Origin of the sequence: Paenibacillus chibensis, assembly GCF_004001045.1 — a bacterium.
In the GTDB taxonomy this organism is placed as follows: Bacteria; Bacillota; Bacilli; order Paenibacillales; family Paenibacillaceae; genus Paenibacillus_AQ; species Paenibacillus_AQ chibensis.
On record NZ_BIMK01000021.1, the window covers coordinates 1 to 113793 of the forward strand.

A 113793-nucleotide genomic window follows, 5' to 3' on the forward strand; every position below is an offset into this window, starting at 1 on the left:
CTAGTAATCGCATCAATAACTTTCAAGACTTAATTTTTTACCCCATATCTACTATTATAAAAAGCCTTATACGCATACGAATATGCTTCATACAGATGAGTATTCTCTTCACATTCATAAGGGACATAAATAGGTATTCCCTCTTCCAGAAATTCATCGATAAGGTTTTCATATGGTTCATCATTATGTAAGCGCTTATACACACAATAATCCAGGCGGATTTTACTGTCAACATACTCATATTCCGACTGACATTCTTTATTCAACAAATCGCTAAAGATATCTTTGCAATGGTTAAAAATCCGGTTAAAAGTACCCCATACCTTCTCGTTAGTAAACAATTCCTCACTATAGTGATCATCAATTAGTAGAGTTTTCACACCAAGGGCATTGATCTTAGCAATATGGCTTGCCCCTTCAAGAATGCGCTTTTTTCTATGGTATCTTTCATTATCATTGGCGTCTTCAAGAGTTTTGATTTCGTTCTCAATTCTAATTCGCTGGTATTCCATATAAGGCGAATCCTTGAAAAGACTGATGATATTATTAATATCATATAAATTTGTAATTTCATTAAATAAGTATAAATTAAGTGAACGATTGGATAAATTCCCTTCTTGTATTAATGATTCAATAAAATTCTTGAAATTCCCCTGAGCTTTCCGGAAAATTTCCACCTCATTTGGATACTCACTTCTGGTCCATTTGAGCGATAAGTATTTTCTATTAATAATATTAAGCCTTTTCCTACTCTTTAACTTTGGCAGGTATTTATAAGTGTGGCTTAATGCATAAGCATACCAAGTAAATGATATCTTAGGAACATTAAATTCAATAGCATCTAGATTCATCTGCACAGCACTATCGACTTCATCCATCTCAGAATGTTTTATATTCGACATATATTCTTTAACATGTTTTTCAAATGCATCGAATCCATAGAATAGCTCATTCACAATGTCCTTATGTTTTAAACGTGAATTTTTGATACTAAAGTAATCAACTAGGTTAATCAATGCATCTTTTAATAAATACATTTTAATATCAGATAAGAAGTAATATAGAAAAGCATCGTAATCTTGCTTTTCATAAAGAGAATTTTCAACCTTTCTAGAAATGAAGCTATCCCCCAGATTCTCACTCCCTATCAACAACTCAAAAAAAAGAATGATCCGGTCATCAAAAATTATATTTGGAAAAGAGCTATCCTCATCTTGAGTTATTTCAAAAAGAGAATATTTCTCCCTATCATGTTCAAAATCATCAATTGCACTGACTGTGTTGGATAAAACTTCATCTATAATTGTTCGAGTGTAATCCATCAAAAAATACTCCTCTACTTAATAAAAATCTATTATGAATGTTCATACTGTTCATCCATTTATTCTGAATTAGACTACATTAAATATCAACCCAAGATTTAGTATGAATAAAAATCCCATAATCTTTATAAAAAAGGCATGAACACTATGAACAGAATCCAAACTATTGTCTGAAGATTAAAAAAAGGATGAACATTATGAACAGAACTTCCCCCGTAAATAACAATAATGATTTTATTTGTCAATACTGCCTTACTACATTTTTTTATAGCGGCGTGTATTGTACCCTGTATTTTGAATTTGTTTAGTCTTTTGTAAACTCAAGTTATCCTAAAACCACGGGATAAATTGAGAAAAAGGGTGATTACAATGATTGAATCAAAAAAGTTATCAAAAACAGTGAATCAGTTCCATGAGGTGATCAAACAAAGTAAAGAAAGTATTGGTAGATGTGTCAGTTTGATAATTAATAATGACAATGGAAACGCACTTTTGAATGGACTTTCAATTGAGCAGGTAATACCACGATCAGCAATTGCTGTGATAAGACAGAATAAACAATCTTTTGTTAAAGGATATTTTGACGAACTCTATTTCGAATTCTCATCAAGTGAAGATCTGAATCCTTCGAGCCCTTTATTAATTGGAATTGATTGTAGAATTAAAGATAACACCAGGATTTACTATAAATCTGAAGCAACCATAGGTAAGGTTTCATCAAGTACTAAGTTGAACATGGAAGATTATATATATATTTTTTGGGAATATGGATCGAATGCCTGTTTAACCATTTGTAGTTATGACCCAATTCAAGATCAAGTTATAAGAGAAACTGTTTCTGCTAATAACGAACCGATGAAAAGATTTCTAAAGACGGTTGTTCGACAAGCCCTCCCTCCCTATGAAGAGCAAAACCTGGTTAATGAACAATCGTTAGAGGAAGATTCGGAGGAGATACTTGACTATGAAGCAGAATGGAACTAGTAAGAATCAAAGTAATAAAGATATCCCATTAATATTTGGTAATGAAATGAAAAGTGGAATTTATCATCCTAATGAGCACGACGACGAAGATAAGAATGCAAACTTATGGAGCGGTTTCCTCTGTAATTCACAGGATAAAGAGAATACCGGGATCTTGCACATCGAACATAAAAAAAAATCCGTAGACTCCACTACAAAAAACATATCACAACGCATTCCTACTCAAAGGGAAGAATCTCGAACTTCTTTAACGGTAATTCCTCCGAAGCGGTCTGGATCAATAAAATCACCAGCCAAAAAACTACAGCATGAAAGATCAAATGAAAAAAAAGCGCCGAAAAGACTTTCCAATCACTCCCTAGCTGAAGTGTTAATGAATTCATATAGGTTTTCTGTCATTGAAAACAATCTATATTACTGGAATCAAACGCTTGGATACCATGTTGGCCTAACAGATAAAGCAGATATTTTCGTCCGTCAAAAAATTCCTGAGCAGTTGAAAGGACTTATCACATTTAAGAGTAGTGAAGAAATTATTCAATGGATAAAAGCTACGGATCAACTACAAGTAAGTGAAAAAGATCTTATAAAACGAAAAGAATTTGTTGCTTTTTCGAACTGTGTTGTAAAAATAAGTGATTTCTCGGTTCATAATCATAGTCCCGATTATTACTTTACATCGGTTATAAATACGGAGTATCCCTATCAATACAGAGCAAGAGGAGACACTTTCGAAAACTTCATGCAACAAATTACAGATGGTGATGACTCGAAGTATTTAAGACTACAAGAGCTTTTTGGATATACATTATCCGAAATCAGAGATGTGAAAGCAATTCCATTTCTCTTAGGTCCTAAAGATTCAGGTAAGTCAATTATACTCAAATTGCTAATGCATATGGTTGGGACTGAGTTTTCTTCCACTCTAAACTTTGATGAAATGAACCAGTCGAATTTCTTATGTCAACTCTTCGGTAAGAAGCTTAATGCTTGTGGCGAAGTGTCAGAATTGGCTATCAATCGCTTGGATATTATTAAAAAATTATCAGGTGGTGATTATGTCATGGCGCGATATTTATACAGTCAAGCTTTTAAATTCATTAATAAGGCTGTATTACTATTCGCAGGAAATCATTTACCTATTATTAAAGGAAATGATAGATCAAATGCTTTTAGCGAAAGACTAGTCATTTTCCCCTTTAATTTTCAAGTTCCGAAAGAAAGACAAGATATCTACCTTTTCGAGAAATTGGTTAAGGAAGCCCCATATATTGCTCAATGGTCGCTTATTGGTTTAAAGCGCTGGTGTCAAAATAATTATCAGTTCACAACTTGTGATGAGATTGAAAATTTATCCAATAATTATTCGGAACAAAACAATTCTATCTTAGCCTTTGTAAACAGCTGTTGCATATTTGATCCAGAAGTTAGAATTCATAATGATGATTTAGAGTCTGCCTACAAAATGTATTGCAGGAATGTTGGAATTATTGAAGAGAGCAACAAAGCATTTCATAAATGCTTAAAACTAACCAATGACTTGAGGTATACTCGATTTCGATTTAACGGTGATAACAAATTTGGATATATTGGTATAGGCCTTCGTTCTGAATTCAATGATTTTTAGGTATTAGACGCGCCAACTTCTCTATCAAAAATATATATTATCTAGTAATACTTATTGAAGTTGAATTCAATAACACAATATACCGATTACATTTCTTAAGGTGCCATGACTAAATATTATTTATAGGAAGGTGTTAATATGACTCGGAACGATTATCCTCTTGTATTACAAATCAAAGATGTACAGGGAATTCTAGGTTTCAGTAAATCAACAACCTACGAGATAGCTAAGGCACCTGATTTCCCACTTATTCAGATTAATAAGCGTAAAATCGTTTATCGTGATGAGTTCTTCTCATGGCTTGACAGCAAGAGGGAACAAGCTGCCGCTTTTAATTAATCAAAGCAACATATAATGCGAGCGAGGACGGAAGCAAATCTGTGTCCTCGCTTTTTATTTACCCAAAAACCAAAATAATACAATGGAGGTCTCAAAATGCAAGGTTACTTCAGAAAACGCGGTTGCAAGTGTGATGGTAAAAGATGCACTTGTGATGCTACATGGTCATTCTCATTAGATCTCGGGAGAGATCCTAGGACAGGGAAACGAAAACAAAAGACAGTCAGTGGATTTAAAACAAAAAAGGAGGCTCAGCTTGCCGCTGCTGCAATCCAACAGGAATTAGCACAGGGAACCTTCATAGCTGAGAAAGATATCTCGTTTAAGGAATTTGTTTCGGAGTGGATTAAGCTCTATCAAACATCTGTTAAAGTCAGTACCGTCCGAGTTCGGCACCATGAATCTGGTAAATTAATGGAATACTTCGAGGGATATCAGGTAAAGCAAGTTTCTAAGAAGATGTACCAAGACGTACTTGTCGACCTTTATGAGAAAGGATATGCACTAAATACAATAGCCGGGATACACTCTACTGGCAAGATGATATTCTCAAAAGCTGTAGAGCTGGAAGTAATTAAAAATGACCCTACTCAATACGCCAAGCTCCCAAGACCCCAGAAGACTGTAGAAGAAATAGAAAACGAAGAACAGATAATCAAATATCTTGAGAAAGAAGAACTGGCACGTTTTCTACAAACAGCAAAGGAACAAGGACTAGAACGTGACTGTGCCATATTTACAACTCTAGCTTATAGCGGTCTGAGGGTTGGAGAGCTATGTGCTATGAAATGGAGAGACCTGTCATTTACAGAGCATACTGTAAGCATTACAAAGACTTATTACAATCCAAAAAACAGGGCTACAGACTATCAACTTCTAACACCTAAAACAAGTACCTCAAGAAGGACCATTGAGCTTGATCCTAGTGTTTTTAAAGAACTAGAGAAACTGAAAGCAAAACAAAACGAATTAAAGATGTTGAATCGGGATGTCTACTACGATAACGATTTTGTATTTGCAAAAACTGCAAAGAATATGGGCTATCCCGAATTTATTAAGACGATACAAAATCGTATGAGAAGGCTTCTGAAGCTTGCTGGCCTCAACGAGGGACTGACTCCTCACTCCTTACGCCACACGCATACGTCCCTCCTGGCAGAGGCTGGCGTGGGCATACATGAGATCATGGAACGCTTGGGACATCAGGACGATGAGATCACAAAACGTGTGTATCTTCACGTTACAAAAACCATGAAAAAAGAAGCTTCCCATAAGTTTGGTGAACTAATGAGAAGCCTTTAAAGCTACTCCGCCCTACTAGGGCGGAGTGATTTATCCTTATATTTCGATAATATAGAAATTACTTTTTTCATTCAAATCATTCCATTGAAATGAATATTGTCCCATTAAAGATATAAACTCGTCATCCTTGCCTTGTCCTGTTGGCCTGTAAATGTCTCCATATATTGAATATTCTTCTCTAAAATATCTGTAAATTCCATGGTTGCTCTTACCTTCATAAAATGGTCTGCGGGAAACGAGTGTAACAGAAGCAGTATTATTAAATCCCCGATCCTTCAACTGTTCCATAAATTTAACATCCTTAACAAATGAATACATCTGCTCAGGATACTGACCATTTAAAGGACATTTCAACTCAATTGCCTCAGATTTAACTCTACTATTTACAAGTTTACCTGCTTGGCTTGGATTTTTAAGTATTACAATAGCAGTCGGACCATCCTCCGGTCTATTCTTGAACGGTATTTCAATTGCATATCTCCAATTGGAACATTCAGACTGATCTGGATTGGATCTGATATTGTTGAGGTCTACATGTGGACCAAACCAGTATTCCATTTATATTCTTCCTCTCTCTATACAAGAATAACAATTCGAAACTAAAGGAGATAATTCTAACATCGAATGATTTAGACGTAATTTCACAGCAAAAAAAGACACCTTAGAGTTCCCTCTAAGATGTCTCTTCTACACGATGTGGTCAAAATGTGGTCAAACGGGGTTTCCGCGAGAGGAAACCCTTGATGCATAAGGGGTTATACCCCTTATTACATCATGCCGCCCATACCGCCCATGCCGCCCATATCAGGCATTGCTGCCTTTTCCGGTTCTGGCTTGTCAGCGATCACGGCTTCAGTGGTCAGGAACATCGCCGCTACGGAAGCTGCGTTTTGCAGGGCAGAACGCGTTACTTTCGCAGGGTCAACGATTCCGGCTTCGAACATGTTCACCCACTCGTCGGTTGCAGCGTTGTAGCCTACGCCGACATCTTCTTTTTTCAGGCGTTCCACGATCACGGAACCTTCTTGGCCAGCGTTCGCTGCGATCGTGCGGATTGGCTCTTCCAGAGCGCGCAGAACGATGTTCACGCCTGTTTTTTCGTCGCCAGTCACGTCTACTGCAGCTACAGCTTTGTATACGTTCACGAGGGCTGTACCGCCACCGGACACGATACCTTCTTCAACCGCAGCACGGGTTGCGTTCAGGGCGTCTTCGATGCGCAGTTTGCGTTCTTTCAGTTCGGTTTCGGTTGCAGCGCCGACTTTGATAACCGCTACGCCGCCAGCCAGTTTAGCCAGACGCTCTTGCAGTTTTTCTTTGTCGAACTCGGAAGTGGTTTCTTCCAGCTGCGCACGGATTTGGTTCACGCGAGCCGTGATGTCGGATTTGTCGCCGCTTCCGTCCACGATCGTCGTGTTTTCTTTCGTTACGCGCACTTGACGTGCGTTGCCCAATTGATCGATCGAAGCGCTCTTCAGGTCCAGACCGAGCTTCTCGGTGATCACTTGGCCGCCAGTCAGGGCAGCGATATCCTGCAGCATCGCTTCGCGGCGGTCACCAAAGCCAGGAGCTTTAACGGCAACAGCGTTGAACGTTCCGCGCAGTTTGTTCACAACCAGCATCGCTTGTGCTTCGCCTTCGATATCTTCAGCGATGATGACGAGCGGTCTGCCTTGTTGTACGATTTTCTCGAGCAATGGCAGGATTTCTTGGGTTGTGGAGATTTTTTTGTCGGTGATCAGGATGTATGGATTGTCCAGAACAGCTTCCATTTTGTCCGTATCGGTGATCATGTATGGAGATACATAACCGCGGTCGAACTGCATGCCTTCCACGACTTCCAGCTCCGTATTGAATCCGCGGGATTCTTCAACGGTGATGACACCGTCTTTACCCACTTTTTCCATCGCTTCGGCGATCAGTTGGCCAACTTCTTCGTCAGCAGCGGAGATCGAAGCGACTTGAGCGATTTTTTGGTTGTCGTTCACTGCGATTGCGATGTTTTTCAATTCAGTTACCGCAGCCTTAACCGCTTTGTCGATCCCTTTGCGGATGACCATCGGGTTAGCGCCAGCAGTTACGTTTTTCAGACCTTCGCGGATCATGGCTTGAGCCAGAACCGTTGCTGTTGTCGTACCGTCACCGGCTACGTCATTGGTTTTGGTCGCTACTTCTTTAACCAGCTGAGCGCCCATGTTTTCAAAAGCGTCTTCCAGCTCGATTTCTTTTGCGATCGTCACGCCGTCATTAGTAATGAGCGGGCTGCCGAATTTTTTCTCCAGAACGACGTTGCGGCCTTTAGGTCCGAGCGTCACTTTTACAGCGTTAGCCAAAGCGTCTACACCACGCAGCATGGAGCGGCGTGCGTCTTCACTGAAACGGATATCTTTTGCCATGTTGATAAAAACCTCCCATAAAATAGTGTTGGTATGTTCCTATGTTCAGGCCTTAGCCTACGATTGCGTGAATGTCGCTTTCTTTCATAATCAGATACTCTTTACCTTCATACTTGATTTCTGTTCCGGCATACTTGGAGAAAAGAACACGGTCGCCTTCTTTGACTTCCAAAGGAACGCGAACTCCGTCTTTCACAGCCCCGCCGCCGATAGCGATAATTTTGCCTTCTTGCGGCTTTTCTTTCGCGGAGTCCGGAAGGACAATCCCGAATGAAGTCGTTTCCTCTTGTTCGATCGGTTCTACCAATACGCGGTCACCTAAAGGTTTGATCATGAAAAATAGCCTCCTTGTTAATATGTTGTGATTCTGTAACGGCGTTGTTGTCGTTATGTATTAGCACTCGACAACGTCTAGTGCTAACAACCACCTTTATGATACTCAACTTGGGCGCAGATTTCAAGTCCTATGGATTGCTTTTTTTCAAAGAAATCCGCGCTTTTGTCTCATGGAGCATGGCTTGTCCTCTCCTGATAAAAAGAAGCTCCGATAACACATACTCCATCATTCTATCCACCCCATTTTAAAATATGCCAGGGAACCGGGTAAAAATTTAGAAGTGAATGGATGTAAAAATACAAAAAGAGCATCCCCCTGCACTAGAGAAGGCTGCTCTTTTGTATACATTGAATCCTGCTTAACCACATGCATCATTCCATGTTCGCAGGGAATTTATATCGTTCCTCTGCCGCCTCATCGGCCGCAAGCTGCTTCCGGTATACGATCGAGGACAAGTACACGCTGAACTCATACAGCAGCAGCAGCGGGATCGTCACCAGGAAATCCGATATGAAGTCCGGCGGCGTGATGACAATCGCGATGAATACGAGCACAAAATACGATATCTTCCGCATCTTCCGCAGTCTGCGCGGATTCAGTATCCGGAGCTTGGTCAAGAACATGACGATCAGCGGCAGCTCGAACAGCAGCGCGATCGGCACGACCAGCGTGAACATGAAGTTGAAATATTGGGAGATGCCGTAGGTTTCAGTCAGGCCCATATTTTTCGTAATCGTCGTCGTGAAGCCGAGCGCCATCGGAAAGACCACGTAGTATCCGAACGCAATGCCGATCAGGAATAAAATAAAGACGTAGGGCACGTAACGCAGTGCCGCTTTACGCTCGATTTCACGCAGGCCCGGGCTAACGAACGCCCACAGCTGGTATGCCGTGAACGGGATCGTCAATACGAGCGCCACCACCATGGCGATTTTCATGTACATGCCGATGCCGTCCCAGAAGGCGAACGCATGCAGCTGAAAGTCCTTGGCCGAGTCCACGCTGATCAGGTATTGATAAATAGGATTCGCGCAGATCAGACCGAGGATCAGCCCCAGCAGCAGAACGATCAGAATGAAAATGATGCGCTTGCGCAGTTCACCCAGGTGATCGACGATCGACATTTCTACCTGTTTATCAGACATGCTGTCACCATCCTATCTCTTCTGCCTGCGGACAAAACAAAATCCCTCCCCGCACGGAAGGGATTTCAAAGTCATTCCGGAACGATTATTCAGGAAGACGTTTATTGTCAGCAGTGCTTGCCGAAGCTGCCGGAGCAGCGGCTTGTACTTCACTTGGAGCAGAAGCCAGCGGTTTTGCCGGTTCGTTGTTGCGGGAAGCCTGGTCGTCTTCACCGATAATTTCGCGGGCCCCATCCTTAAACTCACGGAAGGTGCGTCCAACCGCACGTCCAAGCTCAGGAAGCTTGTTCGGTCCGAACAACAGCAGGGCCAGAATCACCAGCAAAATAATACCCGGTACGCCAATGCCACTAAGCATATCAAATTCTCCTCTCTGTACTTTACTCCTTAAGCAAAAACCACATCTCGCCGCCTTTGATTAATAGAGGAAAGAGAATCAAAAGTTGTTGTTATCAAAACATAACGAACTAGATTTAGACAAAGTTTTGCCACAAAGATATCATACCATAACTCAAATCACAACAATATCAAATAAGTGTGACAAATTTGGAAATCCGCCCGTAATTTTTAGGCTACTGGCGGAATTGTCCCGTAACCATCAGCAGCGCTTCAGGCAGCTGATCCATAATGGCCGCCAAATTTTCGTGTACCCCTTTAGGCGTTCCCGGCAAATTGACGATCAAGGTCCGGCCGCGGATGCCGACGATCCCTCTGAACAGCATCGCTCCCCGGTTCTTTTGCATGACCGTCGCTCGCATCGCCTCTGCCATCCCGGGCACTTCCCGCTCAATGACCCGCCGGGTCGCCTCCGGCGTGACATCCCTGATCGCAAGCTCCGTACCTCCGGTGGTCAGCACCAAATCGGCCTGAAAGTAATCCGTGAGTTCAATGAGTGATGCAATGATATCATCCTGCTCGTCGGGTACGATCCGGTACTCCACAATCTCCCCGCCCAGTTCCTCCTCCACCAGCTCCCGGATGACCTGGGCGCTTGTATCTTCACGCTCACCTCTTGAGCCTTTATCGCTTGCCGTCAAGATCGCTGTTTTCCACACCATGAGATCACCCCTCCTCCTACGCATCCTTTTACTTGATTATAGCAAATCTGACGATTCCCGCTGATAATCGCCGCTTTTGCCTCCGGTCTTGGACTTCAGCATCGTCGGTCCGATGATCATGTCCTTCTGCAGCGCTTTGCACATATCGTACACGGTCAGGGCTGCGGCCGAAACGGCGGTCAACGCCTCCATTTCCACGCCCGTTTTTCCGGTCGTCTTCACGGTTCCTTCTATATATAGCTCATCCTTCCCGTTATCCGTGAATTGAATGTCAATTCCCGTTAACGGCAGCGGGTGGCACATCGGAATCCAGTCGGACGTTTTCTTCGCCGCCATAACGCCGGCTACCGAAGCGACGGCAAGCACGTCGCCTTTGCCGATCTTCCCTTCCTTAATCCGGTTTAGCGTCTCCGGAGCCATCTTCACCATCGTCTGCGCAACCGCCGTCCGCGAAGTGATCTCCTTATCCGAAACGTCCACCATCTTCGCTCTGCCTTGTTCATTAAAATGCGTCAGCTCCATCTTCAGCCTCCTCGTTGATTTGCAAACATTCCGCTTCCGTAATCAGAACCTGAAGACGCGCGTCGGTCTTTTCCATGGGAACCTCTTCGATCACTTGGATCTCAAATCCGATGCCCGCCCACTCAGGCGGCTTCCCAGCTCCTTCCGAAACCCGAATACGTGCATGAAGACGGTCATAATAACCGCCTCCGTAACCTAATCTTCCGCCTGCCCGATCAAAAGCCAGCCCCGGCGCAAAAATCGCTTCAGGCACGAATTCTTCGGAAACCGCAGGCGAAACCAGCGGATTCGGCTCCAAAATGCCATAAGAGCCCGCGTCCAGCTCGTCCCAGCTTCGCAGCCGATGAAGCGTCATCGAGCAGTCCTCCCGCCTGCAGCGGGGCGCATATACAGCAATGCCTTTCTGCCACGCCTGCTCAATCAGCGGTTTCGTATCCAGCTCGCTGCGAAAAGGCACATACACCAGCATGCTCCGGATATGGTTGTGCGAAAGCCAGCCGGCTGCCCTTGCGCAAGCCATCTCGGAATATTCCCGATGCTGCTCCGGGGGCAGTGCGCCGCGAACACCGGACATTCGAAGGCGTAGCTGGGCTTTGCGTTCCTGTATGATGGCTTGTTCGCCGTTCATCGCTTCAAAACAGCTGCCTTCCTCATCAAAGTAAATTTAGTTTTCGGAAATTTCATTTCATTTTCAGTTTTCCAATCCGCTACATGAACACTCGTCCATCCTGCGGGTTCATTTTGCTCTTAGTTTACCACTGTTGCTCCATTTTCGCCAAGATTGGTCTGAAGTCCTGCCCCGATAAGTCGCGAATTCTTGAACTTTCATGTACACTGTGATTAAACAAACGATACATGCATTGAAGGGACTATTTCTTTGCTATCTTATTTCATGAATATAGGGATGATGAATCGGGCTTCACGGCCCTGATTATCATCCCGTGTAGACGGAGGTTAAACAGCTCATGCTGCTTCAAGCAAGTGGAATTCGAAAATTATATGGAATCGAGCCCATCCTCGATGGGATTCATCTGCAGATTCAGGAACGGGAGCGCGTAGGGCTCGTCGGCGTCAACGGTGCCGGCAAATCCACCCTTCTGCAAATTTTGGCCGGTGAAATCTCGTATGACGGGGGTCAGATTTATAAATCCAAGGAAACGACGATCGGCTATCTTGCCCAGAATAGCGGACTTCAATCCGACCGCACCATCTGGGAAGAAATGATGAATGTCTTCTCTCCGCTTATCGAAACGGAAAAAGAGCTGCGCTTGCTCGAACAGCAAATCGCAGACCCGGCGGAGATGGACAATCCGAAAAAATATCAGGAGCTGCTCGACCGCTATGCGGTCCGCTCCGACTGGTTTAAGGATCATGGCGGCTATGAGATGGATACCCGCATCCGCAGCGTGCTGCACGGCATGGGTTTTGGCAGCTTCGCGCCGGATACGCCCATCTCAACGCTCAGCGGCGGTCAGAAGACCCGTTTAGCGTTGGCCCGCATTCTGCTCCAGGCGCCGGATCTGCTCATGCTCGACGAACCGACCAACCATTTGGACATTGCCACATTGACGTGGCTGGAGGATTATTTGCGGTCCTATGCCGGCGCGCTGCTCGTCGTTTCCCATGACCGCTACTTCCTGGACCGGCTTGTCACGGCCATCGTGGAGATCGAACGTCATCAGTCGAAGCGCTACACCGGCAACTACAGCCGCTATATCGATCTGAAGGCGGCCGAATATGAATCGGCCATGAAGCAGTTCGAGAAGCAGCAGGATGAGATCGCCCGAATGGAGGATTTTATCCAAAAAAACATCGTCCGGGCCTCCACGACCAAGCGGGCGCAGAGCCGCCGCAAAGCGCTTGATAAAATGGAGCGGATCGATAGGCCGATGGGCGATCTGAAAAAAGCCAGCTTTTCTTTTGATGTGGAGTACATGTCGGGTAAGGATGTGCTGCAGGTCAATCAGCTTGCCGTATCCTTTTCCCCTTCGCACAAGCTGTTTTCCAATGTTTCATTCGATCTGCACCGCGGGGAAACCGTGGCTCTCATCGGTCCGAATGGTATCGGCAAATCGACGCTGCTCAAGTGCTTGATCGGTAGCTTCCGCCAGGAGTCCGGGTCAATCAACTGGGGAACGAAAGTGAAGATTGGCTACTACGATCAGGAACAGACAAACCTCACCCCGTCCAATACGGTGCTGGAGGAGCTGTGGAGCCAATATCCGCATATGGAGGAAGCCCGAATCCGGACCGTGCTCGGCAACTTTCTGTTCAGCGGCGAAGACGTTCTGAAAAAAGTCTCTGCCCTCAGCGGCGGCGAAAAAGCGCGCGTCGCGCTGGCAAAACTGATGCTGCTGGAAGCCAATATGCTTATTCTTGACGAACCGACCAACCATTTGGATCTGTTCAGCAAAGAGGTGCTTGAATCGGCGCTGATCGATTATGAGGGAACCCTTCTTTTCATTTCCCATGACCGTTACTTCCTGAATAAAATGGCCGAGCGCATCGTTGAGCTTCATCCGCAGGGCGTGGAACATTTCCTGGGGAATTATGACGATTACACGGCCAAAAAGCTGGAACTTGAGGAATTATCGAAGGAAGCGCTCGAGGCTGCGGGCGGCAAGGTGACGAAGCAGGAGAATGCTGCCGAAACCGTCGACAAAACGGGCGTCAATTCCTTTGAAGCAGACAAACAGGCCAAGCGCGAGGAACGGAACCGCCAGCGCAGAATCGCCGCCTTGGAGGAGCAGATCCAGCAGCTGGAGTCGGAGATTGCCGGGCTGGATGCGGAAATGGCCAAGCCTGAGGTTTATCAGGATTATATGGCGCTGCAGCAGCATCAACAGGATCAGGAGTCCAAGAAAAAACAACTGGAAGAAGTCTTTGCCGAGTGGGAAACCCTTGCCAGCGAATGATCCGCCTTAAGACATGGATTATAGGTCTTTGAGATCAAGAAATAGAAATTTGTCAAATTCACAAAAATAACTTATTTTTATAAACTGAGGTTTGTGCACATGCTTATCCACATAAACGGTGCATAACCCAATCAAAAAAATGGCCCCCAAGGCCATTTTTTTATGATTAAATGAAGACTCCATGGCAGCATCCACTTTTATCCACCAATTTATCCACATTATCCACAGTTTTTGCTTTATGAAAATGAAAGCAATATCCCCGTTTTCAAAACCCTTATAAACCAACGGTTTTCGCTTTAAACACCCATTTGTACACAAATTTCATTGAATATGTGGATAACCTTGTCCACAACTCGACAAAAATATTGTCGAATGCTGCAAAAAAAGCCCGTTACTTCGGATGAAGTGACGGGCTTGAAAAGGCTGCCGTTTAGGCGACAGCCTCATTATCTATGTCATTTCACCTGCAGCGGCTGCTCCTCATCCTCTGCTGACAACACCGCGCTGTTGCAGGCCGCTACATAGGCCAGGCCGGCTGCCATAACGATATCATGATGAACGGCCGTGCCCCGGTACGTTTTCCCTTTCCGTTCAACGCTGACCGCCGCTTCCGCATGGGCATCCTCTCCTCCGCTCAAGGAATGAAGCTCCAGGTCACCGAACGTGATCTCGGCATCGATTCCTTGGCTGATGGCAGCGATGACGGCTTCCAGCGGTCCATTGCCCATGCTCGAGTGAGAGGTCTCGCGGTTCTCATGAAGGTGGCGCAGGGTTACCGCCGCCACCCGGTTCGCGGCGCTGCCCGCCACAACCTGAACATCGCCCAGCTCGTAAACCTGCGCCGGTTTGCCCAGCGAATGACTCACCATCTGCAGCAGCTGATTGTCACTGACGACCTTCAGTTGATCGGCCGCTTCCTTGAACACATGGTAGAAACGGTCCAGCTCCTCTCCCTGAATCTCGATTCCGTAGCGGGCCAAACGGTCACGGAGCGCATGGCGCCCGGAGTGTTTGCCGAGAATGATCATGCTGCGCGGAATGCCCATCTTATCCGGATTCATAATCTCATAAGTGCTGCGATCCTTCAGCAAGCCGTCCTGATGGATGCCGGATTCATGCTGGAAGGCGTTGCGGCCGACGATCGGCTTGTTGTACGCCATCGGAAAATGCATCGCTCCGCTGATTAACCGCGAGGTTTCATACAGCTTGTCGATGGCGATACCCGTCGTATATCCCAGCGTGTCACCACGCGTTTCAAGCGCCATTACCAGCTCCTCCAGCGCGGCATTGCCAGTTCTCTCGCCGATGCCGTTGATCGTCACTTCAACCTGGGTAGCCCCGTTTTGAATCGCCGCCAGGCTGTTGGCTACCGCCAAGCCCAGATCATTATGGCAATGGGCGCTGTACTGGACGGTTTGGCCTCCCCGGGCTTCGTCGCGGACGCGGCGGAACATTTCGCCGTATTCCTGGGGCAGCGCGTATCCGACCGTATCCGGCAGATTGATGATGGAAGCTCCTTCCTCGATCGCAACCTCCACCATCTCGATCAAGTCCTCGATCCGCGTACGCGTCGCATCCATTGCCGTAAACTCTACCACATCGGAGAATTGTCTGGCGTATGCCGTCATCTCCCGGGCCAGGGCTACCGCTTCCTTCCGTGTTTTGCGCATTTGATGCTGCAGATGAATGTCCGACGAAGAAATGAAAAGATGGATCCGCCGCCGCGCCGCATCCTGGGTCGCTTTCACGGCTGCTTCAATGTCTCCCTTTACGGCGCGGGCAAAGCCGCAGATTTCCACCTGCTGAAAGCGGCATGAAATTTCCTGAACGGCGGCGAATTCCCCGGGGCTTGAAATCGGAAATCCCGGCTCGATGACATCTACGCCCAGTTCAATCAATTTGGCCGCCAGATGGATTTTCTGCTCCGGCTTCACGCTGGCGCCGGGCGCCTGCTCTCCGTCACGCAGCGTCGTATCAAAAATATGGATTCTTTTGTTATCGGTCATGGGTTGATATCCTCCCTATATGGATCTTTTTTATAAAACGTCATGTCTTCATCTATTCATCCAACAAGCATTTTAACTTTCAAAATTACCTAACTGAATCTCTTTCAGAAAACCGCACGTCGACTTGCGGCTTCCATGATCCACCCACTGCTGCCGGCAGCAAGGCCGCATGCTGTTTGCATTCCCGCATGCATGCCAAAAAGCCCGCCATCTCTTGTAATCAAGAGACGACGGGCGAAACACCCTCCGCGGTACCACTCTTCTTGGCATGTGCAGTCGATTCCGAAACTGAACATGCCCTCCTCGTTCTCCGCATCGCTTTAACTTCGATCCGGAGGTTCCCTGTAACGGGGGTCAGCCGTTTGCGGTGTACGTCCTGCATCGTTTCCACCGCTCCGCTTCCGGGCGAGATTCAAAGGATTCCGCCGCTGCGTCGCACCAACCCGCAGCTCTCTGACGTGCCGGATTTCCTTTTACTGCTCCCGTTCATCGCGTTTACATCTATTCAAGTCAGGTCTTATTTCTGGATGCAAAAAAGCCTGCCATCTCTTGTAATCAAGAGACGACAGGCTGTTCACCTTCGCGGTACCACTCTTGTTGCTTCCCTGCTTCCGGCAATCGGAATCCGGGAAACCCCTCGAAGCCCATTACGGCGGCTGACCGTAGCAGTATACTATCCGGCGTGCACGACCGGCCCGGATCTCAAGATCCGGCATTTCCACTGCTCCGCTCCCAGGCGAGTTGCAGGTTCCTTCGACTGCGTTGCACCATCCCGCAGTTCTCTAATCCCGGACGCCTACTGCTCCTGTTCATAGCGTTTCACATATCCATTTGGAATTTGAACTGATTATAAAGTTTAACCCAAAAGCTGTCAATAGGCTATATCCAAAATGTATCCAAGTCGGCGTTGATTTATGCCTGGACCGACCATTCTTCCAGAGAAAATTGCGGCATGGCCTTCATATCCAGAGACGTAAACTTGCGTTCCTTCCACTTCAGGTAAGCCGCGGCACCGATCATGGCCGCATTATCCGTACAGTATCCGAAAGGCGGGATGATGAGCTCGATCCCTTGCTCCCGGCACTGCCGTTCCAGCTCACCGCGCAGCCCGCGGTTGGCAGCCACGCCTCCGCAGAGCAGCAGCTGCTTGGCATCGTAAGCCTTGACCGCACGAATCGCCTTGGTCACGAGCACTTCCACGACCGATTCCTGGAATCCGCGGGCAATGGCACCCTCCATCGGTGGCTCGCCGCGCATTTTGCGCTGGTTGACGACATTCAGGACGGCCGATTTCAGGCCGCTGAAGCTGAAGTCGTACGAATCGGGCTCCAGCCATACGCGCGGCAGCTCGATCGCTTCCTCCGCTTCCAGCGCCAGACGGTCCACATGCGGTCCGCCCGGATAAGGGAAGCCGATCGCGCGCGCAACCTTATCGTAGGCTTCGCCAACGGCATCGTCGCGGGTACGGCCGATCACTTCAAAGCTGCCTTCGGACTTCATGTATACCAGCTCGGTGTGTCCTCCGGAAACGACCAATGCCATGCAAGGGTACTCCAGATGCGCTACCAGACGGTTCGCATAAATATGCCCCGCAATATGATGGGTGCCGATCAGCGGCTTGTTCAGCGCCATCGCGAGGCTGGTGGCGGCGACCACGCCGACCAGCAGGGCGCCGACCAGACCGGGCCCTTGCGTAACGGCGACAGCTGTAATATCCTGCAGGCCGATCCCCGCCTTCTTCACGGCTTCCTCGAGCATCAGCGTAATGTTCTCCACATGCTTGCGCGATGCCACCTCGGGCACCACGCCGCCGAAAGCTTTATGCGTTTCGATCTGGCTCGCGATCAGGTTGCTGAGGACCACGTTGCCGTCCTTCACGACCGCAACCGAAGTCTCATCGCAGCTTGTCTCCACCGCCAATATATACACAGGTTTATGTTCATTAAGAAATTCACTCATCAGTACGCTTCGCTTCCTTCCCCACTGCCGTACGCGCTCCCGCGCTCCGGCAGATCCGCCCACATGATCATGGCATCCTCCTGGTTATCTGAATAATAACCTTTGCGGAGACCGGCAGGCTTAAATCCCAATTTACGATACAAATTTTGCGCTACATCATTCGACACCCTTACCTCGAGCGTCATCCGCTGCATCCCCAGCTGAGCGGCCGTTTGCATCAGCTCGCGCAGGAGAAGCTCTCCCCACTTCCGCCCACGGTATGCCTGAAGAACAGCAATGTTGGTCACATGCGCTTCGTCAATGACCGTCCACATGCCCGCATAGCCGATCGGCTGACCCAGATACTGCATGATCATGTACCGGGCAAAATGGTTCTGGGTAAGCTCATTGCGAAAAGCCTCCTCCGTCCATGGAAGCGTGAAGGCCTCATGCTCAATTACCATCACATCCGGGATATCTTCAAGCGCCATTTGGCGGAAGGTCAATCCTTCATTGCTCGGGTATAGCTCCTGCTCCATGACTTTATGACAGACTCCCTTCAAGGCTTCCGCAGAAGCTTCTCGGCTTCTGCCAGCTGCGTATAGTTCGGCACCAGGCGGTGCACGTCATCTTTCTCGCCCTGCATCAGGCGCTCTGCTCCAAGCCGGCCTACCGGCTCGCCTTCCATATCGCTCATGAGGATATGCAGACGGTCGCCAAGCAGGGGACGTAGGCGTTCAGCCGCGGCATCGTGATTGCTGTTATCGCCGATAAACCATACACCTTCCGGCTGCTGTTCTGCAGGCGTTTCCTTCAGCAGATGTTCAACCTCCTCCACCCAAGGATCCATCAGACGGATGGCATCCTCTTTCACGCGGACAGGCATGCCGTTTCCTGTGGCCCGGAACAGCGACGTATACGCCTGGCCTCTTCGGGCATCCATCAAAGGAATGATCCAGTTCTCCCCTGCGCCCGGATCGGAGGCGTTCATCAGTCCGCTCCATCCAAAGGCATGCAGACTCGATATTCCGGCAACCGGAATGTTCCACGCCCAGGCCAGCGTCTTGGCTGCCGTGACGGCAATCCGGGTTCCCGTATACGATCCGGGGCCGATGCCTACGGCAATGCCATCCACATCGCTTGATGCTAGGCCGGCTTCTGCAAGCCCCTTTTGTACCAGCGGAAGCAGATGAACCGAATGATTACGCTCCCCGGCGGCTTTGATCGTGTGCAGCACTCTGCCATTTTCCATGACGGCCAGGGCCAGGCATGCAGTGGACGTATCCAACGCCAAAAACCGCTTAAGCGGCTGTGATTGTGGTTGATTCATTCTGTAAAGACTCCATTCTGTTTCAGACTTCTGCACCATTCTTCATAGGGCTCACCGAAGCCCTGCACCGTAATTTTCCGCTCGGTTTCCCCGGCCGTCTCGATGTAGAGATGCAGATGCAGCTTCGGCAGCAGCTCCTCCACGATTTGCGACCATTCCACGAGGCTGACACCACTGCCGTAAAAATATTCGTCCAGACCCAGGTCCTCCGCCTCTTCCAGCGACACCCGGTACACATCCATATGATAAAAAGGCAGACGCCCCTCATATTCCTTGATAATGGTAAACGTAGGGCTGTTGACGATCCCCTTCACGCCCAGATGCTTGGCAAAGAACTGCGAAAAGGCCGTTTTCCCCGCTCCCAAATCGCCGTCCAGACCGATGACGGTACCCGGTACAGCCGCGTTTGCAAGCCAGGCTGCCAGCGTTTCGGTATCCTCTTGACGCCGGGAAATATACACAAACGGTTCCCCGTTCTGATGTTGTTCCAATTCCTTGACCCACCTTCAGTATCAATTCCATGTCATAACTTGTCCTTAATTATATCGGTCCGCCCCCGCTCCCGCAAGGATGGACGCAGGGATTTCCTCATTCTGCCGGGGATCCCATTTCACTATTGCTCTTGTCTTTTGACTGCGGAAATTCCGTTTTCACTGACCGATTCTGTCAGGAAAGGTACCGTACAATAAGCCTGACAGCTTTTCTGCTCAGAATTCTATGGCATCTCACAGCCTATTAGGGAGGACTAATCGACAATGAAAACATCACAAGCGCAAGAACAAACCGGTTTTGTATTCATTCACGGAGCCGGCTTGGACAGTACCATTTGGAAACGGGTAGCGATTCAATTGGAAGCCCCCTGCCTGTTAATCGACTTTCCCCATCGTCAGGAGAAATCAGCATCAAGAAAGCAGCTCTCCCTGGAGGATTATACCGAACATTTATCAGCACAAATCAATGGATGGGAAGTCAAGCGCTTCTTCCTGGTCGCCCACTCCATCGGCGGCGTGCCCGCCCTGAGGATCGCTTCGAAGCACAAGGCTCAGCTCGCCGGTTTCGTGGCGGTAGGAGCAGTCATTCCCGCAGAGGGGGAATCCTTTATGTCCGTGTTCCCGCCTGCGCGGCGGATCCTGATGGGGATGATGATGCGCGTGTTCGGAACCCGTCCGCCCGAAGCCGTGATTCGGCAGGGCCTCTGCAGCGACCTTCCCCCGGAGCAGTGTGATGATATTGTGAGACGGTTTACTCCGGAGTCCCTGCGGCTCTATAGCGAACCTGTGGCCGCCCGCATCCCGTCAGAACTTCCTTCGATGTACGTAAAGCTTCAGCAGGACAAGGAGGTCAGTCCAACGCTCCAGGACCGGATGATCCGCAATCTCCGTGCCGACCATACCGCCTTGCTGGATTCCGGGCATTTGCCCATGCTGAGCCGGCCCGATGAACTCCGTACGGTTCTTCATGAATTTATGAACTCGAACCTTGGCGGAAATAATCGGCCAGCTCCGAAGCCATAACGGCAAGATGCTCGTTAAGACCTGCCGGTTCATGAATGCGGAGTGACTGTCCATAAGACAGGAGGAGCTTTGCAACAAAGGTATACAAGGCTTCATGCTCCACTTCGAAAACGGCTTCTTGCGTTAATTTCCGGATAAGCAGTGTCTGCATGTACCAATGATTGCACAGCTCTTCCAATGCCCAGCTTTCGGCCTGGATGCGAAGCGTAACCGGATTCGGATTTTCAACGGCAGTATCCTTGAGCCCATTCAGAAAAAACGCTTTGGTTGAAAAAGAGTCCGGGCGTTCAAAATACTCCCCCGTCGCCTCAGCGGATTGAATGCGGTCCACCCGAAAGCTTCGGATCCCGCTGCGAGTATGGCAAAAAGCAACCATGTACCATTTTTCCTGCCAATAAACGATCCCGTAGGGATCGACGCAGCGAGATGAATCCGGCTGTTCGCCGTTTTTGCAATAATGGATCCTTAACGTGATCCTCTCCGCGCTCGCCTCCTCCAGCTTCTCCATAATTTCCTCGCCAGAGAAACCGTTTACGGAGCGCAGCACTTCCATCCCTCTTTCATACTCCTGCAGCTTCTCCAGCATCGCAGGGCGGGTAAAACGTTTCAGTTTACGGATGGCCTGCTCCAGCTTGTCCCCGAACGGATAGCCGCTCTCCCTGGCCAAGGCAGCTGCATGAACCAAGGCCCGCTGCTCATCCGCATCAAAAAACAAAGGATCTTCTGCAAGCGGCTGGAGAAGGCTGAATCCCCCATGATGTCCGGCTTCCGATATGACAGGCACGCCGCTCGCGCACAGCGCGTCGATATGCCGGTACACCGTACGCACGTGAATTTCCAGACGCTCCGCAATTTCCGTAGCCGTGATTTTCCTGCCCTGCTTCAGCATCCACAGAATGGCCAGCATATTATCCGCCTTGGTCATCGGCGCTTTCCCTCCTCACTACATCAGTATCGATTCCGCTGGTTCAGCTGCTCTAAAATAAAAGGGGTACATTTCCGTGTATCCTGCTCTTTCAGCATTTCAAAATACAAGCTGCGCAGAAAATGCTTCGTGTTCGCCCGCAGCGTCTCGTTCTCGTGCATAGACCCGTTCAGGGGCATATCGGCTATGCTCCGGACCCAATCCAGCAGCATGTCGTCATCGATCAGATGGCGTTTCCATAAGGATACCGCAGCATTCACAAGCCGTTCATCCTCGTCGTTGATATACAGATAGCTGCCGGTGCAGATACAATCGCGAATGGCAGCCAGCATATCATGAAGGTCCTGGCGATTCATCGCCTCTAATCGGGCCAGAGACTCGAGTCCGTCTGCCGCGTGCGCAGCCGCATGGGCCCAGCCCTTCCCCTCGACGTATCCTCTCAAGTCCTTTTCCAGCGCAAGGTACCGGATGAGCTTCTCCTTCATTCCTCTGATTTCGGCTTCCGTTAGAAACGGATGTCTGCCATGCTTGTACAGGGCGACCGGAATGATCAGCGCGGAAAAAGTACGGGTAAATACGGAATCGGTCCCGCGCTCTCCTATTTTATAAAAGAGATGCTGATCATCCAGCGCCTCTGCTGCAATCTCTCGCATCATATCCGCCGAAATCCGGTCATGCTCTGTCCATCGGCATAGCGAACCGTAAATCAAATGGTCTCTCAGCTCGGCATCCGTACTTCCTATGTATTTCATCATAACCGGAACCAGCTCGCTCAGCAGCATGCCGCGAGGTTCGTTCCCTTCGCGATCCTGCTCCAAACGCAGCAGCTCATGTTTCAGATGTATCTCCGTCTTCATTTAAGTCCTTCCTCTCGCATGTTGGAACCCACATGATAGGGTTTATCCTCCCACTGCTGGGAGCTCAGCACCTCTCCATCTGCAGACATAGCCTGCAGCGTGTATCCGGCTCCGGACAGCTCATGTTCAAACCAATACCAGATCCGCATATCCGCTCCCGCATGGAATATTTCAGCAGGCTTCGTGTCCCCCGTCTTGACGTCCGTGATCGTAACTGCAGCTATCTCCGGATTCAGGACAGCCCCGAAAAACACCGGAAAAGGGGTCCCGCGCTCTCCCGGAATCCGCTGCACGGACCATGCCGCATCCAGCCTCTCCTGCTCATCCATCCCTTCCACGGTTTCCGTCAGCGTATGTCCGCCGCCCGTGACCCATTTCCACCCGATAAAATCCTTTTTCACGTAATCTGCGGAAACAACAGGCTTCGGATCTTTGGGATGAATGTAACGGAGATAAAAAATGACCTCCCCTTCGTCCGTTTGTTGTTCTCGGATAACGTCGATTGGCTCATCCAGATTTCGTGCCTGTTCAATCGCTTGAACCGGTGTTCTGTACGTACCATCAACCCAGAATATGTAAAAGCATGCCGCTAATGCGGCAGCTAAGATGAAGGACCACATCATTTTCGCCATAACCCTGCCCCTGTCATCGGAAGAATATTATTCTTTTATTACTATTTATTGTAACTTAATGGCCTCAAGAGTCATAGAGCCGCTGTTGGCCGTTTCCATGACAAAAAAACTAAAAAACCTCCCCTCGGCATCGCTTCATGCCTTGGCGGGCATTATGGCGCTAGCCGATATGGAGGTTATGACTTTCGTTTTTCTCCCAATCTATCGTTGCCGTTAGAATTGAACAACCGTTTCCGCTTCGTCACAAACAGGCGGCTGTTCCCATACCGTGCTGGGAATCTCCCGCTTAAGTACGGGCAGCACCTCTTCGGCGAAGTGCTGCAGCTGCTCCTCCTGCTCCGATTCGGTCAGTCCGTCGACGCTGATGCTCAGTACCTGATGTCCGAATGCTTCATGATAATTTAAAATCTTCTCGATCACCTTCTCCGGACTGCCGATAAGAGCCGGACCGTTGTCGACCATGTCCTCCAGGCTGACGAACGGCGACTGGTTATGCTTCGAGGATTCCGTCGCGCTGAACGCGGTATAGTACGGCCGATAGCGGCGGATCGCCTCCTCGGTCGTCTTGCCGAGGTATAGGCTGCCCGAGCCTGCCCCGACGACAGCGCGCGCCGGATCATGCCCGTAATAGGCAAGCCGCTCGCGGTAGTGATCGATGAGCGCTTTGTATTTGGCCTGCGGATGGAAGGAATTCGAGGAGAAAATGGGCTCGCCGAACTGTGCGGCCAGCTCCGTCGAAAGCGTGCTGGACGCGCTGCCGTGCCACACCGGGATCGATTTCTGATACGGCCGCGGGTACGTCGTCACTTGATCCAGCGGTGGACGGTACCGGCCTTCCCAGGTTACGTTCTCCTCCGTCCACAGCCTTTTCAGCAGCCGGTAGCGCTCTGCCATCGATTCCCACTGCTGCTCCTCCGTAATGCCGAATAGCGGATAATGCCGAGGGTCATTGCCTTTCCCGATGATCATTTCCAGCCGCCCTCCGGCGAGGTGGTCCAGCGTGGCATAGTCCTCGGCGACGCGCACCGGATCAAGCACGCTCAGTACCGTGACCGTGGTCAGCAGGCGGATGCGCGACGTTTGGGCGGCGATGGCCGTCAATACGACCGGCGGCGAAGAGGATAGAAACGGCGCGCCGTGTCGCTCTCCAACGCCGTAAGCGTCAAAGCCCAGCTTCTCCGCCAGGACGGCCTGGCGGATGACGTTCCGGAATTTTTGCTGCGCCGTCAAGGATTCGCCGGTAACGGCATTGGGGATATTCATCATCAAACTGAATAATGCGACCTTCATGTTCAAGAGCCTCCTTAAATCCGAATCGGATGTGATGCTTACGTTGAGGGCAGAGCGTCCCCCCAGGTGTCTTTAGCATTATCCTTGTTAAGCCTGCTTCGCATAGCGGTTAGCTGGAACCGGAATCCCCAGGTTCCCGCGCAGCGTGTCAGCTTCATACTCCTCCCGGAACAAACCGCGCTCGCGGAGTATAGGCACGACCAAATCCACGAAATCCTCCAGTCCTCCCGGCACGCCGGCCCCGACGATAAACCCGTCGGCCGCTTCCTCTTCGAACCATTGCTGCACAACATCCGCCACCTGCTCCGCCGTGCCGATGAAGCTCGTTCTCGGCGTCGCTTCCCGCAGGGCTACCTGCCGCAGCGTCAGCTCCTGCTCCTTAGCCTGCTTTTTAATCCGGTCCGTTGTGCTGCGGAAGCTGTTGGAGCCGAAATCGCCGAGATCGGGAAAAGGCTCATCGAGCGGATACTGCGAAAAATCATGATGTTCAAAATATCTGCCGAGGTACTCCAGCGCCTTATCGGGAGTGACCAGCTCGGCGATTTCTTGGTATTTGCGCTCCGCATCCTCCGGCGTTTCGCCGACGATCGGGCCGATACCCGGCAGGATTAATATTTCCTCCGGCAAACGGCCCGCCGCGGCCGCACGCTGCTTCACGTCCTTGTAGAAAGCCTTGGCCTCCTCGATGGAATCCGGTCCCGTAAAGACCGCGTCGGCGGTTTTGGCCGCCAGGTTGCGCCCGCTGTCCGACGATCCCGCTTGGAATATGACAGGCTGCCCCTGGCGAGATCTCGCAATGTTCAGCGGCCCCTGCACGGAAAAATATTCACCCTCATGATTCAGGCGGTGAAGCTTGGAGGGATCAAAGAACGTCCCGCTCTCCTTGTCACGGATAAACGCGCCATCCTCCCAGGAGTCCCACAGTCCCTTGGCAACCTCCAGGTACTCCTCGGCGATGCGGTACCTTTCGGAGTGAGCGGGATGCGGCTTTCCTCCGAAGTTCAGCGCCGTTCCTTCGAGCGGGGAGGTGACGACATTCCATCCCGCCCGTCCGCCGCTGATATGATCGATGGAGGCGAACTGCCTCGCCACGGTGAACGGTTCGCTGTAGGAAGTCGAGAGCGTGCCGACAAGGCCGATGCGCGAGGTTACGGCACCGAGTGCCGACAAGATGGTGACAGGCTCAAACCGGTTCAAGAAATGCGGTATCGATTTATCATTGATGTACAGGCCGTCGGCGACGAAGACGAAATCGAACTTGCCCTCCTCCGCCTTTTGCGCCTGACGGGTATAAAAATCAAGGCTGACGCTTGCGTCCGACTGAATGTTCGGATGCTGCCACGCGGTATGGCTGCTCCCCACCCCGTGGATGGATGCTCCCAATCTTATCTTTCTTTTGTTCCTCATGTTCCACTCCACCTTTGCTTGAATTTGGGTATGTATCCGACGTTCCAGCTCCCCAACTTTTATATTTCCAATGTGTATAGTCGGAATTATATTGTGCTTACTCTATCATCAACGTTCGCTCCTCCACAAGACCATATCAAGAACTTCTATTTCCGCTTCGTCAAACTCTATCGGTTGCCTCCATTTCCGCCGTTTCGCCGCTGCTTCTCACCACCGGACAGCACAAAAAACCGCGACCGGGTGCGATCGTGGTTTTTGTCTTTGCTCGAGTAAGCCGGATCAACCGAATGCAGCCTCAAGGCAGGCAGCCGGGCTTCTTTCAAACCGCTTGCTCCTGCCTGCTTCGACCGGATGCGGCGGCATAATGATCAAGCTCTTGGATCAGCTCAGCAATGGAGGCATCCAGCCGCTCTGCAAGCTGCTCGCTCAAGTCATATCCCCCATGCTCCGTACGGGTGATCCAGCCGTCCACTGCAAACACGCCTCCAAGGATGTTCGTACCCCCAAGCGCAGACACGACGGGCTTCAGCGCATAATCAACAGCCAGCAAATGAGCGATCGTGCCGCCGATGAAGAGCGGCAGAATCACTTTGCCCTGGAAGCCTTTTTGCGGCACAAGGTCCAGAATCGTCTTCAGCGCACCCGAATAAGAGGCCTTAAACACGGGACTGGCGATAATGACGGCGTCCGCCTGCTCCACGGAGGCCAGTGCCTGCTGAATAGCGGGGCTGCCGAAGTCCGCGCGGAGCAAATCCTCGGCCGGAAGATCGGCCGCCGAGACCAAGTCGACATCATAACCCGCCAGCGCCAGCCGGTCCGTAGCATATTGGACCAAACCGAATAACCGTGATCCATTCGCAGGACTCCCTGCAATCAATGCGATTTTTGTCATCTTCATCCTCCTTAGGGTTGAACGGCTAATTTCGCCAGAATACGTGCGCCTTGCACGAGAATGCTCTCATCCAGATCGAATCGTGGCTGGTGGATGGCGTGCGTGATTCCCTTGGCGGCATTGCCGCAGCCGATAAAGGCAAACGCGCCCGGAACCTGATCCAAATACCAACCGAAATCCTCTCCCGCCAGGCTTGGCGAGGACAGCTTCACAACCTGCTGCTCGCCCAGGATCTCCGAAGCCGCGGCGATGACGCGGGAGACGGCCGCCGCATCGTTCCTGACGGCCATGCCTTCGCGCAGCTCCATCTCGAAGCTGCCCCCGGCTGCGTCCGCGATGGACGCGGCCATCCGCCGCAAGCCGTCCGTTATGGCGTCCACCGTCTCTTTGGCGAATGCCCTGAACGTGCCCGTCAGTTCGCTGTGCGCAGCAATGACGTTGATGGCGGCGCCCGCCTGCAGCGTGCCGAAAGCCAGTACGGCCGCCTCGGCCGGATCCACCCGGTTGGCCATCAGGCCATTCGCTTCGACGACGAATTTCGCCGCCATTTGAAGGGCATCTACCGCGCGGTGCGGTGCGCTGTGATGCCCGGGCGTCCCGGCGAACCGGATTTTGAAATGGCTGGATGCCGCCATGGCTTCATGCTCATGGATGCCGAGCATTCCTGCCGGAAGCTCGGGCATCACATGCAGCGCGAAGCAGCGGTCAACGCCTTCCAGAACGCCCGCATCGATCATGTCGCGTCCGCCCGAGAGAAGGCGGCCGTCAAGCGGGCTTGGGGCTGCGCCTTCCTCCGCCGGCTGGAATACGAAGCGGACCGTGCCGCGGATGCGTCCGCGAAATCGCGCCAATGTCCTGGCGGCTCCGAGCAGCATCGCGGTATGCGCGTCATGCCCGCAAGCATGCATGACGCCCTCGTGCAGCGACCGGTAAGGGACGTCGTTCTCTTCCCGGATCGGAAGGGCGTCCATATCGGCGCGAAGCAGAATCGTCGGTCCGGCGCCCGCTTCGCCGCGCAGTGTTCCGGTCACGCCTTTTCCGAAATGGGGGCCGACGCTCCGCTCGACGTCGATGCCCCAGGTTTCAAGCAAATCAGCTACCACACCTGCCGTGCGGGATACGCCGTAAAGCAGCTCCGGATGCCGATGCAGATCGCGCCGGATGGCGATCAGCTCATCCTTCAGGGTTCCGGCATACGCCAGCATATCATCTGCGAAATCGATCGTGCTCATCTCCGGACCGGTCAGGAGCGCACGGCTTCCGCTTTGGCTTTTGCATACCGGTTCTCCGGTACTTGCAGACCCAAATTGCCCCGGAGCGTATCGCTTTCGTATTCGGTTCGGAACAATCCGCGCTCCTGCAGGATCGGCACGACTTGGTCCACGAACTCCTCAAGCCCGTGCGGAACGGCGGCCGTAATCATGAATCCGTCGGCAGCGCCGGCCTCGAACCATTCCTGGACGCGGTCCGCCACCTGCTCCGCCGTTCCGATGAAATTTCCGCGCGGTGTCGCGGATTGGAGCGCCACCTGTCTGAGCGTAAGCCCTTTTTCCTTGGCATCCCGTTTGATTTTATCCGTGCCGCTTTGAAAGCTGTTTTTGCCCAAGTCCCCCAGCTCCGGAAACGGCTCATCCAGCGGGTATTGCGAAAAGTCATGATGCTCGAAGAACCTTCCCAGGTAATTGAGCGCGTTCTCGATCGTCACGAGGCTCGCGACCTCCTGGTACTTGCGCTCCGCCTCCTCCGCCGTGCGTCCGATGATCGGACTGATGCCCGGGAAGATCAGAACATCGTCCGGATTTCGGCCGAAGCCCGCGGCGCGGGCCTTGACGTCCTGCGCAAATTTCAGCGCTTCCTCCAGATTCTCTGCCCCCGCAAAGATGGCGTCTGCTTCCTTGGCCGCGTAATTTTTGCCTACCTCGGACGCCCCGGCCTGGAAGATGACCGGTCCGCCTTGTTTGGAACGGGCGATGTTCAGCGGCCCCTTGACCGAGAAGAACTCGCCTTCATGGTTCAACGCATGCATTTTGTCCCGGTCGAAGAAAACGCCCGTCTCCTTGTTCCTTACGAACGCGTCGTCCTCCCATGAATCCCACAAGCCGCGCGTGACTTCCAGATACTCCGTCGCGATCCGGTAGCGCTTATCGTGATCCGGATGCTCCTTTTTGCCGTAATTGAGCGCGGAGCCCTCCAGCGGAGACGTCACAACGTTCCAGCCGGCGCGGCCCCCGCTGATGACGTCGAGCGATCCGAACTGGCGGGCCACCGTGAACGGCTCGCTGTACGAAGTCGACAGCGTGCCGACAAGGCCGATGTTTTGGCTGACGGCGGCAAGCGCGCTCAGGATGGTGATCGGCTCGAAGCGGTTCAGGAAATGCGGAATCGACTTTTCGTTGATATATAAGCCGTCCGCGATGAAGATCAGGTCCAGCTTGCCTTCCTCCGCCTTGCGGACCCAGCTTTTGTACAGCTCGAAATTGACGCTCGCGCCCGGATCCGTATCCGGATGCCGCCAAAGAGACGTTCCGCCTCCGACGCCGTGCAGAAGAGCTCCCAGCTTCAACCGTTTTTGCTTTGCCATGTTTTCATCCTCCTCAAGCGGATTTGTCCGTAATATAAGCTGGAGCGCCCGTGCTCCTTAAGCCTCTTTCAACGCCAGTGCGGCCGACTGCTTCACCCGTTCGATTTGTCCGAGATGGTGGTGTACATGCCGGATAAACCCTTGAACGATGCTTCTGACGCTGACCGTCTCACCCTTGAAATTCACGCCGGTTTTATCGAGCTCTTCCTCGCTCAACCGGCCGATGAGCAGGCTGTTGTATTCCAGAATGGCATGGAAGGCATCGAGAATATCGGATATCCTGCCCTCGTTCGAGCGCTGGCCGCTGACCCATGCATCCTGCTGAAAGGCGGGAAGCTGAGCCGAGGTCCCGGCCAGGATATCGCGAATACGGAACGACACGACGATGCTGTGGTCCGCCAGATGGGAGATCACTTCCTGAACGCTCCAGGCGATCGGGGACGGTTTCCATTTGACCTGTTTGTCGCTAAGTCCCTGTACCGCCAGCAGCAGCTGGCCGTGTGTATTCACAAAGGCTTCCAAATCGATCTCGCTCATTCAATCTCCTCCTTGTGCGAAGCTTGGCGCAGGCGCAGCCTGCGATGCGAAGCGGCTGAGCGCGAACGGCCGGATATCCTGCCCCGGCGGTTCGTCCATGACCAGCCTCGTGCAGATTTCGCCAATGACGCTCGCGAATTTGAAGCCATGGCCCGAAAATCCTCCGGCCACGACGATATGCGGATAATGGGGATGCCGGTCGATAATGAAATCCTCATCCGGCGTGAGCTCGTATTTGCAGGCTTTACCTTGAAGCAGGCGGCCGCAGGCATCCGGCATGTAGCGGCCGAGCGCCTCGCGCAGGCCCGCCTCGTCCTCTGGCAGGCTGCCGAACGGCAGAAAGGGCTCCCCAGGCTTCCAATCCTGCCCGGTATCATGGCGGCCGATTTTGAGCCCTGCCCCGCCGATGTCCGGGAAGCCGTAATAGGCGCCTATCCCGTCATGCAGCGTAAACCCGGGAAAGCGGCCTGCCCGGAATTCGGCGGAACCGGTCTCGAACCATCCGACCGTCTTGCGGACGGCTCTTACCGGAAGCGTGATGAACGGCGACAGCGTGCCGAACCAGGCGCCCGCCGTCAGGATCAGCCTAGCGCTATGGTATTTGCCTTTTCGGGTATGAACGACGACGCTGTTTCTAAGGGCGGTAATGCCGCATACGGCGGTGTGCGTCAGCAGCTCGGCGCCATAGGCCAGCGCCAGCCTTTTGTATGCGTGGACGCAGGCTTCGCTCTGCAGATACCCCGCCGCGGGCTCATACATGGCTTCGAAGTGTTCAGGGAGCCGGAGGCCTTTCCAGCGTTTGCCGATCTCGGCCGCGTCCAGCTTCTCCGCATGCACGCCGTGCCTTGCGGCTTCTTCGATCCGATCCGTAAAGGAATGGAGCGCGGGATCGGCGATATTCAGGACCCCGGATTGGACCAGCAGCTGCTCTTCCGCCTGCTGCTCCAGCTCGTTCCACAGCTCATGGGCCCGGACCGCCATGTCCGTATACGTCGGATGCCCGCTGTAGGCATGCCGGATCAGCCGCGGCTCGCCATGATGGCTCCCTTCCCCGTGCGGCGGATCGAAGGCATCGATCAACAGTGTGCGCATCCCCTGCCAGGCCAGCTGGCAGCCGGCGCTCATGCCCATGGAGCCCGCTCCGACAATGATGACGTCATAGCTCTGGATCGATGCTATGGCTGCTCACCTCCGCCGGAAGCCAGCTGCTTCAAGGCGATGTCCGCCAGCTCCGTCCAAAAGCGGATACTGGCCGGAATGGCCGCTTCGTCCAGCGTAAAGGCCGGATGATGCCATTCCTGGGTGCCCGCCGTCCCCATAAAGACGAAGAGACCGGGAATTTCCCGCTGGTACACGGCAAAATCCTCTCCCGCCGGGGATGGGACGGGCACCACCGCCTCAAGTCCGGCTGCCGCGGCCGCTTCCAGACCAAGCTGCGCAAGCGCCTCGTCATTGATTACCGGAGGCGGACCCTCGATCCAGCGCACGCCGCCGCTCGTACCGAGCGCCGACGTAACACCGTCGACCACCTGGCTGAAGCGCTCCAACACCTGCGCCCGTACCTGCTCGTCGAACGTGCGGATCGTCCCTTCCAGCACGGCCTTCTCGGGGATGACGTTCCACGCCGTGCCGCTGTGGAGCTGGGTCACGCTGATGACCGCGCTTTGCAGCGCGCTCACGTTCCGGCTGACGATCGACTGCAGCGCCGTAATGATGTGGGCCGCGGTGACGATCGGGTCGAGACCGGCCTCCGGAACGGCCGCATGGGAGCCTTTGCCGTCCACTTCGACGACGAAGCCGTCGGCTGCGGCCATCAGCGGACCGCTTTTGATGCCGATCGTGCCCACCGGCAGATCAGGCTTGTTGTGCAGGCCGAAAATTGCCTGCACCCCGTCAAGCACGCCGCTGTCCAGAACCTGCCTCGCGCCCTTCGCCTTTTCTTCGGCAGGCTGGAATACGAACCTGACCGTGCCCTGAAGCTCGCTTTCCCGCTCTTTCAAGGCGTAAGCGGCTCCAAGCAGAGAGGCCGTATGGAAATCATGCCCGCAGGCATGCATCTTGCCGGGAATGCGGGATGCGTACGATAGTCCGGTTTCTTCCTGTACCGGCAGCGCGTCTATGTCGGCGCGGATCGCGATAACGGGCCCGGGACGGACCCCGCCGACCTCGGCGATTACACCGGTCGCAAGTCCGGCCTCCACTATGCGTATTCCCGCTTCCGCAAGCCAGCCGCGGATGGCCTTTGTCGTTTCGAACTCCTCATTCGAAAGCTCAGGATACTGATGCAAATGGCGGCGGATCTGAACGAATTTCTCAAAGCCGGTGTGGGACACGGACTCCAGTGGATGGCCAGTCATCACATCATCCTCCTCAATCGTTTATAAGTTCTTGGACCCATCCTATCTTTATACTTCCGCCACCGTTTCGGCCAGCGCCTCGCTCAGCAGCTCGAACGAACGCAGCCGTTTTTCAAATGGCGCGATGTTGCTCGTGATTATGAATTCCTCCACGCCGGCCGCCTGCGAAAGCGCCTCAAGCTTCGCTCGGACCGTCGATTTGCTGCCTTTCGTGACGTAAGGCTCCTGCTCCTCGATCGTGTAAGGCTCCCCTGCCTGGCGGCCGAATTCCTCGGCCTGCTCGCGTGTACCGAGCGTGAGCGTCTTGCCGCTCACGAGGTGAATCTTCACCAGCTTTTGCGGCTGGAGAAGACCCTCCGCTTCCTCGTCCGTGTCCGCCACAGCTAGCGCCAGCGCGATGATCGCCTGCGGCTGCCCTCCGCGCTCGGCGTTGAAGTGGCTGCGATAGCTGCGGATCGCCTCCAGCGCCGCCGCCTCGTCACCGTTGATGAACAGGGAGAACACGTAAGGCAGACCCAGCTCCGCCGCAAGGATCGCGCTGCCGGCGCTGGCCCCCAGCACGTGGATTTCCGGCGGCGTTTCCGGCAGCGGGGCGGCCTTCAGCCCGATCAGAGGATGGTCCTGCGCCAAACGGTCGTGCACGTAGCCGTCCAGCTCGGCGATTTTGTCCGTCAGCGAGGCCGGATCCGAATTTCCGCGCTGCAGCGCCTGCGTGCTGCGGGGCAGCCCGCCCGGCGCGCGGCCGATGCCGAGATCGACGCGTCCCGGCGCAAGCGACGCCAGCACGTTGAAGTTCTCCGCCACTTTGTACGGGCTGTAATGCTGGAGCATCACGCCGCCCGATCCGATCCGGATCGTCTTCGTTTTGGCCAGCAGGTAGGAGATTAGCACCTCCGGCGAAGAGCCTGCCAGCTGCTCGGAATCATGATGCTCCGATACCCAGAAGCGCCGGAATCCGAGCTCCTCCGAGGCTTGCGCCAGCTGCACGGTATGCGCCAAAGCCTCTGCGGCCGTTTCCCCGGGGTAGATTGGACTCTGGTCCAGAACGCTGATTGTTATACTCATGCCATTCCCTCCTAAATGCTGTAGTTGTATTCCGGGGTAATCCGCTTCAGGAACTGCCGGGTCCGCTCTTCCCGCGGGTTCTGGAACAGCTCCGCCGGCGTGCCCTCTTCCACGATGACGCCGTCATCCATGAAGACCACGCGGCTTGCAACATCCCTCGCGAATCCCATCTCATGCGTGACCACGATCATCGTAATGCCTTCCTTCGCGATGTTCCGGATCACGGCGAGCACCTCGCCGACCAGCTCCGGATCCAGCGCCGAGGTCGGTTCGTCGAACAAAATCACTTCCGGCTCCATCGCCAGCGCCCGGGCGATGCCCACCCGCTGCTGCTGTCCGCCGGAGAGCTGGCTCGGATAGGCGTCCAGCTTGCTGCCGAGGCCGACCTTTTCGAGCAGCGCGACGCTTCGCGCCTTCGCCTCTTCCTTCGGCAGCTTTTTCACGACGACGAGTCCTTCCATCACGTTCTCCAGCGCCGTTTTATGCTTGAACAAGTTATACTGCTGAAACACCATCGCCGATTTCTGGCGGAGCTGATGAATGTCTTTTTTCCCGGCATGCTTGCAGTTCAGGCGGAAATCGCCGATAGCGATCTCCCCTTCGCCGGGCTTCTCCAAATAATTCACGCAGCGGAGCAGCGTCGTTTTGCCCGAGCCGCTGGGGCCCAGAATGACGACCACCTCGCCTTTTTGCACGGTCAGATCGATCTGCTTCAGCACCTGGTGGCGTCCGAATGATTTGCTGATATTCGTCAATTGAATCATGCTACTCCACCCCGATTGTAGACTTGGATTCGTTTTTCGATGGCGGCGCTGATCCGCTCGATCAAGAGCGTCAATCCCCAGAAAATGACCGCGGCCGCCAAATAAGCCTCAAAGAATTTCCAATTGGTCGACGCCACGATCTGCGCCTTCGCGTTAATCTCCACAACGGATACGGTAAAAGCGAGCGTGGAGCCATGCAGCATGCCGATGATCGAATTGGACAGGTTCGGCACGCTGACCGCCAACGCTTGGGGAAACACGATCCGCCGCAGCGCCTGGGACGTGGTCATGCCCACCGAATACGCCGCCTCCAGCTGCCCCCGGTTCACGGCGAGCAGTCCGGAACGGATGACCTCCGACATGTAGGCGCCGGCCGTAATCGAGAAGGAAATGAACGCGAAGCCGATCATCGGGATTGATGAGGACTTGAAGCCCCACCCGAACTGCGCGGCCAAAGCGTCGAGCACCATCGGCAAGCCGAAGTATATCAGCAGCAAATGGGTAAGCATCGGCGTCCCGCGGATGAAGGTGACATATCCCGCTGCAATCGGTCCCAGTACCGGAACCCTATATATTCGCAACAGCGCCGTGATCAGGCCGATGATAAAACCGGCCGTGACGGACACGGCCGTAATGACGAGCGTGGTCGGTATGGCCGATAACAGCTGGACGAGAGCCGTCCAGATAAAGGCTGGATCGATTTTCATGCTTCCGCTCCTCCCTTGCCCGAATCCATTCCGGCGACGAGGCGCCGGAAGCCGCGTTTGCGCTGCAGCCGGAACCTCCGCTCACCGGACGGAGCCGGCTGTTCATGTCTCAGCAGACGCCGCTCCGCCTTGAGCAGCAGCTTCTCGAGCGTGAAGCTGACGGCCAGGTAAATCAGCGCAAGCGCGATATAGGCTTCGATGAAATGCTGCGTCAGCGCTCCCAGCGTTTCCGCCTTGCCCGTCATTTCCATCACGCCCAGCGTGAAGGCCAGCGACGTATCCTTCAGCAGCGCGATCACGAGGTTCGAAAATACCGGAACCGCGATGGCAAGCGCCTGAGGCAGCACGATCCGGGTGAATGCCTGCGTCCCCTTCATGCCCATGGCATAAGCTGCCTCCACTTGTCCCCGGTCCACCGCGGATACCGAGGCTCTGATCGTCTCGGACATAAAGGCACCGGTGTGAAGGCCGTATGTCAGGATCACGAACACCAGCACGGGCGCTTTGGAAATATCAATGTGCACCAGCTTCAGCATTTCCGGCAGCCCGTAATAGAACAGGAACAGCTGAATCAAGATCGGCGTTCCGCGGAAAAAGGATACGTATACCCGTGCCAGCTGGTTCAGCACCGGAATGCGGTACAGGCGGGGAAGCGCGATCAGAAACCCGACAAGGATTCCCACGAGAAGAGAACCCGCCACGATCAATAAGGTGATCCCCAGCGTCGACAGCAGCTTTGGAAAATAGCTGAATATATACGTGTAATCAAACGGCGCCCCCATAAGCGTCCTCCTTCCTGTCTTGGCTCACGGCATATGGCAGGCTTACTTTTCGGACGTGAAGTCCGATCCCAGCCACTGTTTGCTAAGCGCGGCCAGCGTGCCGTCCGCCTTCAGCTCTTTGATCGCCCCGTCGATGTCGTCGGCCAGCTTCTGCTCCTCCGGATCGTTCTTGCGGAACACGAACAGGATATCCGCCTCGGACAGATCGTCCCCGGTCGTTTTCAGCTTGCCCTGCGGGTCGATCAGCGGCAGGGAGAAGTCGGCTCCAACCGTGGCGTCGACGCGTCCGGCCGTAATCTGGCTGACCGAATCCCGGGCCGCTCCGCTTTGATAGACAATGTTAATCGCGTTATTGTTCTTCTTGTTATAGTTCTCCAGGATCTGGGCTTCGGCGCTCGTTGCGCCGGTCAGCACTTTTTTGCCCTTCAGGTCGTCCAGCGAGTGGATGGAATCATTGTCCTTCCCCACGATGATTTTGTTTCTCCAGTGGGCGTATGGCTCTTTGTTGAACAGGTATTTTTGCTCGCGCTCCGGATTTTTTTCCATCTCATGCGCGACGAAATCTATTTTCTTCGTCTCCAGACTGAGCAGGAGATTCGCGAATTCCTGGGTTTGCAGCTCGAACTCATATTGCGGCAGCCGCTTGTCGATCTCGCGCACCAGCTCTACGTCAAAGCCCGTCAGCTTGCCGTTCTCGTCGATAAAGCATACTTTCGGAAAAGCGGTCCCCGTTCCCACGACGATTTTTTTCACGTTTCCGGATGCCGCACTAGCGGTGCTCTCTTTCGTCTCGGCGGCCGATTTGCCGCTGCCTCCTCCGCATCCGGCAATCACCCCCGTAAGCAGCAGTATTGCAGCCAATGTCCATGATTTGCGCATGATCTCATCCCCTTTGATTTAAAGTTTAATAATTCCTATCTGTTTAGTATGAATTTGTTGAAAATAACTTTACCGCGATTTGCTGCACGCGTCTAATAGAGTTTTTCTATTCGGTTATGCAAATCCTTAATTCACTAATAATCCGCCGCAGTCCAGCAGCGCCTCCGCGATGTCCATATGCTCGCCGTTCAAGGTAATGAGGTTCGTCTGCAGGGCGATTCCCATCGTTTCGGTGACGTCCACGGGGACGAGCAAGCCCGCCTCCGCCTCCTGCTGCACGCAGAGTCCGGGAAGAAAACCGATACCCGCGCGGCGCAGAACAAGCTTCTTGGCTGTCTCCGAATTGTCGACTTGATACACAATGTTCGGGGGCTGCTCCAGGCTTTCGAATACGCGGTGGATCCGCATCCAATCGAGGGACCCGCATTCGAAGAAAATCAGCTTTTCATGGCGTATGTCCCGGATCGACGCGCGCCCGGCCGCTGCGAGGGGATGGTCTTTATAGACGTAGAGGCGGATGGGGTCCTCGAAAAAAGGATACGACTGGAAGGCGGGATTCATCAGCTTGCGGACAAAGGCCAGATCCAGCTCCCCCGAGGACAGCTTGGCGGCGAGCTCGTCGGTCGGAGCCGTCGTGATCTTGAACTTGATATCCTTGAACCGTTCGCTCATGCCAACAAGGAGATGCGGCATCAAGTAATTGGATACCGACACGGTGCAGCCGATTCGCAATTCCCCGAGCGTCGCCCGCTTGGAATGAAGATGGTGCTTGCCTTTTTGGTACGTCTGAAGAATTTGCTGGGCGTAGGGGAGGAACTGCTTGCCCTTCTCCGTCAGATGGATCTGCTTGCCGAAACGGTCGAACAACCGGCAGTCCAGCTCCCTCTCCAGCGACTGGATGCGCGCAGTCACCGTGGGCTGGGACAGGAAAAGCACATCCGCCGCTTTGTTGAAGCTTCCATAATGATTGATGTACACGAAGGCTTCGATATTCTCGATATTCATGGCCTTGCACCTCCAAGGGCTTATTAACTACTATTCTGATGAAATTAGACGGTTTAATGATTGCGATGTGTTTCATTCAATTTATACAGTTGGAATTTTATTGTCAATGCTTTTTTGAAAGCGGGTTTTCATCGTTTCCCATTGAAATTTTTGATATGAATATCAATATTTGTTAATTCCTATATGATTACTATGTATTTAGAGTTATACTGTGATTTATCCATTATGAAAAAGGAGTGACCGTGATGACCACAGCACATGAAGTGATAATCCGCGACGCACAGGAATGGGAGCAGGAAAACATAGCGCAGCTCATGCTGGAAGCCTACCAGCAGTATGCGTTGGATCTTCCGGAAGCACGCTGGGTGGAATACCGGGATTCGATCCGAAACTCCGCCTACGGCAGCGGTCCTCATGCCCGTTTGGTTGCCGAGATCAACGGAGAGATCGTTGGCAGCGTTCAGCTGTTCCTCTCCTCCGAGGCCGCTTACGGTAAACCGGAAATGGGCATCCAATCCCCCATTATCCGCCTGCTCGCCGTATCTCCAGCCGCCCGCGGACGCGGCATTGCCACGCTCTTGATTCGCGAAGCCGCGCGGCGTGCCGTTCATCTGGGAGCAACAACCCTCAATCTGCATACGTCGGACATGATGGCGTCGGCAGTGCAGCTGTACGAGCGCCTCGGCTTTCAGCGCGCTTACGCGACCGATACGTATAACGGCGAGACGCTCGTGAAAGGCTACCAGATCGACCTCAGCTCCCCTTCCCTGATCGAACAGGTCGTATAAAGAAAAGATGTATCTTAAACAAAAAAGGCGGCGCCGGCTTATACAGCCGGCACCGCCTTTTTTTCACGATATATTTATTTTTTCAGCCACGATGGTAAATGTCTTCGGAATGCCCTTGTCGAATACATCCGACGAAAGATTCGGCGTTTCTTCCAGCTTCTTGATGAAGAGACCTGAATCCGCCACCGCCGTAACGATTTCCCCCAGCGTCCATTTCCGCAGATAGACGGTATTCGGGCCGCTGCTCTCCTCGCCTTCCAAATACTTTTGAAAGGAGACGTCGCTTGCCGTAAGAGCCGTGCTGAAATAATCCCCCGTCACCTTATGCTTGCGGATCTTCGCGGTTGTTCCCGTCGAGGTGATCAGCTTGGTGGAAACCGGATGGAAATCCTGTATGACCAGCCGTCCCCCGGGCTTCAGCAATCGGGCCGCACTGTCCAGCAGAGGCTTCAAATCCTTAAAGTAATGCAATATGCCGTTTTCCATGAAAACCGCGTCATACGGGTGCTCGAATTCCTCTTCCGGCAGATGCAGGACATCGGACAATACATATCTGAGCTCGACGCCGGCCGCACGGGCCAACTCCTCCGCATACTGCTGATTTTCCCTGGAGAAATCCGCAACTGTGACCTCGGCTCCGAGCAGAGCGAAAGCGACGCCTTTTACGCCGTTCGAGCCCATCAGATTCATAACCCTTTTGCCTTCTACCTGTTCGTCAAAATACTTGTATACATGCTGTATGCTTTTCACCGGATTGCGCTTGATTCGTTCCGCAGCCTGCTCCGGCGTGCCAAAACGTTTCTCCCACGCTTGGTAAGCTCCGCCATTCCATGCTTGTTTGTTCAGTTCGCTTGATTCCATATTTCCCCCGCTGCTCGTTAGAATCTGGGCTGTTTCATGGCCCATGCCATCGGATTTGCCTTGTCCATCACCTGAGGTATTTTATCGCAACTCCGAGCTGGCGAAAAGCATAAATTTTTCAGGAGCGATCCCTTCACGGCTTTTTACGGACGTATTGTATGTATTTTCGGGGCTTTTTACGACTGGAAGGAAGCGGTATAATGGTCAAAGAACGGCTTTGTCCAATCAGGATTCATTTTCGAGGTGAAACATGGAAAAACAGTATAAGCTCACATGCATGCTTCTCATTGCAATGGTTATGCTCGTCTTGGGCGGCTGCAGCTCCATTTCGGATCAGGACCAAGAAAGGGTCCGTACGACGCAGGAAACCGCCGTCAAATACCTCGCCAAAAAATACGGGATTGAGACGGAATTTACATACTATAAAATATCTCCTCCCGATTTCGCGCACACGGTAGGTCATACCGGCCATATCAAGGGCCAAGAGGAAGAAGAGGTTTTCGTCCTCGTCAATTACGACAATATGCAGATTGAGTCCGTGAGCGTGCCGGAAGGGGTAAAGGAAATCGAATAACTGACTGGAAGCTTCACAGCAAACAGGCCGTCCGGGTCATCCCGGTTCGGCCTGTTTTTGGGCTGGCTGGCGGATCCATACTCCCCTTGAATTTATGGCTGTTCCTGCAAACGCTCCCGGATCAGCTTCACCAGCTGCGCCTTCTCCGGCTCCGGAATCCATTCCACCAGGCGCGCCGCGGCGACCGGAACCAACCAGTTTTCGATTTCGGTATACGTGATTCCCGACAGCTTCATGTATTCCTGCAAATAAGCGGCCGTCAGGTTTTCGCGCAGTCGTGCAAACAGCTCCTGTACGGGAGGCGGAAGCTCTTCCGGCAAGGTTCCCGTCCGCAGCAGCAGGAGCGTTCGCGCAACATCCGCCGCCGGACTGCCGGTCATCGCGGTCATCCAGTCGATAATCCATTCCTTTTCGCCCAGGATGATATTGTCGGGATGATAATCCCCATGGCAAAGGAATCCCTCATCCTCCAGCAGATCGATTCCGGCGGTAATCCGTCTTGTCTCGTCTTCGCTCAATAGCTTGGCCTCCGTAATCTTATGAGCCAGCGCAGCCTTTTGACGTGGAAGCCCCTCAACCCGGCATCGGTGAATCTCTGCATGGAGCCGGGCCATTCGCTGCCCCTCCGCCTTTACGATCCCGGGATCCCGCGCCAGGGCCGCGATCATTGTCATTCCCGCAGCTTTCTCATATACGATGCCGGCTCGTCCGTCTCTTTCCAGCATCTCTAACGGCTGCGGCACGCTCAGACCCGATTGATATACGGCCATGCTGATCCGGAATTCCTCTTCTGCCAGATTGGCCGGAAGGCCGCTGCGAAACAGCTTAAGCACCCGCTGCTCCCCATAGGACATCAGCTCAGCCGTTCGCCCGAATGCGATAACCTCTTCACTTTCCCCCATCTTTCCACTCCTTCACCCAATCAAGCGCTTGGGACCCTTTTACATGAATTGTAATCGATATCGGCTGCTCCTTGCACCACAATCTTCGCGAGTGAATGAAACGCAAAAAGCCCGCAGCCGCTCCGGGCTACGGGCCGATCCAACCCTCGGTCATCCTTCCTGCAGACGTTCCACATTCACGGTTTGGGTATTGGTCGGGCGCGAGCCCACCTGCACCGTCGCCATCCCGTTTACCTCATCGACATTTTCGATCCAGACCGGCTGTCCTTCCAGCTTGACGTCCACATTGTGGCTTTTATCCTGGTAGATCGCCATCGCGCGTTTTACGTCCATCATCCAATCTCCTTTTCATGTTCATAGATTTCATTGCCGTGCCTGTATCCCTGCTACTTCTTGCCCGTTTCGCCGTCTTGCCGTTCTGCAACTATGGCGTCCGTCGTACTGTCACCGATGTACCCGTTGTCTGCGGTGATCTCGCCCCCTCCAAGTCCCTCATTCACCATCCGGTCAATATCGAACATATGGCTTTCATGGGTTACCTGACGATCTGAAGCTGTCATGCTTTCCCAATCCACGTCATTGCCGTTGATAAAGCTGGCGGCCTCCATATGGCGCGATACCTTCTCATACCGCTCCAAGGCTGCCGCGTTAAATTCCTGCCCTGCGTCGTCCTGCTCTTTCCGCATTTCGCGCTGCCTCCTGCCAATTCAAAATGGTATGTCCTGCCGGTAGTATGCCCTTTTCGGCAAAAAACCATGTAGAATCAGGCGTTTTACCTTCATTTCTTCTATTTCGATGTCATAGATTGAGTGAAAAATACCCATACTGTAAGGAACAAGCCAAATTCGAAAAATGAAAAGGAGAGGCGAAGGCGATGCATACGGTATGGAAGGGCGCGATCAGCTTCGGACTGGTCCATGTGCCTGTCAAAATGTTCTCGGCGACGGAAGACAAGGACATCTCGATGAGATATGTGCATAAGGAGTGCGGCAGCCCGCTCGCTTATGTCCGCAAGTGTCCGGTCTGCGAGAAGGAGGTCGAGTGGGAGGAAATCTCCAAGGGCTATGAATACGAAAAGGGTAAATTCGTCCTGTTTGAAAAGGATGAGCTGGATCAAATCGCCGAGCAGGCGAACAAAAGCATCGCCATTTTGGATTTCGTGGATTTGTCGGAGATCGATCCGATTTATTTTCAAAAAACCTACTATCTCGCTCCAGACCAAGCGGGCGGCAACGCTTATCAGCTCTTGAAGGAAGCCATGCATCAAAGCGGCAAAATCGGCATCGCCAAAATTTCCATCCGCTCCAAGAGCAGCTTGGCGGCGATCCGCGTGCTGGAAAATTGCCTGGCGATCGAGACCATGTTCTATCCCGATGAAATTCGCCCCGTAGCCCAGGTGCCGAATTTGCCCGAAAACATCACCGTCAACGAAAAGGAGCTGGGCATGGCTCAAATGCTGATCGATCAGCTGTCCACGCCTTTTGATCCGCAAAAGTATACCGATGATTACCGTGAACGGCTGCTGCAGCTGATTGAGCATAAAGTGACGGGTGAAGAGATCAAAATCGCGCCTGCAAGGCAGGAAACGAACGTCATCGATCTCATGGCCGCCCTGCAGGCCAGCATCGAAGCCGCCAAGCCAACGCTGGCGACCGATCCCGGCAAGCCCAAGAAAACGGCCAAACCGAAAACCAAAACAGCCGCCGGAGAAGATAAGCAGGCTGCCGGTGCGGAAGGACCGAAGCCTAAACGCCGCAAGACAGCCAAGAAAAATGAGACGGTATCATAATCCGCTCCGAGGAGGGAATGCCTGTGAAGCTCACTCCGGTCAAACCGTTTGAGCCGATCATGACCGATCATCTCCCTGCCGGGGACAAATGGATTGCCCAGATCAAATGGGACGGCGTGCGCATGCTGGTATATAACGACGGCAGCGATACCGAGCTGATCAACCGCAAAGGCAACAACCGCACGCGCCAATATCCCGAGCTGTGGGATACTTCCGCTTATTGCAGGGCGGATTCGGTCATTCTGGACGGGGAGATTATCGCATTGGTGGGTGGCGTGCCCTCCTTCCATCAGGTCATGCGCAGGGACAGCCTCCGTCAGGAGCAGCAGATCCGGGCCCGCGTGCAGCAGGTGCCGATTGTCTATATGGTTTTTGACATTCTGTACTGCAATGGCGAATGGGTCACCGGAAGGACGCTCAAAGAACGGCAGGCATTGCTCGAAGAAATGTTGATTCCAAATCAACATGTGCAGCCTGTGCCGAGCTACACGGACATCCCCTTGCTCTATGAAGTGTCGCAGCAGCACCAGCTGGAGGGCATTGTGTTGAAGGACTTGGGCAGCGTCTATGCGATTGGGGGCAAGGACAAGCGTTGGCAGAAACGGAAGAACATCCAGGACGTGAACGCCGTGGTGGCCGGTGTCACATACCGCGACGGGATCGTGAATGCCCTGCTGCTCGGCTTATACGATGAGGACGGCAGGCTCATCTATATCGGTCACGCCGGAACCGGGAAACTCAGCGTCGCCGACTGGCGCAGAATCACGAAGGAAGCCTCCGGCATGGTCGTAAAGGACAGGCCGTTCGCCAACCAGACGGAACGCCAAAAAGGGGCGGTATGGATCCGCCCCGAATGGGTTGTGAAAGTCAATTTTCTGGAATGGACGCCCGGAGGTACCCTTCGCCAGCCGAGCATTCAGGCTTTTGTGGAGATGGATCCGCGGGAGTGCCGCGGCGATCTGTAATGGGACACGTCCGGAGAGGTATTTTCGTTTAAGGAGGACTGAACATGCCAAGAACCGTCAAGGGCTCCATCACCATCGAAGGCCATGAGATTCCCATCACGAATCCCGACAAACCGCTGTGGCCGGACATGGGCGTCACCAAAGCGATGTATTTGCAAAAGCTCGCGGCGCTCGCGCCCTATCTCCTGCGGTACTGCCGGAATCGGCTGCTGACGACGATCCGTTATCCGCACGGGGTGCCGGGTGAATTCTTTTACCAGAAAAATGCGCCCGAGCCGCTCCCGCCTTATGTGAAAACGGCTGAACAGGAAGGTATCCAGTATGTGCTGCTGAACGGCCTGCCCGAGTTGCTGTGGCTGGGCAATCTCGCCGCGCTGGAGTTCCATCCGTCTCTCCATTATGCGGGCAGCCCTCTTCCATGCGAGTGGATGATCGATCTCGACCCTTCGCTTGAAGTGGAGCCCCGGATTATGGAGGCCGCCTCCATTGTCGGGAAGGTGCTGCAATCACTCGGACTCGCCTCCGTGCCCAAAACCTCGGGAGCGACCGGTGTGCAGATCATCGTTCCCATAAACGAGGGCATCACCTTCGACGAGCTTCGGGTCGCCGGGCATTTCGTCGGCCGCTTCGTCACGGAAAAGCATCCGGATTTGTTCACATTGGAGCGGCTCAAGAAAAACCGTGGCGACAGGATTTATTTTGACTACCTTCAGCATTACCAGGGCAAAACTTTGGCCGCACCTTATACGCCGCGGGCGAGACCGGGGGCGACCGTGTCGACTCCGCTGCACTGGGAGGAGGTCGAGCGCAACGTATCGCCGCTTGACTTCCATCTGCTCAATATCGAAGAGCGTCTGCAAAAGACCGGCGACCTGATCGCCGATCTGCCGCCGCAGCCCGTGGAGCAGGTTATCCGCCATTTGAGCGCAAAATAACCCCTAAGCTGACGTCACTCCGGGGTCTTCATGTACTTTGCGGGGCCCCATCCACAAATTCATTGATTATTACATACAAACAAGCCCGGAAGATGATTTCTTCCGGGCTTGTTACTACACTTCCCTGCTCAACAAGCTGTCAGCCTTTGATTGACGCCTAGGGAGCGGAGGAGCGGAATCGTTCTGAAGAAGCGCAGCGTTCGCCTACAAGCTTTCCAGAGGAAAGCTGACTTCGAAAGCAGATGCTTTGTCCGCGGATTTCTCCAGTGATAACTACTACATTCAAGAAATCCAAGGACAACAGTGATCGGAAGAATGATCCGTACCGCAGCGGTCTCACATGCGTCGGTCAACAGCTAACCTTTTGATGAGCCCCCATCTAATGGATGTCCTTCTTCTTGAATCTTCCGCCCTTAACGTCATGGATATTACCAACCGCGAGAAATGCATGCGGATCCCAGTCTCCGACGATCGACTTTAACTTGGCTTCCTCAAGACGGGTGATGACAACGAAAATGACTTTTTTGCTGTCACCCGAGTACGCCCCTTCACCCTCGAGATAGGTTACGCCGCGTCCAAGGCGGGAGGTCAGCGCATCGCCGATTTCTTTGTACTTGTCGCTGATGATCCAGACGGATTTGGATTGGTCGATGCCTTCGTTGGTGATATCAATCACTTTAAAAGCGATGAAATAGGCGATGAGCGAGTACATGGCATTGTTCCAGCCGAATACAAAGCCTGCGCTCGTGAGAATAAATACGTTGATGAACATGATGATCTCGCCAACGGAGAACGGTGTTTTCTTATTGATCAGAATGGCGACGATTTCGCTGCCGTCTGTCGAGCCCCCTGCACGGATGACCATGCCTACGCCTGCGCCAAGAATAACGCCGCCGAAAATGGCCGCGAGCAGCGGATCAACGGTAATGGGTTTGACGGGTGAGAGCAGCGCCGTGCCGACGGACATCACAAGAACGGCTGCAAGCGTTGAGAATGCGAAGGTTTTGCCAATTTGCTTATAACCGAGAAACAGAAAAGGAAGATTGAGTAACGTCAGAAAAATACCAAGCGGCAAATGGAAGAGGTGGGCGAGCATAATGGAGATACCGGTGATTCCACCGTCGATAATATTATTGTTCACCAGAAAAATCTCCAGTGCGACGGAAACCATGCATGCTCCGATGAGCATGACGATGATACGTGATAGAACTCTGAGTTTAGAAGTCGGTGCGTTTAGCGGTTGCTGTGCGCCTTGCGGAAGTTTAGCCCTGTCCGCCGTTTGGGCATTAGAAGATCCAGCCATCGAATTCCCCCGATTCTTATCAATTTGGTGTGAATATGAACACGAAAGCTCCCTCCGGGGGAAAAGAATCTATCTTTTTTGAAGCCGGATCACGCTACCCCATCCCCCGGGCAAGTCTTTTCCGTGATTATTCTTCTTACTTATTATATCATAGTTTCTGTCTAAGTATTAATGCGATGGGAGATATTCTATCATGAGATCGTTATTTTTATTTATAGCTGCAGGTTTGGCGGAGATCGGCGGAGGGTATCTGGTCTGGATCTGGCTCAAAGAATCCAAGCCTTGGTGGTACGGACTCATTGGCGCCGTCGTGCTGATTTTGTACGGCATCATCCCAACGCTCCAGCATTATCCTTCCTTCGGCCGCGTCTACGCCGCATACGGCGGAATTTTCATCGTGCTGGCCCTCTTATGGGGCTGGGGAGTGGACAAAAATCCCCCGGATCTATACGACTGGATCGGAGCCGCGCTTTGCCTGGCCGGCGTTGCCGTGATCCTGCTCGCCCCTCGTTCCTGAAGCAAACGCATAGCGCGTCTTACAATAAGGGCGATAGCATGCGGCAGAGCATCTCCGCTTTCTTATGTAGGAAAGCCCGTTCCTGGAACTCCCTCTTCGTCATTTCCCGGCTGACCCGCATGTCTTCTTCGAAATCGGCCGTAAGCCGGTCAATCGACGCTTGTTCAAAGAGCGCGGCCGTAAGCTCGAAGTTGCAGAAGAAGCTGCGCATGTCCATATTGGCGGTTCCGACCGATGCCAATAAATCGTCCACGATCATCACCTTCGCGTGAATGAAGCCCTTCTGGTATTGAAAAAATCGCACGCCGGCCAGCAGCAGCTCTTCCACATAAGAGAGCGACGCCAAGTGAACCAGCCTCGAATCCGCCCTCCACGGAATGATGATCCGCACGTCCACGCCGCTGACGGCAGCCGTCTTCAGCCCCTCGTAGATGCCGGGATCCGGAATGAAATAAGGCGAGGTGATCCAGATTCTCTTCTTCGCAATGGAAATCGCCGAGAAGCACAGCTCCTGGATCGCGTTCCAATCCTGATCCGGGCCGCTGCTGACGATCTGAATCTGCTCATCGTCTACGCATTCATGCTCCGGAAAGAGCGCGGGATCGACGATCTTTTCCCCTGAAGCCAGCTGCCAGTCGTTTAAGAACACATTCTGCAAAAAATAAACCGCGTCCCCTTCAATCTTCAGATGCGTATCTCTCCAGTAGCCCATTTTCGGGTATTGGCCCAAATAATCATCACCGACGTTCATCCCGCCGACAAAGCCCGTCACGCCGTCCACTACGAGGATTTTGCGGTGATTGCGGTAATTGATGCGCCGGTCGAGAAAAGCAAGTAGCGGCGGCAGAAAGAAATAGAATTCCACGCCGGCTTCCTTCAGCTTGTCCACGAATTCCCGCTTCAGCTTATAGCTGCCAAGCCCGTCGCACATAAACCGTACCTTGACGCCTTCCTTCGCCTTGCGGATCATGATCTCCTGAAACTGGGTCCCGATCACGTCATGGCGGAAAATATAAAACTGGATATGTATGTGCTCCTTCGCCGCTTCCATTGCCTTCAGCATGGCGCCAAACGCTTCTTCCCCGTCTGTCAGCACCCGGCTGCTGTTGCAGCCCGTGATCGGGCTTTCCGACAGGCGTGACAGCAGGTTGAACAGCCGTTCCTGATGCTGGAATTCGGGATTATGCATTTCCTCGATCTTCTTCACCGTCTTCGCCTGCTTCCACAGAATGGAACGCATCTGGCGGAACAGCCGTGAGCCACGGGTACGGACCTGGCGGCGGGCCTTATAGTCCTGCGCGACAAAATAGTAAACCACGAAGCCGATAATCGGGCAGCAAAAGAGAATGAACATCCAGGCCACTGTTTTGGAAGGATTGCGAAATTCAAGCAGCAGAATCGTAGCAATCTGAAAAATAAAAATTATGAGAGCCAGCAGCAGCCACACCATAGGGCAGCCTCCTTGCGGGAAAATAGTGCCGATCGGTTATTTATCCATCATTGACCAAACCGAGCCTTCTTTATTCTTACCCTTCCGGAGCCCTCACAGACGCAGATGGAAAGGTAACATTTTAGACATGTTCCGAGAGTTCATCGAATACATAGATTATAAGACAAGTTTAACGATGCCACAGAAAGGAGCTGCCATGAAAAGTGCAACCGCGAATCGACGAATGACACTTCTGGTCATGCGGGACGCCCAGCATTCGGTGAAACAGATCCATCTGTCTAAACCGCTGATGATGGCCGTGCCCGCCGCCGCCGTCCTCTCGCTGTCCGGCCTTGTTCTTGCCCTCCAGGCCCATTCCTCCCAGGTCATATCCCAGCTGGAACAGAAGGTAAACATCGAGAACACGAGAAACCTCCAGCTGCAAAGCTCGGTCAACAGCCGCGAGCAGTCCATCGAGCGTCTGCAGAACGAGATCATCAAGCTGTCTTCCCAGGCGAAGGATATGCAGCAGAAAATGGAGCACGTGGACGAACTCGAACAGCAGCTGCAGCAGTTTATCGACAAACACACCACAAGCATGTCCACGGACGTTTCCGAGAATAAAGCGTCTTCCCTGTCCTGGGATGCTTCAGAACATGTCGGGGGCGAATATATCGCCGTACATGAGAATGAAATGCTGGATCTGGCCCAGGAGACGAAAGATGACTTTCAGGAGATGCAGGAGCTGCTGAAGACGATGGAGAGCCAGGTTCCCCATACGCTGAAAAAGGCCCAGGAAACCCAGAAGCAAATTGCCGGCAATCCAACGCTTTGGCCAACCACATCCAAGGTGCTCACATCCAGCTTCGGCTACCGGACGGATCCATTCACGGGAAAAGCCGCCTTCCATGCGGGGATCGATATTGCGGGTGAAAACGGCGGTCCCGTCTTTGCCGCAGGTGCAGGTCAGGTCGTCACCGCTGAGGAAAGCGGAGCCCGCGGGCGCTATATCATCATTGAGCATCCGGGAGGTCTGCAAACCTGGTACATGCATCTCAGCAAAATCCAGGTCAACGTGGGAGATTCGGTCGACAAAGGCGAACAAATCGGGCAGCTCGGCTCCACCGGACGCAGCACCGGACCCCACCTGCATTTCCAGGTCGTCAAACAGAATAAGCCCGTCAACCCGCTTCCGTATATCCAGGCGGCAAATTCCGAGTACAATTAAGGAGGTTCTATGTTGAGCAGATCCAAAGCATCCAAAAACAGTTATATGCCGACCGATTCTCTGATCGGAAGAGGCACTGAGGTGGAAGGGGCCCTCTCCTGCGAGGCGAATGTCCGCGTCGAAGGGAAATTCAACGGTGTCATCGAGAGCCGTGCTTGCGTCACCATCGGCGAGCATGCCGAAGCCCGCTCCGATATCAGTGCCAGGGAAGTCATTATCGCGGGAAAAGTGTATGGCGATGTCCAGGCGGACGGCAAGCTGACGATCACCTCCACCGGCCAGATGTTCGGAGACGTGCTCGCCGCCTCTTCCCTCGTCATTGCCGAGGGCGGCATCCTGAATGGTTCAAGCAAAATGGAACCGAAAAAGAATGAGCAGCCGGATGCGGCCCCTGCCGCCGATGTGCATTTCTTCGAAACGGAAGCCGGCTGATTCCCTTGCTCCGCCAGACCGCCGGGGAGACTCGAAATGGATACGTTTGCACAATTGAAAAAAAGCCCGCCGCAGCGGGGTGTGCATGCATGACACACTCCCACTGCAGCGGGCTTTTGGTTCATTGGCCGATGTTTACGCGGCAACGTCCCTCTTTTTGAACACATACCAGGAAACAGCCAGGAAAACGATATAATACACGGCAAGCACCGCCAGCGAAAATCCTAGCGTAATGCCTCCGGGACCCGTTTTATCCTGCAAGTGATTCGTTAGGTCCATGTGCGTAAATATCAGATACTTGGCCCATGCATAACGCTCCGGATTAAACAGCGTCGTGAAGATCCCCTTCGTAAACATGATGAACAAGGAAAGCCCGATGGCAAGGCCGCCCGCACGGAATACGGTAGACAGCATAAACGCGATCGCGCAAGTCATAAACAAATTCACGTAGTCGCATAGCAAATATTCGAGCGCAAAGGCCATGCCGGTTTTGCCCGCCGGGAACAGGCTGCTGTCCGCGGTTGACGGGAAAAGAATACCCGAAACCAGGATCGAAACCACTGCAAGCAGCACGGTGCACAGCAGACTGAACAGTACGACCGAAACATACTTGGACAGCAGAATTTTGGAGCGGCTCCATGGCCGGATCAGCAGCAGCTTGATCGTTCCCCAGGAGAACTCCCCTGCTACGGAATCCGCTGCAATAATAACGGAAAAGATCGTACACAGAAAAAACGTAAAGGAGGAACTCAACACCACGCTGTCCCATAGGGAGGTCTTGCCTCCGGCATCGACCATCGAAAACAGCAAGGGAATGAGCACATTCATGACGACCAGAATGCCCAGCATCACCCAGGTCCGGACTCGCCGGTAAATTTTCATATTTTCATTGAGCACGAGGCTGAAAAAATTACCCAATCGGATCCCCCCCCGTCATTTCCAGGAACTGCTCTTCCAGCGAACGGGTGACGGTGTGAATGCCGTATACCTTGATTCCTGCCCGAACCAGCCGGGCGTTCATTTCAGCCGTCTCGTCCCGGGTCAGCTTCAGGGTAATCAGACCGTTACTGCGGGTACCACCCTCCAGAATGGAGAGCGCCTGTTCCGGATCATCCACCACGAATCCGGTTTCCACCGCTGCGGACTGCCCTTCCTCCCTGATCTCCTTCAATGAACGTACATCGATCAGGCGCCCATTTTGGATGATCGCCACGCTGTCGCACATCAGCTCCATTTCAGAGAGCAAATGGCTGGAGACGAATACCGTCGTCCCCTCTTCGTGACAGAGATGACGAAGGTAATCGCGCAGCTCGCGGATCCCCTGCGGATCGAGGCCGTTCGTAGGCTCGTCCAGAATCAGCAGCTTCGGACGGTGGAGAATGGCCTGGGCGACGCCCAGCCGCTGCCTCATCCCAAGCGAATAGGTTTTTACCTTGTCATGAATCCGGTTACTTAGACCTACAAGCCGGACCACTTCCTCGATTCTTGCCTCCGTAATGCCGGACATCATCCGGGCAAAGTGGCGCAAATTCTGGTATCCTGTCAAAAACTTGTACATTTCCGGATTTTCGACAATCGCACCGACATGCGAAACAGCTTCTTCGAAGTGTTCTTTAATGCTGCTGCCGCAAATTTTGATATCTCCTTGACTGATTGAGGTTAAACCGACCATCATCCGAATCGTCGTTGTTTTCCCGGCACCGTTGGGTCCTAGAAACCCGAATACCTGGCCGGGCGGAATGTCGAGCGTCACGTTTTCCACCAAGGTCTTCGAAGAGACCCGCTTCGTCACGCCCTCCAGCCGAACCACCGGTTCATGCTGCATTCGCTTCACTCCTTATCGTAGGTTATCGCCTCATTGTAGCATATCCCTTCTGCAAATACTCCATATACTGGAATTTTGTCTCTTTTTCCCCCTGGCGATGACATTTTTCGCAACAACCCAAAGGAACACTGGTACGATAATATCCCGTCCGGAAAATGTACATTGTGTCCGATACGGGCACCATACTCTCACAGCACAAGCAATAGACGCACTGCTGATCGTTCATCGGAACCGCTTCCTCTCCTTTGGCATGAAGCATATTAACATGTAGCATTCACAATTTAAATAGTTACGGTTTGTATCATTACCAGAAATCTACAACAATCCTAGATTGATGTCAAGATATTCTGCATGAAAAACAACAAACCGCCATGGATTCTCCGGATCCAGCACGGTTTTGCCCTTATCTATTTACTACTGCAGATGCTCTTTGATCATATTATGGATGCGGCTTCGTTCCTGATCGCTCACTTGGTAATACCAAATGCCCTTGATCCGCTCCCCTTGACCGCCAATCTCCACCTGGTCGATCTGCTTCAGATCTGTACGATAATCCGTTAGAAAGGTTTTCATGTCATCGAACGTGATGTCCGTCTTGATGCTATTTCCTACTTCGTCCAGAAGCGATTCGATTTTGACCATGTTCGTAATTTTCAGCGAGCTGGTGATGAGCTGCTTCAAAATTTGCCGCTGCCTTGTATTCCGGCCCATATCCCCGCGAGGATCGTCGTAACGCATCCGGGAGTACAGCAGTGCTTCCTCGCCGTTTAAATGCAGATCCCCTTGGTCGAACTGATGACCTTCATAATAAAAAGCGAACGGATTGGTTACATCGACGCCGCCCATCGAATCAATCAAATGCGCGAAGCCCTCCATATTGACTTTAATGTAATAATTCACGGGATAGTCCAGAAAGTGCTCCACCGTTTTCACCGACATGTTCACGCCGCCGAAAGCGTAGGCATGATTGATTTTATCCACCGTGCCGTGTCCGATGATCTCCGTCCGCGTATCCCGCGGTATGTTGAACATAAGAATGCTCTGCTTCGCCGGGTTCACGGTAAGAAAAATCATCGTATCCGACCGTCCCTTGTCATTTTCGCGCTGATCCACGCCCAGAACCAGCACCGTGAAAGGCTTTTTTTGTTCCAGGTTAAAAGGCTGCGCCGTTTGAGTGGAACCCGAATCCCCGGAAGCGTCCGCGGCTGCCGCAGTGGTTGTGGCCTTGGTGCTGCTTCGCTCCTGGCTAACCTGCTTCGGCTGGATCGCGGCATCCCGGCTTTCGTAGATGTGATGGGCTGTAGTTTTAACCGATTGATACAGATATGCGCCATACCCGGCCACGCCAAGGACAACGACGATCGATGCAGACGATAACACGATAACCCACTTTTTCATAGCTAACCTTCCACCTTTCTCTGCGCACCCTCGCTGAAAACGATCCCTGCCTGTGATCAATAGGCGTTATCCGCGCCAAAGAGCACTTTAACGGTTTTGCACATGATGACGATATCCTTCTTGAAGGATTGATTGGCTATGTATTCGAGATCGAGCTCCACCATTTCCCGGAACCCCACATGATTTCTGCCGCTGATCTGCCATAGTCCCGTACAGCCGGGAACGACCAGGAGCCTCATCATATCGTAAGAGGTATAGTCGGCGACTTCCCGCGGCAAAGGCGGTCTCGGCCCCACCAAACTCATATTCCCCTTCAGAACATTCATCAGCTGAGGAAGCTCATCCAGACTTGTTTTGCGGATAAAGCGTCCTACCCGGGTAATTCTCGGATCGTTTTTCATTTTAAACATGGCTCCGCTAATCTCGTTCTGTTCCATCAGCTTCCCGAGCATCGCCTCTGCGCCGCTGACCATGGAGCGGAATTTGTACATTTTAAAGGTTTTTCCGTTCTTACCGACACGGGTTTGGGCGAATATAACCGCACCTTTCGGATCCTCAACCTTAATCAGCAGGGCAATCAGAAGCAGCAGTGGAGACAGCAAAATAAGCCCGGCAAGCGAAAAGCATACATCCTGAATTCGTTTGCCGATCCAAAAAAGGTTCCGGTTCTTCATTTCAAACAGAGGAAAGGCTTCGAATTGGCTTCCGGCATCCATTGTGTTTTTTAACGGGTTCATACTCATAGAGGGCCTACTCGGTAGTGGTGTGAAAAAGAAGAATTGTTTGGGGGAGCAACTTATCTCGCAAACTGGCTTGCATGCCATAAACATTCATACTGCTCAAGATCCATCCCTCGCTTAATAGATTCGGCTTTCGATTTCACCGGCTATTTTGTAAAACACCCGGCAAAAGCACTATGCAGCCCTTTGAAAAATATAGTAAAATGACCTTATCCCATGCATACGTCATTTTATTTCCGGATCTGTTCTTGAACCCTTATGTCATCACATCAAAAACTTGTCCGCTGCCTTTATCATTCATGAAATCCATGTAATGATCGTACTTATGCGATCCGAATCTGTTGCCCAGGATGGAACGGGTGATTTTTTTTGCCATATTCACTTCCCCGTGTTCTTCCGGCTCCAGCAGGACCCCATATTGCTTGGCGTCGGTCAGGCTGTCCTCTTTCCAGAGCAGCTTGCCGTATACGCGGCAGACGGGCTCGCCTTCGCTGATGAGTTCGAAGCAGAGACGGATCTCAGGCACGAGCGGAAAATTCAAATCACTGATGAATACGAGCATCCGGGATTCGATGTCCCATAAGACCACCGGACGCGAACGGTTCAGAACGACCGCCGTTCCACCAATCTGATGAATGGATATGTACATCTGCAGATGGATGCCATATGTCGTCAACATGTTCATTGCTTCGACCTACCTTATGGTATAAAAGTAAGAACATTGAACTACACTGTTTATTGATACATAATGTTTTCCTGTGGATACAATTAGTATCAATTACATGTTTACTTTACGATACAAATTGTAACAAGTCAATCCTTTTTTATCGTAAAATTACTTTCATTGATACATTTCGTTACTTTTGCTGAGCAATTATGCAGGCAATCGGAGGAGGTTAATTCATGAATCATGATAATCGCATCGCAGAATTGCGGGATCAACGAGGATGGACTCAAGAGGAATTAGCCCAATCCATCGGCATCACGCGTGCCGCACTCTCCCACTATGAAAAGAACCGCCGTAAACCTGATTTTGAAATTCTAACCAAGCTTGCCGATAAATTCGAGGTATCCATTGACTATTTAATCGGCCGGACGAACCAGCCGGGGGTTGTGATGGATCAGGATATACGTGATTTTGTGGATCACCTGGAGCTGTCTGACGGGGAGCTTTTGAAGCGGTTTAATTTAACGATTGACGGACGCAGTCTCACAGAGGAAGAAGCCAAGCGCTTCATCGCCTTCGTTCGCATGGAAAGGCTCATGAAGTAAACAGAAAAAACCTCAGTGGCTTATTAAGCAGCTGAGGTTTTTTAAAAATAGCCATCGTTGAAAAGCCCTTGTTAGCAGCAGCAAGGCACCAGGAAGCATATGTATAATTATTCCTGTTGCTTTATATAGTTTTGCCAGCTTTCGGGGTGAATTCCGCACTGCTCCAGTACCTTCAGGATATCCAATTTTGTCTGTGCCGGATGTTCGCCATTGGACCGGACCTCGGTACCCAATTCCTTCTCATCACTCATTGAAGATACCCTCGCTCTTCTCATCGATTTAGCATTTATCAGGAAAATTACTGCTTGAAACGCTCATAACCGGTCATTCAGAACCCGAGATGCTAGGACTTTTTTATTATATCCGATGAGCCTCCATGATGCTGTCGTCTGATGGAGTGTTTGTCTCAAAATTTCAGTTCTATTTTTGTCGAAAAAAATGGGCCTGCGATTTCTGTCCCCATAGGGAGCAAAAATCACAAGCCCTTTTTGTTCATGTCTGCATGATCACGTAAAACTTATGACTTAATGACTGCCTGTTCTGGCGAGCTCCCGCATATTGGCTTCAAAAGCCGCCAGCAGCGCTGCTTCCCCGGTCAATCCTTTTTCCTGTACCTTGCGGATATGCTGGGTCATCCGCTTGTAATCCTTCGGAATGACTCGCACAAACTGTTCCAGGCTTTGCTCCCAGTTTTCCAGAACCTTACGGCCTGCGGCGCTTCCCGTATAGGACACATGCTTCTGGATCAGGGCCTTCAGCTCTTCCGCCTCTTGAGCTTCCTCCACGCGCTCCAGCAGCACCATTTCGAGGTTGCAGCGCTGGATGAAGGTATTGTCCGGGTCATATACATAAGCGATCCCGCCGGACATCCCTGCGGCAAAGTTCCGTCCCGTGCCGCCCAGCACGACTACGCGTCCGCCGGTCATGTATTCGCAGCCATGGTCGCCCACGCCTTCCACAACGACCGCGGCACCGGAGTTGCGGACCGCAAAGCGTTCGCCGGCAATGCCGTTGATATAAGCTTCGCCGCTGGTAGCACCGTAAAATGCGGTGTTGCCGATAATGATGTTCTCTTCGGCCTTAAAGGTCGATTTGTCCGATGGCTTCACGATCAGCTTGCCGCCGGAAAGACCTTTGCCGGTATAGTCGTTGGCATCGCCTACAACCGTCAAGCTCATGCCCTTCGGCACAAACGCCCCGAAGCTCTGGCCGGCCGTACCTGTAAACGTGAAGGAAATCGTATCCTCCGGCAGTCCCGCGGCCCCGTATTTACGGGTTACTTCGCTGCCCAGGATCGTGCCGACCGCACGGTCCACGTTGGTAATCGGCAGCGTTCCTTGAACGGCCGTTCCGCTTTCCAGGGCAGGAGCACCCAATTGAAGCAGATGACGCATATCCAGCGTTTCTTCCAATCCGTGATTTTGCGTTTTGCTGTTGAAGCGCGTGCTGCCTTCCGGCATTTCCGGCGTATGCAGCAGCGCGGACAGGTCCACGCCCTGCTTCTTCCAATGCTCGCTGACAACCTCGGCATCGAGGCAGTCCGTACGTCCGATCATCTCTTGAACGGTGCGGAATCCAAGCTCTGCCATCAGCTCGCGCAGATCCTCCGCCACGAATTTCATGAAATTCACGACATGCGCCGGATCCCCCATGAAATGCTTGCGCAGCTCCGGATTTTGCGTGGCCACGCCAACCGGGCAGGTATCCATTTGGCATACGCGCATCATAATGCAGCCAAGCGCAATCAGCGGCGCGGTTGAGAAGCCGTACTCTTCGGCTCCCAGGAGCGCGGCGACAGCCAGATCGCGGCCGTTCAGCATCTTGCCGTCCGTCTCCAACACGACGCGGTCGCGCAGATTGTTCAGGATCAGCGTTTGATGCGTTTCGGCCAGCCCCAGCTCCCACGGCATGCCTGCATGCCGGATGGAGCTTTGGGGCGAAGCGCCGGTGCCTCCGTCATAGCCGCTCACCAGAATGATATCGGCTCTGCCTTTGGCGACGCCCGCGGCAATCGTGCCTACGCCGACTTCCGATACGAGCTTCACGTTGATATTCGCGCGTGGATTGGCATTTTTCAGATCATAGATCAGCTCCGCCAAATCCTCGATGGAGTAAATGTCATGATGCGGAGGCGGCGAGATCAGGCCTACGCCCGGCGTAGAGCCGCGAACCTCGGCAACCCATGGGTACACTTTGCGGCCAGGCAGCTGTCCGCCTTCGCCAGGCTTGGCGCCTTGGGCCATTTTGATCTGGATTTCATCCGCATTGACCAGATAGTTCGACGTCACGCCGAAGCGGCCCGACGCGACCTGTTTGATCGCGCTGCGGCGGGAATCTCCATTGGCATCCGGAATGTAACGCGCCGGATCCTCGCCGCCTTCGCCGGTGTTGCTCTTGCCGCCGATGCGGTTCATCGCGATCGCCAGGCTTTCATGAGCTTCCTTGCTGATCGAACCGAAGGACATGGCCCCGGTTTTGAACCGGCGCATAATGGACTCGATCGACTCGACCTCTTCGATCGGCACCGCAGGTCCGGCAGCCTTCAGCTTGAGCAGGGAACGGATCGTCATCCGCTGTTCATTCTCGCCCTGCACCAGCTTGGCGTATTTCTTGTACACCTTGTAATCGCCGGTACGGACAGCCTGCTGCAGCAGATGGATCGTCTGCGGGTTGAACAGATGCTCTTCCCCGTCTTTGCGCCATTGATATTCGCCGCCGGAATCCAGCACCTTATCGCTGCCGTCTTTTTCCGTAAAGGCACGGTTGTGATGGGCCAGCGCTTCGGCTGCCACTTCCGCCAGGCCGATGCCTCCGATGCGGGATGGCGTATTCGTAAAGTATCGATCCACAAACTCCTCTTTCAAGCCGACCGCTTCGAAAATTTGTGCTCCGCGGTAGGACTGGATCGTGGAAATACCCATTTTGGACAAAATTTTAACGACGCTTTTCGTCGAAGCTTTGATATAGTTTTTGACTGCCTTCTCATGCGTCACGCCGCGCAGCAGCCCCTGGCGGATCATGTCGTCCAGCGTTTCGAACGCGAGGTACGGATTAACCGCGCTCACGCCGTAGCCGAGCAGCAGCGCATAGTGATGGACTTCCCGCGGCTCGCCGGATTCAAGCAGGATGCTTACCTTCGTGCGCGTACCCTGGCGGATCAGATGGTGATGCAGGCTGGATACGGCCAGCAGCGCCGGGATTGCCGCGTTCTCGCGGTCGACTCCGCGGTCGGAGAGAATCAGGATGTTATGCCCCTTGCGGATGACGCGGTCAGCCGCTTCGCAAAGCCCTTCGAGCGCCTGACGCAAGCCTTCGGCCCCGTCGGCCGCCGTGAAGAAGATCGGGATCGTCATCGACTTGAAGCCCGGCCGGTGCACATGGCGGATTTTCGCAAAATCCTCGTTCGAGAGGATCGGCGTATCCAGACGGATCTGCCGGCAGCTTTCCGGCTCCGGATGGAGCAGGTTCCGCTCCGGTCCGATCGTCGTGGCGGTCGATGTGATGATCTCCTCGCGGATCGCGTCGATCGGCGGGTTCGTCACCTGCGCGAACATTTGCTTAAAGTAGTTATACAGCCGCTGCGGCTTATCGGAGAGCACCGCGAGCGGAGCATCGTAGCCCATCGAAGCGAGCGCCTCCATGCCGGTGGACGCCATCGGCTCCAGCACCTTGCGCAGCTCTTCGAACGTATAGCCGAAGGACAGCTGCAGCTGCGTAACGTTGTCATGCTTCGGATTCGGCAGCTCCGGCGCGTCCGGCAGCTCCTCCAAGTTGATCAGATGCTCGTCAAGCCACTCGCGGTAAGGCTGCTCGGAAGCGATCTGCGCTTTGACTTCCTCATCGGAAATAATGCGGCCTTCCTTCGTATCGACAAGCAGCATGCGGCCTGGACGAAGACGGTCCTTGTAAAGAACGTTTTCCGGCGCAATGTCGAGCACGCCTGCCTCGGAGGACAGCACGATAAGATCGTCCTTCGTTACGTAGTAGCGGGAAGGTCTCAAGCCGTTGCGGTCCAGGATCGCCCCGATCTGCACGCCATCGGTGAATGCCATGGCCGCCGGGCCGTCCCACGGCTCCATCAGCGTGCTGTGGTATTCATAGAAGGATTTTTTCGTTTCGCTCATGCCTTCATCGTTGTTCCAAGGCTCCGGCACCATCATCATGGCCACATGAGGCAGGGACCGTCCGCTCAGATACAGGAATTCGAACGTATTGTCGAACATCGCGGTATCCGAACCGTCCGGATTGATGACCGGCTTCACTTTGTCCAGATCGCTGCCGAACACGTCGCTCTTGAAGAGGGACTGGCGGGCATGCATCCAGTTGACGTTGCCGCGGAGCGTGTTGATCTCGCCGTTGTGGATCATGAAACGGTACGGATGCGCCCGCTCCCAGCTCGGGAAGGTGTTGGTGCTGAAACGGGAGTGAACCAGCGCGATCGCGGTTTCTACCGTCTCATTCTGCAAATCCAGATAGAACTGCCCAACTTGGACGGTCGTGAGCATGCCTTTATATACGATCTTCCGACAGGATAAACTGGAAATATAGAAGGTATCCCCTTCCGGCGCTTCGCCGTAGCGGATGGCCAGTTCGGCGCGTCTGCGGATCATGTACAGCTTGCGCTCGAAGTCCAGATCTTCCTTCAGGTCGGCGCTGCGGCCGATGAAAACCTGACGGACGAACGGCTTGGCTTCCTTCGCCGATTTGCCAAGCATTTCATCATACGTCGGTACATCGCGGAATCCGAGGAACGTCTGTCCCTCCTCTTTAATGATCTGAATCAGCCGGCTCTCATGAGCCTCACGAACGGCTTCATCGTGGGAAAGGAACAGCATGCCTGCCCCGTATTGTCCTGCTTCGGGAAGTTCAAAACCTAGTTTTTGCGCCTCTTCGCTGAAAAAACGATGAGGAATTTGCAGCATAATGCCGGCTCCGTCACCGGAATTAGGCTCACTGCCCTGACCGCCGCGATGCTCCATGTTTTCCAGCATCGTCAGCGCCTGGCTTACAATTTCATGGGAAGCCCGCCCCTTGATATGAGCTACAAACCCCATGCCGCATGCATCTTTTTCAAACTGCGGATCATAAAGTCCCTGTTTAGGGGGAAGTACCGTATGTCTCATGGTAAGCAACCTTTCTATCTTCAGAATGAATATAAATGACTTGAATCCGGGTACAGCAAACAAAACCGTTGGCTAATGCGACATTGGCTACAAGAACAAAACAGTGACTATTTATTGGGGAATGGGGTAAACGTACAACCGCGGACAACCTTGTTGCATAGGGGAAAGGTTATTCAAATATCGATATTTATTCAGCAAGAATTGGTTTATTTATTTTAACACCGCCCTAGGGGTTGCGCAATTTAAAGTTTTTATGATCCCGATAAATAATGTTTTGCACTGCCGCTTTAAAGGGATTTTGATTAAGTAATTAACATTACGAATAATTATTCATTTTGTGGATGACATTACCTCATCTCTTCACGGTATGAAAGCCTAGTCATTGCGTGTAACATTCATTGCAAAAATACGTTATCTATTCAAGAAGTATTTTCGCAAGGAGGGCATCGTTACAAAGCAGCACGAGACCCAGGCCGTATTAAAAGACTTCGAGGCCGCGGACCAAGAAGTCCCGATCTTTAATGATGTTACCGAGCATTATCACAACATTATAGGCGTCCCCAACCAAAAGGCCGATTTGCAAACCATGCCGGCGCCGCTGCGCTGGTTCGGTTATTTCTTTTATGGCGCGATGATGGTGTTTGTGATTGCGTTTGCGGTCGGAATGATTTTTTTCAACTGATGTTCTTCCGCTGACTTTCTGCCCGTTCTTTCCCTGAATATATTGAAAAGGGATACCCTGAAGCCAAGGCTTCGGGGTATCCCTTTGTTCTGCCTTACGCGGTTGCGGAAGGGGCTTGCTGCTGCTGCTCAAGAATGCCTTTATGCGATTTCATCAGGAAGTACGTCAGCGTCAAGGCCAGGAATACAATGCCCACGACACCGAGCACAGCGGCTTGCTGCCACATCAGCGTGAAGTCTCCGGTCGATACGACCGCTTTGAAGCCCGAGACGCTGTAGGTCATTGGCAGCAGCGGATTCAGGGCCTTCATCCAGTCCGGAATCAGCTCCAGCGGGAACGTGCCTGCACTCGTCGTCAACTGGAAGATCAGAAGCACGATGACCACGAAGCGTCCAGGCTGATCCAGCCAGGTCACGATGGCCTGAATCATGAACATGAACGACAGACTCGTAATAAAGGTAAAGAGATAGAACAAAGGCACGCTCTGTACGTCCAGCTTCAATCCGTACAGGATGACCAGTGCCGACAGCAAGGACTGCAGCACGCTCATCAGTACGAAGGATAAGGTCCGGCTGATAAAGCGGTTGAAGCCTGAAGTTCCGAGAACCGAGGTATCCCGCATCGGAATCACAATGGTGGAGATCAATGCGCCCACGAACAATCCAAGCGACAGGAAGTAAGGCGCAAAGCCTGTTCCGTAGTTCGGCACATGGGAGAACTTCTTCTCTTCGACCTGCACGGGCTCCGCGAACATCTTGAAGTTCTCGTCCCCTGCCTTCACCTCGCCGGTTTTCTCGGCTGCTTCATTAAGCTTCGAAGCAAGCTCCGTAGAACCGTCCTTCAGCTTGCCAAGCCCTTCGGTCAGCTGACCTGCGCCGTTATCGAGCTGCTTGGAGCCGTCGGCAAGCGCCGTAACGCCGTCTCCGAGCTGGCTCATACCGCCCTGCAGCTTGCCGCTGCCGTCTGCGATCTGGGCTGCGCCGCTGGACAGCTGCTTGCTGCCGCTAACCGCTTCGCCCAGCTTCGTGCCGAACAGCTTCATGTTCTCTTCCAGCTTGGACTGCCCGGCATCCAGCTTGGACGCGCCTTGGAGCAGCTGCTGCTGTCCTTGATGCAGCTGCTCTACGCCGGTCGTCAGCTGTCCTGCGCCCTGACTGAGCTGCGATGCACCTTGGTGCAGCTGCTGCAGCCCGTCATGCAGGCTGCTGGCACCACCGGACAGCTGCTGCTGCGACTTGTGCAGCTGCGCCGCGCCTTCGCTGAGCTCCTGCTGCCCTTGATGCAGCTGCTCGCTGCCTTTGGCTACCGCCTGGCTCGCCGCGATCAGCTTCTGCACGGCAGGATTTTGCGCAAGCTCGGGACTCGCCTGCGCCAATTGCTGCAGCCCCTGCGCCACGCTTTGAGCGCCTGCTGCGACTTGAGCCCCGCCGGCTTCCGCTGTTTTCATGCTTTCGGCCAGCTTCGCGCTGCCGGCTTCGGACTGCTTCAAGCCTTCCTGCAGCTTGCCGCTGCCGTCCAGCGTCGAAGCAAGGCCGGTTTGCAGCTTGCCGCTGCCGTCCAACGCGGTCTGCAGTCCCGCTTTCAATTGGGCGCTGCCCGCTTCAGAAGCCGTCAGTCCTTCTTTCAGTTGCGTCGTGCCTTGGTGTGCGGCTGCAACACCGTCTTCCAGCTGCTTATGCGCTGCACCCAGCTGACCAAGACCGCCGGCCAGTGTCTGGGAACCCTCTTTCAAGCTCAAGGCACCCTTTTGCAAATCACCGGCTCCGCTGGACAGCGGCTCGATGCCCTCCTGCAGCTTCACGGTCCCCGCCACCATTTTGGCAAGGTTCTCCTTGATTTTGACGGCTCCTTCATCCAGCTTCGCGGCACCGTCGGAAAGGTCGGATGCACCGCTGCCGGCTTCGCCAAGACCGCTCGATACCGTTTTGATCTGATCGAACAAGGTTTTGGAATAGGCCTCCGTCACTTTCTCCGATACCTTCGCTCTGATTTCCTTTACGGCCGTTCCTCCGATTTGGGAAGCGAGGAAGTTATAGCCCTCATTCGGCTCGAAAATAATTTCGGAAGGCTGCGGATGCTCATCCAGAACCGTTGCGGCTTTGGAGGAGAAATCCTCAGGAATGACAATGGTCATGTAATACTTGTTGTCCTTCATCCCCTGTTCGGCTTCTTCCTTGTTCACGAACGTCCACTTGAAATCGTCGCTTTTCCTTAGCTCCTCCATCAGGTCTTCGCCGACCTGAAGCGACTGGTCTCCGTACTCCGCCCCGGTGTCCTTGTTGACGACCGCCACGGGCAGCTGGTCCATTTTGCCATAGGGATCCCAGAAGGCCGTCAAAAACAATCCGGCATACATCACCGGTATGAAGAGCACGGCTACCATGGATATGAGCAGCTTCCGGTTGCGGACGGTTGCAGCCATGTCCTTGAAAAATACAGATATAGACCTCATGAATGTTTCTCTCCTTATCGTTGCTAATTTCTCTTTGATACCGATTGACCGTTTTGATCAATCGGCCAGTTTGGGGCTGATAAAAACTTCCTTTTCCGGCAGTCTTCTTTCGACTGCACGTACTTGGAAGCCTAGGTTGCCCCTCTATTCGGCTGTAGCTGCCGCTTCTGGAAGGCTTGCGAGCCCATCCGCCAGAAACAATCGGATATAATGATGAATTTCTTCTTTGCCAAGAGGCTCCCGAATCTGATTGAAGTCCGAGGTCAAGGCAATGTACAGCTTGAGCATCACCACGGCCACCACTTGCGGATCACATGGCTTGATTTCTCCTTGACCAAGCGCGCAGGCGATTTCCTTTTCCAAATACTCGAGGATAACGCGCTCGATCTGGGCAAGCCCTTCTCTGGCCTTAGGCGTCCCCACATCCCGCACCTCCTGGGACAGCTTAATGAAGAGCTCGTGATCATCCCTGAATTCCAGCAGAGCATCCAGCACCCGATAGAGATTATCGAAGAAAGTCTCCTCCCGCCTGATCTTGCTCTCGGCCAGCTCCTTCATTTCCAGAATGACGCGGTATAAAATTTCATCAAACAGCTCTTCCTTATTCGTGAAAAACGTGTAAATGGTCCCTTTGCCCACATTCGCGATTTTCGCCACCTGATCCATCGTCGTCGCCTTATATCCAAACAGGGCAAAAGACTGCGCCGCCGCATGAAGGATTTCCTTTCGACGATCCACCGCAGGCATATCCTTCCCCTCCTTCCTCATTGAGATCGATTGGTGTACATATACTGACCAGATTTCCAATCCGGTCATATGGTCAATTCATACTTTATCACGTTCCGAATCTGCTGGCAACCCCTCCCAGCCTCTTTTTCAAATTCTTTCTTTTCTTTTTAGGTTCTAAGCCCCGCATTTCATCATGATTAGGGAACAGCCGTTTATGGATTTTTACTAACGCCTCCTGTAAGATAGAGGAAGGAAAAGTGGGTGAAAACATGCGGAAAAAGAGAGTGCTGCTGCTGTCCGAGGGCTTCGGCACGGGCCATACCCAAGCAGCATATGCACTGGCGGCCGGGATGAAAAGACTTGACCCCCATCTGCAGTGCCGTGTTATTGAGCTCGGTAAATTTTTAAATCCGACGGTGGGTCCCTTAATTCTGTCGGCATACCGCAAAACGGTGAGCAGCAGCCCCAAGCTGGTCGGGATGCTCTACCGCAAGCAATATAACAAATCGCTCAACCGGCTGGCTAAGCTTGCTTTGCACCGCATTTTTTATACGCAGGCTGCCCAAGTCGTTAAACAGCTTAAACCGGATCTCATCATATGTACTCATCCTTTTCCCAACGCCGTGATTTCCCGGTTGAAACGGCAGGGCATCGATGTGCCGCTGATCACGCTGATCACAGACTATGATGTCCATGCCACGTGGGTGAATAAGGAAGTTAATCAATATCTCGTATCCACACCCCAAGTCAAAAACTTATTGCTCCGCCGAAGCGTACCGGCTTCCTCCATTCAGGTAACCGGCATTCCGGTTCATCCGAATTTTTGGGAAAAGGCGGACAAAGAGCAGCTCATCCAGGAGCTCGGGCTGAAGCGAATGCCTACGATCCTGATCATGAGTGGAGGCTGGGGCGTTTCGTTTAACAAAGAAATGTTAAAACTGGTGATTTCGTGGGCGGATCAGATCCAGCTTATTTTCTGCACAGGCAGCAACGCCAAGCTTTTGCAGAAGATGAAAAGCACCCCACTGCTGGTCCATCCGCACATTCATCTGCTCGGCTATACGAAGGAAATTCATAAATGGATGGATGTGTCCGATCTGCTCATTACCAAGCCCGGCGGCATGACCTGCACCGAAGGCCTCGCCAAGGGCATCCCGATGCTTTTCTATGAGGTCATTCCCGGCCAGGAAGAAGAGAACGGGCAATATTTCGTGGAGACGGGCAGCGCGGAGATGATTCATTCCCCTTCAACGCTGCGGCATTGGCATCACCGGTTGATTCATGAATACGAGCAAGTGGAACAGAGCAGAATGCTGGCATCCGATCGGCACGGGCCGGGCAGAGAGCCCTTTTACTGCGCCCAGCAGGTGCTGGCATGGCTGGAACAGGAACCTCCCCGGACTTCGGCGGAGCCTGCAGGCAACTAGGCCCCCCGATACGCCAAAACAGCTTCCCCCTATCCCGGGGGAAGCTGTTTTTTTATCACGCCGATGAGCCCTTTGCCTTTGGCCATGTCGCTATTCTCAAGTATATAGCTGCTGTACATGAATTGCTGCCGCAACGCCCACCTGCTCTCACCGATCATGGCACGCTGCATCATCTGGCGCAGCTCGGGATCCTGCACGCCATCCAGCAGCTCCGCATAGAGATCGGAAGCATCCAGCGCGTCCATAATCGAAGCTTTAAGCCCGGATACGTAATCCCTCGGCGGCTCGACCTTGCTGAACACCGGATAACAGGCCGTCTGATGATAATACAGGCGCGTCCAGTTCGCAAGGCGTTCCTTTTGCTTGACCTCCATATGCCTGATAAAATAAGGCCGGTGTTCCGGAGGCGCAAGCTGCAAAAGACGCTGCGCATAGATCAGGGACCGATACTCCGCCTGAATGACATACTGCAGTTCCTGAACGGCAATGAGGCCGCTCCCGCTATTCCGGTACTTCACCGCACTCTCACCTTCCCTGTAGGCCTATTCCTTCACAATATATGCCTAGAGCCGAATGTGGTGAATGCCGGCTTGCGGGATGCTTTATATTTCGAAGCTCTCGCCCGGTTTAAGCGGATACCCTTTGATTCCTTCCTGACTGAGCCGTTCACAGAATAGAGCCCCATCCTGATGGATGCCCGAAAAGGTATTGTAGTGTACCGGCAGCACCTTCTCCGCCTGCAGCCATTTCGCCGCGAGCAGGGCGTCCTCCGGCCCCATAGTCAGCGCGTCACCGATCGGAAGCGCAGCCGCATCAATCTTGTTCATTTCCCCGATCAACCGCATGTCTCCGAACAGCGCGGTATCGCCTGCATGAAAGAACGTTCGGCCGCCCATCGTCAGCAAAATGCCGCCGGGCTCGCCTGCATATATCCAGGTATCTCCGACCGAAACGGAGGAGCTGTGAAATCCCAGCGTGTATTTAACCTTGAAGCCGTCGAAGGACTGGCTGCCTCCTATGTTCATACCGTAGGTCTGAACGCCTTGGCTGCGGCAGTATTCCGCGAGCTCGAACACCGCAATGATCGGGCATTCGTTCGCCTTCGCAATTTCGATGCAGTCTCCAAAATGATCCGAGTGTCCATGCGTCAGCAGTACAGCGTCCACATGAATGTCTTTAGGCGCTATGCCCGAAGCCGGATTTCCCGACAGGAACGGGTCGATTATAACGCTTCTTCCCTCCGCCTCTACAAGTACGCAAGAATGACCATAATACGTAATTTTCATGAATGTGGCACCTCCTACAATAAATTACCCAAACATGAAGCGGATTGATCCATTCGGAATGAAACAACCTGTACCTATCCGTTCCAATCGGCATTTATTTGTAAAAAGAGTGGTTCCCGATCCGCTTCTCAAAGGTACGTGTATGATGTACCGTCAAATCGTCCGCCAGCTTAAGCGAAAGAAAATAATACGTATCGTCCGTGACGGCCTTCTTGCCGTTCAACGCTTCATTGGCAGCATGAATACTATCCTGGTTTGGCTTCACGCGATCAAAGCGCCCGTTGGCCACAGGACTGAACTGATATTTCTGATAAATGACCTTTTTGATCGTATTGGGAAAATTGGCTGACCGCAGGCGGTTCAAGACAACGTTCGCGACAGCGATTTTGCCTTGGTACGGTTCGCCTTCTGCTTCTGCCATGACAATTCTTTGCAGCAGGAGCACATCATCAGCGGATACATTGTACTGCCAGGTCGATTGATTCTGTTCCGATGGACTCAGCAGTTTGGTCCGGCTGAAGAATAAAGTTTTAGGGGGAGTCAGCTGAGGATTCAGCTCTTTCTGATGGGAAGCCTCCACTTTTGCCGCTTTCGGTTCTGCAATCTGCTGCGGAGCCGCAAGCCGGGTCTTTGCCTGGGATGATTGCGCAGGAAGACTTTCAATCAGGATCGAATTTGTTTTATTCTTCCATAAATTGAAATTATTTACATTTTGTAGGCGCAAAGGCATTTTAAAATGAGTCGATGCTGACGCCGTGTTCGGTGTTATATGATCCGCCTTGGCTGGAACAACCTCGGTTTTACTAAAAGAGATCGAATCAAAGCGATTCAAATTCATGGTGCTTTTATGCTGCAATTTATGGGCCTGATCGTTTTGAAGAAGCAAACAAATCGCAGAGAAACACACTAGAAGAACTCCGATTAGCAAAGCCATCCAGCGGTTTTGTCGTAGAGTGTACATATTTCTCCTCCTATATTCCGGCACATTCCCTTCTTATGTAACCGAAAATATAGGTTTTGAAAACCTATCAAACACATTTTCAGTAATTTGCTGCATCCGCGAATTCGAAAAACAGAACAACAGGGTACTTTTTTTACAACATCAACAGCTTCGTGACGGCACAATTTTACGGTTCACAGGATACGGCTAAAGGGAACAAGCTTATTGTATTATGTGCAGGAATGAATGATATGACTTAAAAATAAAGCTCGAATCTGCCATTTCTACTAATCTTCCATTCGGAAGGACTCTAGTATCTCATACATTGGAGAATCGTGCAAATGCGTGGAAAAAAGTGCAAATTCACGGACGGTCCAAAAGTCCTCCCTCTCCGTTTGTTCAGAGGACGCTGTTTGCGGAAGCAACGCCGGTAGCTGATGCAATTGAAAAGGCTCATTTCCCGCGTATTTTCGGGCGATTGTAATATGCGGGCGATACGGCCGCGACTCCTTCATAAATCCGAATTCCTCCATGTCTTCCGTCACCTTTTCCTGCAATTTGCTCAACATCCCGTTGTGGTCAATTACTCCAGCCCAAAGCACTCTCGGAGAGGTCTCCGTTCCGAAGACACCCACGTTTCCAGTCTCCAGCATAAACGGTTGGAATTGGCAGGCTGTTTCCTGAAGCTTTTTCGCGATCGCCGGTACCCGATCCGGGCTCACATCGCCTAGAAATTGGATGGTAATATGATAATCTTCCCTATGCGTCCATTTTTTGAATGTTAGCTGGCCTTGCTGCTGGGATCTCCATTCCCCCAATTGTATCTTTAGCGAATCCGGTAATTTGACCGCGATGAATAATCGAAGCTGCTCGCCTTTCACTGGGTTACCCATGACTAATTTCCCCTTCCACAAATTTTTCCTACTATATAATACCTTCATTTTATCATACCCCGAAAATCCCCTCATTCTCCAAAAAACGAGAAAAAAAGAAACCCCCGGAAAACTTCCGGAGGGTTGCCTTAGTGTGAGTATCCAAATTATCCAAACTGAGCCTGATGCAGCCTCGCGTAGACGCCCCCGGTCTGCAGCAGCTCTTCGTGGCGTCCATGCTCGGCAATGCCGTCTTCGGTGACCACGATAATTCGGTCGGCATTCCGGATCGTCGCCAGCCGGTGCGCGATAACGAGCGTGGTGCGGTTGACCGCCAGCGTTTCCAGTGCCTCCTGGATGATGGCTTCCGTTTCGGTGTCGAGGGCGGAGGTAGCTTCATCCAGGATGAGGATCGGCGGATTTTTAAGAAACATGCGCGCAATGGCCAGCCGCTGGCGCTGTCCGCCGGACAGCTTCAGTCCCCGTTCCCCGATGACCGTATCGAGGCCCTCCGGCAGCGAGGCGACAAGCGATTCCAAATGCGCTTTCCGCACCGCTTCCAACAGCTCGGCCTCGCTTGCGTTCAGATCGCCGTAGGCGATGTTTTCGCGGATCGTCCCGCTGAACAGAAACACATCCTGCTGCACCATCCCGATCTGCGAACGGAGCGAATGTTGGCTCATCTCGCGGATATCGATGCCGTCGATGGTAATGCTTCCCTCCTCCACATCATAAAAACGCGGAATCAGGCTGCACAGGGTCGATTTTCCCGCTCCGGAGGGTCCAACCAGAGCTACCGTTTCACCGGCCTGAACCGTCAGAGTGATGTGCTCCAATATCCGTCTGTGATTTTCATAACCGAACGAGACGTCGGAGAATCGGATATCGCCGCGAAGCTGGCTGACTTCCACCGCATCCGGCTTGTCTTTAATTTCCGGCTCGGTGTCCATAAGGTCGCAAAAGCGCTTGAAGCCTGCCATTCCCTTTGGATAGCTCTCCATCAAGGCGTTGATCTTATCGATCGGCTTCAGGAAAATATTGACGTACAGCAGAAAAGCAACCAATTCGCCGTAAGTCAGCTTCTCATGGTAAGCGAACCAGGCTCCGCATATCAGGACGATCAGCGAGATCAGCCGTGTCAGCATGTACATGCCCGAGACGCTGAACGACATTGCCAGATACGAGCGCAGCTTGGCCAGACGGAAACCCGCATTGCTGATGCGGAAACGCTCGATTTCGTACGCCTCATTGCCGAAGGACTTCACGACCCGAATGCCCGAGACGCTGTCTTCAACGCCGGCGTTCAGCTCCGCGATATTGCGGAACATTTCCGAGGAGGCGTAGTTTAATTTTTGATTGAAAAATACGATCAGCCACACGATGAACGGCATAATGATGAAGGTAATCAAGGCAAGCTGCCAATTGACCGTCCACATAATACAGAACGCCCCGACGAAGGTCATGACGGCGATGAACATATCCTCCGGCCCATGATGGGCCATTTCCCCGATATCGAACAGGTCATTGGTCATGCGCGACATCAGATGGCCTGTTTTTGTATTGTCGAAATATTTGAACGACAGCTTCTGCACATGGTTAAACGCCTGCTGGCGCATGTCCGATTCAATGTTAATGCCAAGCTTATGCCCCCAGTAGCTGACAATAAACTGTAAGCCCATGCTGATGAGATAGAGCGCGAGCAAACCGCAGCCGGCGGCAATAATCGTTCCCCATGCCCCGTCCGGCAGCAGCTTGTCCACCACCCATTGCACCGAGACCGGGAACCCGAGCTCCAGCAATCCCGCCACGACCGCGCAGCCAAAATCGATCATGAACAGCTTTTTATGAGGGCGGTAATACGCCATGAACCTTCGGATGAGGCCCGGCTGCTGCACCGAAGCCTTACCTGCATTTTGCATCATATTCGTTTTCAGCCTCCAAAATCTGTAATGTTATATTGATTATATCGCATCAAACCCCGGCAGAGACGTATTCTTTTGGAAAAACGCTTGATGCTTTTCACTTTTTGTTTAAATCTGGTATCCTATATAAAATGAAATAACGATGGACATAACGTTATTTCAATTTATGTATATAAAATGAAATAACGACCATGCTGATTACGTTATTTCAATTTATGTATATGAAATGAAGGAAAGCAAGGAGATAACGTTATTTCATTTATCATACTCTACACATACCGCTGAATGAGGAGGCCCAAGCATGAAACATATCGTATGTCTGCATTCCCTGACACCGGAGCAAATCCGGCAAATCGAACAAGCAGCCCCCGGCTTTGAACTCATCGTTAAAAATAAAAAGGAACTCTCGCCGGAGCAGGTCCAAGCCGCCGAGATCATCATCGGGTGGTCGAAAACGATTGTCGAGCACGCCCTTCAGGAAGACAGCCAGTTGAAATGGGTGCAAACCTGGTCCGCAGGCGTGGATACGCTGCCTCTGGAGCGTTTGCGGGACCGCGGCATTCTGCTGACCAACTCCAGCGGCGTGCATGCGATTCCGATCTCGGAAAGCATCTTTGCCATGATGCTCTCCTTCTCGCGCCAGATGCATATCGCCGTCCGCCATCAGCTTCAAAAGAAATGGGAATCTGACCTGAAAGTTCCGGGCCACAGCACGCTGGGCGAGATAAACGGCAAAACGCTTGCGATCGTCGGCGTGGGAGAAATCGGCAGAGAAACCGCAAGGCTGGCTCAAGCCTTCGGCATGAAGGTGATCGGCGTGCGCCGTTCGGATCGGCCGGAGCCGAATGTGGACCGCATGTATACGATGGAAAGCCTGCATGAGGCGCTTGGCCAAGCCGATTACATTGTGAACGTCCTGCCGTTAACGGATGAAACACATCATATGTTTGACGCCGCGGCCTGGAACGCAGCCCAAAAAGGAGCCTGTTTCATCAATGCGGGACGTGGTCCGACCGTAGACACCGCTTCGTTAATTGACGCTCTCCGCAGCGGACAAATCAGCGGCGCCGGCCTGGATGTATTCGAGCAGGAGCCGCTCCCGGCAGACAATCCATTATGGGAAATGGATCAAGTCATCATCACGCCGCATGTCGCCGGAAGCAATGACCGCTACACCGAGCGGGTGGTAGATATTTTCACGGAAAATGTGAAGGCCTATGTTGCTGGGCAGAAGCCGCCGCGCAACCTCGTGGACTACGAGCGGATGTATTAACATATTGAACATATGAAAAACCCCCGGCTGCTCTATTGAAGAGAAGCCGGGGGTTTGCTTTGCCTATCACGCTTCGCATAGCCACACATGCCGCACGAAGTTCCCTTTCCATACCCTGCATTCATCCACGATACGAAATCCGTTTTCCTCGATCCGATCCCGCACTTCATCTTCCGTGGATACGATCACTGCCCTGGGCGCCAACCGGCGCAGGCTGGCCAGCATCCGGTTTTGTTCTTTCACAGGAAGAACGGAGCAGAGATTATACGGCATGTCCAACATCGCTGCGTCGAAACGCCCTTCCAGCTCGTTCATGTCTCCCAGCGTGACGCGGTCCGTCGCGTATCCGTAATGCTCCAGGTTCGTCCGGGCTCCGCGGATCGCCAGCGGATTCATATCTCTTCCCGAGATTTCGAGCCCCATGGATAACGCCTCAATCAGGACATTTCCCATGCCGCAGCAGGGATCCACCGCCTGCATATGTTTAGCAATGACCGGAGTCATGATATTGACCAGCGTTCTGGCCAGGGCGGCGCTTAGCCCGGTCGAGTAGTTTTGCGGCTTATGGATATGCGCATGCCAGGCCCGAGCGGGAAAATGGCAAATGCCAAGCAGCCATAGGCCTTGGACAGCGATCAGCCCCAGCGTCACATCCGGGTTCTTCATGTCTGCCCTGCCCCGAACCCGGCTGCCGACAAGCCGTTCCCATGCCCGCTGCTCGTCGTAAGAATACGGATCACCCGATTTGATATAGGTAACCTTGTAGGTGCGACCGCCGATGATGGGCTCTAAACCGCCCGCCCGTGCCGCGATCTCCGCCGCCGAAGCTCCGCTCAGCAAAATATCAACGCGCGCAGACAGAAACGGACTGCGATCCGGATCGATGACCCGGGGACTGACCGTCAACAACTCCGATCCGTAAATCACGCTGCCCCCAAACAAGGCACGCATTTCCATCGCGCACAGTTCTGCCTCTGTCTCATGGCTGGCATGCGTGTACAAGCATATGCGCTCCTGCTTAGCCAAAGCCTGCTCTATCTTTTCCTTCATGAATGCTTCCTTTCCTGATGACTCATGCCTAACTCTCATACAGAGCGCCTTATGTGGCTACTTCAGACAAGCGTCTGCCAGCAAGCGGTAGGATTCGAGCCGTTTCCCATAATCCTGAACGGGGGTAAACACAAGGAACTCGCTGCTGCCGCAGTGGTCCGCAAGCTCCAGAAGCTCCGTCTTCAGCTGCTCCGGCGTGCCGTGCACAAGCCGCCTTTGCGGCTCTGCCGCCTGTACCTCCTGCCCGCTGCGCTCCGGCCCAGGCAGCTTCGCCGACCGCAGCAGCTGCTGCGCCTCCGTTTCCGTCTCCGCACAAATGACGCCGATGGCGACCATCGTGCGCGGCCGGTCCTGCAGGCTGGAGGGATGAAAGCTCTCCCGGTACGTCTGCAGCACTTCCGCCCCGTCTCGCTCGCTCATGAATTGGCCGAAAACATAGCCTGTCCCGTATTCCGCCGCGAAGCCAGCGCTTTTGCTATTCGTGCCGAGCATCCATACATCGGGCTGAATTTCCGGAAAGGGTCTCGCTTGAACCCGCTCGTCTTCATATACATACCGGTCTTCCAGCAGCTTGATCAACGCACGCATCTTCTTCGGCATATCCGCCACATTCTGCAGAAAGTTGCCGCTGAGCGCCATGGAAGCATGGGCCGACCCCCCCGGCGCGCGTCCGATGCCGAGATCGATGCGTCCGGGATAGAGCGCTGCCAGCAGGCGAAAGCTTTCCGCTACCTTGAGCGGGTTATAGTGCGGCAGGAGAAGAGCGCCGGTTCCAAGCCGGATTCGGCTGGTTTTCGCTCCGATATGGGCAAGCAGCACCTCCGGCGATGCGCAGGACAGATTCTCCAGGTCATGATGCTCGGCCGCCCAGTATCGGTTGTAGCCCCACGCTTCGGCAGACTGCGCCAGCACCGCAGCTTCCTTCAGCGCCGTTTCATATGAAACCTCTTCCAGCTTCGGTACCAAATCCAGCACGCTTAAGCTGAGTTTTGTCATCTCTATAGACCTCCCCTCTCGCAAGAGCGGTATCTTTAATCCAGATCGTAAATGGACCCTACCTTTAAACCGTACAACTCATTATAGATCTTTTCCGCAAACGCGTCTGTCATCCCGGCAATATAATCGATGACCATATGCTCCCATGTCCAGATCGGATGGCTGCTCGCCTGGTCCTTCTCGTAACGATGCAGCCAGTCGGAAGGAATGATGGATTTGGAGGTGACGGGATCCAGGAAAGCGTCCCACAAATGCTTGATCATCCATTCGCTGCGTTTTTGCAGGCGCTGTACGCGCAGATCGCGGATCATCGTCACCCAGGCGAAGCTCTTGAGCACACTGACCGTGCGCAGCATATCAAAATCCTCTTCGCTCCCTTTTATGAACGTCACCTTTTTCCAGTCCCCGTCTTCGATCACGCCCAGATGGCTTACGAACAGGTTCACCCAGAACGCCTTGACCTCGCGGCGCGTGCGCGAATAATCATGCTCGCAGTAAGGCAGCTTCTCGTTCCATACCTGCAAGAAGGAGGTCATCACGTCCTCCACCTTCAGCCGAATGCGGTCCGCGTCCCAGCCTTTCCAGAAGGAATCCTCCAGCGTCATGATTTTCTCGATGATCAGGCGGATAATGTGCGGATCATGCAAAAAATGCTCATGTACCTCAATTTTCCCGGCCTTGATGCCGTCCTCCAAATCATGCGCGGAGTAGGCGATATCGTCGCATAAATCCATCAGCTGCGATTCGAGCGTTCTTTTACCGGATGGGATGCCCCAGTCCTGGCGGATCTCCGAAATGTAGCTCCATTCATGGTGGTAGAGCCCCTTTTTACTGGCCGTACCCGGAAACGGGTATTTGTTGATTCCGAGCAGCACCGCATCGGACAGGTTGAGGCCATCGACGTTTTCCCGCTTTTCCAAAAACATGATCAGCCGGAAATTATGCGCATTTCCTTCAAAATGCTCGTACTTGTGGCGCATGCGCAGGCGCACGTCGTGAATCTGCTCGGAGTTCATGTACAGCCCTTCAACCGCTTCCTTCGTTTTATCCTTGATCAGCCGGTCCAAAATCCCGTCAAGCACCTCTTCGCCCTTATGCCCGAAAGGCGGGTGTCCAAAATCATGGGCGATCGCCGCGCATTCCACCACCTCCGGATCAATCACGAGTCCCGGATTGTCGGCCATGTCCTCGGTGACCTCGGGGTAGGCGCGCACCAGGCTTTTGGCCGCTTCGCGGGCAATTTGCGCTACCTCCAGCGAGTGCGTCAGCCGTGTCCGGTAGTAATCTCCGGTTCCCGCGCCGAACACCTGCGACTTGCCCTGCAGGCGGCGGAAGGTCGGGGAATGGATCAGCCGCGAGTAATCCCGTTCATACGTCGCTCTGGACGCGTCTAATTTGGTCAGTTCAGGGTACTGGCGGTGTTCTCTTTTTTCCTTGATATTCATAATCAGCACTCCTTGCACCCTTTTTATATTTTTATCATTATAAGACATTTTCGATCCCGGCTGTACTTGCGAATTTGTGCATGCGTGGTCCCTCTTCTATCCATTCTGGCCAATCCACGGGGCAAACTTCCGCTAATCGCGCATTCCTCCGCTTGACGCGGTCTCTCCCATCAGAAAAATAACCGCTCATCATTCGATGTAAACCAAAAAACCGTCCGGTTCAGACCGTAAGGGTCTTGAACGAACAGCTTTTGTCTGTAACGCTACGGGGCCTTACCAGTTCCATAGCGCTACCTTGCCGACTTGAAGGGCGGATACCTCCGAATCGTCTTTCAGCTTTAAAATTTCCTTGGTCGGTCCGGTGACGACAACACCGTAGATCTTCACCCCGTTTTTCTCCACGTAATCCAGTGTCGCTTTCAAGTCCACAAACGGGATCAGGCGCTTCGCGATGAATTTATGCTTTACCAGTACCTTCAGTGTATTCACAAAGTTCTCGTCCCGGATATCTCCGGAGCCGTAAACATCCAAAGAGGGATAGGAAGTGACCGAACGCTTCTCTAGCGTCAGGAACCCTGTTTTTTGCTCCGAAACGTTAGATGGAATGCCATCCTCCGGGAGCCACACGGGATTCATCGGGAACCCGATCGGATTCAGCTCCACTCCGCCATTGAGGCTCCTCCATTTGGCAGATGCATCCCCGCTGTCGACCGCGAACCATAGCGGATTCATCTCCTTGCCCTTAAACTGCTGCAAAATTTCATCTGTCGTATACAATCGTTTATACGAGACAAAAGCCTCGGCTACGGTCCCCTCGGGAAGCTTCTGCAGTCTCTCCCACGCTTGATCGCTGTTAAAACCGCTGCTGCCCGGGTATTGAAACATGGCCTTGCCGTTTGCTTCGCGGTCCGTCCAGGACAAATCGTACAGCCTCATCCAATTAAAAAGAAAAGAAGCCGAGAAATCGCCAACCTCGATATGTTCTTTCCCCACCGTCTTGGTTACCGGACTTCTGACCTTCATATTAAAATACGGTCCGGCGTCGCTGCTTAGCCTCACATCCATATTCGGATAGGCTACCGCGATCGCCGCCTCAATCACATGCCGGTCGGTGTTACCATAGCCGGGATTGCCTAGAGAATAAAATAAGGAGGTCCCGATCGAAGACAAAAACGTGATCCAGATCAACAGGCTGATCAAGGTAAGCACGGTGTTGATACGGGCTTTCCACTTCCCTTTGCGAAGCAGTCTCGCTTCCCGTTTATGCATTTTCGCATCGTCGACGGTCAACGGACTTTGACTCGTATCCCTCCGGTCCGCCTCATTCTCCAGCAGCTCATCCAGATAGGCTTGGTATGTCTCCATCTTCGCAAGCTCCAGCTCGAGCTCCGCCCGCTCTTCCTCAGGCAGCTTGCCGTCCTTATAATCCTGTAGCTTTCGTTTGAAATCATCGCTCATCCTGATCGCTTCCTTCCCGGTTCTTCCGCAGCTGCTGCCTCGCCCGAAACAGCGATATTTTAAAGTGGGACAGCGTAATGCCCATAATATCCGCGCTTTCCTGATACGAAAATTGATGCAGGTCATATAAAATGATTGCCTGCTTCTGCAGCTCGGGCAGCCTTCCGATCCAGGCCAGGAGCGTATCATTGCTTTCCTTTTGCAGCAGCGATTGCTCCGGACCCGCCTCGTCTTCGGCCGGTATCCGCTCGAAAAACTCGTGCGGCGACACGACGCTGCGTTTCTCCTTGCGCTTCATATCGATAAAAGCGTGATACGCCACGCGGAAAAGCCACGGCCTGACCTTCTCGTCCTTGTAATTTTCCAGGTGCACGTAGGCACGGTAAAAGGTTTCCTGCACCAGATCCTCCGCGGCAGCATCGTCTCCGCAAAGGGTCCGTAAATATCGGTAAACATCCGGCATATATTTCCGGTACACGCTTTCGAGTGTGCTGCGCTTCATCATCCAATCCCCTCATACCTAACCACGTTTCAACCATGCGGAAAGTTACATGATATTTAATAAATCTTTCCAAAGCATCTTCCTCTTTCCCATTCCTTCCACTTTACCTGACGATTTCCTGCAAAAGACCGGAGCATCCTCTCGGAATAATAGCAATCCAAAAAAAGCGGCCCCTGATCTCGGCATGAGATCAAGGACCGCTTTCGTAAGCCAACGGCTTCCGTTAATTTTTCATTTTTGGATCCAGTACATCGCGAAGACCGTCGCCGAGCAGGTTGAACCCGAGCACCGTCAGCATAATCGATACACCCGGGAACACAACCGTCCACGGCGCCTTCTGAATGAATTGACGGGAGTCGGACAGCATCTTGCCCCATTCCGGTTCCGGCGGTTGTGCGCCGAGCCCCAGAAATCCTAGAGCCGCGGCTTCAATGATCGCCGTCGCGATGCCGAGCGTGCCCTGCACGATAATCGGCGTCAGGCTGTTCGGCAAAATATGGCTGATGAGAATCCGCATATTTTTCATCCCGATCGCCCGGGCCGAGGTAATGTACTCCTCGTTTTTCAGACTGAGCACCTTGGCCCGCACCAGCCGACCGTAGGTCGGAATGTTGACGATCGCAATGGCATATAGCGCGTTTTGCAGCGAAGGGCCGAGAATGGCAACGATCGCAATCGCGAGCAGAATGCTCGGGAACGCCAGCAATATATCGAACAGCCGCGAGATGATCATATCCGCCCATCTGCCGAAATACCCGGCGATAATGCCCAAGGCGGTTCCCATGATGATCGAAGCGATAACCGAGAAAAACCCGACCCAGAGCGAAATGCGCGCGCCATACAACACCCGGCTGAACAAATCCCGGCCCAGGTCATCCGTACCGAACCAGTGGGTGGATGACGGCGGCTTTAACCGGTCCATCAGCTGCTGATCCTTATAGCCAAAAGGCGCAACTGCCGGCGCAATCACCGCGATAATGATGAACACCACGATGATGAACAGACCGATCATCGCGGTTTTATTTTTGCGGAACGCCCTCCACGCATCACGCCAGGGGCCGGGTACCTCCTCCATGACCGGAGCGGCGGAGGAGCTTGGGTTTACCGTAACTTCTGCCATGTCCTTCCCCCTTACTTGTACTGGATGCGCGGATCAATCAAGGCGTACAGCAGATCCACAATCAGATTAATAACGATAAACAGGAACGCAATAATGAGGATGCCGCTCTGAATGACCGGATAGTCCCGGGAGCTGATCGCTTCGAAAATATACCGGCCCACCCCCGGCCAAGCGAAGATGGTTTCCGTCAGTACCGCTCCGCCAAGCAGCGAACCGGTCTGCAGGCCAATGACGGTCAGCACGGGAATGGAGGCATTCTTCAGCGCATGCTTGTACACCACAAAGAACTGGGACAAGCCTTTCGCCTTGGCCGTGCGCACGAAATCGGACTTCATGACCTCCAGCATGCTGGAACGCGTCATGCGCGCAATGACGGCCATCGGAATGGTGCCAAGCGCGATGCTTGGGAGCACCAGATGCTTGATCACCGTCCACAGCTGATCCCAGCGGCCGGCGATGATCGAGTCGATGATATACAGGTTCGTGACCGACTCCACCGGGTCGCGCTGGTCCATCCGGCCGATCGAAGGCAGCCAGTGCAGCTTGATCGAGAAAATCCACTGCTCCATCAGCCCCAGCCAGAAGATCGGCATGGAGACTCCGATCAACGCAATCACCATAATAACGTAGTCAAACCAGGAATTTTGCCTCCAGGCGCTGATGATCCCCGCATTCATCCCGACGAAGGTCGCGAACAGCATGCTTGTCATGGTCAGCTCCAGCGTGGCGGCAAGATACGGCAACATTTCCTTGGCAATCGGTTCTTTCGTCCGAATCGATTTGCCCAGATCACCTTTCACCAGGTCACCCAGATACGTACCATACTGCTGGAGCCAGGGCTTGTTCAGCCCCAGCTGCTCCCGCAGCGCCTCCTTGGATTGCTCGGTGGCCTTTTGGCCGAGAATCGTTTCGGCCGGATCCCCCGGAATGGCATGGATAATGGAAAAGACAATGATCGTCATCCCGATCAGGACCGGGATCAGAATCAACAGGCGTTTCAATACGTATGAGCTCAAAGCAATTCACCTGCCGATTATTCAAAGTAGACGTTGCTGTAGGCTTCGGTTCCGGTTGGAGATGGCACATATCCTTTCAGGTTGGCTTTGGCGGCCAAGATTGGCGTCGTATGCACGAGCGGAATCCAAGGGATATCCTTTTTGATCATTTCCTGCGATTGCTTATACAGTTCCACACGCTTGTCCTGGCTGACTTCCTTCTGGGCTTCGATCAGAACTTTATGAAGATCCTCATTCACGTAGAAGCTGCGGTTGTTGCCCGGAATGGAGTCCTTATCCAGCAAGGTATAGATAAAGTTATCCGGGTCACCGTTGTCGCCTGTCCAGCCCATCATGTAGATGTCATCCTTGGCGCCGGCTTTCGTATCGTCGAGATACGTCGCCCACTCCGGAGACTGGATGTTGACCTTCACGCCGATTTTCTCAAAATCAGCCTGGATTGCTTCGGCCACTTTCTTGCCGTCAGGCATGTAAGGGCGGGATACCGGCATCGCATAGAACGTCACAGGATCCGGCAATCCGTTCGGATATCCGGCATCTGCCAGCAGCTTTTTCGCCGTATCCAGATTGTAATCATAATCCTGAATGCTATCGTTGTAGCCCCACAGCGTAGGAGGCATCGGGTTTACGGCTGGTTTGGCCTGCCCTGCAAAGAAGGCATCGATAATGCCCTGTTTATTGACCGCGTGGCTCAGTGCTTCTCTCACTTTTACATTATCAAACGGCTTTTTCTTCAGGTTGAAGCCGAGGTAAGCGACGTTGAAGGAAGGACGGTTGATCTTCTGCAAATCGCTTTTGCTTTCGAGCACGGACAGATCATCCGGGTTCAAATCCTCCATGATGTCGATTTCTCCGTTTTGCAGCGCGTTGAAGCGTGCGGAGTTGTCCGGGATGGAGCGGACGATGACTTTATTCAGCTTCGGCAGCCCTTGCTTCCAGTAGTTCGGATTCTTTTCGAGCGTAATGGAGTCATTGCGCTTCCACTCTTTGAAGACGAATGGGCCTGTGCCGACCGGCTCGTTCTTGAAATTCTCCTTCTTCTCCTTGATCGCCGTCGGGCTGGCGATGCCAAAGCAGGTCATGGCGATATTTTGCAGGAACGGCGCTTGCGGTTGTGTCAGCGTGAATTCGACCGTATTGGCATCCACTGCTGTTACGTCCTTAATGACGCGCGAGCCGTCCGGTCCAAACATGGAATCATAGTAGTCGAAGGAATCGTCTGTGAACTTGTATTCGCTCTTCGGATCGCTCCAGCGTTTGAAGTTGAACACAACGGCGTCTGCGTTAAAATCCGTGCCGTCATGGAATTTCACGCCCTGGCGCAGCTTGAACGTATATTTCAGGCCATCCGGGGATACTTGCCAGCTCTCGGCGAGCGCCGGTTGAACCTCGGTTTCCCCTTCTTTGTACTCGAGCAGAGAATCGAATACCTGGTGACCGATTTTCAAGGACTCTCCATCGGTTACGATCGCCGGATCCAGCGCTACCGAATCTCCGCCGCGGCCGAATACGAGCGTATCCTGCGTTTTTTTCTCCTCCGGCTTCGGCTCCTCTTTCTTCTCATTGCCGTTGTCGGTTGTCTTCGGCGTCTCGGATGCCTGCTGATTGTCGCTCTTGCTGCCGCATCCCGCAAGCGCAAAGACGAATACCATCGTCAGTGCCAGGAACATGCTTGTCCATCTCTTCATTGTTTTTTCCCCTTTCTTTTCTGGCTCCATGCTGAGAATAGTTCGAGTTTTCGGATGGGTGACTACGGTAACGGCTCGTACTTCGGGTCGCTGTTGTCTCCAAATCGATTCCGTCCCCTCAGATTACCTCCACCTCTTACAGGAACAACTCAGCCTTCAGGCCATTCTCCACGGATAGAATGTTATATGCGGGACCTTGCCGGACCCCTTCGGAATCCTGAAAACCTTGCAAGGCCTTGAAGCAGCAGTTACGCCGCGTGAAACCAATGGAATCGGCTACTGTATCCCCGACAAAGCCGGCGTATACAGATGGCAGGCCGTCATGTGACCGCCCCCCGTATCCAGCAGCTGAGGGCGCACCTCGCTGCAGACCTTCATCGCCTTCGGGCATCGGGTGTGAAAAGCGCAGCCCACCGGCGCATTGGCCGGGCTCGGCACTTCCCCCTGCAGAATGATCCGCTGCCTTTTGAAATCCGGATCAGGCTCCGGCACGGCCGAGAGTAACGCCTGTGTATACGGATGCTGCGGCTTGTCATACAGCTGATGCTTGTCCGCGATTTCGACGATCCGCCCGAGGTACATGACCGCGACGCGGTCGCAAATATGCTTCACCACGCTGAGGTCATGGGCGATAAAGATATACGTCAGGTTGAATTCGTTCTGTAAATCCTGCAGCAGGTTAATGACCTGCGATTGGATCGATACATCAAGCGCCGATACCGGCTCATCCGCAACGATCAGCTTCGGCTGCAGGGTGAGCGCCCGGGCAATCCCGATCCGCTGCCGCTGCCCGCCGGAGAATTGATGCGGATAACGGTGCAGATGCGTCCGGGTCAAGCCCACCACATCGATCAGCTTCTCGATCCGCTGCTGCCGTTCTTTGCGGCTCTTGATGCCGTGCACGATCAGCGGCTCCTCCAAAATACGCTGCACGCTGTGCCGCGGATCGAGCGAGGAGTACGGATCCTGGAAAACGATCTGCATGTCCCGGCGCTGCTTGCGCATTTCCTCGTTGGACAATCCGGTGATTTCCCGGCCTTCGAACAGCACTTTCCCTTCGCTCGGCTCAATTAAACGCAGGATCGAGCGTCCCGTCGTCGATTTGCCGCAGCCCGATTCGCCGACCAAACCGAAGGTTTCCCCCCGGCGTACGGAAAAGGAAATATCGTCGACGGCTTTGACTTGTCCGACCGTCTTGTTCCACAGCCCCTTGCGGATGGGAAAATACTTTTTCAGATGCGAAACCTCTAGCAGTGTCTCACTCATACGGCATCCTCCTGTGGGGTCTCATGCAGCCAGCACCGGCAACTGTGACCGGCTTCCTGCTCCGTCAAATTTGGCAGCGCTTCCAAGCATTTTTGCATCACATGCGGACATCTGGCGGCAAAGCGGCATCCCTGCATATTTTTGCTGAGGACCGGTACGTTGCCCGGGATGGAATACAGCCGCTCCCTCGTCTCGTTCATGCGCGGTACGGATTGAATCAGCCCCTGCGTGTACGGATGAAGCGGATTTTTGAAAATGTCGTGCACGCTGCCTTCCTCCACCACCGTGCCGGCATACATGACCGCGACGCGATGGCACATTTCGGCAACGACGCCGAGATCATGCGTGATCATCATGACGGCCATGCCCTGCTCTTCGTTCAGACGGCGGATCAAATCCAGAATCTGCGCCTGAATCGTTACATCCAAGGCAGTCGTCGGTTCGTCGGCGATCAGGACCTCCGGATTGCAGGCGATCGACATCGCGATCATGACCCGCTGCCTCATCCCGCCGGAAAGCTGATGCGGATACTCATCGATGATGGATTCCGCTCGTGCAATCCCCACCTTCTTCAGCATGTCGAGCGTAATGGAGCGCGCCTTCCTGCGGCTGACACCCCGGTGCAGGCGTACCGTTTCCGTAATCTGCTGGCCGATCGTAAAGAGGGGGTTAAGCGAAGTCATCGGCTCCTGAAAGATCATGGAAATCGAGTTGCCGCGAATTTTCCGCATCTCCCATTCCCTCATCGGAACGATATCCTTCCCTTTGAAAAGGATAGATCCGCTTACAATCTTGCCTGGCGGATGAGGAACAAGCTTCAGCACCGACAGGGAGGTCACGCTTTTGCCGCAGCCGGATTCGCCTACGACACCGAGCACTTCACCCGGGTTCAGATACAAATCGACACCGTCAACAGCCGGAATTTCTCCACGATCCGTGAAAAAATGCGTCCGCAGATCCTTGATCTCGAGTATTGGCTTGCCCATGCAAAAACTCCTTTGTGCTAGTAATGGGTGGCTTGATGGAACAATTGAACGAAGGTCAAATGGGTGCAAAAAACAGCCCTGCCACTCGCCTTTTTTAAAGGACATGCAATCAGGTTCAGGTTCTAACACGTTTTCAGGTTTGCTGTTTTGCTGGAATTCCCTTTACGGATGGACGTTGTTAAAGTTACAGCGCTTAAATTTTGAATTAAATTACGTTAACCCGAGGTCGAACAAGATGTGCTTGGCAGAATGCTTTGGTAGGAATAAGCAGGAATGGTTATGCATGATTGTGTAGTGAAGTCGTAGGAGTAATTGTGACTTCTGTCTGCATAAGAAGTGAGTCAAGCTTGGGATGAATGGGTCTGGGATGGATAAAATCGTTGAATAGCATCAGATTCCGCAGATAGTATAAAACTATTGTTGTTTAATACAAAACTTTACTATAAGAAATAGACAGTTTCAAGAAATTTTTTACAGCATGTCAGAATTATATTCAGACATATTTCTACATATTCATACAAAATTAGTCATAAAAAATAAAAATGCAAAATACTTGACCGGGCTAAGGTCATGATTTTGCATTTTACGCTCCGATTCGCTGTCTCTCGCAATCCAGGGGTACGTTCTAATCGCGAACCGGGACGACGGCATCCGCCAGCGCTTTCTCCATCACGGCCGTAAATCGCAATTGAACCTGCGGACTCCAGCCCAGACGGTCAGCCATCATGTCGATGACAGGCTGCTTCATTTGCCGTGCCAGCTCGATGTTGAACAGTGTTGCACCCGTACGGCGCGTCAGGAAATCCACCGGCGTTGCCGCCATCTCCTCCTCCAATGCATAGGCGAGCTGTCCGTACACGGGAAGCGTAAGATTGTATGTCCGCGCTTCCTCCTTCCCCTCGGCCACCCGCTTGTACACCTTCGGCGCGTTGGTGCCGTACATCCTTGCGATCCGGATCGCCTCATCCTGCGACAAACCAGCCTCTACGCCAGCGGAAGCGGTCTTTTGCACAAAAGCGTCAAAGGCCTTGGAGCCGCCCATGTCTCCTCCGGAAATCGGCAGATGCCTGGTTTGGCACGGTTTGAAGGAACGCTGCTGGAATTGGGCCAGCTTGGTGGCCAGCACATCGACAATCGTTTCCGCCATTTTGCGGTATCCGGTCAGCTTGCCGCCGGCAATCGTCAGCAGGCCGCTATCCGATTCCCAAATCTCATCCTTGCGCGAAATTTCCGAAGGGTCCTTTCCCTCCTCGTAGATCAGGGGACGCACGCCGGCCCAGCTGGATTCGATATCCTTGTCCGTGATGCTCACGTCCGGGAACATGAAATTGATCGCTTTGATGATATAGCTCCGGTCGCTCGTCGTCATTTGCGGATGCACGGGGTCCTGCTCGTAAAAAGTGTCCGTCGTGCCCACATAGGTTTTGCCGTCGCGCGGGATGGCAAACACCATCCGTTTGTCCGGCGTATCGAAATAGACTGCCTGCCGCAGCGGAAACCGGGACTGGTCGATCACGAGGTGAACGCCTTTGGTGAGCCGGAGCGTTTTGCCTTTTCTCGACGCGTCCATTTCCCGAATGCGGTCAACCCACGGACCCGTGGAATTGATGACCTTGGCGGCCCTGATCTCATAGGAATCCCCGGTGAAAAAGTCGCGGACGACAGCCCCCTTCACCTGTTTATGTTCATCATAGATCAGGCTTTCCACTTTGGTATAATTCAAGGCCGTTGCGCCGTGCGTTACCGCCGCTTTCATGACCTCAATGGTCAGACGCGCATCGTCCGTGCGGTATTCGACGTAATAGCCGCCCCCCTTGAGGCCGTCCTGCTTGATCAGCGGCTCTTTTTCGAGCGTTTGCCGGATGGACAGCATGGTGCGGCGTTCGCCCTTTTTCACGCCCGCGAGAAAATCATAGACCCTCAGGCCTATGGATGTGCTGAATTTGCCGAACGTGCCGCCCTTGTGCATCGGCAGCAGCATCCATTCCGGCGTCGTCACATGCGGTCCGTTCTCGTACACGATCGCCCGCTCTTTTCCAACTTCAGCCACCATCCCGACCTCGAACTGCTTCAGGTAGCGAAGCCCGCCGTGGACCAGCTTGGTCGACCGGCTGGAGGTGCCTGCGGCAAAATCCTGCATCTCCACCAGTGCCGTTGTCATGCCGCGAGTGGCCGCGTCGAGGGCGATTCCGGCTCCCGTAATGCCGCCGCCGATTACCAGTACGTCAAAGGTCTGCCCGCTCAGCGCAGACTTGATCTGTTCCCGCTCCAAATTCGTAAAAGCCATGTATGCTCATCTCCTCTGCTTGCACCAAAGGCCTTAACAGGCGCGCATATATTCTATAACTTGAATGTTATTGCGGCGTTAACGGCTTTTTTCCAGCCTCCGTATAGCGCTTCGCGTACATCTTCGCTCATCTGCGGCTCGAATTCATGCTGCTTGGCCCACAGCTCCGAAATTTCGTCCTGGCTCTTCCAGTAGCCTACCGCAAGACCGGCCAAATACGCTGCGCCAAGCGCCGTCGTCTCATTGACGACCGGTCTTTCCACGGTTACGCCCAAAATATCGCTCTGGAACTGCATCAGGAAATTATTGTGCACGGCGCCGCCGTCCACGCGCAGCGTTCGCAGCTCGATTCCTGAATCGGCCTCCATTGCGGAGATAACGTCCCGGGTCTGGTAAGCGAGCGATTCGAGCACCGCCCGGATAAAATGCTCCTTCGACGTACCGCGGGTGAGGCCGAACACCGCTCCGCGCACATCACTGTCCCAATACGGCGTCCCGAGGCCGACGAACGCAGGCACCACGTACACGCCGTCCGTGCTGCTGACTCTGGCCGCGTAATCCTCGCTCTCCTTGGAGTCCTTCAGCATACGCAGACCGTCTCGCAGCCACTGCACGGCAGAGCCCGCTACGAAAATACTGCCCTCCAGCGCGTATTCCACGCGTCCGTTGATGCCCCACGCGATCGTGGTCAGCAGGCCATTCTCGGAGTGGACCGCGGTTTCACCGGTATTTTTCAGCATAAAGCAGCCGGTGCCGTACGTGTTCTTGGCCATCCCTTCATCAAAACAAGCCTGGCCGAATAATGCCGCCTGCTGGTCGCCGGCCGCCCCGGCAATCGGGATTTCCTGACCGAAGAAGTGGTGCTTCACGGTGTGGCCATACACCTCGGAGGAAGGCCGCACTTCTGGCAGCATCGACGCCGGCACGCCGAGAATATCCAACAGCTCCTCGTCCCACTGCAGCTCGTGGATGTTGTACATCAGCGTGCGGGAGGCGTTCGAGTAGTCCGTCACATGCCGCTGTCCTCCGGTAAATTTCCAGATCAGCCAGGAGTCGATCGTCCCGAACAGCAGCCGGCCCTGCTCGGCCTTTTCGCGGGCGCCCTCCACGTTGTCGAGAATCCATTTCACCTTGGTTCCCGCAAAATACGGATCGATGAGCAGGCCGGTTTTTTCGCGGATGAGATCGTTGTAGCCCTTCGCTTTCAGCTCCTCGCAGATGCCGCTCGTCTGCCGCGACTGCCACACGACCGCGTGATATACGGGTTCCTCTGTTTCTTTATCCCACACCACGGTCGTTTCCCGCTGGTTCGTGATGCCGATGCCCTCGATCTGCTCCGCCTTCACGCCCGATTCGGACAGAAGCGAAGCGATGACCGACAGAATCGAGCCCCAGATCTCGTTGGCGTTATGCTCCACCCAGCCCGGATTCGGAAAATATTGCGTAATCTCCTTTTGTGCGGTGTAGACGATCTCCCCGGCTTTATTGAATAAAATCGCGCGCGAGCTCGTCGTGCCTTGGTCCAAAGACAGTATGTATTTTTCCATCGCTCTCCCCCGGTTTGTTGGAATTGGTGTTCATCTATGGAAGCTGGTTGTAAACGCTTTAGAAAAGGTTGATGAAATTTGGCCAAAATAGGGTCATTAGTCGATATCATATGCTTATCTCTTATGCTATTCCAAAACGATTCATATTTGAAGAACAAAATTTGAATATGTTTAAGTTCAAGTTCTTTACTATGTGCATGGTGGACGCTGCGGTGACGGATCGTTCTTCCGATCGCTGTTGTCTCCAAATTTCTTTATCTTATATTCTAAAGGTAGAAATTCGGAGACAAAGGCGACCGCTGCGCTTCTTCAGATCGATTCCGTCCCCTCCGCTGCTTTGAGCTGTATATTTGGTGTACTGCTAATTCGAAAGTTGAATCCAATACCATATCTATTCTACAAAAGCCTTGAACTTTGACTCTTTCATAAAAATTGAAACGGGGCCGCTATTGATCTAAGCATATCGATAATCTATAGCCCCGTTAATTTGTTGCAAACATGAATTCCCTCCTGTCCCGTTCTAATGGCTGCGAAATTTACAACAATTTCAGACGCTGTAAAACCGCCAGCATCCGGTAGAAGTCGTAGCTTCCTTGGACAGGTGTATCGATCAACCCGGCTGTAGCAGCGGATTGCACCGCGGATTCGGCCCATGCCGGTGTCTGCATTTGGTCTTTGGCTGTTAAACGGGACAGTTGTCCTTCTAGATCTTCTACCCTTTTTCTCAAGTCTTGAAGCTGCTGAAGCTCGGCCGTCTGCATCGGATCTGCATCTCCTTTTTCGTTGTCCGTGGTATCGTATTGTATCAGTTGGTAGGTCTCTATGATACGAATTAGCTTCGTAGGATACTCCGGGTCGGTGGCATAGCCCCCCTTCCAAACTGCCTCGGCTGCTTTTTGATAATCTGCATGAAGAACGCCGTGGTAACGGGTCGGATTATCCCGGGTGCCTTTCAGAAGCAGCTCGGAGTGATCCGTGATCGATTCCGTCCAGGAATGGTATTTTCGGAAGGAGGCGGTCACCTTGACCGGCTTTCCCTTCACATACTCTGTCGTGGGCATGTCCACGCTGCCTGCCGGTCCCTTGCCTTTGATGCCGAACAAATTGTTGGCCTGCTGCGCTAACCTGCTCGTTCCCCAGTTGGATTCAAGGATCGCTTGGGCGATCGTCAGAGAGGCAGGAATGCCGGTTCGCAGCATGTCTGAGATGGCGCAGGCGGCGAGGGTGGAGATGAAGTCATTTTTGTTCAATGCGGCTCACCTGTTTTCTTGGTCTGTTTTAGCACCTGATTGCCGTATACTGCAAATGCGCCGGAGAGTATGCCTTGAATGATTGCTTCAGGGCCAAATTGCGTGAGCCAGATCGTGAGTAGTACAGCAGCTACAGTTACGATGTACACGATTGTCCAGTCAGGGACTTTCGGAGTCTTTTTCAGCATAAAGCCAATAATCCAGCATGCCGCTACGACGATGATCAGCTTAGGGTCGATTAATTGCCAAATGGTGTTCCAATCCATGGTTGGTTCATCTCCTTTTCGTTATTGTCCGGATAACTTAATTGCTGTCACGATAGCAGCCATGATGATCGAGATTGCTGTACCGCCAATGGTTCGCCACAGCCATTTTTGTCCCTCTTCGATTTTGTCCAAGCGCTCCAACGCAGACTCTGCTTTCTGCAAGGCTGCTTTTGAAGTGTCGCGAGCAAATTCCACATTCGACGCCAAGGCAGGGACAGACTGCAGCGTTTGTTCAATGCGGGCTAATTGAATTTGAATATCGACAAGCAGTTTCGAATCTGTGTCTGCCATTTCATTCACCCCTTCAATATCAGTCATGGGTAACCTCCTTTGGGACACGAGAGTAAAAAGCCCTCGAATGAGTTCGAGGGCATGAGGGTCTGGTTTTTTAGTTGTTACATTTTTTTCAAATGTGAAAAAAATGTCGTTAATCTACTATTTTGTTATGACTGTTTTAGGAAATGTACAGAAAGTTGTTATATTGTAGAACATACTGTCAGTCTTTAAGCGGGTATATCAGCATAATCATAGTAATTTCTCTCACCTAGTCGTTAATAAATAACATTTATACCCTTTATTACAATTTTTATGCAAGAACCAGTATGTTATTATCTTTACTTAAGAAACGGTATCAACTGTAAAATCTGCACTTGGAACTATAATCATGCACATTCTTCATTACCATGAAATTATTACAGCGCCATTAGCTCCAGCACTACCATATCCCATCCTATATGCTCCAGTACCGCCAGCACCATAACCTGATGTTCCGCCACCAACACCGCCAGATGGACTTATACCATTACCGCCATCGCCACCTTTGCCTCCCCAGCCAGAGCCCTAGCCACCTGTCCCACCGCCTGTTTCTCCCGAAACACTATCTCCGCCGCTACCACCATAGCCGCCCTTTGCTTCGATCGTTCCAAGCTTAGATGTTGCGCCAGACTCACCAGTTACTCCCCTTCCGAGAGAATAGCTGGTGGCGGGTTGTCCCGGTGCTCCGCCGCTACCACCTTTCCCAACAACAATATTAATTTGTTGACCGGGTGTCACCGTTTTTTTTGATATAACCCATCCACCGCCGCCACCGCCGCCACCACCGCCAGTTCCGCCTATATTACCACCATTACCGTAACCACCACCACCACCACCGCCACCGCCACCTATAGCAGTATAATTAATGATAGAGACTCCTATGGGCACAGTAAATGTATATGTTCCGGGAGTAGTATAGGTAATCTCTCCGTGAGGTGATTCAGTCACAGTACCTCCACCATAATATCCTGTCGGTATACTCGCACCGGGCTGAAGAGTAGGCGTTCCTCGATCAATGATTGTTCCTGTTATAATGCCGTTTTCTGTTCCAATTGTATATGGCGCTAATACTTGGGCAGCACCAGCCGTGCCATACTCACCTCCTTCACCCTGTAAAATAAAAGCCAAGATCCCGTCGTATGTGACAGTGTATACCCCATCCTTTTTAAAAGATGCTGCATTCCCGTTGGCTTTCTTTGCCGCTTTTGCACCCATTCCATTAGGATTAATAGTTGGATTAGCCCCACTGTCGACGTGAGCTTTAAACCTAAAAGTCATGCCAGCTACCAATGATGTGGGTACGGGATTTAATGTGACAGTGTAAGCCGTAGCCGTTCCTGCCGACACTGCAAATCCAGAATGCTTCACATAATCCGCCAAATGCGCATCTAACTCCGATTCCACCTCATTTGCTCTCAAGCTTGCAGCCGCTGCTGCATTCACCCCCTCACTTCCCCGCTCATACGCCGCCTTCACCGCCTTCTCTGTAGCCGCCACATCTTCCCTCGTACCATCCGTCGCACTCGACAGCTGCACGATCCCTTTTTGCGTCGTACTCGCTTCCGGCACCTGGATGTTCCCGACGGCCTCGTCGATCTTATCCCAGTTGTCATTCAGCATCGTCTTGATATTAAACGTCTCGTTTCCGTCCGTAGCCGGGTCTTTCTTAAGCAATCCCAGATTGGGTGTATTGCTCGCCATACTCATGCACCTCCTGCGAATTTGTTTATCTGTATTTGTTGCAGCTGATCCAGTTTGACCACCCCATGAAGATCGCGGATCAACAGATAGTTAAAGGCATATTTCACCGCCAAGTGGGCCGGTTTGATCTCTTCCAAAGCCGCTTTCAAATCCTCCAGGTTCGGCGGGATGCCGACCGTGTCGATGAACTTGACGGTGAAGCCCCACGCCTCGGGCTGAAAAGATACCTCGACCTTTCCGCCGTCATAGGCTTCGGCTACGTTTTTGACGAGCGCTCCAGAAAACTGGCCTGCTCCACGCAGCTTCGACTCCACCACGGCACGCCGCTGCTCCAGAGGTTTGGCTGGATCAGTCGGAATACCGAGCTCAAATTCCCAGCGGCCCAGCCCCCAAGTAGCGGTGCGGACATAGAACTGGGCAGCGGCCGCCTCCAGTGCTTGCTGCAACAGATCCATTTCGCTCCCTTTAGCGTCCATATCCGATTGCATGACCCGTGAGTTCTCATAATAGGCCGGCAGATAAGAAAACAGCTCGCGTCCCCGCAAGCTGCTCCATTCGCTCTTATTCACTGACGGTCACCGTCCCCAGTACCGCCACCTGGCCGGAGCCGATTTCGATATTTTGCTGCGACGCGTTTCCGTTGATAGTTAGCTCGGAATAGTCTACGATGATCGGAATATCCAGCAAAACGGCCGCAATCCGCGTATACCGAACGAGCGGGTCTTTCCGGTTAAAAGCAATCTGCTGCAGATAAGTCTGAGTCCCAACGGCAATAAGGTTCCGGATCTCTTCCAGCGTCGATGGCTTTTCCTGAGTCCGCTGAACTTTGACGGCGATATGAATCGCCACCTCTTCCGCAGGCATTGCAGTTACAACCGGCCCCGCCGGGCCAGCCCTTCGCCCTGCCCGTCCCGGGTCGGATCGATATGCTGCTGCACAGCTTCCACGATGTCCGCGCTGGCCGCGCGTTTATCCGTATCCAAAAGATACAGCCCCACCGTTCCCGGCCCCTGCCATAAAGGCACCACTTCCACGCCGCCAACGCCGGCGATTTCGTTGGCCCACAGCATATACTGCGCCTTGTTGCCGCTCGTGCCCTGGCTGCGGACCTTGGCATAAAATCGTTCCAGCAGCGACTGATCCGACTCGGTATCCGCTCCGCTCCGCGTCGGTTCCGGATTCGTGACGGATGCAATTCCGCTCACCGATGAAAACATGACCTGAATCACGCCGGCTGACACGTTCCCGTTCTTCCCCGCCGTTACCGCCCGGATGGCTGCCGATGCCGTACCGTTTTCATCCAGCAAGGCCGCTTGGGTCGTCACAAATTCCACCGCAAGCTCACCGGAGACGTCATCCGCCGGGGTGGCGACGAACGTCCCGGCAGGCACCTTCGTGCCCGGCTTTCCTTTAAAAAGCACATGTCCCGTGGAAGCCACGGCCTCCCTTCTCGTGATCCCGTGCTCCGCGGTACGCAGGTCGAGTTCAGCCGAGCGAAAACGGGCATCGTCGCTGGCAGCCGTGCTGGCAAAGCCCCTGCGCAGCAGCTCCTGCGCCCAAAGCGCCGCCTCGGACAGCATGAACGCTACCGGGGCCTGCGCGTCCCAAATAAAAGAGCCTTCCGATTTGTCAATATCCGAAGGCACTTTGTCCAGCATGCGGCTCAATATGTTTTCTTCCGTTTGTTCCTGCAAATATGGCGGCAAATCAGCCATTAGATCACCACGCTTTCGAGTGTTTCCGCTTCATCGCGGATATTGGTTATGCGGCAGCTGAAGCGGCAAGCTTCCCCTTCCCAGTCAAAAACAAACCGGTCCACGCTTTGCGTCCTGGCATCCGCCAACAGTGTTTCCGACACCATGCGCCTGATCTCGCTTTCCTGCAGCGCCCGGCTGCCGCTCCCGATGAGGTCCTCCAGCTCGCTGCCGTAATCGCGGGAGTAAGTAACATGGCGGTAACGCGGCGTGCGGATCGCTTTTTCGCACCAGAGGACCCAGGCCTCCTTTTCGTCGACCAGCGCCATTTTGCGTGTCGGCGACATCACGAACTCCCCCGCTTCGAAATCAAACCTCCAGCTTCTCCCGAATACGGCATGACCAATTTCCAATCCCTCCGGCTCCGTGACATCCGTCCAAGTGTCCTCCTCCGATACCGGAAATAAGTTAGCCATCTGCGTTCACCACCTTGCAAAGCACGACGGCATCATTACCGCCGTTAATCTGCATCGCGAGAACCCGATCCCCCGGAGATAGCGTAAGCTTCAGACTCACGTCTTTAATTTCGCTCTTGTCCACATAAAACGAGGTATCCATCTGCTTGTTCCCCCAGCTCGGCTGCTCGGCTTGAACGGCCGTCCCCAGCAGCATGCTTCGCGGCACCGAAAAGAATCCCGGCAGCTCAGCTACCATATAGTCCTGCAGCTCATGCTTGAAATCGTCCAGTTTCAGCCCGGTATCCGTGATAGTTCCGAGCACGGCCCCCACGCCGCCGATCGCCTGCTTCGCATGCTTGCCGACGGAGGAATACAGCGCGGAGGCAAGCTGCCCATACGGGTCCTTATTCAAGATAAAACCTCCTTTTCACGTCATCGTACGTGCCCAGCTCCAGCGACATGCTGCCCGGATTCCCCAATTCCCGGCTGACCGAAATGACCAGCAGCTTCATCGAGCCCAGCATGACGGCATCCCCGGCGCGTATGATGTTGATGTCCGGCGCATTGACGGTAATCGTCTCCGAAACGCCCCGCAACCTGCTGGTAGCCAGCGCCTTGGCCGCCGCATTCGAGCTGACTTCGTCATCCTGAATGATGGCCTGCAGCTGGCCGTATTGATCGATGTCTTTTTCCGCCATCGCCATCACCTTCGATGGGATTTCCTTCCCGGATTCGCTGGCCGTCGTCGCCAGCACCTTCACTTTGGTGGCGGCGCCTTCCAGCGTGCGCGACTGCGTCGTATCCGTCACGGTATCCAGGACGTACACGTCCGGGTTCGTTCCAAGCTCGTACAGCTCAAGACCCGATGACAGCATGCGGGGATGGTACAACTTTCCGCCCGCTTTGGCCGTAGCCCGGAGATCCGCGAACATGCTGGCATAAATAGACTGGGTCCGGTAGACCGAACGCCCCAGCTCTTTGCCGGTATCCGGCAGCTTGGCGATTCTCAGGTTCCAATCGGCCGCGTATTTCTTAAAGCGCTGGGTAGCCGTTTGTTTAGCAGGAAACAAATACTCCTCCTCGGATTTGTCCAGGTAAATCGTCCGGTCGTATACCGTAAGGGTCATCCGCTTGATCCCGTTATTCGAGCTCTCGGCCTCCCACACCACGCCCGGGTTCAAGAGCGTAACATACTCTTTTTTACCGTAAGGCACGCCGCTGATCCGGATCGCCATCCCCGGGCTGATCGCCGGCATATCCGGCGTCACGACGAGATTAATCGTCCCCTGATAGGCGACCTGCTCAAGTGAATCCCGGAGATTGATCGCTTCCACCAGCGGGGACAAGTCATATTGATCCTGCAAAATCACCTTATAGCTCATGGCAGCACCAGCTTCTGCCCCGGCTTCAGCGCATTCGGATTGCTGCCGATGACCTGTTTGTTCAACTGATAGATTCTTTGCCAATCTGAGCTGTTCCCCAGCTCCAGTTTGGCGATTTTGGAGAGTGAGTCACCAGGCTTGACGGTGTAGGTTTTGCCTTTTTCCTTCATGTCGAGGCGCGGAGTTTTATTGACCGCGGATGAAGCTTGACCGCTGCCGCTGCTGGCCACCTTTGTTGCCTTCATCTCCCTCCAGGTCCGGAGTGAGATATCGAAATACACATCCCCCGGCTCTCCGCCGCGAAACGTGGACTGATGCGAAGCAACGAACACCGGTACGTTTACCGCCGTCTCCGTGATGATAAAGCGCAGCGGCGTTGTAAGTGCCATAAACTCGTTCAGCTTATTCATGGCCGTCTGCGGATCCGGCAGATCCTGTTCGCTGCCCTGGCAGTAGGACGCATCAAATGCTTTTGGAAAAAAAGAAGCGAAGGATATTTCCTTCACTTTATCTCCCTGCGCAAAATCAAACTCGCCGTATGAAAGAATCGTAGTCGTGTCATAGCCCTTCTGCCGCGAGATCGTCACCTCTTCCGGGTTCACCGGGAAAGTGAACCGCTCCCCTTTGCCATTAACCAGCACAAATTCCATGCTTTCCGCTTCCTCCTTTCTGCTTTCTCCCAGAGCCGCATCAAATGAACCGTTAGGCTTATTGATAAGCTCTCGTCACCGGTTTTTGGTTTTGCGCGGCCCTTTGGAATTCAGCTCGGAGACGCTGCCCGATCTGCTGGATCAAGCCTTCGACGTCGACACGCTGTTCTTCATGGACGGTCACCTGCACGGCTCCCGGAGGCAGGTTGTAATTCGTCGCCGTTTCCGTCTTGAAATCCCTCATCTGACCCGATAAAGCCGTCATCTGCTCGGGACTGATCTGGACCAACTGCGGAATGGTTTTGCCGGTAGACGTTGTCGGAGCCGTTGCCGATTGAAAGCGGGGGCCGGTTAAGCCTGCCATCACAGCTGCTCTGGTTGTGACCGGAAGGGCGGGAGACGATCCGAAGGATCCGCGCGGACTGTTATATGCGGCCCCGAAAGTTCCATACGATCCGCTATACGTCGGCATACCGGTCATTTCATACGGTTTCTGGGAAATATCCTTTTTGGATTTGCCCTTCCCGAATGAAAAGGTTTTGGAGAACCATTTGTTAACCGATTTTACCGAATCCTTGACTTTAGGAGCCACATCGGAAATCCATCCTCCGACCTTCCCCCCCACAAAGTCGCCCGCCATGCCGCCGATCGCTGCACCTGCAAAGGTGCCGATCCCCGGAAGCAACGCAGATCCGAGAATACCACCGATTGCAGATCCCACGCCTCCTCCGGCAGCCGAACCGGCCGCATCAGCACGCTCCTTGCCGGGTTTGGCAGACACAATGGATGCGATATCCGCTCCAATGCCAAGGGGTGCAAAAACCCTTTTAGCTCCGCTTTTGAACAGCCTGCCTGCCAGGCTGCCAAAACCGCTTTTACCAACGCCCTCAACGGCGGTGCTTACGAAAGAAGCAGCTTTGGAAGCCATGCCGCTTCCCCCTTTGAACAGCTCCTTTCCCAGTTCGCCGAATCCTTGAAATCCTCCAATGAGATTCTCTCCGGACGATCCGAAGGTCTTTACCAAATCTCCCATGGCATTCGCGGTTTTCCAAAGTCTTTTCCCCCTGGAAAACCGCCCCTCCTTAATGCGCTGCTTTCTGGTTTTGGTAATGGGCTCATCTTTCTTGGGCGCGGCAGGTTTATCCGCTTCTCCTTTTTTGTCATCCGGCTTCTTGCCCTTCCAAGCATCGCCAACTGCTTTGAACTTCCCGGGTAAATCCGTTACGTCCTTTACGCCATCGCCAATTTGCTTGGTAGCGGAAAAGAAATCTTTCGCCTTATCCCAAAAAGATTTCGGCTTTTCCGTTTGCTGCGCACCGCCGCCGCTTTTCAGGCTGCCCGTTTCCACCTTTACTTTCATCGAGATATTCCCCGACGCATCAATCATCTGCGTCTTCACCCGGTGGATCTTCCCGAGGATCCGGTCCAGCCCCGCCGAAGCCCGGTCCTTCAGCACGATCTCCGGCGCCATGCGGGTTCTGCCGATGCGCAGCACGCGGCCTTGAATGCGCTCGAAATAGCGCTCCATGGCGCGCAGCTCGCGGTTTGCCTTGATGACGTTTTTCGGTTCGAGGACCAGGTTCATGCGGTAATTCAACGTTTCAGCCATATGTTGTTCACCTCCTCGTCGGGTTTATTTGAATTGCGCTGCCAGGCGGTCCAGCTCCTCCTCCGCAAAAGCCAGCAGAAGCAGGCGCTCGCCACGCGGCAGCCGCCAGAAATCTCCGGGACGAAGGTGATGCCGCACCCACAGATGGTACAGCATCGTCGTCATTCCCCCGGAGACAATCAGTTTTTTAGGTCATCAATGTCGACGCCGAAGCCGGACAGCTCCAGTACCTTGTCCCCGACGGCATCCAGTTCGCCGGCCAGCAGCATGCGGCGCACCGCCTGCTCCCCGCCGGACAGCTTCATGCGGCTCGTAATCCGCGGATCACCCCAGCCCTGCAGGGCCAGGCCCTTCACGTCCAGCTTTCCTGTCGCCTCCGCGATCAGCAAAGCGTTAAACGTCTCGCTGTCCACCTTCTCTTCCACCGAACCTTTGACGGTGCGGCGAACCATGCAGCGCTCGCGGATGCTGTCCACCTTGCTGGAGGTCAGTCCGTGCAGCACGATGTTCATGTCCAGCCGCTGGATACGGACGGTCGCTTCCGGCAGCTTCTCCGCAGCCTCGAACAGGCTGTCCAAAATTTGCTCCTCCGTCATTTGCTCATGCAAGCTCATAGCTCATTCTCCTTCTGCCTGAATTTAAAAATCATCAAACTCTTAATTGCCGACGATCGGGTCCACCAGCTCGTAGCCCTCGAACGTAAACGTCGTTTCCTCCTGCACCTCTTCGCCTGCCGTCCAGTTGGCGAGCTGGATTTTGTCCGGCATGCAGTTGATCAGGCGCACGCGTTCGTGGCCGAAGGATTCCGGATCGTCGAGCTTGGAAATGATATCAAACTTGGTAAATCCGCGCTGAATCATGTCCGAAGTCACCTTGTACCCGCTCATCGTGCCGCTTCCCTTTTTGGCGCCGTTCTTATGCACCTTCCAGTCCCGGCCGACCAGGTTCAGCTCTTTCTTTTCGATTTCCACGCTCGCCTCCAGCTTGTTAATATGCGTCTGCCACACCCCATCGATATAGGCTTGGCCGTACGTCCCCATAATGACTCTCGAAGCATCTAACTTTTGTCCTCCTTATGATTTAAAAGTTAATCCAATAAGACTTTCAATCGCTGAATTGTTCAGCAGATTACTCACGGAATGAAGAGCCAGCGCGGAATTACTGCACGTAAAAGGTTCCGAACAGCTGCTCCATCACGTCGGTCAGCTTCACGTTCCACTGCAGAAACACCTGATCCGGCTCCGGTTTGTTCACGGCGCTGTCGCCGTAATACGCAGGGTCGAGAATGACATCGTAGCCGTTCGGCTCGATGACACTGCTCAGGGACAGCTGGGCCAAATATTCCTTCACGGCGCCGATCAGCGCCAAGCGGCCTTCTTCCGTGTTGTTCACCCTGCCGATGTACGTCCCTTCGGCGGCGCGCTGCAGGTCGGCATGGATCGCATCCATGACGCGGATGGAACGGATCTTCTTCCAGGCGTTGTTTTGGCCTTCTGCTGGCGTAACCAAGCTGTTGATGCCGCGCAGCGCTTTGACCTGACGGCCGTCGAAAAAGAGGAGGAATACGCCGTTCTTCACCGCTTCCTCCTGCTCGGAGCGCGTCCAGCGGCGCGTCACGTCTTCAAACGGCGTCACGGCGTACGTCGCCGACTGGTTCAGGCGCTGACCGGCAATCAGGCCCGCCACGTAGGCTGCGGTCTGGGCGGAGCTGTAATCCGTGCCGGCAAGGCGTACGCCCGTACCCACGTTGACGATGCCTTCGTGGTTCAGCGCAAGTGAGCGGGCTGAAGCCAGCTTGACGGCTTCCTTCGATACATCGTCGGAAGCCGAGCCGCCGAAGACTGCCATAACCCCTCTGCCCTCGGCGCGAAGGCGTTTCACCCAGGCCGCGAAGCTTTGCAGCAAAGCGGCATCGGCCGCATAGTCGAGCGCGAGCACGTCAAAGCTTTGCTCTTCGGCAGCTTCCTGCATCGCGATGTAATCCGCGTTCGTCAGCTTGCCGCTGCCGCTCGCGCCGCCGGTGAACGCCGCACCGCTGATATCGGCAGGAATGCCGCCTTCGCCAAGCAGCTTGGCTTCGATCCAGGCGCTGCCGCCGTCCCGGTTGATCTGTTCCGCCAAGGCGGCTGCCGTTCCGTCCGGGCTCTTGTAGGTGCCGAGCAGCTTGGCGCCTTCATACAGGCGGAGCTCCTTCGCACCCGGTTCTCCCAGGGAAGGCTGCACCGTGATGCTAAAGCCGTTGCCGCGGCTTCCCGGATATTTGGCCGTAAGCTGCAAAACGGCCGCCGGGGAAGCATCCGTGCTCTGAAGCGTAACGCTTGCCGCTGCCGCCGTATTATCGGCCAAACGGTAGGCAAGCAGCTTTTTCGGGCTGCCCAGCAGCGCTAGATACAGCGACGGGTACGCAGTCGCGCCGTCCAGCGTATCTGCGGAGAATACCTTCGCAATCGCTGCTTCGCTGCCGATTTCCACAAACTCGCGCACAGGGCCCCAGTTAGCCTTGACCGGCACCAGTACCGTGCCGCGGGATCCGCCCTGGATCGCCGAAGCGGCTGCTGCTTTGAAATTTATATACAATCCCGGCAACACCGGTTGATTCGTGTTCTCCCATGTTCCGCCTGCCATAATTAATCCACCTTCGCTTTCATGAATTGTTCGATTTTTGCTCTCGCTTCCGTTACCGAGAAGCGCTCGTCCTCCGCCTGGAAGAAGGCGCCTGCCATCACTTCGGCTTTAACGCCGAAGAGTTCTTGAGCATGCCCCTTCAACTCCGCTAACGCGTACCGAGGTTCATGTCCGACGCTTGCAGCCGCCTCGTTATTGCTAGTTTTTTTCACTGCCATATCCGGCACCTCATTTCAAAATAGGATGAATATCCACGCTGCGGATCAACGCCGCCTCTTCTGCCGGCCGCACCCGCCGCTGCACCAGCGTCAATTGAATCTGACCGTCCAGGAAGCCATCCGCCTGCAGATCCGACGACACCTCGGACACCGACATATGCTTTCGGGCGTCCGTATCCATCGGCAGCTGAACCTTGGACCCGAGCATCTCCACCAAGGCTGCGGCTGTCCGCTGCTCGCTGACCGCATTCCTCCCGATCACGTGGCCCACGAAACGCCTGCGAATTTCATAGAGCGATGCTCCCGCCATCTTCGTTTCGGATCCCGCCATTCGCCACAATACCGACGTATCGGCCGGACCGGACGGCCATGCCGTAGGGTAGACTGACCAGGCATCGCCAAGCTGCCCGCGGGTCCAGCTTAATAAGGCGTTCAGCCAATCGTCTGTAATTGTGGCGGCTGCGTCCCCATCCATTTCCGCTTCCGGAATGTACATGCCAAAACGCAATGTGCGATAGACTTGTCCGGATGCAGCTTCGACTCTATCGCCTTCACGGGACCCGAGATAATACAGCCTGAACGGCCGCTCGTTGCCGCTGGCGATCCGCCGCCGGTGCAGACCTTCAGCCAAGTCCGCTGACCATGCATCCGCCTGATCCATTCCAGCCGAGCCGGCATAGAGCTTCAGCCGGATCACCTGGCGGTAACCCGCCCAGGAAGATTTCCAGAGCTCCTCACCAAAAGAGATCACGCCAAAAGGCTCCAGAGCTCCATCAGCCGGCGGCTGCACATCGTACAGCTTGTCCTTCAGAAGCGGAACCATGCCCGCGATCGCCTGCTTCAGCGCCGCCCTCATCGGGCCGTCATCCGATCCACTACTGGGACTGGAAGCCATTTTTCTTGAATCGGGTAACCCATTTGGTTATCCATTCGGCTCCTCCTTTCTAAACTTAGTCCTTACCAGAAATGAATCCCCGGACAAACGCTGCAACAAAAAACCGGCCCGATGGGGCCGGCTTGCATCAGACTGCTGTGGTCTTCAGGTTGTCCGCTTGTTTTCATTTCCGATGATACTATCTTACAGCCCTGAACCGGATGCGCTGACGGTGAAAGGGATGAATTGCAGCGTCATCTCGGATGAAAAATGTACGAATGTATGTTCGTGTTTTTACCAAAATAAAAAGCGCATTATGCAGCGCTTTTCAATACTCTTTAATGAAACGCTTCTGATCCATATCCAGCCGGTAGACATCCCGAGGGGTTTCTTTCGGTTCACCGCCCGGTCCAACGGCCTGATAGACGACCAAGCGCTGCTGTTCATTCGTTGGCAAAGGCTCCGTTGAGGAAAATACCAGCGTATGATGAATCTGCCCTTGATCTTCAAAAGTCAGAGCAAAGGCCTCCCCGCTGGCTTGATCCACGCCGAATGCGTAGCTCTCCGTCCCGTGAGCTCCTTGATATTGCGGGGTCAGGAAATACACATCCGCCTCCGGAAAGCTCACTTTTCTGAATGTCAGCAAGCGGTCATCCGGCTGTATGTAGATCAAATCAGGCAGCCGCAGCAGCAGTTGGTCCCGGTTCCCCTGACGATAGATGATCGAATAATCGCTCTGAAAGGTCTGATCCCCTTCCTGTCCATAGGTACTCGATACCGCCAAATGTCCCCGTTCCTCCCGGGCACCCGATATCATCAGCAGGGTACCGGATTCGGTCTTCGTCTCTGCCCGAATCTCCGGTTTATCATGAATAGAATCAATCGTAACCGAACCCGAAAGAGCCGTTGCCGGGAAAAGGCTCGTGATGTTCCCCTCAGCATTCGCATCGACGCTGGAAGTTGGAGTGCTCCCTTCCTGGCCTTGCGCCGAAGCATCCGAAGCATCTGACGTTTGCGCCGTCCCGGAATCATCAACCGGGCTTTTGGCATGACTGCTGCAGCCCATCACAAGGCATAAGCTTATGATGGATGCGATCATTAACCCTGTTCTCATGTTCACCCTCCCCTTTGGTAAGTCCCTTCCTCTCATAGAGCGTGATCCTGCTCGATCCCTTCCATTCCATCGCTGCTATATAAACCTTAGTCGAAAATCCGACCAAATATCGAAGAAAACCATCCCTTCACAAGAACGCATGTTTGCTATAATTTTCAAAAGAAAGCCCAAGCACCTTCTGAACTTCTCTCCGGAAGGTTCACGCACTATATCATAAAGGGGTTGTTCCATCTGACGACGAACGATATGAAACCAATCACGCCTGCCTGCTTCAACAAGCTATTAAACGAGCTTCCCGAGATCATCCGGCATGCGGCTGCAGCTCTCTTGGAGTCGGACGCGCGATCCCGTTTCTTTGGAAAGCTTTCCAAGACGAACGGCCGGTTCCAGCTATATTTGATCGAGCGCAATGACATCGAGGCTTACACCGTATGCCACTGCTTTTCCACAGACAAGCTTGAACGGGATTACGCTTATGAAAGCATGCCCCTCGAAGGGGTCGAGACCTTCTTCAATATGGCAGGAGGCATCGACTTCACTTCTCGTCCTGGTCGTTATGAAGGCCCTTGACGCGCGCATATTCTTCTTCAATGGTCCGGGACAAAAGCTCCGTGGCGGTCATGTTTAATTTTTTCGCGGCTTCAGCCAGCTGTGCCTTAATGTAGGCAGGAACATCGTAATGGAATTTCACTTTATTACCGTAAGCCATGCTTTAAGCCTCCTCTCCAAAGACGCTTTGGTACTTCTTCTCGATCAGGCGAATCAGCAGCTGCGTCGCGGACATGTCCTGCAGCTCGGCTGCTTCGATCAATTTCTCCTTGATGTCGGGCTGAAACTCGTAAGGCAGCTTCAGCTTGGGCTCGCTTAAATGGCCGCTCATGTTGTTCTCCACCTCAAGCGCATGCTGAACCAGCTGCTCCAGAGTGTCGGTCGCGTGCGGCTCTCGTCCGTATTTCACCAGCACGCGTCGTAAATAAGCCCGTAATGAAACTTGATCTTCCTCTGCGATATCGATGTGCATTTTGCCGTCTGGAAATGCCAGTTGGCAGTCGACGGAATAACCGAATAAATTCAGGGTGTATCTCATGTCACGCCTCCTCTCCTTTGAAGCTCATTATAGTATGTTCGGTAACAGCACGCAATATATCAAAAACCTCGCCCGCCCTTCCACCTACACCTTACATCAGCCCATGACTGCGATCCGGCTCATTTCCCCAAGCCAGGCTCGGTTACCAGCCGTTTATCATCGCTTTTCCAATACAAAAAAGGCGACCTGTCGCCGGTTGAAACCATCCGGCAGCAGACCGCCCTTCCCAAAGCATGAACCTCTTACCGATTTTCCTTCGGCGTCTTCTGCAGCTCTTCCAGCCGGAGAAGTCCCCGATCCGCAAAGGCAAGCGCGATTTTATAAAACGCCTTGGCCCGGATTTTCGTGTACGTGTCTTTGCTGACCGGCGGATCGAGAAGATGATTGTAGACTTTGTAGTCGAATACTTCGTCCTGCTTCATGTAGCGCTCGCGAATAATGGTCTGTTCCCGCTCGCCCAGCCGCTCCACGATCGACTCGATCATTTCGCAGTAGGCTTTCCGTGCTGCAGGCACGTCCACATTATAAACAGCTACTTTGGCTGTCTGATCCGAAATCACGTTCGTCGAGCCCGAGAAGGTCTCCCCGTATGAGGCCGTCATGCCGGCTTCCCTTGCCTCAAAGGTGATGGTTTTATAGATTCGGTATTTTTCAAGCAAAGCCTCGACAGCGGTTTGGGTTTTACGGCGATCCAGCTCCGGCAATCCTTGTACCATGAATATGCACTCCTTCATAAAAAAGTTTGAAATACCTCTTTCGTGTTCGCATTTTTGTTCGTATAATGAGGATAACATACCACTTTTTGGTTAATGAAGTAAAACAGCAAATTCGATCCTTATTCGAGGATAAAGATCATAATTCCCATCATTTATTGCCTTTTGGTATATTAATCGCATCTTTTCTTTACCTTTTGGCAATATCGGGGTATAGTAACTTATAAAGATGGAATCATGCATTGAAGGAGTGGTTGTAGGTGGTCAATGAATTCGGAAGCACGCTGAAACGCCTGCGCGAGCAAAAAGGGTATACCATCAATCAGTTAGCGGAAGCGGCAGGCATCAGCAATTCGCAAATATCCCGCATGGAGAATGGCCTCCGCGGCATCCCCAAAGCCCCGACGATCCGCAAGCTGGCGGATGCACTGGAAGCTCCTTATGGCGAGCTGATGGGCGCGGCCGGTTATCTCGAGGACAGAGACGGTATAAACCAAGCTGAGACAACCCCGGAATGGGCAACTTCCAAGGACAAGCGGGATTTTAAAAAAATGCTGGAGGAAGACGGCGAGCTGATGTTTGACGGCATCCCGTTGGACCAGGAGGATAAGCAGCGGATCAAGGATGTGCTGACCGGGCTGTTCTGGGAAGCAAAGCATATGAATAAAAGGAAGAAAAACAATCACGGAAATCCGGATGGGCCATAACCCGCCCCACGCTGCCGACTTACGGCCACAACCGATAAAGCAGGTGAACACTGTGGATGACATCATTCGAAAGCTAACCCGCAAACACAAGACCCGCTGTCCCTTCGAGCTTGCAAGCGCACTGGGCATCCATATCCGTTACGCCGATCTGGGCAAGTCCACCAAAGGGCTGTATTACCGCAAGCTGCGCAGGCGTTTTATCGTCATACATAACGAGCTCTCTCCCGAATGGCAGCGCTTCGTCTGCGCGCATGAGCTTGGCCACGATCGGCTGCACAAGGGCATCAACCGTTTTTTCCTGGAAGAGCACTCCTATTTTGCACCCGGCAAGCTCGAGCGGCAGGCGAATCGGTTCGCGATTCTTCTGCTGACGGCAGGCACTACGATCGAGCAGGAAGAGACTATTCAGGACTACTGCAGACGAAGCGGCATTCCGCAGGAGATGCACACTTTTTTTCAACCATAGGACAATAAATGATTCGTAAGTCTTATTACACCTTTCCGATAGTCTATTAGAATATAGGGTGTATGGAATTTGCTGGTTTCGATGAACCGGGCTCATTTCATGCGGCAGCACAAATATCTGTTTACTATGGGAGGTCATGAAGCTACATGGTCAAAAGTAAATGGTTCACTTCCCTTCTGCTGAGCACGGGACTGCTGATCGGATCGATCGGAACAGCCGCAGCGGCAGAAGGAACCACGGGTACATCGGCTTCAGCCGCGCCAAGCGGCAAGCACATTACCATTCTCCACACGAACGACATGCATGCGCGTGCGGTCGCTTCCTCACCGGAGATGGGATTCGCCAAAGTCAAAGGAATTTTCAATCAATACCGCAGCCAAAATCCGGACACGCTCACGCTTGATGCCGGCGATGCCGTACACGGCACGCCGTTTGCCACGTTGGTTCGCGGCGAAAGCGTCGTGAAGGTCATGAATGAGATGGGCTATGACGCGATGGTGCCCGGCAACCATGAATTCAACTACGGCTGGAACCGTTTGGTCGAGCTGTCGCAAATACTGAAATTTCCGATGCTCAGCTCCAATGTGAAGAAATCCGACGGAACGGATCTGTTTAAACCTTATACCATTAAAGAAGTGGACGGCGTAAAAATCGGCGTCATCGGCTTCAGCACACCGGAAACCTCTTACAAAACGAGTCCGAAAAACGTGGAGGGCCTTACGTTTGCCGACCCTGCCGTGGAAGCCAAAAAAATCGTGGACGAGCTGAAGGGCAAGGCCGACGTCATCGTCGCCGTAGGCCATTTGGGCGAGGACAAATCCAGCATCGATACCAGCTTGAAGCTGGTCAAAGAGGTGCCCGGCATCGACGTCTTCATCGACGGCCACAGTCATACCGTGCTCGAGCATGGCCTGAATGCCGATAACAACACGCTGATTGCCAGCGCAGGCGAATACACCAAATATGTCGGTGTCGTGGATCTGTGGGTGGACGGCGGCAAAGTCGTGAAGAAAGAAGCGAAGCTGGTCGACGAGAAAGCAGCAGCCGACATCAAGCCGGATGAAAAGGTAGCCTCCCTCGTCGCTTCCATCCAAAAGGAGCAAGAGCCGATCCTGAAGGAAAAAGTCGGCGAAACGCCGGTCAAGCTCGAAGGCTCCCGTGAACTGGCGCGCACGAGTGAAACCAATCTCGGCGATCTGTTGGCCGATGCGATGCGCGACGTGAGCCAGTCCGATATCGCGATGACGAACGGCGGCGGTATCCGCGCTTCCATCGAAGCCGGAACGATCACCAAAGGCGACATCGTGACCGTATTGCCGTTCGGCAACCAGATCGTACAACTGAAAGTTACCGGCGAGGACATCGTGGCGGCTCTGGAGAACGGCGTTTCCGACTATCCGGAATCCAAAGGCGGCTTCCCGCAGGTATCGGGCGTCAGCTTCAAGATCGACAAGTCCAAGCCGAAAGGCAGCCGCGTGCATTCCGTCATGGTTGGCGGCAAAGCACTGGATCCGAAAGCCACCTATACCCTGGCTACCAACGACTTTATGTCCATTGGCGGCGACCAATACACCATGTTCAGCAAGTATTCGCAAGCTGGCATGTACGGCGCACTGGATGAAGCCCTGATCTCTTACATTCAAAAGGGCGGCAAAGTGCCGGCCGAGCCGCAAGGGCGTATCACCGAAGGCGCAGAACCTGTAGTTCAGCCTGAGCCAAGCAAACCGGAAGCACCGGCTCCAGCTCCTGAACCTGAGAAGCCTGTGGTGAAGCCGCAGCCTGAACCGGCCAAACCGGTACCGGCTCCGGCCGGCAACGTATATGTCGTGAAAAAAGGCGACTCGCTCTACTCCATCTCCTTGAAATACGGAACGACGTGGAGAGAGCTGCAAAAGCTGAATCACATCAAAAATGCCAGCCTGATCTATCCGGGTCAGACCATCAAACTGCCGGCATAAGAAGTCCGAATATGTAAAAAGGAGCTGTAACCAGCACGCCAACTCCGGCATGCGGTACAGCTCCTTTATTTTTCTGCATTGTCTTACGAAAGAACCCCGTCGCGAATATGCGTTGCCGCAAAATTCGGCGGATCGAACCAGTTGCCGCTTTGAGCCCAGGTCGGATCCAGCGGAATCCACTTTTTCTTCTCGCTCAGATATACTTCGTTCCAGGCATGCGGCCCATAGCCGCCTTGTCCGTTGTATCCCTGCCCGGTAACCACGCGGACCTGAAGTCCTTGGGACCGGGCCATCACCGCATACAGGCGGGCATAATCGATGCAAACCCCTTTTCTCGTATCAAACGTATCCTGCGGGTTTTGCTCATGCCAGATGCCCTTCTGCTCATAATCATCGACCTTGCCGTAGTCATACTGCACTCTCGAGCCGACCCAGTCGTACAGTCGCCGGGCCTTGTCCTCATCGGTCTTCGCCCCTTTGACGATATCCGCGGCAGCCGCATCGATATCATCCGGTATGGCATGGTCGATCACTTCGTATTTGCGCTGCATAATGCCGCTGAGCTCTTTTTCCACCGCCTTGGTAAACACCGGCAGCTTGTCCTTCACCAAATGACCGGATAACGGTTCAATGACCCGCTGCGCGCCTTCCTGGTAGATCGGAGAGGCCTTCACGTAACGGGTAAAGGCGGTGTTCGGATAGAGCGACGCATAGATGAACAACAGCGCGACCACCACGATGCATCTGCCGGCTCCGATCAGCAGACCGATAACCGCGCCCGACAAGCGGCTGAATATCGACGAAGACTGCCGCGTTCCCGGCGCGAACAGAGCGCTCTTTCCTCCAAATACAAGCACCGTAAGCCAGCGCATCAGCAGCCTGATGATGCTGTAGCTGAGAATGAACAGCACCGCGAACCGCAGCAGCGGGAAATCCGCCATCGAAGACATGAATGTATAGTAAATCTGCTCCCAGGTTTTCAAGGAACGGCTTGGCATCGCGCTTGTGTAATCCGTCAGCCACGTCTGTACCCGGGGAGAAATCCACAGGGTAAACGGCACTGACAGTACCAAAGCCACCAAAATAAAAACTCCCTCCCTCAACAGGGAGAGGAGTCTTCCGGCCGATCGCGACGCCCCGCGGCGCCAGCCCTGAAATAGGGAGACGAGCAGGATCAGCAGCAGAAAAATGGAAATCACATTAAACTCTTGCAGACTCTTCACCCACGATTGCAGCATCAGATGACCTCCCTCCACGAAACAGCATGGAAAAAGCCTGCTCTACTTGCTGGAAGACACATTGGAATTATTTTTGGATTGTGCAATAAATGACTGGACGGTATCACTGATCTTCCACTGTCCAAGCGATACCCCGCGGAGCGATACCTCGACCTTGTCCTGGCCTTTTTGACCCTTCAGCTCCAGATTCGGCGATGTAATTGTAAAGTTCCCTGCGGCATCCGCCGCATATTTGGCTTCCTTCGCTTCCTTCATCATGAGGTTGGTCGCTTCCGTTTTCACGGTATCCACCGTCTCCGTCTTCACATCATTCACAACGTCTTTGATTTTCTCCAGCGAAACCCCGCTGTACACCACAACAGCAACGACGATGATAATGACCAAAGCCCATTTCACCATCGTCTTGACAAGATTCAGGACCACGAACAGCACAATGAGAGCAATTACGATCACCAGCCAGTTTTGCTGTAAAAAATCGGACCAGACCTGCGTATTCATCCACTTCCCACTCCCATCAGCCAAAGCTCATTATCAGACCATTTTCCCATATAAAATGAACTCAAGTATGATTTACTTCTCCTTGAATGCAGGCTCAAGCAGGAGAAGCCGTTTACTCTTTCTTTCGTTCAATGTATGCAGCATGGAGGTCCGCCACTAAATTATACATGATTCCATCATGGCCTGTCAGCCTTCCCTGTTTATCGGAAAGAATGACGCCAGCGTAATAATGGGTCTATATCCGGAGGTACAAGCGTACATGTATATCATAGACAAGACCTCTCCGGTCCTACCGCCGGACCGCTGCTCGCCACCGGCTTGTCTGTCGTAACGGAAAGGAGCTGCTCAAGTGAAAACCGCGATTTGGCTGTACATGTTTTTATTTCTCGCTTTCTTCGACCTTCATGCCCAGTACCCCATTCTAACTCCGTTTGCCGTCTCTCTCGGGGCAGCACCGGTCTTTATCGGCTGGATGATGGGCATTTACGCCCTCACGCACCTGCCCGGCAACCTGATTGCAGGAACCGTGATCGACAGGCACGGCAGCCGCCGTTACATCATTTTCAGCCTCGTTTCGGCAGGGATCGTGCTGCTTCTGCAGTCCCAGGTACACTATCCATGGCAATTGCTCGCGCTGCGTTCCATCAGCGGCTTCGTGCTGGCCTTTCTCTCTCCCGCCTGCCTGACGCTGCTTGCATCGCTCTCCTCAGATAAAGTCACCCAAGGTAAATTCATGTCGGGACATGGCGTCGTCCATACGCTGGCCTCTGTCGTTTCGCCCGCTGCGGGAGCTTTTATCGTCGCCAAAGCCGGCTATTCCGTTACCTTCCAAAGCCTCGGATGGCTGCTGATCGCCACCGGTATCATGGCTATTTTCAGCGTTCCTTCGTCGCTGCGGCAATCGGCGCCTGCCTCGGTGATGAAGGAAGCAGCCCCCGCCCCGGAGCCCGTGCAAAAATTCCAGGTGCCATGGCGCATCTATATTTTGCCTTTTGTGATCTCTTGCTCGCAGGGGATCCTGTTCTTCGAGCTCCCGCTGCGCGCTACCGGCGTGGACGGCATCATGTCCACCGGCATCCTGTTCTCCGTCATGAGCGTTGGCGCTTTAATCACGCTCAGCATGCTCTTCGTAAACCGCTACTCTCCCTATAAAAGAGTTCTTGGCGGCATTTTCGTGCTGGCCCTTTGCTTTTATTGCCTCGCTGCCTTGCGTTCCATTCCGCTCACCGCGACGCTGTTCATTCTCGGGATGGCTAAGGGCATCATCTTTCCCGCCATGGCTTCGCTCTTTATCGAGCTGAGCGGCGGCAGCAAGCTCGGCAGGGTCTTTTCCCTGCAGTCCATTGCCATGTCAATCGGTTCCTTTTTCGGTCCGATCACCGCAGGTCAGCTGCGTACCAGCGTCTCTCCTTATTACATTGCGTTCGTGCTGCTGATGGTCGGCCTCATGATGCTTCCGATCAGCCGCAAGCCGGGTTCTTTGCTGCATCCTAACGTCAATCAAACCCCCGCATCCTAAGGCTACGAATGGGTGAACACCTAAATCCCGGCCCATAGGCCTTCACACAAAACTTATGGTCTCTTTCCACATAGGATACATTGTGTCATGCGACCAGATAAGAGAGCGGGGTGAAAGTATGAGTCATTGTGGCTGCGGTCCCGTAGCGCCAGTTGCTAATGCAGCTCCCGTTGTTTCTCCAGTTGCTACTGGATGTTACAGCAACGTTGGTGTTGTATTGGTGCTCTTTATCTTGCTGGTAATTATTCTGCGCGCCTTCTGGTGCTAGTTTAATTTGCCTTAAACCTTATGTCTATCGCTGTTTACATGGATATGGACTGCTTTCAGCGGGAAGTTAACGTTGCAGACATCGCAAAATAACATCGCCGCTGAAAGCTTGTCGAATGGATAATCCAAAAAAGACGATCATCCTATGCTGGGACGGATCGTCTTGTTTTTTTGCATGCCAAGCCGGAAAAGAGCTACACTAAGGGAGACCCGGTTCAAATGCTTTTTCAACATTTCCCGGGGAATTTCGATAGGAGTGCTACAAGCTCCCGTAGCCGAGGTGAGACTTCTTGACCATATTCATCATTGTCGAAGGCAAAAATGATCGCAGCAAGCTGCGCAGGCTGCTTCAGGATGATATCCGCATTCTATGCACATTCGGCACCCTAAACTCCACCAAGCTGGAATCGCTGCGTAAAGAAGTCCGGGATGACGAGGTTTATTTATTCATGGATAACGATAGCTCCGGCAAAAAAATACGCGGCGTGCTCCGTGACTCCTTTCCCGATGCGGGACATATCTACACCCGGCGCGGTTATCCTGGAGTCGAAGGCACCCCGGATGAGTACCTGATCGCCCAGCTCGAAAAGGCGGGACTCGAAGAGTACATCATCTACCCTGCTCCTCCCTTGTACTCCTGATGAATGGCAAAAGAAAAAGCGCCTCAGATTCAAGCCCGGGTTGGATCGGCTTTAACATGCGGCGCTTCCTGCGTTGTTCATATTCTATTGCTTGGCCAGTGCTTCGACGTCCTTCGCCAGCGATTCGGCCGTCACATTGTCCGTATCGTTCGCGTTATACAACTTGCGGACCTGATTGTCTCGATCGACCAGAGCAATGATGTTCGAGTGGGCAAAGTTGTCCTTGTTGTCGCCCATGATACCGATTTTAAATGACTTCTCGGCAAGATCCCTGATTTTCTGGTCATCGCCTCTCAGGAAATACCAACCGTTGTAATCCACGTAAAACTTGTCCGCGAATTCTTTGATTTTCTCCTTGGTGTCCACCTTCGGATCAAAAGAGACCGAAACAAACTCCGCATCCTTGGCGAATACGCCATCCTGGATCAGCTGCTTCTGCGTCTGGGAGAGCAGGAATGTCGTTACGGGGCATACATCCGGACAACTGGTATAAAAGAAATAAAATAGCCTTACTTTCCCTTTCGTATCTTCAAGCGTTACCGTCTTGCCATCGACATTCTCCAAAGAAAAATCCTCGACTTGTCCAAGCACCGGCAGTTTGGATTTCCCGATCCCGGAACCGGTATAGATCAGATAGCCTGCCATTACAATGATGACGGCCAGCAGGATCCAGGTCCACTTATAACGTTTCAGCATGTTCTGACTTCTCCTTCTCTCCCACAGATTCGAGCCGATATACAGCTTCAGTTTTTCGACCATTGTAAGATCAGGTAGAAGCTGTTTAACGAACTTCTACCTGATTTCCAGAAAAAATCCCATGCATCCATGGGATTTGTCCGTCATATATGGTTAATGCACAGTGTTCAGGATCATGACGATCAGACTGAGAGTCAGAAAGTTGATCGAGAAAATGAACAGCTTCTTCGCCCATGCATCATCATCTTTTGCCGTTAATCCCTTAATGCCGAGATACAGCCAAAAGAGCGACAGGAGCGTTCCGATGATCATAAAGTAAATACCGGTATATCCGTACGCATACATCAAAGCCGGAATCGGTACCAGCAGCACCAGATACGGAATGATCTGGATCTTCGTGCGCTTGATCCCTTTCACGACAGGCAGAAGCGGGTAACCCGCAGCTCTGTATTCTTCCACGCGGCGAATACCCAGTGCCCAGAAATGCGGCGGCTGCCATAAAAACAGCAGGGCAAACAGCAGAATAGCCCCTAAATCGACACTCTGAGTTACAGCCACATAGCCGATTAATGGAGGCATTGCGCCGGAAATCGCACCCACCGACGTGCTCCATGTCGAGGAACGCTTCAGCCACATGGTATACACGATGGCATATACGAACATTCCAACCGCACCAAAGATGCCGGCAAGAACACCTGAGAAAATAAAGAGATCAGCCAGTCCAAGCACGCCGAGTATGAAGGCATACCAAAGCACGATGGATGGCTTCAAGCGACCGGATGGAAGGGTACGGTTCTTCGTGCGCTCCATCTTGGTATCGAGTTCACGATCAAAATAATTGTTATATACACAGGCGGAAGCCATGACGAGCACGGTTCCCAGGAGCGTCAGAATCATTTTGCCGAAATGGATGTCCCACTGCGACGCAACCCAATAGCCTGCAAAAACAGCAATTAAATTAGAACGGATAATCCCGGGTTTCGTAAGTGTTATGAAATCTCTCCACGTTGCCGACGAATTCGGCGGCGTTTGTTTGATGGAAAGCGTTGCGGAATCCGAAGGAGCCTGGTAACTTAAATGATTGTCCACGCCTTAAGAATCCTCCTTATTCTGTCGTTGTGGAGGAAAGTTGCCTCCGCTATAAAGTTTATCATATCAAAAGGTAAAAGTGTTTGACAATCCTCTCCAAAATCATTCACCATTTTGACAATTTAGTGACACATTTTAGTATGGTCAATCCCTTATAGATTCATCCAAAAGTGGGTAGTAACTATTATAAGGAAAACACTTGCATTAGCAGGATTTGCAAAATCCTCACATCCTAACCACGGCAGCAGCAGGAATTGCATTTCCAGATTTGTTACAATAACGATAAGAACAACATGAAGGAGACATGGTAATGGATACAGCCACACATTTTGTGATGGGACTCAGCCTGGCCGGTCTTGCCTACGTCGATCCGGCGGTAGCCGCAAGCCCTGCGCTCGCGACCGCCGTTCTTCTGGGTACGGTCATCGGCTCTCAGGCCCCTGATTTCGACGGGCTCTTGCGATTCAAAAGCAATGCCCTCTATGTAAAGAATCATCGGGGCATCACGCATTCCCTTCCGTTTCTCGTCATTTGGACCGCGCTCATAGGCAGCATTTTGTCACTGCTGTTCCGAACGGAACCGGCAGGCCACATCATCCTATGGACAGGAATTGCCGTATGCGTGCACGTTTTCAGCGATTTGTTCAATACCTATGGAACCCAGGCGGTGCGGCCGTTCTCGGAACGGTGGATCTCTTGGAACATCATTCACATTTTTGATCCGTTTATTTTTACGACGCATGCCGCCGCCGTATTACTTTGGAGTACCGGTGCAGTCAGACCTGCTCCTTTGTTCGCAGGCTTATACATTTTGACCGCCATTTACTACGTTTGGCGTACCGTTGTTCATTCCCTGAGGACAGCCGAGGTCAAAAGACTCGATTCCGCTCGTCAGCCGGGAGAACGGTATTATGTTATTCCAACGGTTTCTTTTCACAAATGGCATGTCGTCAAAGCGCTGACCGACGGAAGCTATTGCATTGGCGTACTGAATGGCGATGGCCTGGAATGGAGAAAGCATGCGCGCACAGAGCAGCATCCGGCGATCGAGCAATCCAAGCAGCATCCGGATGTGCAGGCTTTTCTGTATTTCACTTCATTCGCCGTCGCCGAGGTGGAGAACCTTTCTTGGGGTTATGTCGTCCGCTGGGCCGACGTCCGTTATCGGCACCGGAAGCAGTATCCTTTTGTGGCCGTACTCGTGATGGATAAGCAATACCAGACCATCAATACGTATGTCGGATGGCTTAGCGCCAAAAAAATGGATAAAAGGCTGTCCATCAATTCAGGTTAAAAAAGCTTCATATAATATAGTGGCCGTTTCCCTTCCGGAAGCGGCCTTTTTCGATTTCTTCCCATCCAATTCAAACTTGACGAAACGGTGCCATTAGGAGAGAATCACCCTAGAGACATTCCTTAAGAGACATTCCTTACCGAGTATCTAATCTACGCGCCTGCCGGTATGCACAAGAAAAGCCCGGAACGCTTAATGCGCTCCGGGCTGGTGATTATATGAATTATTGGCGGCCGGACAAGGATTGCTCAGCCATTTGCACAAGGCGCTTGGTAATGTATCCACCCAGCGAACCTGTTTCGCGGGAAGTCATGTTACCATAGTATCCGTCTTGCGGAATTTGAACGCCCAGCTCTTGAGCAGCTTCCATTTTCATTTGTTGCAGTGCCGATTTTGCTTGCGGTACCACCAGATTGCTTGTAGATTGAGCCATTGTAAAGTCTCCCTTCAATTCTGCGTGTGTGTTAGTAACAAGCTTGCAAGCTTAGTATGGCTTGGTCGCTGAGAGTTATACAGAAGTGAATTCATATTTTGTCTGGAGGTTTTTTACAATGAGTAAAGGTTTATCCCTATGGTTCGCCTGCTCGTCCATTTTCGTTCTGGGAGCGGCAGCCATATCCATGAGCTACAACGGCTGGCTTGCCCTTCTGCTGGGTGTCCTGGCCATCTTCAACATTGGCTGGGGTTTCATGATCAAAGCCAAGAAGAACCGTCTGAATGGGCCTGAAGCGGAATAAAACCATTTATCTAGGCAGCAGGAAGCCCATCCGTTCCTTCACATCGTTCAGCGTGCGTGATGCGGTTTCCATGGCCCGGTCCGCGCCTTTCGCCAGGATGTCGTACAGCTGGCCCGATTCCCGAATTTCATAATATCTCTTCTGCAGAGGCTCCAGTACGCTGACCGCAACCTCGGCCAGGTCTTTTTTGAAGCCGCCGTACATTTGTCCCTCGTACTCATTTTGAATCTCTGCCAGAGACTTGCCGGAGCACTCCGAATAAATGCTCATCAGATTGCTGATCTCCG

At 53.0% G+C, this 113793-nt stretch carries 115 protein-coding genes, 2 pseudogenes and 1 other annotated feature (1 of these 118 only partly in view); of the genes and pseudogenes, 26 read left to right on the forward strand and 91 right to left on the reverse strand.

What is annotated here, in order from left to right:
• Positions 1-29 precede the first annotated feature (29 nt).
• A complete protein-coding gene (locus PCH05_RS16770) occupies positions 30-1322 on the reverse strand; it encodes a hypothetical protein (RefSeq protein WP_127603970.1) in 1293 nt (430 codons plus the stop codon).
• 369 nt (positions 1323-1691) lie between these two features.
• On the opposite strand from PCH05_RS16770, the gene PCH05_RS16775 reads away from it, so the two are divergent.
• The 4 genes from PCH05_RS16775 (at position 1692) to PCH05_RS16790 (ending at position 5574) form a co-directional block, all read left to right on the forward strand.
• On the forward strand, positions 1692-2306 hold the full coding sequence (locus tag PCH05_RS16775; RefSeq protein WP_127603972.1) for a hypothetical protein: 615 nt from the start codon (positions 1692-1694) through the stop codon (positions 2304-2306).
• Positions 2287-3933 carry a DNA primase family protein gene (locus PCH05_RS16780; protein WP_127603974.1) on the forward strand — a complete coding sequence of 549 codons (1647 nt, stop codon included), beginning with the start codon at positions 2287-2289 and terminating at the stop codon, positions 3931-3933. The genes PCH05_RS16775 and PCH05_RS16780 overlap by 20 nt, the downstream gene beginning before the upstream one ends.
• A 138-nt stretch (positions 3934-4071) precedes the next feature.
• Entirely contained in the window at positions 4072-4272 is a 201-nt protein-coding gene (locus PCH05_RS16785; protein WP_127603976.1) for a helix-turn-helix transcriptional regulator, read from the forward strand.
• Between the two features lie 96 nt (positions 4273-4368).
• On the forward strand, positions 4369-5574 hold the full coding sequence (locus PCH05_RS16790; RefSeq protein WP_127603978.1) for a site-specific integrase: 1206 nt from the start codon (positions 4369-4371) through the stop codon (positions 5572-5574).
• 36 nt (positions 5575-5610) lie between these two features.
• Here PCH05_RS16790 and PCH05_RS16795 read toward each other — a convergent pair whose 3' ends face one another.
• The 8 genes from PCH05_RS16795 to PCH05_RS16830 form a co-directional block, all read right to left on the reverse strand.
• Positions 5611-6132, reverse strand: a complete 522-nt coding sequence (locus PCH05_RS16795; protein ID WP_127603980.1) for a hypothetical protein — start codon at positions 6130-6132, stop codon at positions 5611-5613.
• A 209-nt stretch (positions 6133-6341) separates the two neighbouring features.
• Entirely contained in the window at positions 6342-7970 is a 1629-nt protein-coding gene (gene groL, locus PCH05_RS16800; RefSeq protein WP_127603983.1) for a chaperonin GroEL, read from the reverse strand.
• A gap of 52 nt (positions 7971-8022) precedes the next feature.
• Positions 8023-8304: a co-chaperone GroES gene (gene groES, locus PCH05_RS16805; protein WP_127603985.1), complete on the reverse strand. Its 282-nt coding sequence runs from the start codon at positions 8302-8304 to the stop codon at positions 8023-8025.
• A gap of 374 nt (positions 8305-8678) precedes the next feature.
• On the reverse strand, positions 8679-9452 hold the full coding sequence (tatC, locus tag PCH05_RS16810) for a twin-arginine translocase subunit TatC (protein ID WP_127603987.1): 774 nt from the start codon (positions 9450-9452) through the stop codon (positions 8679-8681).
• Between the two features lie 85 nt (positions 9453-9537).
• The gene (locus tag PCH05_RS16815) at positions 9538-9810 is read right to left on the reverse strand and encodes a twin-arginine translocase TatA/TatE family subunit (RefSeq protein ID WP_127603989.1); all 273 of its coding nucleotides are present in this window, start codon (positions 9808-9810) and stop codon (positions 9538-9540) included.
• A gap of 214 nt (positions 9811-10024) precedes the next feature.
• Positions 10025-10510: a MogA/MoaB family molybdenum cofactor biosynthesis protein gene (locus PCH05_RS16820; protein WP_127603991.1), complete on the reverse strand. Its 486-nt coding sequence runs from the start codon at positions 10508-10510 to the stop codon at positions 10025-10027.
• A gap of 36 nt (positions 10511-10546) precedes the next feature.
• Positions 10547-11032 (reverse strand): cyclic pyranopterin monophosphate synthase MoaC, encoded by a 486-nt coding sequence (gene moaC / locus PCH05_RS16825; protein ID WP_127603993.1) that lies wholly within the window; start codon positions 11030-11032, stop codon positions 10547-10549.
• Positions 11013-11660 (reverse strand): 5-formyltetrahydrofolate cyclo-ligase, encoded by a 648-nt coding sequence (locus PCH05_RS16830; RefSeq protein WP_127603995.1) that lies wholly within the window; start codon positions 11658-11660, stop codon positions 11013-11015. The genes moaC and PCH05_RS16830 overlap by 20 nt, the downstream gene beginning before the upstream one ends.
• Before the next feature lie 337 nt (positions 11661-11997).
• Between PCH05_RS16830 and PCH05_RS16835 the strand changes: the two genes are divergently transcribed.
• Entirely contained in the window at positions 11998-13947 is a 1950-nt protein-coding gene (locus tag PCH05_RS16835) for an ABC-F family ATP-binding cassette domain-containing protein (protein WP_127603998.1), read from the forward strand.
• Between the two features lie 455 nt (positions 13948-14402).
• Here the strand turns inward: PCH05_RS16835 and PCH05_RS16840 are convergent, their stop codons facing one another.
• The 5 genes from PCH05_RS16840 to tsaE form a co-directional block, all read right to left on the reverse strand.
• A complete protein-coding gene (locus PCH05_RS16840) occupies positions 14403-15953 on the reverse strand; it encodes a 2-isopropylmalate synthase (protein ID WP_127604000.1) in 1551 nt (516 codons plus the stop codon).
• Between the two features lie 220 nt (positions 15954-16173).
• Positions 16174-16452, reverse strand: a binding site (T-box leader).
• Between the two features lie 413 nt (positions 16453-16865).
• The gene (tsaD, locus tag PCH05_RS16845) at positions 16866-17912 is read right to left on the reverse strand and encodes a tRNA (adenosine(37)-N6)-threonylcarbamoyltransferase complex transferase subunit TsaD (RefSeq protein WP_127604002.1); all 1047 of its coding nucleotides are present in this window, start codon (positions 17910-17912) and stop codon (positions 16866-16868) included.
• Positions 17912-18430 (reverse strand): ribosomal protein S18-alanine N-acetyltransferase, encoded by a 519-nt coding sequence (gene rimI / locus PCH05_RS16850; RefSeq protein ID WP_127604004.1) that lies wholly within the window; start codon positions 18428-18430, stop codon positions 17912-17914. Before rimI ends, tsaD begins: the two co-directional genes overlap by 1 nt.
• 20 nt (positions 18431-18450) lie before the next feature.
• Positions 18451-19221 carry a tRNA (adenosine(37)-N6)-threonylcarbamoyltransferase complex dimerization subunit type 1 TsaB gene (gene tsaB / locus PCH05_RS16855; protein WP_127604006.1) on the reverse strand — a complete coding sequence of 257 codons (771 nt, stop codon included), beginning with the start codon at positions 19219-19221 and terminating at the stop codon, positions 18451-18453.
• On the reverse strand, positions 19218-19712 hold the full coding sequence (gene tsaE / locus PCH05_RS16860) for a tRNA (adenosine(37)-N6)-threonylcarbamoyltransferase complex ATPase subunit type 1 TsaE (RefSeq protein ID WP_127604008.1): 495 nt from the start codon (positions 19710-19712) through the stop codon (positions 19218-19220). Before tsaE ends, tsaB begins: the two co-directional genes overlap by 4 nt.
• Before the next feature lie 264 nt (positions 19713-19976).
• Here tsaE and PCH05_RS16865 point away from each other — a divergent pair, with 264 nt between their 5' ends.
• On the forward strand, positions 19977-20735 hold the full coding sequence (locus PCH05_RS16865) for an alpha/beta fold hydrolase (protein ID WP_127604010.1): 759 nt from the start codon (positions 19977-19979) through the stop codon (positions 20733-20735).
• Here PCH05_RS16865 and PCH05_RS16870 read toward each other — a convergent pair.
• The 18 genes from PCH05_RS16870 to PCH05_RS16950 form a co-directional block, all read right to left on the reverse strand.
• Entirely contained in the window at positions 20686-21660 is a 975-nt protein-coding gene (locus PCH05_RS16870) for a helix-turn-helix transcriptional regulator (RefSeq protein ID WP_127604012.1), read from the reverse strand. The genes PCH05_RS16865 and PCH05_RS16870 overlap by 50 nt on opposite strands.
• Before the next feature lie 23 nt (positions 21661-21683).
• The gene (locus PCH05_RS16875) at positions 21684-22517 is read right to left on the reverse strand and encodes a DUF2785 domain-containing protein (protein WP_127604014.1); all 834 of its coding nucleotides are present in this window, start codon (positions 22515-22517) and stop codon (positions 21684-21686) included.
• Entirely contained in the window at positions 22514-23149 is a 636-nt protein-coding gene (locus PCH05_RS16880; protein WP_127604016.1) for a hypothetical protein, read from the reverse strand. The genes PCH05_RS16875 and PCH05_RS16880 overlap by 4 nt, the downstream gene beginning before the upstream one ends.
• 213 nt (positions 23150-23362) lie before the next feature.
• Positions 23363-24439: an LLM class flavin-dependent oxidoreductase gene (locus tag PCH05_RS16885; protein ID WP_127604018.1), complete on the reverse strand. Its 1077-nt coding sequence runs from the start codon at positions 24437-24439 to the stop codon at positions 23363-23365.
• An 87-nt stretch (positions 24440-24526) separates the two neighbouring features.
• On the reverse strand, positions 24527-25846 hold the full coding sequence (locus PCH05_RS16890) for an LLM class flavin-dependent oxidoreductase (protein WP_127604020.1): 1320 nt from the start codon (positions 25844-25846) through the stop codon (positions 24527-24529).
• A gap of 167 nt (positions 25847-26013) precedes the next feature.
• Positions 26014-26169, reverse strand: coding sequence for a hypothetical protein (locus tag PCH05_RS27330; RefSeq protein WP_164766684.1), 156 nt, complete (start codon positions 26167-26169; stop codon positions 26014-26016).
• On the reverse strand, positions 26166-26738 hold the full coding sequence (gene ssuE / locus PCH05_RS16895; protein WP_127604022.1) for an NADPH-dependent FMN reductase: 573 nt from the start codon (positions 26736-26738) through the stop codon (positions 26166-26168). Before ssuE ends, PCH05_RS27330 begins: the two co-directional genes overlap by 4 nt.
• 11 nt (positions 26739-26749) lie before the next feature.
• Complete coding sequence (locus tag PCH05_RS16900; RefSeq protein WP_127604024.1) at positions 26750-27970, reverse strand: M20 metallopeptidase family protein; 1221 nt, start codon at positions 27968-27970, stop codon at positions 26750-26752.
• 11 nt (positions 27971-27981) lie between these two features.
• Complete coding sequence (locus PCH05_RS16905; RefSeq protein ID WP_127604026.1) at positions 27982-29319, reverse strand: LLM class flavin-dependent oxidoreductase; 1338 nt, start codon at positions 29317-29319, stop codon at positions 27982-27984.
• Between the two features lie 57 nt (positions 29320-29376).
• On the reverse strand, positions 29377-29856 hold the full coding sequence (locus PCH05_RS16910; protein ID WP_127604028.1) for a DinB family protein: 480 nt from the start codon (positions 29854-29856) through the stop codon (positions 29377-29379).
• Entirely contained in the window at positions 29857-31026 is a 1170-nt protein-coding gene (gene solA / locus PCH05_RS16915; protein WP_371860559.1) for an N-methyl-L-tryptophan oxidase, read from the reverse strand.
• Positions 31027-31031: 5 nt separating this feature from the next.
• Entirely contained in the window at positions 31032-32213 is a 1182-nt protein-coding gene (locus PCH05_RS16920) for an amidohydrolase (RefSeq protein WP_127604032.1), read from the reverse strand.
• Positions 32214-32261: 48 nt separating this feature from the next.
• Positions 32262-33278: an LLM class flavin-dependent oxidoreductase gene (locus PCH05_RS16925; protein WP_127604034.1), complete on the reverse strand. Its 1017-nt coding sequence runs from the start codon at positions 33276-33278 to the stop codon at positions 32262-32264.
• Positions 33279-33289: 11 nt separating this feature from the next.
• Positions 33290-34042: an amino acid ABC transporter ATP-binding protein gene (locus PCH05_RS16930; protein ID WP_127604036.1), complete on the reverse strand. Its 753-nt coding sequence runs from the start codon at positions 34040-34042 to the stop codon at positions 33290-33292.
• The gene (locus PCH05_RS16935; protein WP_127604038.1) at positions 34039-34749 is read right to left on the reverse strand and encodes an amino acid ABC transporter permease; all 711 of its coding nucleotides are present in this window, start codon (positions 34747-34749) and stop codon (positions 34039-34041) included. The genes PCH05_RS16930 and PCH05_RS16935 overlap by 4 nt, the downstream gene beginning before the upstream one ends.
• Positions 34746-35531, reverse strand: coding sequence for an amino acid ABC transporter permease (locus PCH05_RS16940; protein WP_127604040.1), 786 nt, complete (start codon positions 35529-35531; stop codon positions 34746-34748). The genes PCH05_RS16935 and PCH05_RS16940 overlap by 4 nt, the downstream gene beginning before the upstream one ends.
• 42 nt (positions 35532-35573) lie before the next feature.
• A complete protein-coding gene (locus PCH05_RS16945; protein ID WP_127604042.1) occupies positions 35574-36410 on the reverse strand; it encodes a transporter substrate-binding domain-containing protein in 837 nt (278 codons plus the stop codon).
• 126 nt (positions 36411-36536) lie between these two features.
• Positions 36537-37415, reverse strand: coding sequence for a LysR family transcriptional regulator (locus tag PCH05_RS16950; RefSeq protein WP_127604044.1), 879 nt, complete (start codon positions 37413-37415; stop codon positions 36537-36539).
• Between the two features lie 245 nt (positions 37416-37660).
• Here PCH05_RS16950 and PCH05_RS16955 point away from each other — a divergent pair, with 245 nt between their 5' ends.
• A complete protein-coding gene (locus PCH05_RS16955; protein ID WP_127604046.1) occupies positions 37661-38203 on the forward strand; it encodes a GNAT family N-acetyltransferase in 543 nt (180 codons plus the stop codon).
• Between the two features lie 63 nt (positions 38204-38266).
• Here the strand turns inward: PCH05_RS16955 and PCH05_RS16960 are convergent, their stop codons facing one another.
• Positions 38267-39064 carry a class I SAM-dependent methyltransferase gene (locus tag PCH05_RS16960; protein WP_127604126.1) on the reverse strand — a complete coding sequence of 266 codons (798 nt, stop codon included), beginning with the start codon at positions 39062-39064 and terminating at the stop codon, positions 38267-38269.
• 277 nt (positions 39065-39341) lie between these two features.
• Here PCH05_RS16960 and PCH05_RS16965 point away from each other — a divergent pair, with 277 nt between their 5' ends.
• The gene (locus tag PCH05_RS16965; RefSeq protein WP_164766685.1) at positions 39342-39638 is read left to right on the forward strand and encodes a hypothetical protein; all 297 of its coding nucleotides are present in this window, start codon (positions 39342-39344) and stop codon (positions 39636-39638) included.
• A 92-nt stretch (positions 39639-39730) separates the two neighbouring features.
• Here the strand turns inward: PCH05_RS16965 and PCH05_RS16970 are convergent, their stop codons facing one another.
• The 3 genes from PCH05_RS16970 to PCH05_RS16980 form a co-directional block, all read right to left on the reverse strand.
• Positions 39731-40540 (reverse strand): phosphotransferase family protein, encoded by an 810-nt coding sequence (locus PCH05_RS16970; RefSeq protein ID WP_127604050.1) that lies wholly within the window; start codon positions 40538-40540, stop codon positions 39731-39733.
• A 150-nt stretch (positions 40541-40690) separates the two neighbouring features.
• Complete coding sequence (locus tag PCH05_RS16975) at positions 40691-40873, reverse strand: H-type small acid-soluble spore protein (protein WP_127604052.1); 183 nt, start codon at positions 40871-40873, stop codon at positions 40691-40693.
• Positions 40874-40926: 53 nt separating this feature from the next.
• The gene (locus tag PCH05_RS16980; RefSeq protein ID WP_127604054.1) at positions 40927-41226 is read right to left on the reverse strand and encodes a hypothetical protein; all 300 of its coding nucleotides are present in this window, start codon (positions 41224-41226) and stop codon (positions 40927-40929) included.
• Positions 41227-41414: 188 nt separating this feature from the next.
• Between PCH05_RS16980 and ku the strand changes: the two genes are divergently transcribed.
• The 3 genes from ku to ligD are packed head-to-tail and all read left to right on the forward strand — an operon-like array spanning position 41415 to position 44229.
• Positions 41415-42329, forward strand: coding sequence for a non-homologous end joining protein Ku (gene ku, locus PCH05_RS16985; RefSeq protein ID WP_127604056.1), 915 nt, complete (start codon positions 41415-41417; stop codon positions 42327-42329).
• 23 nt (positions 42330-42352) lie between these two features.
• Positions 42353-43294, forward strand: coding sequence for an ATP-dependent DNA ligase (locus PCH05_RS16990; RefSeq protein ID WP_127604058.1), 942 nt, complete (start codon positions 42353-42355; stop codon positions 43292-43294).
• Between the two features lie 44 nt (positions 43295-43338).
• A complete protein-coding gene (gene ligD, locus PCH05_RS16995; protein ID WP_127604059.1) occupies positions 43339-44229 on the forward strand; it encodes a non-homologous end-joining DNA ligase in 891 nt (296 codons plus the stop codon).
• Positions 44230-44608: 379 nt separating this feature from the next.
• Here ligD and PCH05_RS17000 read toward each other — a convergent pair whose 3' ends face one another.
• Complete coding sequence (locus PCH05_RS17000) at positions 44609-45532, reverse strand: YitT family protein (RefSeq protein ID WP_127604060.1); 924 nt, start codon at positions 45530-45532, stop codon at positions 44609-44611.
• A 193-nt stretch (positions 45533-45725) separates the two neighbouring features.
• Between PCH05_RS17000 and PCH05_RS17005 the strand changes: the two genes are divergently transcribed.
• The gene (locus tag PCH05_RS17005) at positions 45726-46049 is read left to right on the forward strand and encodes a YnfA family protein (RefSeq protein WP_127604061.1); all 324 of its coding nucleotides are present in this window, start codon (positions 45726-45728) and stop codon (positions 46047-46049) included.
• A 19-nt stretch (positions 46050-46068) separates the two neighbouring features.
• Here the strand turns inward: PCH05_RS17005 and cls are convergent, their stop codons facing one another.
• Positions 46069-47499 carry a cardiolipin synthase gene (gene cls, locus PCH05_RS17010; protein WP_127604062.1) on the reverse strand — a complete coding sequence of 477 codons (1431 nt, stop codon included), beginning with the start codon at positions 47497-47499 and terminating at the stop codon, positions 46069-46071.
• Positions 47500-47695: 196 nt separating this feature from the next.
• Here cls and PCH05_RS17015 point away from each other — a divergent pair, with 196 nt between their 5' ends.
• Together PCH05_RS17015 and PCH05_RS17020 are read left to right on the forward strand one after the other, a co-directional pair.
• On the forward strand, positions 47696-48706 hold the full coding sequence (locus tag PCH05_RS17015; protein ID WP_127604063.1) for a M23 family metallopeptidase: 1011 nt from the start codon (positions 47696-47698) through the stop codon (positions 48704-48706).
• Positions 48707-48715: 9 nt separating this feature from the next.
• Positions 48716-49138 carry a bactofilin family protein gene (locus PCH05_RS17020; protein ID WP_371860558.1) on the forward strand — a complete coding sequence of 141 codons (423 nt, stop codon included), beginning with the start codon at positions 48716-48718 and terminating at the stop codon, positions 49136-49138.
• Between the two features lie 135 nt (positions 49139-49273).
• Here PCH05_RS17020 and PCH05_RS17025 read toward each other — a convergent pair whose 3' ends face one another.
• The 5 genes from PCH05_RS17025 to PCH05_RS17045 all read right to left on the reverse strand — a co-directional run bounded on the left by PCH05_RS17025 (position 49274) and on the right by PCH05_RS17045 (position 53780).
• On the reverse strand, positions 49274-50056 hold the full coding sequence (locus tag PCH05_RS17025; RefSeq protein ID WP_127604064.1) for an ABC transporter permease: 783 nt from the start codon (positions 50054-50056) through the stop codon (positions 49274-49276).
• Entirely contained in the window at positions 50049-50963 is a 915-nt protein-coding gene (locus tag PCH05_RS17030) for an ABC transporter ATP-binding protein (protein WP_127604065.1), read from the reverse strand. Before PCH05_RS17030 ends, PCH05_RS17025 begins: the two co-directional genes overlap by 8 nt.
• A gap of 414 nt (positions 50964-51377) precedes the next feature.
• Positions 51378-52361 (reverse strand): LCP family glycopolymer transferase, encoded by a 984-nt coding sequence (locus PCH05_RS17035; RefSeq protein WP_127604066.1) that lies wholly within the window; start codon positions 52359-52361, stop codon positions 51378-51380.
• 56 nt (positions 52362-52417) lie between these two features.
• Complete coding sequence (locus PCH05_RS17040; protein WP_371860560.1) at positions 52418-53077, reverse strand: sugar transferase; 660 nt, start codon at positions 53075-53077, stop codon at positions 52418-52420.
• Between the two features lie 280 nt (positions 53078-53357).
• On the reverse strand, positions 53358-53780 hold the full coding sequence (locus tag PCH05_RS17045) for a hypothetical protein (protein WP_127604068.1): 423 nt from the start codon (positions 53778-53780) through the stop codon (positions 53358-53360).
• A gap of 224 nt (positions 53781-54004) precedes the next feature.
• On the opposite strand from PCH05_RS17045, the gene PCH05_RS17050 reads away from it, so the two are divergent.
• Positions 54005-54373, forward strand: a complete 369-nt coding sequence (locus PCH05_RS17050; protein ID WP_127604069.1) for a helix-turn-helix domain-containing protein — start codon at positions 54005-54007, stop codon at positions 54371-54373.
• 107 nt (positions 54374-54480) lie between these two features.
• Here PCH05_RS17050 and PCH05_RS27335 read toward each other — a convergent pair whose 3' ends face one another.
• Both PCH05_RS27335 and gltB read right to left on the reverse strand, forming a co-directional pair.
• Positions 54481-54624 (reverse strand): hypothetical protein, encoded by a 144-nt coding sequence (locus tag PCH05_RS27335; RefSeq protein ID WP_164766686.1) that lies wholly within the window; start codon positions 54622-54624, stop codon positions 54481-54483.
• A 273-nt stretch (positions 54625-54897) separates the two neighbouring features.
• Positions 54898-59496 (reverse strand): glutamate synthase large subunit, encoded by a 4599-nt coding sequence (gene gltB, locus PCH05_RS17055; protein WP_127604070.1) that lies wholly within the window; start codon positions 59494-59496, stop codon positions 54898-54900.
• Positions 59497-59878: 382 nt separating this feature from the next.
• Between gltB and PCH05_RS17060 the strand changes: the two genes are divergently transcribed.
• Positions 59879-60178, forward strand: a complete 300-nt coding sequence (locus tag PCH05_RS17060) for a hypothetical protein (protein ID WP_127604071.1) — start codon at positions 59879-59881, stop codon at positions 60176-60178.
• 94 nt (positions 60179-60272) lie between these two features.
• On the opposite strand, the gene PCH05_RS17065 is transcribed toward PCH05_RS17060, so the two are convergent.
• A complete protein-coding gene (locus PCH05_RS17065; protein WP_127604072.1) occupies positions 60273-62630 on the reverse strand; it encodes a YhgE/Pip domain-containing protein in 2358 nt (785 codons plus the stop codon).
• Between the two features lie 144 nt (positions 62631-62774).
• Positions 62775-63377 (reverse strand): TetR/AcrR family transcriptional regulator, encoded by a 603-nt coding sequence (locus PCH05_RS17070; RefSeq protein ID WP_127604073.1) that lies wholly within the window; start codon positions 63375-63377, stop codon positions 62775-62777.
• Between the two features lie 251 nt (positions 63378-63628).
• Between PCH05_RS17070 and PCH05_RS17075 the strand changes: the two genes are divergently transcribed.
• Complete coding sequence (locus tag PCH05_RS17075) at positions 63629-64786, forward strand: MGDG synthase family glycosyltransferase (protein WP_127604074.1); 1158 nt, start codon at positions 63629-63631, stop codon at positions 64784-64786.
• 29 nt (positions 64787-64815) lie between these two features.
• Here PCH05_RS17075 and PCH05_RS17080 read toward each other — a convergent pair whose 3' ends face one another.
• The 5 genes from PCH05_RS17080 to PCH05_RS17100 form a co-directional block, all read right to left on the reverse strand.
• Positions 64816-65304, reverse strand: coding sequence for a ferritin-like domain-containing protein (locus PCH05_RS17080; protein WP_127604075.1), 489 nt, complete (start codon positions 65302-65304; stop codon positions 64816-64818).
• A gap of 84 nt (positions 65305-65388) precedes the next feature.
• Positions 65389-66072, reverse strand: a complete 684-nt coding sequence (locus PCH05_RS17085; RefSeq protein WP_127604076.1) for a metal-dependent hydrolase — start codon at positions 66070-66072, stop codon at positions 65389-65391.
• A gap of 94 nt (positions 66073-66166) precedes the next feature.
• Complete coding sequence (locus PCH05_RS17090; protein WP_246049676.1) at positions 66167-67057, reverse strand: cell wall hydrolase; 891 nt, start codon at positions 67055-67057, stop codon at positions 66167-66169.
• Between the two features lie 242 nt (positions 67058-67299).
• Complete coding sequence (gene thpR, locus PCH05_RS17095; RefSeq protein ID WP_164766687.1) at positions 67300-67905, reverse strand: RNA 2',3'-cyclic phosphodiesterase; 606 nt, start codon at positions 67903-67905, stop codon at positions 67300-67302.
• A gap of 146 nt (positions 67906-68051) precedes the next feature.
• Positions 68052-69806, reverse strand: a complete 1755-nt coding sequence (locus PCH05_RS17100; protein ID WP_246049678.1) for an ABC transporter ATP-binding protein — start codon at positions 69804-69806, stop codon at positions 68052-68054.
• Between the two features lie 301 nt (positions 69807-70107).
• Here PCH05_RS17100 and PCH05_RS17105 point away from each other — a divergent pair, with 301 nt between their 5' ends.
• The gene (locus PCH05_RS17105) at positions 70108-71079 is read left to right on the forward strand and encodes a D-2-hydroxyacid dehydrogenase (protein ID WP_127604078.1); all 972 of its coding nucleotides are present in this window, start codon (positions 70108-70110) and stop codon (positions 71077-71079) included.
• A 66-nt stretch (positions 71080-71145) separates the two neighbouring features.
• Here PCH05_RS17105 and PCH05_RS17110 read toward each other — a convergent pair whose 3' ends face one another.
• The 30 genes and pseudogenes from PCH05_RS17110 to PCH05_RS17250 form a co-directional block, all read right to left on the reverse strand.
• On the reverse strand, positions 71146-72129 hold the full coding sequence (locus PCH05_RS17110) for a TRM11 family SAM-dependent methyltransferase (protein WP_127604079.1): 984 nt from the start codon (positions 72127-72129) through the stop codon (positions 71146-71148).
• Between the two features lie 57 nt (positions 72130-72186).
• Positions 72187-73125: an MsnO8 family LLM class oxidoreductase gene (locus PCH05_RS17115; protein WP_127604080.1), complete on the reverse strand. Its 939-nt coding sequence runs from the start codon at positions 73123-73125 to the stop codon at positions 72187-72189.
• 35 nt (positions 73126-73160) lie between these two features.
• Positions 73161-74570: a deoxyguanosinetriphosphate triphosphohydrolase family protein gene (locus PCH05_RS17120; RefSeq protein ID WP_127604081.1), complete on the reverse strand. Its 1410-nt coding sequence runs from the start codon at positions 74568-74570 to the stop codon at positions 73161-73163.
• Positions 74571-74843: 273 nt separating this feature from the next.
• A complete protein-coding gene (locus tag PCH05_RS17125; protein WP_127604082.1) occupies positions 74844-76028 on the reverse strand; it encodes an anti-sigma factor in 1185 nt (394 codons plus the stop codon).
• Positions 76018-76530, reverse strand: coding sequence for a sigma-70 family RNA polymerase sigma factor (locus PCH05_RS17130; RefSeq protein WP_127604083.1), 513 nt, complete (start codon positions 76528-76530; stop codon positions 76018-76020). The genes PCH05_RS17125 and PCH05_RS17130 overlap by 11 nt, the downstream gene beginning before the upstream one ends.
• Before the next feature lie 223 nt (positions 76531-76753).
• Positions 76754-77650 carry a nickel transporter permease gene (gene nikC / locus PCH05_RS17135; protein WP_127604084.1) on the reverse strand — a complete coding sequence of 299 codons (897 nt, stop codon included), beginning with the start codon at positions 77648-77650 and terminating at the stop codon, positions 76754-76756.
• A gap of 11 nt (positions 77651-77661) precedes the next feature.
• On the reverse strand, positions 77662-78666 hold the full coding sequence (locus PCH05_RS17140) for an ABC transporter permease (RefSeq protein WP_127604085.1): 1005 nt from the start codon (positions 78664-78666) through the stop codon (positions 77662-77664).
• A 17-nt stretch (positions 78667-78683) separates the two neighbouring features.
• Positions 78684-80354 carry an ABC transporter substrate-binding protein gene (locus PCH05_RS17145; RefSeq protein WP_246049679.1) on the reverse strand — a complete coding sequence of 557 codons (1671 nt, stop codon included), beginning with the start codon at positions 80352-80354 and terminating at the stop codon, positions 78684-78686.
• Between the two features lie 276 nt (positions 80355-80630).
• A complete protein-coding gene (locus PCH05_RS17150) occupies positions 80631-81620 on the reverse strand; it encodes an ABC transporter ATP-binding protein (protein WP_127604086.1) in 990 nt (329 codons plus the stop codon).
• Positions 81617-82606, reverse strand: a complete 990-nt coding sequence (locus tag PCH05_RS17155) for an ABC transporter ATP-binding protein (protein WP_127604087.1) — start codon at positions 82604-82606, stop codon at positions 81617-81619. Before PCH05_RS17155 ends, PCH05_RS17150 begins: the two co-directional genes overlap by 4 nt.
• 625 nt (positions 82607-83231) lie before the next feature.
• The gene (locus PCH05_RS17160; RefSeq protein ID WP_127604088.1) at positions 83232-84893 is read right to left on the reverse strand and encodes a glycerol-3-phosphate dehydrogenase/oxidase; all 1662 of its coding nucleotides are present in this window, start codon (positions 84891-84893) and stop codon (positions 83232-83234) included.
• 53 nt (positions 84894-84946) lie between these two features.
• Positions 84947-86440, reverse strand: a complete 1494-nt coding sequence (gene glpK / locus PCH05_RS17165; protein WP_127604089.1) for a glycerol kinase GlpK — start codon at positions 86438-86440, stop codon at positions 84947-84949.
• Between the two features lie 536 nt (positions 86441-86976).
• Complete coding sequence (locus PCH05_RS17170; protein WP_127604090.1) at positions 86977-87690, reverse strand: glycoside hydrolase family 73 protein; 714 nt, start codon at positions 87688-87690, stop codon at positions 86977-86979.
• Positions 87687-87956, reverse strand: a complete 270-nt coding sequence (locus tag PCH05_RS17175; protein WP_127604091.1) for a phage holin family protein — start codon at positions 87954-87956, stop codon at positions 87687-87689. The genes PCH05_RS17170 and PCH05_RS17175 overlap by 4 nt, the downstream gene beginning before the upstream one ends.
• Before the next feature lie 21 nt (positions 87957-87977).
• On the reverse strand, positions 87978-88274 hold the full coding sequence (locus tag PCH05_RS17180; RefSeq protein ID WP_246049681.1) for a hemolysin XhlA family protein: 297 nt from the start codon (positions 88272-88274) through the stop codon (positions 87978-87980).
• A 522-nt stretch (positions 88275-88796) separates the two neighbouring features.
• On the reverse strand, positions 88797-89972 hold the full coding sequence (locus PCH05_RS27930; RefSeq protein ID WP_164766688.1) for a phage tail protein: 1176 nt from the start codon (positions 89970-89972) through the stop codon (positions 88797-88799).
• 2 nt (positions 89973-89974) lie between these two features.
• Positions 89975-90541 carry a putative phage tail protein gene (locus PCH05_RS17190; RefSeq protein WP_246049683.1) on the reverse strand — a complete coding sequence of 189 codons (567 nt, stop codon included), beginning with the start codon at positions 90539-90541 and terminating at the stop codon, positions 89975-89977.
• Positions 90534-91687, reverse strand: a pseudogene (locus tag PCH05_RS17195) (baseplate J/gp47 family protein). Before PCH05_RS17195 ends, PCH05_RS17190 begins: the two are co-directional and overlap by 8 nt.
• Positions 91687-92142 (reverse strand): DUF2634 domain-containing protein, encoded by a 456-nt coding sequence (locus PCH05_RS17200; RefSeq protein WP_127604093.1) that lies wholly within the window; start codon positions 92140-92142, stop codon positions 91687-91689. Before PCH05_RS17200 ends, PCH05_RS17195 begins: the two are co-directional and overlap by 1 nt.
• Entirely contained in the window at positions 92135-92536 is a 402-nt protein-coding gene (locus PCH05_RS17205; RefSeq protein ID WP_127604094.1) for a hypothetical protein, read from the reverse strand. The genes PCH05_RS17200 and PCH05_RS17205 overlap by 8 nt, the downstream gene beginning before the upstream one ends.
• Complete coding sequence (locus PCH05_RS17210; RefSeq protein ID WP_127604095.1) at positions 92529-93506, reverse strand: XkdQ/YqbQ family protein; 978 nt, start codon at positions 93504-93506, stop codon at positions 92529-92531. Before PCH05_RS17210 ends, PCH05_RS17205 begins: the two co-directional genes overlap by 8 nt.
• Positions 93503-94156 carry a LysM peptidoglycan-binding domain-containing protein gene (locus tag PCH05_RS17215; protein WP_127604096.1) on the reverse strand — a complete coding sequence of 218 codons (654 nt, stop codon included), beginning with the start codon at positions 94154-94156 and terminating at the stop codon, positions 93503-93505. The genes PCH05_RS17210 and PCH05_RS17215 overlap by 4 nt, the downstream gene beginning before the upstream one ends.
• A 58-nt stretch (positions 94157-94214) precedes the next feature.
• Positions 94215-95765 carry a hypothetical protein gene (locus PCH05_RS17220; protein WP_127604097.1) on the reverse strand — a complete coding sequence of 517 codons (1551 nt, stop codon included), beginning with the start codon at positions 95763-95765 and terminating at the stop codon, positions 94215-94217.
• A gap of 24 nt (positions 95766-95789) precedes the next feature.
• Positions 95790-95921 carry a hypothetical protein gene (locus tag PCH05_RS27935; RefSeq protein ID WP_281278775.1) on the reverse strand — a complete coding sequence of 44 codons (132 nt, stop codon included), beginning with the start codon at positions 95919-95921 and terminating at the stop codon, positions 95790-95792.
• A gap of 23 nt (positions 95922-95944) precedes the next feature.
• Positions 95945-96379, reverse strand: coding sequence for a phage tail assembly chaperone (locus PCH05_RS17225; RefSeq protein ID WP_127604098.1), 435 nt, complete (start codon positions 96377-96379; stop codon positions 95945-95947).
• A 42-nt stretch (positions 96380-96421) separates the two neighbouring features.
• Positions 96422-96826 (reverse strand): annotated as a pseudogene (locus PCH05_RS17230) (phage tail tube protein); the annotation flags it as partial.
• A 97-nt stretch (positions 96827-96923) separates the two neighbouring features.
• Positions 96924-98390, reverse strand: coding sequence for a phage tail sheath subtilisin-like domain-containing protein (locus PCH05_RS17235; RefSeq protein WP_127604100.1), 1467 nt, complete (start codon positions 98388-98390; stop codon positions 96924-96926).
• 2 nt (positions 98391-98392) lie between these two features.
• Positions 98393-98608, reverse strand: a complete 216-nt coding sequence (locus tag PCH05_RS17240) for a YqzN/YkzM domain-containing protein (RefSeq protein ID WP_127604101.1) — start codon at positions 98606-98608, stop codon at positions 98393-98395.
• 10 nt (positions 98609-98618) lie between these two features.
• Positions 98619-99503: a hypothetical protein gene (locus PCH05_RS17245; protein ID WP_246049695.1), complete on the reverse strand. Its 885-nt coding sequence runs from the start codon at positions 99501-99503 to the stop codon at positions 98619-98621.
• Positions 99504-99810: 307 nt separating this feature from the next.
• Positions 99811-100596 carry a hypothetical protein gene (locus tag PCH05_RS17250; protein WP_127604102.1) on the reverse strand — a complete coding sequence of 262 codons (786 nt, stop codon included), beginning with the start codon at positions 100594-100596 and terminating at the stop codon, positions 99811-99813.
• Positions 100597-100842: 246 nt separating this feature from the next.
• Between PCH05_RS17250 and PCH05_RS17255 the strand changes: the two genes are divergently transcribed.
• Positions 100843-101166, forward strand: coding sequence for a hypothetical protein (locus tag PCH05_RS17255; RefSeq protein ID WP_127604103.1), 324 nt, complete (start codon positions 100843-100845; stop codon positions 101164-101166).
• Here the strand turns inward: PCH05_RS17255 and PCH05_RS27340 are convergent.
• The 3 genes from PCH05_RS27340 to PCH05_RS17265 form a co-directional block, all read right to left on the reverse strand.
• Positions 101132-101305 (reverse strand): hypothetical protein, encoded by a 174-nt coding sequence (locus tag PCH05_RS27340; RefSeq protein WP_164766689.1) that lies wholly within the window; start codon positions 101303-101305, stop codon positions 101132-101134. The genes PCH05_RS17255 and PCH05_RS27340 overlap by 35 nt on opposite strands.
• A gap of 3 nt (positions 101306-101308) precedes the next feature.
• Complete coding sequence (locus tag PCH05_RS17260; RefSeq protein WP_127604104.1) at positions 101309-101683, reverse strand: hypothetical protein; 375 nt, start codon at positions 101681-101683, stop codon at positions 101309-101311.
• Positions 101684-101925: 242 nt separating this feature from the next.
• Positions 101926-102399 carry an ArpU family phage packaging/lysis transcriptional regulator gene (locus PCH05_RS17265; RefSeq protein ID WP_127604105.1) on the reverse strand — a complete coding sequence of 158 codons (474 nt, stop codon included), beginning with the start codon at positions 102397-102399 and terminating at the stop codon, positions 101926-101928.
• A 257-nt stretch (positions 102400-102656) separates the two neighbouring features.
• Here PCH05_RS17265 and PCH05_RS17270 point away from each other — a divergent pair, with 257 nt between their 5' ends.
• From PCH05_RS17270 to PCH05_RS17280, 3 genes are all read left to right on the forward strand, one after another.
• Positions 102657-103103, forward strand: a complete 447-nt coding sequence (locus tag PCH05_RS17270) for a transcriptional regulator (RefSeq protein ID WP_127604106.1) — start codon at positions 102657-102659, stop codon at positions 103101-103103.
• A 52-nt stretch (positions 103104-103155) separates the two neighbouring features.
• The gene (locus PCH05_RS17275) at positions 103156-103569 is read left to right on the forward strand and encodes an ImmA/IrrE family metallo-endopeptidase (RefSeq protein ID WP_174806274.1); all 414 of its coding nucleotides are present in this window, start codon (positions 103156-103158) and stop codon (positions 103567-103569) included.
• Between the two features lie 146 nt (positions 103570-103715).
• Positions 103716-105527, forward strand: a complete 1812-nt coding sequence (locus PCH05_RS17280) for a 5'-nucleotidase C-terminal domain-containing protein (RefSeq protein ID WP_127604108.1) — start codon at positions 103716-103718, stop codon at positions 105525-105527.
• 83 nt (positions 105528-105610) lie between these two features.
• Here PCH05_RS17280 and PCH05_RS17285 read toward each other — a convergent pair whose 3' ends face one another.
• Together PCH05_RS17285 and PCH05_RS17290 are read right to left on the reverse strand one after the other, a co-directional pair.
• Positions 105611-106765, reverse strand: coding sequence for a transglutaminase domain-containing protein (locus tag PCH05_RS17285; protein ID WP_127604109.1), 1155 nt, complete (start codon positions 106763-106765; stop codon positions 105611-105613).
• A 42-nt stretch (positions 106766-106807) separates the two neighbouring features.
• Positions 106808-107263, reverse strand: a complete 456-nt coding sequence (locus PCH05_RS17290; RefSeq protein ID WP_127604110.1) for a hypothetical protein — start codon at positions 107261-107263, stop codon at positions 106808-106810.
• Between the two features lie 349 nt (positions 107264-107612).
• Here PCH05_RS17290 and PCH05_RS17295 point away from each other — a divergent pair, with 349 nt between their 5' ends.
• Positions 107613-108782 (forward strand): MFS transporter, encoded by a 1170-nt coding sequence (locus PCH05_RS17295; protein WP_127604111.1) that lies wholly within the window; start codon positions 107613-107615, stop codon positions 108780-108782.
• Between the two features lie 557 nt (positions 108783-109339).
• The gene (locus PCH05_RS17300) at positions 109340-109690 is read left to right on the forward strand and encodes a toprim domain-containing protein (protein WP_127604112.1); all 351 of its coding nucleotides are present in this window, start codon (positions 109340-109342) and stop codon (positions 109688-109690) included.
• Between the two features lie 84 nt (positions 109691-109774).
• Here the strand turns inward: PCH05_RS17300 and PCH05_RS17305 are convergent, their stop codons facing one another.
• The gene (locus tag PCH05_RS17305; RefSeq protein WP_127604113.1) at positions 109775-110386 is read right to left on the reverse strand and encodes an SCO family protein; all 612 of its coding nucleotides are present in this window, start codon (positions 110384-110386) and stop codon (positions 109775-109777) included.
• A 153-nt stretch (positions 110387-110539) separates the two neighbouring features.
• Positions 110540-111475, reverse strand: coding sequence for a heme o synthase (cyoE, locus tag PCH05_RS17310; RefSeq protein ID WP_127604114.1), 936 nt, complete (start codon positions 111473-111475; stop codon positions 110540-110542).
• A gap of 310 nt (positions 111476-111785) precedes the next feature.
• Between cyoE and PCH05_RS17315 the strand changes: the two genes are divergently transcribed.
• Positions 111786-112769 (forward strand): metal-dependent hydrolase, encoded by a 984-nt coding sequence (locus tag PCH05_RS17315; protein ID WP_127604115.1) that lies wholly within the window; start codon positions 111786-111788, stop codon positions 112767-112769.
• A 223-nt stretch (positions 112770-112992) separates the two neighbouring features.
• Here the strand turns inward: PCH05_RS17315 and PCH05_RS17320 are convergent, their stop codons facing one another.
• Positions 112993-113202, reverse strand: coding sequence for an alpha/beta-type small acid-soluble spore protein (locus tag PCH05_RS17320; RefSeq protein WP_127604116.1), 210 nt, complete (start codon positions 113200-113202; stop codon positions 112993-112995).
• 118 nt (positions 113203-113320) lie between these two features.
• Between PCH05_RS17320 and PCH05_RS17325 the strand changes: the two genes are divergently transcribed.
• Positions 113321-113506 carry a hypothetical protein gene (locus tag PCH05_RS17325; RefSeq protein WP_127604117.1) on the forward strand — a complete coding sequence of 62 codons (186 nt, stop codon included), beginning with the start codon at positions 113321-113323 and terminating at the stop codon, positions 113504-113506.
• 6 nt (positions 113507-113512) lie between these two features.
• Here the strand turns inward: PCH05_RS17325 and trpS are convergent, their stop codons facing one another.
• Positions 113513-113793 carry the end of a tryptophan--tRNA ligase gene (gene trpS, locus PCH05_RS17330; RefSeq protein ID WP_127604118.1) on the reverse strand. 706 nt of this gene lie beyond the right edge of the window, so only the last 281 of its 987 coding nucleotides appear in the window; the start codon falls outside the window, past its right edge; the stop codon is at positions 113513-113515.

What these genes read in the sequence shown, in the direction of transcription:
- PCH05_RS16770 (WP_127603970.1), bottom strand. Translation starts at nt 1,322, where the DNA reads ATGGATTACACTCGAACAATTATAGATGAAGTTTTATCCAACACAGTC.
- PCH05_RS16775 (WP_127603972.1), top strand. Translation starts at nt 1,692, where the DNA reads ATGATTGAATCAAAAAAGTTATCAAAAACAGTGAATCAGTTCCATGAG.
- PCH05_RS16780 (WP_127603974.1), top strand. Translation starts at nt 2,287, where the DNA reads ATGAAGCAGAATGGAACTAGTAAGAATCAAAGTAATAAAGATATCCCA.
- PCH05_RS16785 (WP_127603976.1), top strand. Translation starts at nt 4,072, where the DNA reads ATGACTCGGAACGATTATCCTCTTGTATTACAAATCAAAGATGTACAG.
- PCH05_RS16790 (WP_127603978.1), top strand. Translation starts at nt 4,369, where the DNA reads ATGCAAGGTTACTTCAGAAAACGCGGTTGCAAGTGTGATGGTAAAAGA.
- PCH05_RS16795 (WP_127603980.1), bottom strand. Translation starts at nt 6,132, where the DNA reads ATGGAATACTGGTTTGGTCCACATGTAGACCTCAACAATATCAGATCC.
- groL (WP_127603983.1), bottom strand. Translation starts at nt 7,970, where the DNA reads ATGGCAAAAGATATCCGTTTCAGTGAAGACGCACGCCGCTCCATGCTG.
- groES (WP_127603985.1), bottom strand. Translation starts at nt 8,304, where the DNA reads ATGATCAAACCTTTAGGTGACCGCGTATTGGTAGAACCGATCGAACAA.
- tatC (WP_127603987.1), bottom strand. Translation starts at nt 9,452, where the DNA reads ATGTCTGATAAACAGGTAGAAATGTCGATCGTCGATCACCTGGGTGAA.
- PCH05_RS16815 (WP_127603989.1), bottom strand. Translation starts at nt 9,810, where the DNA reads ATGCTTAGTGGCATTGGCGTACCGGGTATTATTTTGCTGGTGATTCTG.
- PCH05_RS16820 (WP_127603991.1), bottom strand. Translation starts at nt 10,510, where the DNA reads ATGGTGTGGAAAACAGCGATCTTGACGGCAAGCGATAAAGGCTCAAGA.
- moaC (WP_127603993.1), bottom strand. Translation starts at nt 11,032, where the DNA reads ATGGAGCTGACGCATTTTAATGAACAAGGCAGAGCGAAGATGGTGGAC.
- PCH05_RS16830 (WP_127603995.1), bottom strand. Translation starts at nt 11,660, where the DNA reads ATGAACGGCGAACAAGCCATCATACAGGAACGCAAAGCCCAGCTACGC.
- PCH05_RS16835 (WP_127603998.1), top strand. Translation starts at nt 11,998, where the DNA reads ATGCTGCTTCAAGCAAGTGGAATTCGAAAATTATATGGAATCGAGCCC.
- PCH05_RS16840 (WP_127604000.1), bottom strand. Translation starts at nt 15,953, where the DNA reads ATGACCGATAACAAAAGAATCCATATTTTTGATACGACGCTGCGTGAC.
- tsaD (WP_127604002.1), bottom strand. Translation starts at nt 17,912, where the DNA reads ATGAGTGAATTTCTTAATGAACATAAACCTGTGTATATATTGGCGGTG.
- rimI (WP_127604004.1), bottom strand. Translation starts at nt 18,430, where the DNA reads ATGGAGCAGGAGCTATACCCGAGCAATGAAGGATTGACCTTCCGCCAA.
- tsaB (WP_127604006.1), bottom strand. Translation starts at nt 19,221, where the DNA reads ATGAATCAACCACAATCACAGCCGCTTAAGCGGTTTTTGGCGTTGGAT.
- PCH05_RS16865 (WP_127604010.1), top strand. Translation starts at nt 19,977, where the DNA reads ATGAAAACATCACAAGCGCAAGAACAAACCGGTTTTGTATTCATTCAC.
- PCH05_RS16870 (WP_127604012.1), bottom strand. Translation starts at nt 21,660, where the DNA reads ATGACCAAGGCGGATAATATGCTGGCCATTCTGTGGATGCTGAAGCAG.
- PCH05_RS16875 (WP_127604014.1), bottom strand. Translation starts at nt 22,517, where the DNA reads ATGAAGACGGAGATACATCTGAAACATGAGCTGCTGCGTTTGGAGCAG.
- PCH05_RS16880 (WP_127604016.1), bottom strand. Translation starts at nt 23,149, where the DNA reads ATGGCGAAAATGATGTGGTCCTTCATCTTAGCTGCCGCATTAGCGGCA.
- PCH05_RS16885 (WP_127604018.1), bottom strand. Translation starts at nt 24,439, where the DNA reads ATGAAGGTCGCATTATTCAGTTTGATGATGAATATCCCCAATGCCGTT.
- PCH05_RS16890 (WP_127604020.1), bottom strand. Translation starts at nt 25,846, where the DNA reads ATGAGGAACAAAAGAAAGATAAGATTGGGAGCATCCATCCACGGGGTG.
- ssuE (WP_127604022.1), bottom strand. Translation starts at nt 26,738, where the DNA reads ATGACAAAAATCGCATTGATTGCAGGGAGTCCTGCGAATGGATCACGG.
- PCH05_RS16900 (WP_127604024.1), bottom strand. Translation starts at nt 27,970, where the DNA reads ATGAGCACGATCGATTTCGCAGATGATATGCTGGCGTATGCCGGAACC.
- PCH05_RS16905 (WP_127604026.1), bottom strand. Translation starts at nt 29,319, where the DNA reads ATGGCAAAGCAAAAACGGTTGAAGCTGGGAGCTCTTCTGCACGGCGTC.
- PCH05_RS16910 (WP_127604028.1), bottom strand. Translation starts at nt 29,856, where the DNA reads ATGAGCGAGATCGATTTGGAAGCCTTTGTGAATACACACGGCCAGCTG.
- PCH05_RS16920 (WP_127604032.1), bottom strand. Translation starts at nt 32,213, where the DNA reads ATGACTGGCCATCCACTGGAGTCCGTGTCCCACACCGGCTTTGAGAAA.
- PCH05_RS16925 (WP_127604034.1), bottom strand. Translation starts at nt 33,278, where the DNA reads ATGAGTATAACAATCAGCGTTCTGGACCAGAGTCCAATCTACCCCGGG.
- PCH05_RS16930 (WP_127604036.1), bottom strand. Translation starts at nt 34,042, where the DNA reads ATGATTCAATTGACGAATATCAGCAAATCATTCGGACGCCACCAGGTG.
- PCH05_RS16935 (WP_127604038.1), bottom strand. Translation starts at nt 34,749, where the DNA reads ATGAAAATCGATCCAGCCTTTATCTGGACGGCTCTCGTCCAGCTGTTA.
- PCH05_RS16940 (WP_127604040.1), bottom strand. Translation starts at nt 35,531, where the DNA reads ATGGGGGCGCCGTTTGATTACACGTATATATTCAGCTATTTTCCAAAG.
- PCH05_RS16945 (WP_127604042.1), bottom strand. Translation starts at nt 36,410, where the DNA reads ATGCGCAAATCATGGACATTGGCTGCAATACTGCTGCTTACGGGGGTG.
- PCH05_RS16950 (WP_127604044.1), bottom strand. Translation starts at nt 37,415, where the DNA reads ATGAATATCGAGAATATCGAAGCCTTCGTGTACATCAATCATTATGGA.
- PCH05_RS16955 (WP_127604046.1), top strand. Translation starts at nt 37,661, where the DNA reads ATGACCACAGCACATGAAGTGATAATCCGCGACGCACAGGAATGGGAG.
- PCH05_RS16960 (WP_127604126.1), bottom strand. Translation starts at nt 39,064, where the DNA reads ATGGAATCAAGCGAACTGAACAAACAAGCATGGAATGGCGGAGCTTAC.
- PCH05_RS16965 (WP_164766685.1), top strand. Translation starts at nt 39,342, where the DNA reads ATGCTTCTCATTGCAATGGTTATGCTCGTCTTGGGCGGCTGCAGCTCC.
- PCH05_RS16970 (WP_127604050.1), bottom strand. Translation starts at nt 40,540, where the DNA reads ATGGGGGAAAGTGAAGAGGTTATCGCATTCGGGCGAACGGCTGAGCTG.
- PCH05_RS16975 (WP_127604052.1), bottom strand. Translation starts at nt 40,873, where the DNA reads ATGGACGTAAAACGCGCGATGGCGATCTACCAGGATAAAAGCCACAAT.
- PCH05_RS16980 (WP_127604054.1), bottom strand. Translation starts at nt 41,226, where the DNA reads ATGCGGAAAGAGCAGGACGACGCAGGGCAGGAATTTAACGCGGCAGCC.
- ku (WP_127604056.1), top strand. Translation starts at nt 41,415, where the DNA reads ATGCATACGGTATGGAAGGGCGCGATCAGCTTCGGACTGGTCCATGTG.
- ligD (WP_127604059.1), top strand. Translation starts at nt 43,339, where the DNA reads ATGCCAAGAACCGTCAAGGGCTCCATCACCATCGAAGGCCATGAGATT.
- PCH05_RS17000 (WP_127604060.1), bottom strand. Translation starts at nt 45,532, where the DNA reads ATGGCTGGATCTTCTAATGCCCAAACGGCGGACAGGGCTAAACTTCCG.
- PCH05_RS17005 (WP_127604061.1), top strand. Translation starts at nt 45,726, where the DNA reads ATGAGATCGTTATTTTTATTTATAGCTGCAGGTTTGGCGGAGATCGGC.
- cls (WP_127604062.1), bottom strand. Translation starts at nt 47,499, where the DNA reads ATGGTGTGGCTGCTGCTGGCTCTCATAATTTTTATTTTTCAGATTGCT.
- PCH05_RS17015 (WP_127604063.1), top strand. Translation starts at nt 47,696, where the DNA reads ATGAAAAGTGCAACCGCGAATCGACGAATGACACTTCTGGTCATGCGG.
- PCH05_RS17020 (WP_371860558.1), top strand. Translation starts at nt 48,716, where the DNA reads ATGTTGAGCAGATCCAAAGCATCCAAAAACAGTTATATGCCGACCGAT.
- PCH05_RS17030 (WP_127604065.1), bottom strand. Translation starts at nt 50,963, where the DNA reads ATGCAGCATGAACCGGTGGTTCGGCTGGAGGGCGTGACGAAGCGGGTC.
- PCH05_RS17035 (WP_127604066.1), bottom strand. Translation starts at nt 52,361, where the DNA reads ATGAAAAAGTGGGTTATCGTGTTATCGTCTGCATCGATCGTCGTTGTC.
- PCH05_RS17040 (WP_371860560.1), bottom strand. Translation starts at nt 53,077, where the DNA reads ATGGATGCCGGAAGCCAATTCGAAGCCTTTCCTCTGTTTGAAATGAAG.
- PCH05_RS17045 (WP_127604068.1), bottom strand. Translation starts at nt 53,780, where the DNA reads ATGTTGACGACATATGGCATCCATCTGCAGATGTACATATCCATTCAT.
- PCH05_RS17050 (WP_127604069.1), top strand. Translation starts at nt 54,005, where the DNA reads ATGAATCATGATAATCGCATCGCAGAATTGCGGGATCAACGAGGATGG.
- PCH05_RS27335 (WP_164766686.1), bottom strand. Translation starts at nt 54,624, where the DNA reads ATGAGTGATGAGAAGGAATTGGGTACCGAGGTCCGGTCCAATGGCGAA.
- gltB (WP_127604070.1), bottom strand. Translation starts at nt 59,496, where the DNA reads ATGAGACATACGGTACTTCCCCCTAAACAGGGACTTTATGATCCGCAG.
- PCH05_RS17065 (WP_127604072.1), bottom strand. Translation starts at nt 62,630, where the DNA reads ATGAGGTCTATATCTGTATTTTTCAAGGACATGGCTGCAACCGTCCGC.
- PCH05_RS17070 (WP_127604073.1), bottom strand. Translation starts at nt 63,377, where the DNA reads ATGCCTGCGGTGGATCGTCGAAAGGAAATCCTTCATGCGGCGGCGCAG.
- PCH05_RS17075 (WP_127604074.1), top strand. Translation starts at nt 63,629, where the DNA reads ATGCGGAAAAAGAGAGTGCTGCTGCTGTCCGAGGGCTTCGGCACGGGC.
- PCH05_RS17085 (WP_127604076.1), bottom strand. Translation starts at nt 66,072, where the DNA reads ATGAAAATTACGTATTATGGTCATTCTTGCGTACTTGTAGAGGCGGAG.
- thpR (WP_164766687.1), bottom strand. Translation starts at nt 67,905, where the DNA reads ATGGGTAACCCAGTGAAAGGCGAGCAGCTTCGATTATTCATCGCGGTC.
- PCH05_RS17100 (WP_246049678.1), bottom strand. Translation starts at nt 69,806, where the DNA reads ATGATGCAAAATGCAGGTAAGGCTTCGGTGCAGCAGCCGGGCCTCATC.
- PCH05_RS17105 (WP_127604078.1), top strand. Translation starts at nt 70,108, where the DNA reads ATGAAACATATCGTATGTCTGCATTCCCTGACACCGGAGCAAATCCGG.
- PCH05_RS17110 (WP_127604079.1), bottom strand. Translation starts at nt 72,129, where the DNA reads ATGAAGGAAAAGATAGAGCAGGCTTTGGCTAAGCAGGAGCGCATATGC.
- PCH05_RS17115 (WP_127604080.1), bottom strand. Translation starts at nt 73,125, where the DNA reads ATGACAAAACTCAGCTTAAGCGTGCTGGATTTGGTACCGAAGCTGGAA.
- PCH05_RS17120 (WP_127604081.1), bottom strand. Translation starts at nt 74,570, where the DNA reads ATGAATATCAAGGAAAAAAGAGAACACCGCCAGTACCCTGAACTGACC.
- PCH05_RS17125 (WP_127604082.1), bottom strand. Translation starts at nt 76,028, where the DNA reads ATGAGCGATGATTTCAAACGAAAGCTACAGGATTATAAGGACGGCAAG.
- PCH05_RS17130 (WP_127604083.1), bottom strand. Translation starts at nt 76,530, where the DNA reads ATGAAGCGCAGCACACTCGAAAGCGTGTACCGGAAATATATGCCGGAT.
- nikC (WP_127604084.1), bottom strand. Translation starts at nt 77,650, where the DNA reads ATGGCAGAAGTTACGGTAAACCCAAGCTCCTCCGCCGCTCCGGTCATG.
- PCH05_RS17145 (WP_246049679.1), bottom strand. Translation starts at nt 80,354, where the DNA reads ATGAAGAGATGGACAAGCATGTTCCTGGCACTGACGATGGTATTCGTC.
- PCH05_RS17150 (WP_127604086.1), bottom strand. Translation starts at nt 81,620, where the DNA reads ATGAGTGAGACACTGCTAGAGGTTTCGCATCTGAAAAAGTATTTTCCC.
- PCH05_RS17155 (WP_127604087.1), bottom strand. Translation starts at nt 82,606, where the DNA reads ATGGGCAAGCCAATACTCGAGATCAAGGATCTGCGGACGCATTTTTTC.
- PCH05_RS17160 (WP_127604088.1), bottom strand. Translation starts at nt 84,893, where the DNA reads ATGGCTTTTACGAATTTGGAGCGGGAACAGATCAAGTCTGCGCTGAGC.
- glpK (WP_127604089.1), bottom strand. Translation starts at nt 86,440, where the DNA reads ATGGAAAAATACATACTGTCTTTGGACCAAGGCACGACGAGCTCGCGC.
- PCH05_RS17175 (WP_127604091.1), bottom strand. Translation starts at nt 87,956, where the DNA reads ATGGATTGGAACACCATTTGGCAATTAATCGACCCTAAGCTGATCATC.
- PCH05_RS17180 (WP_246049681.1), bottom strand. Translation starts at nt 88,274, where the DNA reads ATGACTGATATTGAAGGGGTGAATGAAATGGCAGACACAGATTCGAAA.
- PCH05_RS27930 (WP_164766688.1), bottom strand. Translation starts at nt 89,972, where the DNA reads ATGGCGAGCAATACACCCAATCTGGGATTGCTTAAGAAAGACCCGGCT.
- PCH05_RS17200 (WP_127604093.1), bottom strand. Translation starts at nt 92,142, where the DNA reads ATGGCTAACTTATTTCCGGTATCGGAGGAGGACACTTGGACGGATGTC.
- PCH05_RS17210 (WP_127604095.1), bottom strand. Translation starts at nt 93,506, where the DNA reads ATGAGCTATAAGGTGATTTTGCAGGATCAATATGACTTGTCCCCGCTG.
- PCH05_RS17215 (WP_127604096.1), bottom strand. Translation starts at nt 94,156, where the DNA reads ATGGAATTTGTGCTGGTTAATGGCAAAGGGGAGCGGTTCACTTTCCCG.
- PCH05_RS17220 (WP_127604097.1), bottom strand. Translation starts at nt 95,765, where the DNA reads ATGGCTGAAACGTTGAATTACCGCATGAACCTGGTCCTCGAACCGAAA.
- PCH05_RS27935 (WP_281278775.1), bottom strand. Translation starts at nt 95,921, where the DNA reads ATGCTGTACCATCTGTGGGTGCGGCATCACCTTCGTCCCGGAGATTTC.
- PCH05_RS17225 (WP_127604098.1), bottom strand. Translation starts at nt 96,379, where the DNA reads ATGAGCTTGCATGAGCAAATGACGGAGGAGCAAATTTTGGACAGCCTG.
- PCH05_RS17235 (WP_127604100.1), bottom strand. Translation starts at nt 98,390, where the DNA reads ATGGCAGGCGGAACATGGGAGAACACGAATCAACCGGTGTTGCCGGGA.
- PCH05_RS17240 (WP_127604101.1), bottom strand. Translation starts at nt 98,608, where the DNA reads ATGGCAGTGAAAAAAACTAGCAATAACGAGGCGGCTGCAAGCGTCGGA.
- PCH05_RS17245 (WP_246049695.1), bottom strand. Translation starts at nt 99,503, where the DNA reads ATGGCTTCCAGTCCCAGTAGTGGATCGGATGACGGCCCGATGAGGGCG.
- PCH05_RS17250 (WP_127604102.1), bottom strand. Translation starts at nt 100,596, where the DNA reads ATGAGAACAGGGTTAATGATCGCATCCATCATAAGCTTATGCCTTGTG.
- PCH05_RS17255 (WP_127604103.1), top strand. Translation starts at nt 100,843, where the DNA reads ATGAAACCAATCACGCCTGCCTGCTTCAACAAGCTATTAAACGAGCTT.
- PCH05_RS27340 (WP_164766689.1), bottom strand. Translation starts at nt 101,305, where the DNA reads ATGGCTTACGGTAATAAAGTGAAATTCCATTACGATGTTCCTGCCTAC.
- PCH05_RS17260 (WP_127604104.1), bottom strand. Translation starts at nt 101,683, where the DNA reads ATGAGATACACCCTGAATTTATTCGGTTATTCCGTCGACTGCCAACTG.
- PCH05_RS17265 (WP_127604105.1), bottom strand. Translation starts at nt 102,399, where the DNA reads ATGGTACAAGGATTGCCGGAGCTGGATCGCCGTAAAACCCAAACCGCT.
- PCH05_RS17280 (WP_127604108.1), top strand. Translation starts at nt 103,716, where the DNA reads ATGGTCAAAAGTAAATGGTTCACTTCCCTTCTGCTGAGCACGGGACTG.
- PCH05_RS17285 (WP_127604109.1), bottom strand. Translation starts at nt 106,765, where the DNA reads ATGCTGCAATCGTGGGTGAAGAGTCTGCAAGAGTTTAATGTGATTTCC.
- PCH05_RS17290 (WP_127604110.1), bottom strand. Translation starts at nt 107,263, where the DNA reads ATGAATACGCAGGTCTGGTCCGATTTTTTACAGCAAAACTGGCTGGTG.
- PCH05_RS17305 (WP_127604113.1), bottom strand. Translation starts at nt 110,386, where the DNA reads ATGCTGAAACGTTATAAGTGGACCTGGATCCTGCTGGCCGTCATCATT.
- PCH05_RS17315 (WP_127604115.1), top strand. Translation starts at nt 111,786, where the DNA reads ATGGATACAGCCACACATTTTGTGATGGGACTCAGCCTGGCCGGTCTT.
- PCH05_RS17320 (WP_127604116.1), bottom strand. Translation starts at nt 113,202, where the DNA reads ATGGCTCAATCTACAAGCAATCTGGTGGTACCGCAAGCAAAATCGGCA.
- PCH05_RS17325 (WP_127604117.1), top strand. Translation starts at nt 113,321, where the DNA reads ATGAGTAAAGGTTTATCCCTATGGTTCGCCTGCTCGTCCATTTTCGTT.